The following is a 112229-nucleotide window of genomic DNA, read 5'->3' on the forward strand; positions in this document are numbered from 1 at the left end:
ACGAGGGTGTGGATCTCGTCGATGAACAGGATGATGTCGCCGCGCGTGCGGATCTCCTTGAGCACCTTCTTCAGGCGCTCTTCGAAGTCACCGCGGTAGCGCGAGCCCGCCACCAGCGACCCGAGGTCGAGGGTGTAGAGCTGCTTGTCCTTGAGCGTCTCGGGCACCTCGCCCTTGACGACCATCTGCGCCAGCCCCTCGACGACGGCGGTCTTGCCGACGCCGGGCTCGCCGATGAGGACGGGGTTGTTCTTGGTGCGGCGGGACAGCACCTGCATGACCCGCTCGATCTCCTTGGCACGCCCGATGACCGGGTCGAGCTTGCCTTCACGGGCCGAGGCCGTGAGGTTGCGCCCGAACTGGTCGAGGACCAAGGAGGAGGACGGCGTGCCCTCGCCACGACCGGTCGACTCCGCCGCACCCTTCTCGGTGGAGTAACCGGACAGCAGCTGGAGCACCTGCTGACGCACCCTGTTGAGGTCGGCCCCGAGCTTCACCAGGACCTGGGCGGCGACGCCCTCGCCCTCGCGGATCAGGCCGAGCAGGATGTGCTCGGTGCCGATGTAGTTGTGGCCGAGCTGAAGCGCCTCGCGCAGCGAGAGCTCCAGGACCTTCTTCGCACGGGGGGTGAAGGGGATGTGTCCACTCGGAGCCTGTTGGCCCTGGCCGATGATCTCTTCGACCTGCTGGCGGACGCCCTCCAGCGCAATCCCCAACGACTCGAGCGCCTTGGCGGCGACACCTTCACCCTCGTGGATCAGACCCAGGAGGATGTGCTCGGTGCCGATGTAGTTGTGGTTGAGCATCCGTGCCTCTTCTTGGGCAAGGACAACCACCCGCCTCGCGCGGTCGGTGAACCTTTCGAACATTCGCACTCCCTGACTGCTGCGTCGGCGGTCCTCGGCTCCACCGATCTACCCTGGTGAGCGCGGCACCGTGGCTCCACTGTAGTGGGCGGTACCGAGGCCTGTGGTTCCCGTCAGCGGCCAGCCGCCTCCGGAGAACATTGACATCTGCATCAACGCAGGTCGGGAGCAACGGATTCCACAGATCGGGCGATGTCCGCTGAACGCGAACAACCGACCGTTGAGCGATACTCCTGTGACCGGGCCCACCTGAGGAGGCGAAAGAAGGGCGATCTAGGTAAGGTTAGGCAAGCCTCATCGCATGAGATTGGACTTGCGCGTTGACCGTACCTACGAGGGTCTCACAGCAGAACCCGCGTGCGCTCACGCCTCTGGCCGAATCCATCGCCCGCCTCCAGACCGGTACCGAGATCGTGTTCGGCACGCCTTCCGGAGACTGGACGGTCTGTTCGGACCTGCTGGCCGAGCCCACGCGCTTCGACCTGTGGCGCAAGGACCTCGCGGAGTGGATGGTCGAGCAGTACGGCGAGTCCGACGACCGCGCGACCGCCGGCTACGTCATGGGCTGGTACCTGCACCTGCCCGGTTACCTCGCGGGCCTGCTGTTCCACACCGCCCGCCGCGTGCCGACGCTCAAGCCGTCCGACATGGCGTTCCGCATCAGCACCTCGGGCCGCCCGCACCCGAACGGCACGGCCGTCCTGTGCGACGAGTTCGCCTGCCTGCCCGACGACCCGGCCTCGAACCACCCGGCCGCCACCGTAGTCGCGGACGAGGCTGCCCTGGCCGCGATCCTGCGCGCCCGCTACGCCGCCCACGCCGCCCAGTTCGTGGCCTCCTTCGGCCAGGTGGTCCGCTTCGGCCGCCGCCAGCTCTGGGCCGCCGCGACCGACATGCTGGAGTACGGCCCGTGGGCCGCGGGCCGCCTGTTCGGCGACGAGAACGCGGGCGTGACCGACGCGGCGATGATCCTGCCGGAGAAACTGGAGCCGTTCGTCTCCGCTTCCACGCTGCACTTCACCGACGAGGGCTGGAAGCGCAAGCGGAACAGCTGCTGCTTCCACTACGTGCTGCCGAACGCGGAGCCGTGCACGGCCTGCCCGCGCACCTGCAACTGACCAGGCCGCGCCGCTGCTGGTCGCGTGGGGCCGCCTCGGGTCCCCACCCGCTCTGACAGCCCCCCGGACTACGGCAGTCGGTGCCGCGACCCCACCGGCACCACCAGCGGCGTCCCGGAGACCGGATCCTCGACGACACGGGCGTCCAACCCGAACACGTCCAGCAGCATCTGCTCGGTGAGCACCTCGGACGGCGTCCCCTGTGACACGATCCGACCGTCCCGCATGGCCACGATGTTGTCGGCGTACCGAGCTGCCAGGTTCAGGTCGTGCAACACCATCACGATGGTGCGACCCATCGTGGCGTGCAGCTCCTGCACGAGATCCAGCACATCGATCTGATGAGCGAGGTCCAAATAGGTCGTGGGCTCGTCCAGCAACAACAGGTCGGTGCCCTGGGCCAGCGCCATCGAGATCCAGGCCCGCTGCCGCTGCCCACCGGACAGCTCGTCCACGGTCCGCTCGGCCAGGTCGAGGATCCCGGTCATCTCCAGCGCGGCGTCGACGGCGGCCGCGTCGTCGGAAGACCACTGCCGGTACCAGGACTGGTGCGGATGCCGTCCCCGCGCGACGAGATCGGCCACGGTCAGTCCCTCAGGAGCCGACGGGGCCTGGGGCAACATCCCCAGCACCCGAGCGACGTCCTTCGTGGACATCCGGTCGATCTGCTTGCCGTCCAGCAACACCGCACCGGACCGCGCGGGGAGCAACCGCCCGAGCGCCTTCAACAGGGTGGACTTGCCACACCCGTTGGGCCCGATCACCGCGGTCACCGTGCCGCCGATGATCGACAGGTCGAGGGTGTCGACGACCTGCCGTTCCCCGTAGCCCACGCACAACGACGAAGCCTCAAGACGCACACTCATACCCGCGCCTCCCGGCGGCTTCGGATCAGCAGGAACATCAGATAGGGCGCGCCGAGCACGGCGGTGACGACGCCGACCGGCAGTTCGGTGCGGTAGATCGTTCGCGCGACCAGGTCCGACAGCATGACCAGCGCGCCGCCGATGACGACGGAGCCGAACAGCGGCGGTTGCGCGGTTCCGGACAGGCGCAGAGCGATCTGCGGCGATGCCAGAGCCACGAACGTGATCGGGCCGGCCGCGGCGGTGGCCACGGACGCCAGCACGATCGCCACGATGATCAGGAACGACCGCGCGACGTTCACCCGCACGCCGAGACCGCGCGAGGTCTGGTCGTCGAACTGCAGAGCCCCGAGGACATGGCCACCGATCAAGGCCACGGGAACCAGCACGACCAGCGCCAACGCGACCGGCACGACGTGTTCCCAGCCGCGGCCGTTCAGGGAGCCGGTGATCCACACCATCGCGCGACCCGCGTCCTGCACGTCGCCGACGGTCAGCAGGTAGTGCGTGAAGTTGCCGGCGACGGCGGTGATGCCGATGCCGACCAGCACCATCCGGAAGCCCTCGATGCCCTGCCGCCACGCCAGCGCGTAGACCAGCAGGCCCGCGAGCAGGCCACCGGTGAGGCCCGCCAGGGGGACGCCGATCGAGGCGGCACTGCCGGTCACCACCCCCAGCGAACCGGCGAAGGTGATCACCGAGACCGCGCCGGCGCCCGCTCCCCAGGTCACGCCGAGGATGTCGGGCGAGGCCAGCGGGTTGCGCACGATGGCCTGGAAGATCGCCCCGGACAGGCCCAGCGCGCCACCGACCAGCAGGCCCGTCAGCGCTCGCGGCATCCGGAGCTCCATCACCACGAACTGGTCGCGGCGCGTGCCTCCGCCCAGCAGCGTGTCGACGACCTGGGTCACGGTCAGCGGGAAGTCGCCGATCATGATGTCGGCGATCAGCACCGCCGCCAGCACCACCAGCGACGCCGCCACCACCAGCAACGGCCGGCGGCGCAGCTTGAACGAGGTGGCGCCCAGTCGCAGGGCGGGTGCCTTGGCTGCGGGGGTCTTCACCGCGGTCGTCGTCAAATCTTCACCAGCTTCTTGCGCCGCACCAGGAAGATGAAGAACGGAGCGCCGATCAGGGCCAGCATCACGCCGACCTCCACTTCGGACGGCCGGGCGACCACCCTGCCGACGATGTCGGCGAACAGGATGAGGATCGCGCCGAGCAGTGCCGAGTACGGCAGGATCCAGCGGTAGTCCGGCCCGGTGAACGCACGGGCGACGTGCGGCACCACGAGGCCCAGGAACCCGATCGGCCCGCACGCGGCGACGGCTCCGCCCACCAGCAACGTGATGGCGAAGATGCCCAGCGAGCGCGTCCTGCTGGTGTTGACGCCCAGCGACTTCGCCACGTCCTCACCCAGCGACATGGCGTTGAGGCCGGGCGCGTTGAGCGCCGCGATCACCAGGCCGATGAACAGGAACGGCGCGACCTGGGTCAGCACCGTCACGTCGCGGCCGGCGATCGCGCCGACCTGCCAGAACCGGAACGCGTCGAGCGACTGCTGGTCGAGCAGCACGATCGCCGACACCAGGCCGTTCATCAGCGCGGAGACCGCGGCACCGGCCAGCGCCAGCGTCACCGGCGACGGACCGCCTCGCCCCGCAGACCCGAGCAGGAACACCACGACACTCGCGATCATCGCGCCGGCGAAGGCGAACCAGATGTAGCCGACCAGCGAGTCGACGCCGAGCAGGAAGATCGAGAGCACGACCGCCAGGGCCGCGCCGTGCGTGACGCCGAGGATGCCGGGATCGGCCAGCGGATTGCGCGTGTGGCCCTGCATGAGAGCGCCGCCCACACCGAGTGCGATGCCCACCGCGATGCCGAGCAACGTCCGCGGGATCCGCAGCTCGCGGATCACCACGTCGTCCTCGACGCCGGTCGGCGTGAAGAGACCGTGCCAGACCCCGGAGAGCGGGATCTCCTTCGAGCCGATCGCGATGCTCGCCAGGCACACGGCGACCAGCACGACCAGCAGGAAGAGCAGGCCCAACGACCTACGCCCCAAGGCCCACCCTCCTCGACTCCAGACAGGAGAGGTAAGCCTAACCGAACCACCGGATCAGACCGCGGTCCAGGGCGCGGTTCTGGTCACATCACCGGTCCCACCAGGAGAAGAACAGCCGCGGCAGATCGTGAAAAAACATTCGGCAAACCCGTTGTCGGATCAACTAAAAAGTCGGCGGCAAGAGTGTTCACGATCTCGTTTGGATCGCACCGTTCCGCCTTCTGGACGCCTGCCGGTAGCTGATCGGTCACTCAAATAGCACGAAGGGGTTCCGAGGAATCATCCTCGGAACCCCTTCGTGTTTTACCGAATTTCAGCCCTGCTGGTGGTAGGCGTCGAGCACCTCGGCCGGGATGCGACCCCGGTCCGACACCTTCATGCCCTGCTTGCGGGCCCACTCGCGAATGGCCTGGTTCTGCTCACGATCCGCCGAAGCGGGGCGCGCCTTCACGCTGCCGGCCGGACGACCGGGCCCAAGGCGCTTGCGACCACCCGCACGACGTGCACTTCCCACGAAGTCGGCAAGAGCGTCACGCAGTTTGCCCGCATTGCCCGAGGAAAGGTCGATGGTGTAGCTGACACCATCCAGTCCGAACTCGACGGTCTCCTCAGCGGTGGAACCGTCCAGATCGTCGACGAGGGTCACCGTGACCTTCTGCGCCATGCGTATCCTCCTGGACCCCGAATGCGCGGTCACCCGCGTCGCCAACTAAAGCCTTCTGCGACGCAGGTTAGCGCACAGGTGCCGCATTGCACCTATCGACATCCGGAAAGTTACTCATTCAGGGCGAACGAGCGGGAACAAGATGGTCTCCCGGATACCCAGACCCGTGAGGGCCATCAGCAGCCGATCGATACCCATTCCGACGCCACCACTCGGTGGCATTCCGTACTCCAGTGATCGCAGAAAGTCTTCGTCGATCGGCATCGCCTCGTGGTCACCGGCCGCGCCAAGACGCGCCTGTGCTTCCAGGCGTTCCCGCTCGATGACCGGGTCCACCAGTTCGGAGTAACCGGTTCCGAGTTCGAATCCGCGCACGTACAGATCCCACTTTTCGGCGACACCCGGCTTGCTGCGGTGCTGCCTGGTCAGCGGAGACGTCTCCACCGGGTAGTCCCGCACGAACGTCGGCGCGTAGAGCGAGTCGCACACCAGGTGCTCCCACAGCTCCTCGACCAGCTTGCCGTGCCCGAACTTCGGGTTGACATCGAGTTCGTGACGGTCACAAAGCTTCCGCAGCGTCTCGGCGGGCGTCTCGGGGGTGATTTCCTCACCAACAGCTTCGGACAACGACTCGTAGATGCTCAGAGTCGTCCATTCACCCGAGAGGTCGTACTCGCTGCCGTCCGCCAGCGTCACGATCTGAGATCCGGTCACGGCTTCCGCCGCTTCCTGGATCAGCTCGCGCGTCAGTACCGCGTTCGAGTCGTACGTGGCGTACGCCTCGTAGTACTCCAGCATCGAAAACTCGGGCGAATGCGACGAGTCCACGCCCTCGTTGCGGAAGTTGCGGTTGATCTCGAAGACCTTCTCGATGCCACCGACGACGCAGCGCTTCAAGTACAGCTCCGGCGCGATGCGCAGGAACAGGTCGATGTCGAGCGCGTTCGAGTGCGTGATGAACGGACGCGCGCTGGCACCACCCTGCAGCGTCTGCAACATCGGCGTCTCGACTTCGAGGAATCCACGCCGGTGGAACGAGTCGCGCAGAGAACGAACGACGTTCGCACGGGTCCGAACAGTGTCGCGCGCCATCGGCCTGAGGATCAGGTCGACGTATCGCTGGCGAATACGGGTTTCCTCGCCGAGTTCCTTGTGCGCGACCGGCAACGGACGCAGCGACTTCGACGTCAGCTGCCACCCGTCGGCCATCACGGAAAGCTCACCGCGACGCGAGCTGATGACCTCACCGCTCACGAAAACGTGGTCGCCGAGGTCGACGTCGGTCTTCCACTCGGAAAGCGCTTCTTCACCGACACCGGCGAGGCTCAGCATCGCCTGCAGTTCGGTGCCGTCGCCTTCGCGCAACGTCGCGAAGCACAGCTTTCCGGTGTTGCGCATGAACATCACGCGCCCGGTGACGCCAACTTGCTGGCCGGTCTGGGTGTCGGGTTCGAGTTCCGGATGCGCGTCGCGAATCTCGCGCAACGTGTGCGTGCGCGCGACTTCGACGGGATACGGCTCCTTGCCGGAAGCGAGCAGCCGCGCACGCTTTTCCCGGCGCACGCGCATCTGCTCTGGCAGGTCTTCTTCGCTGGTCACGAGGTTTTGCTTCGGCTGCTCACTCACGCCGAGAAGGGTACGGACTGGCTTGAGGTCAAAGCTAACCGGATACCCGTTCCACGAGGTGGCCGCCGATTCCGAGAGCCGCGAGGAACTCGCGCGCAAGCTCTGCTTCGTCCGGCGCGCAGTCGAGGAGGATCTTCACCTCGGCGTCCCGCTTGCCCACGTCGGCGGTCAGCAACACACCGACGACCCCGGCTCCCCGCGCGGTGCCGGCGAACACGTCGACGCCGTTCCCGTCACCGCCGGTGGTACCACGCAAATACCCGTGGTCCAGCGGATACACCACTTCCTGGTACCGCGGGTGAGCCGTACCGCGCGGGCGGTCGACCACCACGTCGGACGTGCGAACCAGCTCGTCCAGTGCCTCGAAGAACTCCACCAGACCATCCTGGACGCCGGTCCGCTGACTAAGTTGGGGTGATGGATCTACACGCGAGGCGAGCGGACTCGTTCGGCGCGCAGGCCGAGGCCTACGCCGAACACCGGCCTGACTATCCCGTGGCGGCGATCCGGTGGGCACTGGAGCCACTGGGCACGACCGAGCACCTGGACGTGCTCGACCTGGCCGCCGGCACCGGCAAGCTGACCTCGGGCCTGGTCGCGGAAGGCCACCGCGTGACAGCCGTGGAGCCCAACGAGCAGATGTTGTCCGAGCTGGTCCGCCGCGTGCACGGCGTGCGCGCGCTGCCGGGTCATGCCGAGCACATCCCAGTCCCGGACCAGACCCTCGACGCGGTGTTCGTCGGCACCGCTTTCCACTGGTTCGACCAGGAGAAGGCCATGCCGGAGATCGCCCGCGTGCTGCGGCCCGGCGGTGTGCTGGCGGCCCTGTGGATCGACACCGTCCCGGACGTCGAGTGGATGGCCGAGCTGGAGAACGTGTCGCGCAGCAGCGTCGAGGACCGGCGCGAGGACCCGACGGGAACCATCACGCACCCGTCGTTCGGGCCGCCGGAGCACGCCACGTTCCCGCACGTGCTCCGCAGGGAGTCACCGGAAGCGCTCGTCGCCACGACGAACACTTACTCGCGCATGCTCGTCATCGACGACGAGGAGCGTGCCGCGATCAACGAGAAGATGCTCGCGTTCCTCCGCGAACGCCCGGAGACGTCGAACGGGCCGTTCGACGTCCCCTTGCGCTCGGAGGTCTACCGGATGGTCCGCCTCAGCGAATAGCGGACATGTTGCGCTCGAACACCATGCGCAGCCCCAGCAGCGTCAGGTCGGGCACGTGGTGCGCGATCGTCGAGGACTCCGACACGACCAGCGGCGCGAGGCCACCGGTGGCGATCACCGTGACCGGCCCCGGATCGGTCTGCTGGAGCTCCTCGGTGATCTTGCGCACCAGCCCGTCCACCTGGCCGACGAACCCGTAGACGATGCCGGACTGCAGGCACTCGACGGTGTTCTTGCCGATCACGTTGCGGGGCCTGACCAGCTCTACCTTGCGCAGCTGGGCGGCGCGGGAGGCGAGGGCGTCGACCGAGATCTCGATGCCGGGCGCCAGCGCGCCGCCGAGGAACTCGCCGCGCGACGAGATCACGTCGAGGTTCGTGGACGTGCCGAAGTCGACCACGATGCACGAGGTCGCGTAGAGGTGGTGCGCGGCCAGCGTGTTGATCACGCGGTCCGAGCCCACCTCCTTCGGGTTGTCGACGAGCAGCGGGACGCCGGTCTTCACGCCCGGCTCGACCAGGATCTTCGGCACCGCGTCGTAGTAGCGGCCGAGCATGACCCGCAGCTCGCGCAGCACGGCGGGCACGGTGGACAGCGCGGAGATGCCGGTGATCTTGTCGGCGTACTCGCCGAACATGCCGCGCATGGTCAGCGCGAGCTCGTCGGCGGTCATCCTGGCGTCGGTGCGCATCCGCCAGTCGCGCACGAGCGGGGCCGAGTCGCCGACCCCGTCGTACAGACCGAGCACGATGTTGGTGTTGCCGACGTCGATGGCGAGCAGCACGTGGTGTTCCTCAGTTCTCGGCCTGGATCAGAGCGTCGAGCGCGGTCGCCTCAACGGTCTCAGAAGAAGGTGCGCTCGTGGAGCCGTTCACCAGACCGGACCCCTCTGGGGCGTGCGCGGGGTCGGCGCCGAGATCGACGACCTTGTTGTCGGCGTCCACGAACACGACGCGCGGCTTGTAGGCGCGCGACTCGGCGTCGTCCATCTGCCCGTAGGCGATCAGGATCACGATGTCGCCGGGGTGCACCAGGTGCGCCGCGGCGCCGTTGATGCCCAGCACGCCGGTGCCGCGCTCGCCGGGGATGACGTAGGTCTCCAGGCGTGCGCCGTTGGAGACGTCGACGATGGCGACCTGTTCGCCCGCCAGCAGGTCGGCGGCCTCCATCAGGTCCTCGTCCACCGTCACCGAGCCGACGTAGTGCAGGTCGGCCTGCGTCACGGTGGCGCGGTGGATCTTGGACTTCAGCATCGTGCGGAACATGGCATCCCCCTACTCGTCGCTTTCGCCGAGCAACACCGCGATGTTGTCGATCAGGCGGGTGGTACCGACACGGGCCGCGACCAGCAGCCGGGCGTCGCCGTTCTCGGGCGCGGCACCGAGGTCGGTCCCGCGCAGTTCCAGGTAGTCCACTTCGACCTCGGGCACCTGCGCCAGCACGTCGTGCGCGGCCTTGAGCACCGCGTCCGCGCCCTGCGACGACACGTGCGCGCCGGCGGTGAGCGCGGCCGACAGCGTCACGGCGTGCTGGCGCTGCTCCGGGGTCAGGTAGGCGTTGCGCGACGACAGCGCGAGGCCGTCGTACTCGCGGACGGTCGGCACGCCGACGACGTCGAGCGGGAAGTTGAGGTCCCGCGCCATCTTGTGGATGAGCTGGAGCTGTTGGTAGTCCTTCTGCCCGAACACCGCGTACGTGGGCTGCACGATGTTGAACAGCTTCGAGACGACCGTGAGCACGCCCCCGAAGTGGCCGGGCCGGACCACGCCTTCGAGCTCGTCGCCCAGCGGTCCCGGGTGCACGGTCACCTGTGCGCCTGCCGGATACATGTCCTCGACGGACGGTGCGAAGACGATGCCCACGCGTTCGTCGCGGCAGATGTCCACATCGGACTCGAACTGGCGCGGGTACTTCGCCAGGTCCTCGTTCGGCCCGAACTGCAACGGGTTCACGAAGATCGACACGACGATCACCGTGTTCTGCATGACCTGCGCCTCGCGGATCAGCTGCCGGTGGCCCGCGTGCAGGGCGCCCATCGTGGGCACCAGCGCCACGTTGCGCCCGGCGTTGCGCAGCGCCCTGATCACCCGGTTCAGGCGGACGGGGTCGCGGTGCACCGTGACGTCGTCCGGGCGGTAGTCGTCCTTGGTCAGTGGCTTCGTCACGTCAGTCCTCAAGAGTGGTGCGAACGTCGTTGGCCGCGTCGGGCTTGAGCAGCCCGGAGCGTTCGGCCCGCTCGGCGGTGCGGCGGGCGAGCACGCGGTAGCTGGGCAGGGTTTCCGGTGCCTGCCCGGCCAGCACGTCGAGGTGCTTGCGCAAGGTACCCGTGTCGCCGCGGGCGACCGGACCGGTGAGGGCGCGGTCACCGTGGCGCAGCGCGTTGTCGAGCGCGGCGGACAGCAGAGGGCCGAGCAGGCGCTCGGCGTTGGCGACGCCGGCGTTCGTGAGCAGGTCGGCCGCGTCGCGGACCAGCGTGATCAGGTGGTTCGCGCCATGGGCCAGTGCCGCGTGGTAGAGCGGGCGGACGGCCTCGGGAACCCGGACGGGCTCGGCGTCCATCTCGACGACCAGCGCCTCGCCGACGCTCCAGGCCACCTCGTCGCCGTCCGCTGCCGTCACGCCGACGCACGCGGCGGTCATCCGCGGCAGGTCCTCCTGGCGGCCGGTGAACGTCATGACGGGGTGCAGCGCGAGCGTGAGCGCACCGAGTTCGGCGGCGGGTTCGAGAATCTTCACGCCCTGCGCGCCGCTGGTGTGCACGACGATCTGGCCCGCGCGCAGCGACTCGGTGGCGATGAGGCCCTTGACCAGGCCTTCCAGCTCGTCGTCCGGCACGGCCAGCAGCACCAGGTCGGCGCGTGCGGCGACCTCCGTGGGGTCGGCGATCGGGACGCCGGGCAACAGCTCGTCCGCGCGGTTGCGGGAGGCCTGGGAGACGGCGGAAACGCCGGTCACCACGTGGCCCGTCCTGGCCAGCGCGGCGCCCAGCACGGAGCCGACGCGGCCTGCCGAGATGACACCGACGGCGAGCCTCGCCGGACGTGAGGTCGCGTCCATGCGACTAACTCCTTCTGACGTTCCAGTCCCTGGTGCGGGTACCGGACGACGACGCCGAGGGTAATCCCGCCACCGTCTCGTGCACCTGGTCGGTGACCGGATTCACCGGCGGGCGGCGGCCCTGGCGGCGTGCAGGCTGTCGAGCAGCACCCCGTGGCGTTGCTCGGCGCTCAGACCGGCCGTTCCCTGCTCGATGCGGTGCCGCAGGAAGGCCAGTTCGGTGACGGCGATCTGGTAGCTCCGCACGGCCTTGACCGACGCGTCACCCGACTTGCGCTTGACCGCCCGCAGCCAGTTCCTGCGGCCGTTGAGACTGGCCAGCAGGGCCACCTCGCTGTTGGCGATCCACCGGTTCTGCGCCATCGCGGCGAGCTGCCCGGCAACGATCCGCTGTTCCCTGCGGCGCTGCCACACCACGATCGAGACGGCACCGGCGAACACCGGCACCATGATCAGGAAGTACAGGTTGATGAAGGCCGACCCGGTGCCCACCGTGGTCGAGAAGTTCCACAGCGAGTGCAGGCCGACGGCCGTGAGATAGCCGCCGATCGGCGCGAGGACGCGCACGGTGGCGTTGCTCGTGGTGGCCGCGATGCCGACGCCGATGCCCGTCATGGCCGTGAACAGCGGGTGCGCGAACGGCGACAGCACACCGCGCAGCACGAACAGCGCGATCACGCCGCCGCCCATGTTGCCGAGCCCGTCCTCGAGGAAGACCCGGCCGAAGTACCAGATGTTCTCGGTGAACGCGAAGCCCGCGGCCGTGATGCCCGCGTAGACCATGCCGTCCACGACGCCGTCGAACTCGTGCCGCCGCCGGACGAACACGGCGATGAGGAACGCGGCCTTGGTCGCCTCCTCGACGATCGGCGCCCCGACCACGGCGGTGAACGTCGTGCCGTCGTTGGTCAGCAGATCGCCGAGCACACGGGCCGTCTGGTTGAACGCGAGCGAGCTGATCGTCGCCCCGCACGCGCCCCAGACGAACGCGAAGAGCAGCATCTTCGCCGGTTCCGGTTCCCAGCGGTCGATCCACAGGAACGCGGTCACCACGAAGGCGACGGGGATCAGCGCCGCGGCGGCACCGACCAGCAGCGGTTCGATGCCGATGCTCGACGTGCCCAGGGCGAACAGCACGAGCCCGGCCGCGGCGAGCGCGATGAGCGCCACGACGGGGAACAGGACGGTCCAGCGGCGCTGCTCGATGCGCTTCTTCGTCGGCGTCGGCGTGAGGTCGGCGTCGGTCACGGGAAATGACCTTAGATGCACACTTGTCCGATGTTCGACTGGGAAGCCGCTTGGCACGCCGCGTTGTACGGCCCCGGTGGCTTCTTCGCCCGCGGCGAGAAGCCTTCGTCGCACTTCCGGACGTCTCCGCTGGTCGGTCCGGAGCTGGCCACCGGGCTGCTCGAACTGCTGTCGCGGGTGGACGCCGCGCTCGGATTTCCCCCGGTCGTGGACTTCGTGGACGTCGGGGCGGGCGGGGGTGAGCTGGCGTTCGCGGTGCGGTCGATGGCGTCCGGGTCGCTGGGTGAGCGGCTGCGGGTGACGGCTGTCGAGGTCGGTCCGTTCGTGGAGTTGCCCGGGGTTCGGTGGACCACCTCTGTGCCGTCGTGCGTCGGGCTGCTGGTCGGGCACGAGTGGCTCGACGCGATTCCCTGTCCGGTGGTTCGCGGGCCTTCGTCCGATCCGTGGATCAGCCGGTGGTGGCCGTCGCTTGAGGACGGTTCGCGGGCCGAGGTCGGCGCGCCTCGTGATGCGGCGTGGGCCGCGGCCGTGGCTTCGGTGCGCGGGGCGGCGCTGGCGATCGACTACGGGCATCTGGTGTCGTCGCGGCACTTCTCGCTGACCGGGTATCGGGACGGGCGTCAGGTTCCCGTGGTCTTCGACGGGTCCTGTGACATCACCGCGCACGTCGCTCTGGACGCCTGTGCCGCGGCCGCCGGTGGGGACTTCGTGCTGGTGTCGCAGCGGGATGCGTTGGCGGCCTTGGGTGTGACCGCGGAGGTGTCCGGTTCCGGGTGGGACTGGCTGGAGTCCGCGTCGCGTGCCGGCCGGATCGCCGAACTGCGCTCGCCTGCCGGGCTGGGGGCGTTCGGGTGGTTGCTGCACGGGCGCGGGGTGGCCGTGTCGGACCTGCTGCCGGCGCTGCCGCCCTGGCGTCCGAATCCCGCCAGCTTTCGCGCTGACTGACGACGATCGTTGGGGTCATGCGAATCCACACCGTGTCGCCGTCCGACTCGTTCTCCGACCCCGGCCGCGAGTACCGCGCCTCCGAGCCGGGTGTGCCGTTGCGCTGCTGTCTGCGGAAGTCGCTGGCCGACGAGCCGGTCTGGCTGTTCCGCTACTCGCCGACGTCGGGGAAGGGCCCGTACGCCGAGGTCGGGCCGGTCTTCACGCACGTGGAGTGCCCGGACACGCCTTCGTTGGATCGTCTCCCTGTTGAGTTGTTGAACAATCCCCGCATCCTGCGTTCCTACAACGCCGCAGGTCAGATCCATGATGGCGAGGTCGTGGAGCCCGGATCGTTCGATCGTGCGATTGAAGGATTGTTGAACGATCCCTCGATCGAGTCGCTCCAGGTCCGCAGCGTGTCGCACGGCTGCTTCTTCTTCGCGATCACGAGGTCGTAAGCCGCGTCCAGACGGGTTCACGGCGCCGTGAAACCATGCTCGGGTGAGCGAGCAGATCACCGTCGGCGTGGGTGCGGGCGCCCGGTACCTGGGCGTGGACCGCGTGATCGACCTGGGCCCGTTGCACCCGTCGGCCCACGGCGCCTACCGGCTGCGCCTGACCGTCACGCCGGACCTGCTGATCACCGCCGCCGAGCCGCTGGTGGGCCATCTCCACCGCGGCGCCGAGAAGCTGTTCGAGGTGCGCGACTACCGCCAGGTCCTCACGCTCGCCAACCGCCACGACTGGCTCTCGGCCTTCTGCAACGAGCTCGCCGTGGCGCTGGCCGTGGAACGCATGACGGGCATGGACGTCCCTGCCCGCGCCCAATGGCTGCGCGCTCTGCTGTGCGAACTGAACCGCCTGATGGCGCACATGGTCTTCCTGACACCGTTGTCCCCCAACGCCGCCACGTACCGCGAGGGCGTGCAGGCGTTGATGGAAGAGGCGTCCGGCGGTCGCATCCACTTCATGTTCAACCGAATCGGCGGCCTGCGCGAGGACGTCCCGGCGGGCTGGACCTCGCGGGTCGCGGACTTCCTGTCCACTGTGGACGTCGCGCGGCTGCCGATCGACTTCGAGAAGCTGCAGGGCCTCGGCGTCCTGCCGCACGAGGACGCGCTGGCGTACGGCGTCACCGGCCCGATCGGCCGGGCCAGCGGAGTGGACTTCGACCTGCGCCGCGACGACCCGCTGCCCGCGTACCGGACGCTGGGCTTCACCCCCGTGGTCCGGACCGAGGGCGACGCGGCGGCACGCGTGCGGTGCCTCGTGGACGAGGTCCGGAAGTCGGCCGAACTGGCCGCGGCGTGCCTCGAACAGTTGCCGCAGGGCCCGGTGAACGTCCGGCTGCCCAAGGCCATCAAGGCTCCCGAGGGCTCGGTCTACACGCGAGTCGAGGCGCCGCTCGGCACGTCCGGCGTGCACCTGTCGTCGCGCGGCGAGAAGACGCCGTGGCGCCTCAAGCTCCGCACACCGTCGTTCAACAACGTTCAGGCGCTGTCCGCGCTCCTGCCCGGCACGAAGGTGGACGACCTGCCGGCCGTGCTGAGCTCGTTCGCCGTGATCGTCGGCGACATCGACAAGTAGCCGCGAGTCGGTCGACGCCGGTGATGTCAGGAAGACGTCAGGCAGAAGGGGTGGCCGGCGGGATCCAGGAGCACCCGCCAGCGTCCGTCGCCGGGCTGGTGGTCCGGCTTGGTCGCGCCGAGTTCCAGCGCCAGCTCTTCCACCGCGTCGAGGTCGTCGGCGCGGAGATCCAGGTGGAACTGTTGTGGCACGTCCTGGCCCGGCCACTGCGGGGCCCGGTATCCGTCGACCCGCTGGAATCCCAGATCGCAGCCGGAGCCGCCCGTCAGAGCGACGAACTCGTCCGAGTTGAAGAGCTCGCGCATCCCGGTCAGTGCGCCGTAGAAGCCCGCCAGCGTCCGCGGGTCGGCGCAGTCCAGAGTCACCCCTCGCAGTTCAGCACCAGGCAACATTCGCTCCTTCGGTGTCCGCGCGGCTGTCTTCGCAAAGCCGCCGCTGCACGCGATCACCGGCCGCAGCCACACCGTACGCACCACGACCACCGCTGAGGCAGCGGTTTTACCCTTGCCCCAGCGCAACGGGTGGGTGTGGCAGGCGCTTCCGACGCACTTCCTAGTCGTCGCGCCGGCGCCGGCGGCGAGGCGCGTCGCCTCCGCCGAGCGAGGCCAGCAGCTCGCTCACCGACTTGCCGTCCGCGTGCGCGCCGGAAGGGTCTTCCGGTGCGGCACGGCGGCCGGTCGAGACGGCGGGCAGGCGCGTGGAGGAGTCCTCGGCCACGCGACGGCCGGAGACCGGGGTCTCGTCGGCCGGGGAGCGCCGGCTGGGCGAGACCGCCGGGAGCCTCGCGGAGGACTGCTCGGCCGCGGAACGGCGGCTCACCGGCGGGAGTGACACCAGCGAGTCCTCGGAGGCGGTGCGGCGGGCCGGTGCGTCGTCGGCACGGCGGCGGCCGGCGGGGGTGGAGGCGGGAGGGTCCGGCTTCAGGGTCTCCCACGAGCCGCTGTCCTGCACGGGGGCCGGGCGGTCGTCGGCACGGCGGCGGCCGTTGCCTCCGGTGGCCTGCAGCGCCTTCGGGTCGATCATCTCGGTGCGCTCGGCGACGCGGGAGCGTGGTTCCGGCTTGCGGGACTCCACGGACTTCGCGATGGCCGCGGGGGCCTTCGGGGGCTGTTCCGGACGCGACAACGCCTCGGTGCGGGCCGGGGGCTGCGGCGGGCGGGGCACTCGCTCGGTCCGGTGGACCTGCGCCTGCGCGGGCTGGGCCTGGACGGGCTGAGCCTTCACGGTCGGCGGCGGCGGGGCCTTCTGCGGTGCGGGCGAGGGGGTGGCACCGCCCAGCCTGGCCGAGACGGCGGCGGCCGCGGAGGGACGGGGCTGCGGCCTGACCGGTTCCTGCTTCGCGGCCTTCACGGGCTCGCGACGGACCACGGCGGGCTGCGGGCGCGGCGAGTTCCTGGCCGGATCCGGGCGGACGGGCTCTGGCCGCAGGGGTTCGCGGCGAGGAGCCTGCATCTTGGCGTCGTGGGCGACGCGCTCGATGAGTTCGGTGCGCTCGGACGGCTTCTCCACCGACGAGGACGCGGTGATCGCAGGCTTGGCGTTGATGATGCGGTTCTCGGGGATCCCGGCCAGCCGGGACGCCTCGGAGCCCAGCGAACGCAGGCGGGTCGACTCGGCGCGCAGGGCCACGCGTTCGACGAGGACGTCACCGCCCAGCAACGCCTGGAGGTTGTCGCGCAGCGAGTGGAGATCGGCGCGCAGGGCCTCGATGTCCGCGCGCGACTCCTCCTCGATCCGCTTGCGGGTCTCCGACTCGATCTCGAGCTCGTACTCGCGGCGCGCGGCCACCTCGCGCTCGAGTTCCAGTTCGTAGACGGACTGGAGATCGGCCACTTCGTCGTCACGCTCGGTGACCTGTTTGCGGTACCTGGCGGCGAGGAAAGCGCCCACCAGAGCCGCCCACAACGCGGCCACCACGGCCAGACGCAGCATGCGGGCGCTGTCGCTCAGCACGAGCACCGCCGCGGCCACGAGGGCGAGCGCCAATGCCGCTACTAACAGCAATCGCCCTGAGCCACGACCGTGATCATCTTGCTCGTCGTCGGTCGACGCGCCTCGCCCGGTCATGGGCACTACGGTACCGCGCAGTTATGCGACTGAGACCTACGGCCGGGTATCTATTCGTTCCCGGAACTCTCCCGCGGTGTCTTGCAACAGTGCTCCAGCCACAGCGCGGCCGCCGTCAGCGCGACCGCCGCGACGATCCCGACAATGGCCGCGACCAGGTCGTTCGAGGCCGCGGCGAACGAGTCGCGGACGGGTATCACGAAGATCAGCAACCCGGTCCAGGCGCCGAACATCAAAGCGCCCAGAACGGACGAAGCCTTCGCCAGTGCGACGGCTCGGGCGGCGGTCAGCGGCTGCACCGGACGCGCTCCCCCGCGCCGGTGGATTCTGGCCCGCAACGAGAACGCGAACACGACCTCCACGACCGCGATGACGAACAGCGTCGAACCGGCCAGCACGGGCAAGGGCGGCAACGTGTCGTAGGTGAGCCGCAGCAGCAGATGGGCCAGCAGCGCGCCGATGAGCGCGACGGCCGCCAGGTCTCGGGGACGGGTGAACCTCACGCGTCCATCCAACCCGAAAGCACGAGATCGTCCCGGCGCCGCACGCCTTCGGCCGAGAACTCCAGGCCCGCAACGGGTCCGTGGCCCGCCAGCACGGCGTCCGGCTCGACGTCGAGCCACGGGACGAGAACTGTTGCGCGCTCAAACGCCCCAGGATGCGGCAGAAGCAGCTCGGGGTGGTCCGAGGTCACCCCGTCCACCGAAACCACGTCCACGTCCAACGTGCGCGGTCCCCAGCGCTTCTCCCGCACGCGTCCGGCGGCGTTCTCCAGCGCCTGACCGCGGCGCAGCCAGCCCCACTCGTTCACGTCGTCAGAAGAGACGATCACGATGGCGTTCAGGAAGTCCGGCTGGTCCTCGACACCCCAGGCCGCCGTCTCGTACACCGGCGAAGCGGCGACGACGAAGGGCCGCAACCCGTCCACCACGGACTGCAGGAAGGCGAACCGGTCGCCGAGGTTCGAGCCGATCGAGAGAACCGCGCGGGTCACCGGGATTCCTTGGAAGGCAACGGCGCGGCCAGCCGACGCGAGCGGCGGATCGTCACCGACACGTCGTCGAAGGTCAGGGGGATCGGCGCGGACGGCTTGTGCACCGTCACCTCGACCGCGTGCAGCCGTGAGTCCGTCATCGCGGCGTCGGCGATCTTGCCCGCCACCGTCTCGATGAGGTCGTGCGGTTCGCCGCCGATGATCGCCGCGGCCATCTCGGCGAGTTCGCCGTAGTGGTACGTCTCCTTCAGGTCGTCCGTGCGAGAAGCCGCGCTGAGGTCGAGCCACAGCGTGACGTCCACGACGAACTCCTGCCCGTCGCGCTTCTCGTGCTCGAACACGCCGTGGTGCCCGCGCACCCGCAGACCCGTCAACGCGATCCGGTCAGCCATGTCCCCGCCTCCACGCACCGGCGACGGCGACCGCGTCCAGCGTCCGGTCGACGTCGTGCACCCGCACACCCCACGCTCCGTTGAACGCGGCCAAAGCGGACACCGCCGCGGTCGCGTCCTCCCTGCCGTCCGGTGGACGGTTGCCGAGCAACGTGCCGAGGAAGCGTTTGCGCGACGCCCCCACCAGCACCGGGAAACCCAGCTCGACCAGTTCGTCCAGGCGCTGCAACAACTCCCAGTTGTGGTCGCCGAGCTTCGCGAAGCCCAGACCGGGGTCGAGCACGATCGACGACTCCGCGACACCGGCGGCCAGCGCGGCCTCGACGCGTTCCAGCAGCTCCGAACGAACGTCCGTCACCACGTCGTCGTACGTCGCCAACGCGTCCATCTCCGTGCTGTGCCCACGCCAGTGCATCAGCACGTACGGCACACCGGCAGCGGCGACGACGGCGGCCATTCCGGGATCGGCCAGGCCACCGGACACGTCGTTCACGATGGACGCGCCCGCCTCCAGCGCCGCGGTGGCAACGGAAGCACGCATGGTGTCCACGCTGACCGGCACGCCTTCGGCGACCAGCGCACGGATCACCGGCACGATCCGGGCGATCTCCTCGGCCGGTTCGACGCGCTCGGCACCGGGCCGGGTCGACTCGCCACCCACGTCGATCACGTCCGCACCGCGCTTGAACATGTCGACGCCGTGCGACACCGCGTCACGCCGGTCGATGTAGCGGCCGCCGTCGGAGAAGGAATCGGGCGTCACGTTCAGCACGCCCATCACGACGCACCGGCCGGGACGAGGCAGCCCACTCACCGGATCCGGCCCCTGATCAGCTCGATGGCCTCCGCCCTCGACGAGGCGGACGTGCGCAGCAGCCCGCGCACCGCGGACGTCGTCGTGCGGGAACCGGGCTTGCGCACTCCGCGCATGCCCATGCACAGGTGCTCGGCCTCGATCACCACGATCACGCCGCGCGGTTCCAGCCTGCGCACCAACGCGTCCGCGACCTGCGACGTCAGCCGCTCCTGGACCTGTGGCCGCTTGGAGTACAGGTCGACGAGCCTGGCCAGCTTCGACAGCCCCGTCACGCGGCCGTGCTCGTTCGGGATGTACCCGACGTGCGCGACGCCGTGGAACGGCAGCAGGTGGTGCTCGCAGAAGCTGAACATCGGGATGTCGGTGACGAGGACGAGTTCTTCGTGGCTCTCGTCGAACGTCTTCGCGAGGACGCTGTCCGGGTCCGTGTAGAGACCCGCGAACAACTCCTGGTAGGCGCGCGCCACCCGTGCGGGTGTCTCGCGCAGACCCTCCCGGTCCGGATCCTCACCGCACGCGATCAGAAGTTCGCGTACCGCAGCCTCTGCCCGCGGCTGGTCGAAGACCCGCCGCGCGGAGACGCCGGCCTCCCCGTGGTGGGTGAGGCCGGCGTCTCCGTCGAGCTGTTGTTGCTCGGTCACTGCCGCTCGTCCTGGTCTGGCTGCGGCTTCTTCGGCTCCCAGACGTTGTGCGGCTTGCCGCCGGGCACGGTCGCCGGGGTCCATCCGGGCGGGGCGCCGTAGTTCGGCGGGCCCGACTGGTTCGAAGGCTGACCTGGCTGGTGCACGCCGTTCGACCCGTTCGGCGACGGCAGCGCCTCCGTGGCCGGTTCCGCGGCGGCGGGCTCCGCCGCTTGCGTCTCCGGCTCGTCGTCGAGGGTGTCCTCGACGACCGGCGGCCACGGCTCGCCGCGTTCCTTGGCGAGCTCGCCGGGGGTCTTGATCGGCGGGATGTCGGACGGCGTGCGGTCACCGAACTCGTTGAACTGGGTGATGCGCGGCCGCTTCTCGACCCTCGCGAAGATCCGCTCCAGTTCCTTCTGGTGCAGGGTCTCCTTCTCGATCAGTTCGAGCGTGAGGTCGTCGAGGACGTCGCGGTAGGTGACGAGCACCTCGTACGCCTCGGTGTGCGCGGCCTCGATGAGCTTGCGCACCTCCTCGTCGATCTCGTGCGCGACCTCCAGCGAGTAGTCCGCCTGGCGACCGGCCGAGCGGCCGAGGAACGGCTCACCCTGTTCCTGCCCGTACTTGACCGCACCGAGCTTCGCGCTCATGCCGTACTCGGTGACCATCGCGCGGGCGATCTTGGTCGCCTGCTCGATGTCGTTGGACGCACCCGTCGTGGGCTCGTGGAAGACGAGCTCCTCGGCGGAACGGCCACCCAGTGCGAACACCAGTCGCGCGATCATCTCGGACCTGGTCATCAGGTCCTTGTCCTCTTCCGGCACCGAGAGGGTGTGACCACCCGTGCGGCCGCGGGCGAGGATCGTGACCTTGTAGACCGGGTCGATGTCCGGCATGGCCCACGCGGCCAGGGCGTGCCCTGCCTCGTGGTACGCGGTGATCTTCTTCTCCTTCTCGGAGATGATCCGGCTCTTGCGGGCCGGACCGCCGATCACGCGGTCCACGGACTCTTCGAGCGCCGCACCGTCGATGGTGTGGCCGTTGTGGCGCGCGGTGAGCAGCGCGGCCTCGTTGATGACGTTCGCGAGGTCGGCGCCGGAGAACCCGACGGTGCGCTTCGCGAGGCCGTCGAGGTCCGCGTCCGCGGCCAGCGGCTTGCCCTTCGAGTGCACCCGCAGGATCTGCTTGCGGCCCTTCAGATCCGGTACGGACACCGGGATCTGCCGGTCGAAGCGGCCGGGGCGCAGCAGGGCCGGGTCGAGGATGTCGGGACGGTTCGTCGCCGCGATCAGGATGATCCCGCCGCGCGAGTCGAAGCCGTCCATCTCGACGAGCAGCTGGTTGAGGGTCTGCTCGCGCTCGTCGTGACCGCCGCCCATACCCGCGCCGCGGTGACGGCCCACCGCGTCGATCTCGTCGACGAAGATGATGCACGGCGCGTTCTGCTTGGCCTGTTCGAACAGGTCACGCACACGCGAGGCACCGACACCGACGAACATCTCGACGAAGTCCGAACCGGAGATCGAGTAGAACGGCACGCCGGCCTCACCGGCGACGGCTCGGGCGAGCAGCGTCTTACCCGTTCCCGGCGGGCCGTACAGCAGCACGCCCTTCGGGATCTTCGCGCCGAGTGCCTGGTAGCGGCCGGGGTTCTGGAGGAAGTCCTTGATCTCTTCCAGTTCCTCGACGGCCTCTTCTGCCCCGGCGACGTCGGAGAACGTCGTCTTGGGCATGTCCTTGGAGAGCTGCTTGGCCTTGGACTTGCCGAAGTTCAGAACGCGGTTACCGCCGCCCTGAGCGTTGTTCATCATCCACATGAGCAGCAGCAACAGCAGGCCGAGCGGCACGAGGTAGATCAAGATCTGCATCAGGATCGATTCCTGGCTGACCTTGGTCTCGACGGTCGGCTTGTTGCCGGCCTGGTCGAGGACGGTGAAGATCTCGTCCGTCGAGCTGGCCGGGAACTGCGTGATCAGGCGGTTGCTGCCCTCGAAGGTCGTGCCGTCGGTGAGGGTGAGTCGGAGACGCTGCTCCTTGTCCTCGATCGTGGCTTCCTTGACCTTGCCGTCCCGAACCTGTTGAAGCGCTTGAGACGTTTTCACGGGGTGGTAGCCCCGCGAGTCGTCAAAGAGGACGGTGAAGACGAAGTAGAGCAGCAACACCGCAGCGATCCACAGCAGCGGGTTGCGAAGCAGGCGCTTGCGGTCCATGCACTTACGGCCGGGGGCGGCCTCGACCCTCCCTGACTTGCGCGTCGGGCAGTGGAAGACCCACATACCGCGTCCGACCAGCCTACCGCTCGCTGGCCGGGTACTGAGCAACCAACGGGTGGGGGCGGTTCCGGGTTCCCGCGGGTGACCCCCACCACGCATGTTCACGCAGTTTGGTTCATCCGGAACAAATACCGCCGTCCAGACGAGTGACGCAGGTCACGCTGTCTCATTACGTTTGGGGGTCACATGTCATCCTCATTCATCCCCCGAGCGTTCCCCCGCCACTCGAAAGAGTGAACCCGTGACCGAAGGTAAGTAACTGTATGTCAGCACGTCATACGTCCCCCGGATTGTTCCGGCGGGTGGCCATCCCCGTGGGCGCCCTGCTCGGAGTGGTCGCGGCGGCAGGCGTCACGGTCGTGGCACTGCGTGTCACCAGCGGTGCCGACTGCTCCGGCGCGCTGCCGCTGAAGGTCGCCGTCACCCCCGCAGCGTTGGATGTGGTGAACGCGGCGGCGCAGGAATACCAGCGGTCACAGCCGGTCGTGAACGGCCGGTGCGTCCAGGTTCAGGTCGAGTCGCGCAACGCGGCCGACGTGGCGAACGAGCTCCCCACCGCCCAGATCAACCCCCACTCCCTCTGGATCCCCGACTCCTCGATGTGGGCCGCCGAGGCCCAGCGGCAGGCAGCGGAGACCGGCCCGGAGGCCCCGAAACTGGACATCAAGCCGTCGCTGGCGTCCAGCCCGCTGGTGATGGCGGGTTCCGAACAGGCGATGTCGAAGATCGGCTTCCCGGTCACGCCCGTCTCCTGGGCGAAGGTCGTGGATCCGAAGGTCCAGATCTCGATGAGCGACCCGACGATGACGTCGGAGGGCCTCGCCTCGCTGTTCGTGATCCGTACTTTGCTGGGCAATGCAGACGGAACGCCCAAGCCTGAACTGGTCGGTACCCTCCTGCGCGTGGGCCGCAGCGCCGTTCCTTCGGTCCGCGACGCGTTCGGCAAGGTCACCACCGACGCCGACAAGGCCCCGCTGTTCGCCGCCACCGAACAGTCGGTCGTGGCGAACAACCGCTCGGCGAAGGACAACGCAGTCCTCGGCGCCCCGCCGAAGGAAGGCACGCTCTCCTTCGACTACCCGCTGGTCAGGGTCTCCCGCCCGAACGAGCCAGAGGGCATCGGCGAGGCAGCGGCGGAGTTCGAGAAGACCCTGCGCTCCGCCCAGACGTCCAAGCGCTTCGGCGAAGCGGGCTTCCGCACCGTCCAGGGCGCGGCCCCGGCGAAGTGGTCGACCGACGTGGAAGGCGTGCAGGCGGGCGACGTCAAGCTGATCGAGACCCCTGGCGCGGACCAGGTGTCCGAACTGCTCCGCACCTGGGGCGCCATCAGCCTGGACATGCGCATGCTCACGGTCATCGACGTCTCCGGCTCGATGATCGAGAAGAGCGGCAACGGCAAGACCCGTGTCGAGGCCGCCACCGAGGCCTCCATGACGGCTCTCTCGATGCTCCCGGACACCACGGCCATCGGCCTGTGGGCCTTCTCCACCGACAAGAAGCCGCCGAACGACTGGATCGAACTGGTCCCGATCGGCCCGCTGGGCGAACCGCTGGCAGGCGTGACCCGCCGCAAACGCCTGGAGGCAGGCGCCTCACAACTCCCCGGCCTGGTCGGCGGCGGCACGGCCCTGAACGACACGACCCTGGCCGCGTACCGGCACGTTCTTTCGGGCTATGACGCGTCGAAGGTCAACTCGGTCGTCCTCATGACCGACGGCCGCAACGACGACATCTCGTCGATCGACACCGGCGCACTGATCGAGACCCTGAAGCGGGAGTCCGACCCCGCGAAGCCCGTCCCGATCATCATGGTGGGCCTCGGCGACGAGGTGGACATGGACGCCCTCCGCGCTATCTCCGCGGCCACCGGCGGCAAGGCGTACCAAGCGCGCAATCCGGAGGACATCCGCGGCGTACTGCTCGACGCGGTCTCACAACGGCGCTGCCGCCCGAACTGCTGATTTTCGTTCAACGCAAAGCCGGGTCTCCTGCGGGAGGCCCGGCTTTTTCTTTTGAACGCGACCAGGCACGGCAAATCGACCCGCGGTGCCACTAGGAATCCGGCAATGCGCGGCAACCACGTACCAGGCCTGGCGTGGCGATGCGCTGCGAGCCGTCCGAACCTGATGCACGCCAACGCAAACGGGGGCGCCGCCGCACTGGCAACGCCCCCGCCTCACGTCGTTCAAACGCTCAGTTCGAGTAAACCTTCGGGTCCAACGTCCCGATGTAGGGCAGATCGCGGTACCTCTCCGCATAATCCAGCCCATAACCCACGACGAACTCGTTGGGAATGTCGAACCCGACGTACTTCACCGGCACTTCGACCTTGACCGCATCAGGCTTCCGCAACAAAGTGCACACCTGCAAAGACCGAGGCTTCCGAGACTGCAAGTTCTTCAACAGCCACGACAACGTGAGCCCGGAATCGATGATGTCCTCGACGATCACCACGTTGCGGTCGGCGATGTCGCGATCCAGGTCCTTGAGGATCCGCACCACGCCCGAGGACGAGGTCGAGGATCCGTAGGACGAAACGGCCATGAATTCGAGCTGCACCGGAACGGGCAGCGCGCGTGCGAGGTCGGCCATGAACATCACAGCGCCCTTGAGCACAGTGATCAGCACGAGGTCGGAGTCACCTTCTGGGTGATCAGCCGCGACCTGCTTGGCGAGTTCGGTGACCTTGTCGCTGATCTCCTGCTCGGTGATGAGCACGGATGCGATGTCGCCGTCGTACACGGACAGGTCCCCTCTGCTTAAGACTGTGGTTCCACAACGAGCCTGCCATGCGCGCGCCGCACGACAAAGCCGCCAGGTAGCCAGACACCGCCCTGACCGCGCCATTCACTCACCAGTGAGTCGACACGTCGCAGGTGCGAATCGGACAGTTCAGGCACGCCTTCCTCGATCAGCCACGCCCGGAGCACTCTGCGCCTCAGCGCGACCGGCAGCTCGGAGATGTCGCCAACAGCACAGCAGTCGCCGGCGAACGCCTCCGCAAGAGAGTCGAGCGCATCACAGTCCTCACGCAACTGGGCAGCCGTGCGCGCCAACGACGAAGCAACACCGCCCTGCAGCACGGACTCCAGCAACGGCAGCACCTCGGACCGCAGCCGCACACGCGTGAACGACGGATCGACGTTGTGCGGGTCCTCCCACACCTCGATCCCCTGCTCCGCACACGCCGCACGGGTGACCGCCCGCGACACGCCGAGCAGCGGACGCCCCCACGGCGCGTCGAACGCACGCATGCCGGCGATCGAACGTGGCCCGGATCCGCGCCCCAGCCCGAGCAACACCGTCTCGGCCTGGTCATCGAGGGTGTGGCCGAGCAGCACGACGCCGGACGACGGCCTCAGAGCCGCGTAGCGGGCGTTGCGGGCCGCAGCCTCGGGACCACCAGGCCCGGCCACCTCGACAGCCTCCACGCGAGCCACAAGCCCGAAGGACGAGCACTGCTGAGCCGCCCGCGAAGCGACGTCGGCCGACCCCGGCTGCAACTGGTGATCGACGACCACGGCGCACGCGCCGGGCACCAGCCGTCCCACGCAGGCGGCCAACGCCAGTGAGTCCGCACCACCCGAGACGGCAACGGTCACCGCCTCCGGGCGCACCTCGTCCAGGAACCGGCGGACCGCCACCCGGATCTCGGCGACCGGTCCGTTCACGGCGACACGCGACGCAGCCAGCTCATGGGCTCGGCGATCTCGGCGCGGGTCGGCAACGTCTCGGCGGACGTCCAGATCGAGTTGAAGCCGTCCATCCCGACCCGCTCCACCACGTACGAGGTGAACTCCGCGCCCTCCTCGTACTGGCGCACCTTCGCCTCGACGCCGAGCAGCGTGCGCAGGATCCGGTCGAGCAGGCCGCCGCCCTTGCGCCGCGCGCTGAAACGGGTGCGGATCGTCGACACGGACGGCACGACCGACGGACCGACCGCGTCCATCACGTGGTCGGCGTGGCCTTCGAGCAAAGTGGACAGTGCGATCAGCCGGTCCAGCACGGCCTTCTGCTGCGGTGACTGGATGAGCTCGATCAGGCCCATAGGGCCGTCGCCCTCGCGCAGCTTGTGCCGGAAGTCGCGGATCACGTCGGACAGCGGCGCGCGCTCTTCGTCCATTGAGGACAGCAACGCGGTGACCTGGTCGGAGAAGTACTTGCGCAGCCACGGCACGCCGGTGAACTGCAGGCGGTGCGTGCACTCGTGCAGGCACACCCACATCCGGAAGTCGTCGTCCGGCACGTCCAGAGCCTGTTGCGCGCCAACGATGTTCGGCGCGACCAGCAGCAGGCGCCCGGCGAGCTGCTCGTTCGGGCTGAACGGGTCGTACTGGCCGAGCACCCGTGAGGACAGGAACGCCAGCACGACGCCCGCCTGCACACCGGCCGTACCCGCGAGGAGGCCCGCCATCGGACCTGTCGGGCGCGGCATCGCGGGCCCTGTCAGCGCGGCGAGTCCCTGCGCGGCGGCCGCGACCCACGCCGGTCTGTCGACGACCTCGCCCGGCAGCAGCGGCAGCCCCTGACCGAGCCCGGTCAGCTCGCGGACGTGCACCTCCGCCTGGGGCGCGAGCTCGCGAAGTCTGCCTACCACGTGGTCGGCCTCGTCCTTGCCGATCACGGGGCCCGGCCGGACGAGCCGCGTGGCGGTCGAAACCGCCAGCTCCCAGTCCACCGGGCCGAGCTCTGCCTCCGTCGCGCCGTTCACGCTTCCGACGCTACCTGCGCACGGCCCGCTACGAACAGCCACAACCCCGCAACGCAGCGGCCATCACGTCCAGCGCGGGCCGCACCTCGGTCTCCGGGTTGCGGCTGCTGGCGGACATGAACGAGAACACGAGCACCCGTCCGTCCACGTCGACGACCATGCCGGCGAGCGCGTTGACCCCGGTGAGCGTGCCGGTCTTGGCCCGCACCCAGCCCTTGCCCGGCGCCGCGGTCCCGCCGTAGCGACCGGCGAGGGTGCCGCTGCCGCCCGCGACCGGGAGCGCCGTCAGCAACGGTCGCAGCTTCGCCGTGCGCGCGTCGTCCAGCGTGGGCTTGGCCGCCGCGGTGAGCACCTCGGTGAGCAGCTTGGCCGGGATCTTGTTCGACGCGGACAACCCGCTGCCGTCCACGAAGTTCGCGGTGGTGAGGTCGAACCCGTTCTTGGTCAGCACGTCCCGCACGGCCTTGACGCCGCCCGCGAACGAGGCCTCGTTGCCCGTCTTGATCGCGATCTCGCGCGCGATCGCCTCGGTCAGGACGTTGTCCGAGATCTGCATCATGTTGTCGACGAGCTGCTCGACCGGCGCCGACTTGATCTCGCCGAGCACCTGCGCGCCCGCGGGAGCCGCGCCCGCCGTGGCTCCGGAGGCGCCGACGCGCTGCGCGAACGCGTCCGCCGCCGCCTGGCCGGGGCTGCCCGTGCGCGTGCCGTTGACGTTGGACTGGTCGACCCGGCCGCCGTCGAGCATGAACGGCACGATCGGCGCGACCGAGCCGCCCGCGATGTCCGCCGTCTCCCACTGCGGCCCGAGCGCCTCGCCCGTGTACCGGCTCAGGTCGAACTGGACCTTCGTGACCGGGCCCTTGGCCTTGACCTGGTTGACCAGGTCGTCGAGCGTCGCGGCGCCGGGGTAGACCGACTTGCCGGGCGCGCCGGAGATCGTCGGGTCGCCGCCGCCGACGATCACCACGGTGCCGGGCTCGGCGCCCTGGACGACCTTGGTGGACAGCTGGTCGGTCTTCTCGAGGCTGAGCAGCGCCGCGGCGGCCGTGAGGATCTTGAGGCTCGACGCCGGGGTCGCGGGCGTGGTGTCGCCCTGCTGCCACAGCGCGGCACCGCTGGCGGGATCGACGACGCTGCCGGTGAGCGTGCCCAGCACGCCGTTGGCAGCCGGTCCGGCGAGCGCCTGCGCCACGCCTGCCGGGGTCGGCGCCGGGGCTCCCGCGGTGACGGCCTTGACCAGCGGCTGGACGTTCGCGGGTGCGGCCGGCGGCCTCGTCTCGATCGCCTTGGTGCCGCCGAACTCCTCGACCGCGTAGATGGTGGCGCCGGCCAGCGCCGCGACGACCAGCAGGCTCAGGACCACGACGAGGGACCTGCGGCCCTTCCTGGGCTCGTCGTCGGTGGCGAGGCGGTCCTCCGGTTCCTCCTCGTAGCCGGTGACGGGGAGGTCCTGGCGGACGGGCTGCGGTTCCTGCCGGGCAGGCGGAGGCGGTGGCACCGGACGCTGCTGCTCCTGGCGCGGCGGTTCCTGGTGCTGGAGCTGGTCGACGCGCTTGGTCTGCTCGGGACGGTGCTGCTCGGGACGCGGCTGCCGCTGTTCGGGCCGCGCGGGCTGCTGGTCGGGCCGGCTCGTCTTGTCGAACCACGACGGCTCGGAGTTCGGCAGCTGGTCGACGCGCGCCGTCTTGGCGTTCGGGACCGAGAGCTCCGTGGTCTTCTGCTCCGGCCTCGGCACGACGCGGGTCTGGTCGTTCTTCGGCTCGATCCGCGTCGGCGTGGCCCGAGGTTGGCCGACTTCTGGACCAATCGCCGTGTGAGACTTCCCACCGGCGGATCCACCGGAAGGCCCGCCGGAACCGCCGGAGCCGGTCGTTGGCACACCTGACGCGGAATGACCGGCGCCCACACCGTTCGGGACGGAACGGACCGGCGACGACCGCAGAGGCTCCTGAGTGGACGGTGCCGACAAGATCGCGGCGAGCGGGAAACGCATCGTCGGCTGGTCGACGGACGGGCGGCTGACCTGCACCGTCGGCTCCGACGCGGCTGCGGCCGACCCTGCGTCGTCGTCCTCGGTCGGCCACTGGGGCTCGTCCGGCAAGTGGACCTCCGTCAGCTCGGTACGGGCAATCTCACACCCACCAACCACCGCTCCGATGAGGGTTGACAAGGCGTTGTGGTCCACACTAGTGGCCATCACGAATGGGCTACATGAGCGAGGACCAGTGGAATTCGACGTCCTGATCGAGATCCCCAAGGGCGTGCGCAACAAGTACGAGGTGGACCACAAGAGTGGCCGCATCCGCCTCGACCGCACGTTGTTCACGTCGACGCAGTACCCGGCCGACTACGGGTTCATCGAGAACACCCTGGGTGAGGACGGCGACCCGCTGGACGCCCTCGTCCTCGTCCAGGAACCGACGTTCCCGGGCTGCCTGATCGCGGCCCGCGCGATCGGCATGTTCCGCATGACCGACGAGAAGGGCGGCGACGACAAGGTTCTGTGCGTCCCGGCCTTCGACCCGCGTCACGAGCACCTGCGCGACATCCACCACCTGGCGGAGTTCGACCGCCTGGAGATCCAGCACTTCTTCGAGGTCTACAAGGACCTGGAGCCCGGCAAGAGCGTCGAGGGCGCGAGCTGGGTGGGCCGCACCGAGGCCGAGGCCGAGGTCAAGCGCTCCTACCAGCGTCTCAAGGACGCTGAGGCGCGCGGCGAAACGCTGCACTAGCAACGACGAAAGAGGGGCCGCCTGGAGCGGCCCCTCTTTTTTGTCGCCTGTGCGGAACTCAGACCGCGATGGACTCCGCGTCCGCCACGCGCTCCAGGCCGGACCTGGTCGACAGCGGCTTCTCGCGCAGGAACCACACGAGGACGAACGCCGCGATCATCACGATGCCGCCGGTCAGGAAGACCGTGTCGATCGCGCTGGAGAACCCGTCGAGGAACGGCTTCGCCAGCACCGGGTCGAGGCCGTTGAGGAACTCGGTGTTGTTGATGTCCACACCGGATCCGCCACCGCCCTGCAGCATCTTCGCGAACTCCGGGTTCTGCCCCAGAGCGATCTTGAACGCGTCGGTCTGCGCCGCGGCCTTCAGGCCTTCCGCGATCTTGTCGCCGACCGTGGTGAACAGGATCGACAGGAACACCGCGGTGCCGACGGTGCCACCGATCTGGCGGAAGAACGTCGCCGAAGCGGTCGCCACGCCCATGTCACGCGGCTCGGCGTCGTTCTGGATCGCCAGCAGCAGCGTCTGCATGCACTGGCCGAGGCCGGCGCCCATGATGAACATGAAGGCCATGACCAGCCAGCTCGGCGTGTCCGTGCCGATGGTGCTGAGCAGGAACAGCGCGACCGCCATCAGACCGGCGCCGATGATCGGGAACACCTTGTAGCGCCCGGTCTTCGACGTGACCTTGCCGGCGATCGCGGTGGCCGACATGATGCCGAACGTCATCGGCAGCAGCATCAGACCGGCCGTGGTCGGCGTGACGCCCTTGACGATCTGCAGGTACAGCGGGATGGAGACCATGCCGCCGAACATGCCGATGCCGAGCACGAAGTTGATCGCGTTGCCCAGCGAGAACGTGTGGTTGCGGAACATCCGCATCGGCAGCATCGCCTCGTCGCCCATGCGGTTCTCGACCCACACGAACGCCACCAGGCCGAGCACACCGATCACGTACATGGCGATCGACGTCGTCGACGCCCAGCCCCACTCACGGCCCTGTTCGGCCACGATCAGCAGCGGCACCAGGCCGACGGTCAGCGCGATGGCGCCACCGAAGTCGATGCGGTGGTTGACCCGCTGGTGCGGGATGTTCAGCACGCGGGCGACGACGAACAGCGCGAGCAGCGCGATCGGCACGTTCACGAGGAACACCCAGCGCCATCCGGTGACACCGAGGAACGAGCTGAGACCGGCGAACACGCCGCCGATGACCGGTCCGAGCACGCTGGCCGAACCGAAGACGGCCATGAAGTAGGCGGAGTACTTGCTGCGCTCACGCGGCGAGATGATGTCGGCCATGATCGCGAACGCGAGCGACATCAGACCGCCGGCGCCGAGGCCCTGCACAGCGCGGAACGCGGCGAGCTCGTACATCGACGTCGCGATGCCCGAGAGCAGTGAGCCCACGAGGAACAGCGAGATCGCCGCGAGGTACATCGGCTTGCGCCCGTAGATGTCCGACAGCTTGCCGTACAACGGGGTCGTGATGGTCGCGGTGATCAGGTAGGCGGTGGTCGCCCACGCCTGCAACGTCTGTCCGTGCAGCTGGTCCGCGATGGTCTTCATGGCGCTGGCGACGATCATCTGGTCCAGCGCCGCGAGGAACATGCCCAGCAGCAGGCCGGACAGGATCGTCATGATCTGGCGATGCGTCAGGGAGACCCCTGGCGTGGGTGTCGCATCGGTCGTGGTTGACATTTCTAGACTTCCCCTCCTGCGCGGGTCCCCGTCCCGCGTTCGGTCAAAAGCGCCGGAATCGTGCGCTCGTAGTCCTGGACGAAGCGTTCGAACAGGTCCGCGAAGCCCTTGAGGTCCTCATCGGCCCAGTCCGCGAACACCTGCTGAATCGCCTCGTTGCGCTGCCGGCGTCGGTTCCGGATCAGCTCGCGGCCCGCTTCGGTGACCGCGAGAACGCTGGCCCGTCCGTCCGCCGGATCAGCACGCCTCTCGACGAGCCCGTCCTTCACCAGCCCGGCGACCTGCCGGCTGACCGTGGACGGGTCGGAGAGCACCGCCTCCGCGAGCGCACTCGAGCGGCACTCTCCGAGACCGGAGAGCGTCGCGAGGAGCACGAAGGCGGACTTGTCCATGCCCTGCTTGGCCATCTGATGGGCGACCTGGGCGTGCATCTTGTTCATGCGCACCATCGCCATCCCGACTCGGTCCGCGAGCTCGTGCTCCGGATCGATGCCGGCGCCGAAGCACCTGCCCGGATCGACCATCTGACACCTCGTTGCTTGTAGCACCCAACTAGTTGCTCAGTACAAGCATCCATCTCGGTCCACCGAAACGCAAGTGAGTTCCGAGTCTCACTCCACAGTGGAGTGGTACGGACGCGGCGAGTAGTTGTTACCGACGGGTAGCCGCATGGGTTACTCGCCGGTAGCATGCCTCTCATGAGCCAAGACGTGTCGTTCGTCGCAGATGCCATGAAGCAGGCCGTGCCCTATGTGAAGACCACGGGCATCGAGTTCGAGGAGGTCTCCGCCAGCCGCATCGTCGCGTCGCTGCCGGACACCCCGGAGCTGCACAACCACATCGGCGGCCCGCACGCCGCGATGATGTTCGGCCTGGGCGAGTCCGCGTCCGGCGCCGTCGTGATGGCCGCGTTCGCCGCGCACCTCGGCAAGGCCACGCCGCTCGCGGTCCGCGCCGACATCTCCTACAAGAAGATCGCGATGGGCGTGCTGCGCGCCGAGGCCGTTCTCGGGCGTTCCGCGGACGAGGTTCTGGCCGAGCTGGAGTCCGGTACGCGGCCCGAATTCCCCGTCACGATCACGATCACCAACGCCGAGGGCGTGACCACCGGCGAGATGACCGTCGTCTGGACGCTGAAGCCCGCACGCTGAACTGGGCATCTCCGTATTTCAGTTCGAAACTGCGGTGAACCGTTCCGGTCGAAATACGTAACCTTGGCCACTCTCCGTTCCGAGGGCACTATCTGGAGTTATGTCGGGGTGGAGAACTGTGGGCGGGGTCTTGCTGGTCGCGCTCACCGCGGGATGCGCGGCGCAGGTACAGCAGTCGAGGCCTGTCGCCGTGGAGAAACCGGCGGAGGACACGCCGGTGACCGCGTCGTCGGCCACGGTCGCGCCCGCCCAGCTGGGCATCAGCGTGGCGTCGATCGTCGACGGCCGTGCCGTGATGCTCTCCGACGGATCGAAGGCCGAGGTCACAGGCCTCGCCCAGCCAGGACCGTGCTGGGCTGAGGCCGCCGCCGGCTTCGCCAAGGCGATGCTGCTCAACCAACAGGTGCGCTACGACAAGACCACCGGCGCGTTGACTCTCGCCGACGGCACGGACTACGCGTTGCTCGCGCTGGGCAACGGCGCCGGCCGCATCGCGGGCACCCCGACGCCCGTGCAGAAGGAAGCCGAGGGCGCCGCGCAGCGCGTTCCGATGGGTCTGTGGGGAACGCCGTGCGGCGGCAAGGACGCCCTGGAGACCTCGTCGGCTCCGCCTCCTCCGCCGCCGCCCACGACGACCACCCCCAAGCCGAAGCCGCCGGTCACCACGACCACGCCGAAGCCCGTCTTCTACGCGAGCTGCGACGACGTGCGCCGGGCCGGCAAGGCGCCGCTCTACTGGGGCCAGCCGGGCTACCGCGTCGAGCTCGACGACAACCGCAACGGCGTCGCCTGCGAGTCCCGGTACGGATACCGGTGACCCAATAGCCTCAGCGGCATGAAGCTGGACAGCAGTGCCGTCGACTACACCCCAGGCGAGGCCGGGGCGATCGCGAAGCGGGCGGAGGACCGGGGCTACGACGGGTTCTGGCTCGCCGAGACCAAGCACGACCCGTTCCTCGCGCTGGCCGGTGCCGCCGCGGCGACCGAGCGGATCGAGCTCGGCACGGCGATCGCGGTGGCGTTCGCGCGCAACCCGATGACCGTCGCCACCACGGCGAACGACCTGCGGCTGCTGTCGGAGGGCCGCTTCAACCTCGGCCTGGGCTCGCAGGTCGAGGCCCACATCACCAAGCGCTTCTCGATGCCGTGGAGCAAGCCGGCCGCACGTATGCGCGAGTTCGTGCTGGCGATCCGCGCGATCTGGCACGCCTGGGAGACCGGCGAACGGCTGGCGTTCCGCGGCGAGTTCTACAAGCACACGCTGATGACGCCGTTCTTCGATCCCGGCCCGAACCCTCACGGCACCGCGCCGATCTACCTCGCCGGTGTCGGCGGGCTGATGACCGAGGTGGCGGGCGAGGTCGCGGACGGCTTCCTGTGCCACAACTTCACGACTGAGCGGTACCTGCGCGAGGTGACGCTGCCGGCGCTGGAACGCGGCCGTGCGAAGGCCGGGAAGACGTTGGAGGGCTTCGAGATCAGCGGCCCGGTGTTCGCCGCGACGAACGACGAGGAGGTCGCGGACGTCAAGCGGCAGATCGCGTTCTACGGGTCGACGCCCGCGTACCGGCCGGTGCTGGAGCTGCACGGCTGGGGCGCGCTGCACGAGGAGCTGCACCGCATGTCACGGCGGCAGCAGTGGGCGGAGATGAGCGAGCTGATCACGGACGAGGTGCTGGCCGAGTTCTGCGTGCTGGGCTCTCCCGAGACCGTCACGGACGCGCTGCTGGCGCGCTACGGCGACGTCGTCACCAGGATCTCTCCTTCGGGAGACGTGCTCCAGAAGGATCCGGCTCAGCGTCCCGAGAAATGACTGAGCCCCTGTCGTGCCAGCTCGGCGTGGAAACCGCCGAGCTCGGCGCGCACTCTGGCGACGCCCCTCTTGCGGATCCACCTGCGTCTGCCGACGTTGGCTGCGGTCAGGGCGAACGGGAGTGCCAGCAGGGTCAGGGCCAGCATCATCATCATGTCGTCTCCTCAGGGGTTGCGAACAAGCAACGACCAATCGAGACGCCGCTTACGGTACCGGCTCGAACGCCACCCAGGTGGAGCAAAGTTACCGACAGCAACTCAGTTCTTGACTAATTTTGTTTTCGGTGTGACGCTGACGCCATGTTCGAAGTGGCGGTGATCGAGGATCCTTCGGCGGCCGAGGTGTCGCTGGACCCGGTGCGGGCGCGACTGCTCGCGGAGCTGGTGGAGCCCGGATCGGCGACGATGCTCGCCGCGAAGGTCGGGCTGCCCAGGCAGAAGGTGAACTACCACCTGCGCACGCTGGAGCAGCACGGCCTGGTGGAGCTCGTCGAGGAACGGCGCAAGGGCAACGTGAACGAACGCCTCATGCAGGCGACCGCCGCGTCCTACGTCATCTCCCCCACGGCGCTCGCGGCCGTGCAACCCGACCCGGCGCGGTCGCCCGACCGGTTGTCCGCGCGGTGGCTGCTGGCGGTCGCGGCGAGGCTGGTGCGCGACGTCGGCACGTTGATCACGGGGTCGGCCAAGGCGAAGAAGCGGCTCGCGACCTTCGCGCTGGACGGTGAGGTCCGGTTCGCCACGGCGACGGACCGTGCGGCCTTCGCCGAGGAGCTCGCCGGCTTCATGACCCAGCTGGTCGCCAAGTACCACGACGAACAGGCAGAAGGAGGGCGTCCGCACCGAGTCGTCGTCGCCCTGCATCCGAGCGTGAACGCCAACGCGTCCAAGGAGGAAGAGTCGTGACCCACGAGTTCGAGATCAGCAAGGAGATCGAGGTCGACGGGACCCCGGAGCAGGTCTGGGACGCCATCGCGACCGGGCCGGGCATCGACTCGTGGTTCATGGGCCCGCACACGGTCGACGGTCGCGTGGGCGGCCGCATGACGCTCGACCTGGGGTTCTTCCAGGAGTCCTCGACGATCACCTCATGGGAACCGGGCAAGCGCCTCGCCTACGAGAGCGACAAGGGCGAGGACGGCACGTTCCACGCGATGGAGTACCTGATCGAGGGCCGCGACCAGGGCACGACGGTGCTGCGGTTCGTGCACACCGGCATCCTCGCCGACGGCTGGGGCGACGAGTTCGTCGACCAGCAGTCGAAGGGCTGGGACATGTACCTGTTCACGATGGCCGAGTACGTCAAGCACTTCGCGGGCAGGCCGGGCACCTACGTGTTCGCCCAGTGGCCGGAGCAGCCGGAGGGCGCCGACAACTGGCCGGTGCTGCTCAACGCCCTCGGCATCCCGCAGGACGCGCAGGTCGGCGACGAGGTCACCCTGAAGCCGTTCGGCATCAACGGCGTCGTGGACTACGTCGTCCACCACGACCTGCACAACTTCGTCGGTGTGCGCGGCCCGGAGGGCATCTACCGGTTCCACGGCACCAGCGCCTTCGGTCACCACCTCTTCGGTGACGCGACCGGGCAGGCCGAGAAGTGGCAGGCCTTCCTGACTCAGACCGTGGGCGGGCAGACCTCGTAGACGTAGTCCTCGTGCCCGTACGGCACGACGTTCCGGTCGCGGCGGATCACCGACACCCGTCCGCCGCGATCGGCGCAGGACTTCTTGAACCCCTCGTCGGTGTACTCGATCTGGAAGAAGTCGTTGCCGAACGCCTCCGCGTAGGAGCCGCATTCGTCGCGCGCCTGGCAGTCCTCGGTGATGGCGAAGTCGAAGCCGATCTCCTTCTTGCCCGCGCTGCCCAGTTCTGCGGTGTTCTTCTGCGCGACGGCAAGGCCCTGTTCATGCGCGTATTTGACGAACGCCTTCATGAACTCCTTGGTGGCGTTGAGATCGAACGCCCCCTCGGCGCGTGTGTAGGAGTCGAGGTTGTCCGGCTCGACGCCCTTGAACATGGACGTCTTGCAGTCCTTGATCCACTTCTTCTGGATCTCCAGGATCTTGGTCCGCTTGTCGCCGGAGGAGATGTCGAGGATGCCCTCCTGCCACTCCGGATCGATCGCGACCTCGCCGTCCGGCTTCTTCACGAGCAGGTCGGCGTGGTTCTTCTGCCACCAGTCCAGCCCGCCCTCCGCCTTGTTCGGCTGGGTCTGCAGGGCGTTGAGGTAGCAGATGTTGTAGCGCCGGCCGTCGATGATCTTGCTGCGGTCCCGCACGACGATCTTGACCGGCACGTCCGGCTGGTAGGCGCCACCGAGCTGGTAGTCGAGCTGCCCGCCGGCGGGCGGCATCTCCCGTGGTGGCAGGTCCGGCTCGTCCGAGCAGGAGGTGACCAGCAGGAGCAGGGCGGCCACCGCCGCGGCGGTTTTCATGCGCGGCAGTCTGTCATCCATGGGGTAGCGCAGGCGTAACAGCAAAGCACTCCATTGCTCATAAATGAGATTTAGCTTCCATCAGGTGAAAAGTCGGTCGCTCTTCCTGCAGCTCCTCGTGGCCGTGGTCGCCGGTGTGCTGGTCGGTCACTTCTTCCGCTCGTTCGGCGCCGACCTGAAGCCGATCGGCGACGGCTTCATCAAGCTGATCAAGATGGTGATCGCGCCGCTGATCTTCTGCGTGGTGGCGACGGGCATCGCGAAGGTCGGGGACCTGCGCGCGGTCGGCCGGATCGGGCTGAAGGCGCTGATCTACTTCGAGGTCGTGTCGACTGCCGCACTCGCGTTCGGCCTGCTCGTCGGCAACGTCGTGCGTCCCGGCGACGGCATGAACGTCGATCCGTCCACATTGGACGCCTCCGCCGTCGAGGCGAAGACGCAGGGCGGCCACCTCCCGGGCGTCGTCCAGTTCCTGCTCGACCTCATCCCTTCCAGTGTGGTGGACGCGCTGGCGCGCAACGCGTTGCTCCAGGTGCTGCTGTTCGCGGTGCTGTTCGGCTGCGCGCTCGCCCAGCTCGGCGAACGCGGCACACCGGTCGTGGACCTGTTGGAGCGCATCAACCTGGCGTTCTTCGCGGTGCTGGGCTACATCATGAAACTGGCGCCGCTCGGAGCGTTCGGCGCGATGGCGTTCCTGGTCGGGCAGTACGGCCTGGGGTCGCTGCGCACGTACCTGTGGCTGATCCTGGCGTCCTACGGCGCGGCCCTGCTGTTCTGCACGCTGCTCGGCATCATCGCGTGGGTGTTCGCGCGGGTCAACCTCCTGTTGTTCCTGCGCTACACCAAGGAGGAGTTCCTTCTGGCGCTCGGCACGGCGTCGTCGGAAGCCGTGCTGCCGCGGATGATGGCGAAGCTGCAACGCGCGGGCTGCGCACCCACGTCCGTCGGCCTGGTGCTGCCGACCGGATACTCGTTCAACCTCGACGGCGCCTCGATCTACCTGTCGCTGGCGACGCTGTTCCTGGCGCAGGCGCTGAACATCCCGCTCGACCTCGGCGACCAGCTGACGATCGTGCTGGTGCTCGTGCTGACCTCGAAGGGCATGGCGGGCGTGCCGGGTTCGGCGTTCCTGGCCCTGTCCGCCACCGTCGCCGCGGTCGGCTCGATCCCCGCCGCGGCGGTGGCGTTGCTGCTGGGCGCCGACCGGATCATGGACTCCATGAGGGTGTTCACGAACCTGCTGGGCAACTGCGTGGCGACGTTCGTGGTGTCCCGCTGGGAAGGCATGCTCGACGTCGAACGGATGCGGTCAGTGCTCGGCGATCCACGCGGTCACGACCTCGTCGACGAGCGCGAGGGTGAGCCTGCCGTGGCGCAGGACGGCCTCGTGGAAGTCGCGGACGTCGAACGCCGTCCCTAGCGCTCGTTCCGCGGTGGCGCGCAGTTCCTGGAACTTGAGGCGCCCCACCGCGTACGCGAGCGCCTGGCCGGGTTCGCCGAGACAGCGGTCCACCTCGGACTCGATCCGCGCGAGCCCCATCGGCGTGTTCTCGACGAGGAAGCTGACGGCCTGCCGACGGCTCCACCCCAGGGCGTGCAGGCCGGTGTCGACGACGAGCCGGCCCGCGCGCATGGCGTCCATCGTGAGCATGCCGAGCCTGGCCTCGTCGTCGCTGTAGAGGCCCATCTCGTCGGCGAGCCGTTCGCAGTACAGGGCCCAGCCCTCGCTGAACACGCTGATCGGAGCCTTGCGCCTGAGAACAGGAAGGTCCTTCAGCAGCGCGGCCTTCGAGTGCTCGAAGTGATGTCCCGGCACGGCCTCGTGGTACGCCGTGGCCTCGTCCGTGATCCTGAGCCGGTTCCGCGGGTCCTTGGTGTTGACGAAGTACGTGCCGGGCCGGCTGCCGTCCTCCGCGGCCGGGAAGTAGCTCGGCGGCACGTGCGCGGGCACGCCCGGCGGCGCCGCTTTGATCACGCACGTCGCGTCCGGCACCGTGCGGAACCAGCGCGGAGCAGCGGCTTCGGCCTTCTCGACGGCCGCGCGGGCGGCGCGGAGCATCTCGTCGGCGTCGGTGTGGCGGAACGCGGGATCGTGGCGGATGCGCTCGAACACGCCGTCACCGCCGTACCGCGCGAACTCCGGCTTGAGCTCCTCGATCAGCCTGATGCCGGTGGCGTGCAGGTGTTCCGGGTCGAGGTCCTCGGTCGTGTGCGCGCGAATCGCCTGGCCGTAGGCGTCGTTCTGCAGCCAGCACAACCCGGCGTGGCCGACGTCGCGCCCCAGTGGAAGGGCTTCCTGCCGCAGGAAGTCGCGGTACCCCTGAATCGCCGGTCGCACCACCTCGTCGACTTCGGCGCCCTCCACCAGGTCGAACGCGCCGAGGTTCGCCAGATGCCCGTCCAGCAGCGAGATCGCCTGTTCCACCAGGTGTGCCACCGGCGTCAGACCGTCCGCGAACCCGGCCCGGTGCCGCGCGATCACCGTCGCGAAGAACCCGTCGAGCCCCCTCAACCGCTGCAGGTGGCCCTGCCGTCGTTCCGGCGTGTCGACCGGCGAACGCGACAGATTGGCCAACGTGCCGGGGACGACCGTGCGGATGTTGGCGCTGATCCCGAACTCGATCTGCCGGGAGCCGATGACCTCGGACTGCGTGCGCAACTCGTGCAGCACGATCCCCAGCGTGATGCGGTCGGACGTCGTCGCGGGCTCGATCTTCAACGCGTCCTCGCGGACGGCCAGGAGCCGCGCCCGATACCGCTCCCCCGCCTCCTCGCCGTGGTCGGTGAGCGACTCGTGGTCGACGTCGAAGCCCATCAGGCTGGCGTCGAGCGGATAGCGGTCGAGAATCACACCGAAGAGCCGGTCGGCAATCGCGTCGGCTTCCGACATCCGTCCCCCAGGAGTTACGCCGTTGAGCGGCCATCACCTGCTTTTGTAGCGGGTATGCCCTACCCATGCGGTGGCTGTTGCTGATCATCCTGCTGACCGGCTGTTCCGCCATTCCCCTGTCGTCCTCCTCCGGACCGCAGGTGGACCGGGTCCCGACGGGCACCCTCGACGCCGCCACAGCGCGCACGTCGCTGGCGGCCCTGCCCGTGGCCGTACCGGGCAGGCTCGACGGGTACGTGCGCGACTGCGACGACGGCAAGGCGTGCGTGTTCGGCCAGCCCTGGTTCGACACCGACGGCGACGGCTGCGACCAGCGCAGCCAGGTCCTGGCCCGCGACCTGACCGAAGTGGAGCGCAAACCGGGCCGTTGCGGCGTCCAGTCCGGCAACCTCGACGACCCGTACACGGGCACGCGGATCAGCGGCACCTCGAAGATCCAGATCGACCACGTGGTGCCCCTGGCGGAGATGTGGCGCAGCGGCGCCTCGGCCTGGGCCCCCGAGCAGCGCCTGGCCGCGGCCAACGACCTGCGCAACCTCGTGGCGGTCTCGGGCAAGGTCAACCAGTCGAAGAGCGACAAGACGCCCGACAAGTGGATGCCGCCCAACGCCGCGTACGCGTGTTCGTACGGGCGGATTTACGTGACGGTGAAGGCCGCTTACGGGCTGAGCGTGGCGGCGGCGGAACGTTCGGCTCTGGAGAGCGCACTCACGACGTGCGGTTGACCCGAGCGGTGAGGACGCCAGATGAACCCCGAGTACCCCGTCTCGATCAAGGGTGTGGTGATCCGCGACGGCAGGGTGCTGCTGCTGAAGAACGAGCGTGACGAGTGGGAACTGCCCGGTGGCCGCATCGAGGCCGGCGAGACGCCCGAGCAGTGCCTCACCCGTGAGATCACCGAGGAGACCCGGTGGAAGGTGAGCGTCGGGCCGATCCTCGACTCGTGGATGTACTACATCGAGGTGGCCAGGAAGAACGTGTTCATCGTGACGTACGGATGTCTGCTGGAGAGCGACGACGAGCCCGTTCTGTCGCACGAGCACAAAGAGATCGGGCTGTTCACCGAGCACGAGGTCAGCGCGCTCAACCTGCCTCGTGGTTACCGGCGCCCGGTCGCGAACTGGTTCGCTGAACTGCGCCGGGCGCGGACCTCGACATAAAGAAAGACCCAGGTCAGGAAGCCTGACCTGGGTCTTATCTCACCGAGCCGCCTATCGGAATCGAACCGATGACCTGCTCATTACGAGTGAGCTGCTCTGGCCGACTGAGCTAAGGCGGCGAGACGCGATAACTATAACCGACCCGCAAGCGCGTTACTCACGGGGGTCGGCTTCGTTGTACGGACCGTGACTGACGTCACCACCTCCCCACCGTCGAGGAGTGGTTCATGCGCCGTTCGTTGTCCGTGCCGCTGGCCGGGTTGCTGCTCGCGTTGATCGCGGCTCCCGCGCTCGCGCAGCCTCCGACCACTCCGGTGCCGGGACCGCGCGATCCGAACCAGCCGCCGGCGTCGGCGCCGAACGGGCCGCAACCGCTTGCACATGCCGTCGGGGATGCCGGGACCGGGCTGAGCGTGGTCCGGCTCGGGCCGCAGGGGGTGCCGACGAACACGATCCTGCCCGGGCTGGGTGAGCAGTTGCCGAAGCAGTCGGTGACCGAGTTCGGGCTGGGGCTCGCGAGTGCGCAGGTCAACACCGAGGCGTTCCTGAGCACCGAGCGGGTGGTGACGCAGGCCAATCCGTTCGGCTTCGCGGTGGCCGGGCGCTCGCCGCAGTCGCCGGGGACGCTCGTGCAGACGGCGATTCCGGACAACCCGCAGCCGACGAACGGGGGACTGCCGATTCCGGAGACGCCGCTCGCGAAGCTCAAGCTGCTCAACGGCAGCGTGCACGCCCGGTGGGACGAGAAGGTCGGGCCGTGCGTCAGTCCGCTTGCCACCGCGAAGACGTCGCTGGCGGGGCTCGAAGTGCTGAGCGCGTTGCCGGCCGAGGTGCCGTTGCCGGTGAAGACCAGCCTGATCAGCATTCCGGACGCGTTCGAGGCCAGCTCGGTGGTCAAGCTCGTCGACCTGCCGGGCAGCAAGAACAAGGCGGTCGAGTCGACGTCGACGATGCGGGCGGTCAGTGTCGAACTGGCGGGCGGCATCAAGATCGACGTCGCGACCCCGCCGACGCTCACGGCCACGGCGACCGGGGACGAGAAGACCTCGACGATCACGTACACCGCGCCGGTGCTGAAGGTCAGTCAGAACGGCAAGGAGCTCGGCACTCTCGACGCCGCGCACCCGACCCTCGACATCCCGTTGCTGCTGGACCTGGTCGTGATCAAGCTGCAGATCGCCGGGCTCAACGAGAAGAAGGCGGCCTTCACCGGCAACGGGTTCAGCGGGTTCCAGCTCGGAGCGACCGCGAGGATGCTCGACGTGCAGGTGCTGCCGACGGACAAGTTGAAGCTGCCGAACCTGCCGACGGCGCTCGCGCAGATCTCGCTGGGCGAGCAGATCGTGCGGGCCGCGGCGCCGCAGGGTGGCGTGATCTGCGGGACCTCGCAGCCACCGCAGACGACCGTGCCACAACAGCCCGGCGCGCCGGTGGCCCCACCCAAGGGGGCGCCGCCGCTGGCCTACACGAACGCCGCGTACAACTCGATCCCGCTGTTCTGGACCGGCACGGCACTGCTGCTCGCCGGTGTGGTGATCTTCGCCGCGCTGCCCGCCCGGCGCAGGTCGAGCTAGTAGCGACACACCACCCGCGGCGGCCGTCCCGATGGCGAGGTTCTGCGGCGAGATCATCTTCGCCATCACGCCACCGTTCCTGTTCGAGGCGCCGAACAGGAACGGGGACGCGCCGAGTTGTTGTGCGGCGGTGACCTGAAGGCCGCTTAACAGGAACAGAGAGCCCGTCGGATTCGGGTTCTGCTGGTACACCAAGGCCGGCTTTCACATGCCTGAACACGTCTGCGGCGGCGGGGAGACGGTGGGCTTGTTCCGTTGTGCGGAACGTAGTTCCATGGTCGGCGGACATGGTGTCACTCCGCCGCCTCGACCGGAAGGCATCCACAGATGCAGATCAGGCACTCGACCCATCCGGCGCAGTTGCCGGGCTTCGACACGGACGGGCTGCGGCAGCACTACCTCGTCGACGACCTCTTCGTACCGGGCGAGATCCGGACCGTCTACACGCACGAGGACCGCATCGTCCTCGGCGGCGCGAGCCCGTCACCTGGTGAATCACTCAAGTTGGAAAGCGCTTCCCCTCTTCGTTCCCAGCACTTCCTGGAACGACGCGAACTGGCCGTGCTCGCGATCCGCGGGACCGGGACGGTTACCGTGGATGGAACCGAACACGAACTCGGTACGCGCGACTGCCTTTACGTCGGCCAGGGCGCCGTCGACGTCGAGTTCCACGCCACCGACGAGAACACCCGCTTCTACCTCTTCTCCACGCCGTCGCACGCCTCGTTCCCCACCGCCGTGGCCCGCTTCGACGAGGTCGACGTGCTGAAGCTGGGCGACCAGAGCACCGCGAACGTCCGCGAGATCCGCAAGTTCGTGCACGCCGACGGCATCCGCTCGTCGCAACTGGTGCTCGGCGTGACCTCGCTGGCGCCGGGCAGCGTCTGGAACACGATGCCGCCGCACACCCACGACCGTCGCACCGAGTGCTACCTCTACTTCGACCTGCCAGAGGAGCACCGAGTCGTGCACCTGTGCGGCGAGCCGCAGAACACGCGGAACATCTTGGTGCGCAACGAAGAAGCCGTCATCTCGCCGTCGTGGTCCGTCCACAGTGGAGCAGGAACGCACTCGTACACGTTCGTCTGGGCCATGGGCGGCGAGAACCAGGCCTACGACGACATGGACCCGGTCGCCGTGACGGAGCTGCGGTGAGCTTCTCCCTCGAAGGCAAGACGGCACTGGTGACCGGCGCTCGCACGGGCATCGGCCGGGCCATCGCCCGCGGCCTGCACGACGCGGGCGCCCAGCTGATCCTCGTCGGTCGCGGCGACCTCTCCGGCGTGGCCCCGGCCCTGGCCACGGTCTCGGTGGACCTCTCGAAGCCGGAGTCGGTCGAGCCCGCGCTGGCACCGGTCCTCGCCGAACACCGCGTCGACGTCCTCGTGAACAACGCCGGCACCATCCACCGAGGCGCCGCCGTCGACGTCTCGCTGTCGGACTGGCAGCGGATCATGGCGGTCAACCTCGACTCGGCGTTCGAGATCTCGAAGCTCTGCGGCCGTCAGATGATCGCCAACGGCGGCGGCAAGGTCGTGAACATCGCGTCCCTGCTGTCGTTTCAGGGCGGAATCCTCGTCTCGGCCTACACCGCCTCGAAGCACGCTCTGGTCGGCATGACCAAGCTGCTCGCGAACGAGTGGGCGGCGTCGAACGTGCAGGTCAACGCCATCGCCCCTGGCTACATCGAGACGAACAACACCGCTCCCCTGCGCGCCGATCCCGACCGCGAACCCGCGATCCGTGAGCGAATCCCGGCAGGCCGCTGGGGCACACCGCGAGATCTGGTGGGCCCGGCGGTGTTCCTCTCGTCCGCCGCGTCCGATTATGTGACCGGACACGTACTGGTCGTGGATGGGGGCTGGCTGGCGAGATGACCGATACCGCCGTCGAAAAAACGCTCGCCGTGCTGGAGGCCCTGGCCGACCACTCGCGCATCACGGACATCGCGCGGGTGACCGGCCTGCCGAAGTCGACGGTCCACCGCCTGCTGCAGGCGATGGTGGACCGCGGCTTCGCGACCCCGGCCTCGGACGGTTACCTGACCGGGCCCAGGGTTCTCGCCCTGGCGGGCAAGGTCCTCCGCCCGATCGACACGGCGGAGCGGGCACGGCCGTCGCTGCGCGCGTTGCAGGAGTCAACGCGCTGCACCGTGCACCTGGCCGTGCTGTTCGGCGACGAGCTGGTCTACGTGGACAAGATCGAGGCCGACAAGCCGTACCGGATGGCGTCCCGCCTGGGCATGTCGCTCCCGGCCCACGGCACCGCCATCGGCAAGGCGGTGCTGGCCGCGCTCTCCACGTCCGAACTGGACGCCTACATCTCCAGAACCGGCCTGCCAGGCCGGACACCGCGCACGATCACCTCGTCCCCTCGCCTGAAGTCGCAGCTGACGCGGGTGCGCCGCTCGCGGTTCGCGCTGGACGACGAGGAGAACGAGGTGGGGGTCCGCTGCGTGGGCGCCGCGATCCGTGATCACGCGGGCACGGTCGTCGGCGGGCTTTCGGCGTCCTCGCTGGCGATGGAGCACTCGCTGCCGGAGCTGATCGCGCTCGGGCCGCGGGTGCTGCGGGCGGCGGACGAGGTGTCAGCCGCGCTCGGGTGGCTCTGAGACCAGGTCGGGTACGAGGTCGAGCAGCCGGGCGATGTCGTGGAACCCGCGCGGGCACGCCGTCACCACGGCGTCGTGCCCACCGGCGGTCCGTGCGTACTCCAGCAGGAAGGCCGGATCGATCTGGTCCGGGTAGTAGATCTGTGCCTCCACGACCACGCCGGTGTCGCTCTCGCAGCGGTAGTGCGGGTCGTGCCAGTGGATCCACCACGTCTGGCCACCGACCTCGATCTCCACCCAGACGTCGTCGATCAGATCCGGGTTCGGCAGCGCGCCGACGAGCATCCGTGCCATCGCGCGGAACTCGACGATCAGCCGGGCGAGCTCCGGCCGGAGCCGGGCAGCCGTCTCCTCGGTGACCGTCACGCGGAAGTCCAAGGCCTCACCCCCGGTGCAGCGTCGTCACCATCGCCTCGATGGCGATCCGCGGCTTCACGTTGACCTCGATGGCTTCCCGGCACGCCAGCACGGCTTCGAGCCGCCGCAGGATCGACTCCGACGACCACTGGGCGGCGGCGGTCCGCGAGTCCCCGGACCGGTCCGGGTGCATCAACGCGGCCTCGGAGCCGGTCTTGACCACCAGCGCGTCCCGGTAGAACCCGGCCAGGTCGACCAGGGCCATGTCCAGGGAGTCGCGCTGCGTCCGGGTGGCCCGTGATTTCTGCCGCTTCTCCAGGTCCTTCAACGCACCCTTGGCCCCGCGAGAAGCAGCAGCGGTCCCCTTGCCGGTGCCGCCGGCGCCCATGGCGGTCTCCAGCGCCTCCCGCTCGGTCTCGTTGCGCGACTCGTTGGCGGTGGACGCGTCGTCCTCGGCGGCCTTGATCAGCTCGTCGGCACAGGTGAAGACGTCGGCGGGTTTCCGCAACGCCAACGGGATCCGCAGCACGGCCTCACGCCGGGAACGCGACTGCTCGTCAGCGGCCAGCCGCCGGGCCCTGGCCACGTTCCCGCCGCAGACCGAGGCCGCCCACTGCGCCATCTCCAGCGAGATCCCGTCCACGGTCTCCAAGGCCGAAGCGATGGCGGCGGGCCGTGGCGACCCCAGGGACACCAGCCGGCACCGGGAGCGAATGGTCACCGACACGTCGTCCGGGTGATCGGAAGGCGCGCACAGCAGGAACACCGTGCGCTCCGGCGGTTCTTCGACAGCCTTCAGCAGTGCGTTGGCCGCGCCCTCGGTCAGCCGGTCCGCGTCCTCGATGATCACCACCTGCCACCGCCCGGAGGTGGGCCGGCGAGCGGAGATCTGCACCAGCGACCGCATCTCGGCGACGGAGATCGACAGTCCTTCCGGCGCCACGACACGAACGTCTGCGTGCGTGCCGTGCAACGTGGTGCGGCAACCAGAGCACTCGCCGCATCCGGGCCGATCGTCCGTCACCAGGCACTGCAGCGCGCCGGCGAAGGCACGCGCGGCGGAGGTGGGGCCGGACCCCGGAGGGCCGGTGAAGAGCCAGGCGTGGGTCATCACGCCGGGCGCGGGGGTGCCGCCCGCGACGATCGTGGCCGCGGCTTCCGCGGACGTGGACAGCATCGCCACCGCGTCGGGCTGGCCGACCACCTCGTCCCACACGCTCATGGGTGCAGTCTTCCAGCGAGGGGTCAGACCGCGGCTTGCGGGACCGGGCGCTTGCGCCCCGCCAGCAACGGGATCACCGCGGAACGGACTCGGTCCGCCACGTCGTCGACGTCGCCCACGGCCTCGACCACCACGTAGCGGTCCGGGGCGGCGGCGGCCATCTCGCTGAGCAGCCTCTGCACGCGCCAGTGGTGTTCCGGGCCGATGCCCTTGCCGTCGGTGACCGGGCGGTCGAGCAGGATGGTCAGGTCCGGGCGCAACCGGCCGGTGGCCCAGTCGACCAGGCCTTCGAGCTCCTGGTGTTCCAACGAACTGGTCGCGCTGAAGTGCGCGAGCGGTGAGTCGACGTAGCGCTCCATCACCACGATGGAGCCGCTGTCCAGTGCGGGGCGCACCTGCCGTTCGACGACGTCCGCGCGGACGGCGGCGGCTACGAGGGCTTGCGCGCGCACGCCTGCCAGTTCGGCGGACGACAGCATCGAGCGCAGCCGGCGCTCGTCGTGTTCGGGGTCGGCGGCCAGCAGCACTTCCAGGCCCTCGGCCCGCATCGCGGCGGCCAGGCGGCGGGCCTGCACCGACGTGTCCTCGCGGGTGTCGCCCTCGACCGCGATCAGCATGCCCTTGGTGGGACGGCGGCCGCGAATTGCCGCGAACAGCGACGACAGCACCGGTTCCTCACGGCGGTCGTCCATCTGCCGGTACGCGACGAGGCCCAGGACGATCGCGATCGCGGCACCGCCGAGCATCACCGGCCGGGTCGCGTCGACCTCCATCGGGTGGCCGAACACGCTGATCTGGCGCTTCTGCAGCAACGCGACCAGCAGCGGACCACCGGCCGAGGCGCCGAACAGCACGATCTTGAGCAACGACTGGATCAGCGCGACCGTGCGGCCGCGCATGTCGTCCTCGACCTGCGAGCCGACGATCGTGAGACCCGTCAGGAACGCCACGCCCGCGCACGCGCCGACCAGCGCCACCGTCAGCAGCGCGATCCACAGGTGCGGAGCCAGCGCGACCAGCGACAGCGCGATGCCGGCGAGAACGATCGTGACGCCGAACAGGCGGTTGTAGGCGAGGCGCTGGGCCAGCCTGGGCGCGGTCGCCATGCCCACGGCGAGCCCGATGAACACGGCCACGAACAGCAGGCCGAACGTCGAGGCGCCGCCCAGCAGCGACTGCGCGTAGAGCTTCGCCGTCGCGATCACGACACCGGCCGCGGCGAACGCGCCGATCATGCCGATGACCAGACCGCGGACCAGCGGGGTCGCGGCGGCGAACTTGAGGCCCTCGCGGAACATCGCGACGAAACCGGGCTTGTCCTCGTCGTCCTTCTTGCGAGTCGACGAGACGCGGCCGGACAGCTCCGGCAGGCGGGTCGCGACCAGGATCGCCGAGGTGAAGTAGAGCAGGCCGTTGATCACCACCGCGATCGTCGCGATGTTGAACTCGAGGTTCCCGCCCTGCAGGTTCAGGTACGCGGGGATGCCCGCGATCAGCGAGTACAGGCCGAAACCGCTGATCGTGGAGATGCCGTAGGTCATCACCAGGCCGAGCTGGTTCGCCGACTCCACCTGGTCGGGGCGGCGCAGCAGGTTCGGGACCGCCGACTCCTTGGCCGGGATCCACAGCATCGCGCAGCAGCCGACCAGGAAGTTCGCCACGAAGAGCCAGATCGGGGAGCCGATCAGCGCGATCGAGATGAACAGCGACCCGCGCAGGATGTCGCAGACGACCATCACCTTGCGGCGGTCGAACTTGTCCGCGAGCACGCCACCGATGGGCGCGAACAGGATGCCCGGCAGCAGCTGGGTCAGCACGACCAGTGACAGCGCGAACGACTGCCACTGGTAGCTCTTCATCATCTCGGAGACCAGACCGGTCAACGCGAGCAGTGACAGCCAGTCACCAACGCTGCACAGGTAGGTGACGAGCCAGAGCCGCCGGAACGGCCTGATGGCGAGAACCGATCGAAGCCGGTGAACCGTGGACACGCTGGACTGGGCCTGCCCTGCCTGGCCTGCCTCGGTCGCCGGTGTGTCCGCGTCCTGAATTTCAGTCACCCCTAAGTCGCCACTCCCGTGCGGTCAGCGTAACCGGATGTGGTGAGTCAGCACGCCGGACTCACAACACGGCTAGCTGAAGATCGCTCCGAGAATGCTGACGAGGACCAGGACGAAGAATCCGATGACGACCAGGCAGCCGATGAACGCGGCCACGCCGCTCGCCGGCTTGGCGGGTTGCTGTTGCTGCTGTTGTTGTTGTGGCGCAGACATTTGGTACGTCGGCGCGAACTGCTGAACCGCGTACGGGTGCGACTGCTGCTGCACGGGCGCTCGCTGCGCCCTGCCGCGCGGCCGCCGTTGTTCCTGCTGCATCTGCGACCAGACGGCCTGCCGCGCTTCTTCGGTCGGCTCAGGAGGTGTAGGCACCGCCACACGTGAGCTGAAAGACGTCCATTGAGGAGCGACGAAGTTGTCAGCCGTCACCAGGCCCGCGAGCGGGTCGGGGTACAGCCGGGGAGGCGGCGGGGCCTGAGTCCCGTCCGGACCGAACTCGTTGATCGGCACCGCCACCCCCTGCTCAGCTCTTGGTCTTGGCCGGAGCCTTCTTCGCAGCGGGCTTCTTCGCCGCCGCCGGCTTCTTGGCCGGAGCCTTCTTCTTGACCGGCCCCTTCGCGCGCTTCTCGGCCAGCAACTCGGCCGCGCGCTCGTCGGTGATCGACTCGACGCTGTCCGTCTTGCGCAGCGACGCGTTCGCCTCACCGTCGGTGACGTACGGGCCGAACCGGCCCTCCTTGATCACCATCGGCTTGCCGGACACCGGGTCGTTGCCCATCTCGCGCAACGGCGGAGCGGCGGCGGCGCGGCCGCGCTTCTTCGGCTCGGAGTAGATCTTCAGCGCCTCGTCGAGCGTGACGGTGAAGATCTGGCTCTCGTCGGTCAGCGACCGCGAGTCCGTGCCCTTCTTCAGGTACGGGCCGTAGCGACCGTTCTGCGCGGTGATCTCGGCGCCCGTCTCCGGGTCCTTGCCGACCACGCGCGGCAGCGAGAGCAGCTTCAGCGCGTCCTCGATCGTGACCGTGTCCAGCGACATCGACTTGAACAGCGAGCCGGTGCGCGGCTTCGGCGCCTTCTTCGGAGCCGTGCCGTTCTCGGACGGCTCAGGCAGGACCTCGGTCACGTACGGGCCGAAACGGCCTTCCTTGGCTACGATCTCGTTGCCCGAGACGGGGTCGGTGCCGAGCGAACGGCCCTCCTGCGGCGTCGAGAACAGCTTCTCGGCGATCTCGTTGCTCAGCTCGTCCGGCGCCAGGTCGTCCGGCAGGTTCGCGCGCTGCGCGGTGCCGTCGACGTCGCGTTCCAGGTACGGCCCGAAGCGGCCGACGCGCACGACGACCGTGCGGCCCTCGGAGTCGCTGAACAGCGGGATCGAGTTGACCTCACGCGGGTCGATGTCCTCGACACCCGTGCCGACCAGCTTCTTCAGACCGCCGGAACGGCCGATCGAGCCGTCGGGGCCGACGCTGCCGCCGAAGTAGAACCCGGACAGCCACGTCGTGCGCTGCTGCCGACCTGCGGCGATGCCGTCCAGCTCGTCCTCGAGCGCGGCGGTGAAGTCGTAGTCGACGAGCCGGCCGAAGTGGCCCTCCAGCAGCCCGACCACGGCGAACGCCACCCAGGACGGGACCAGCGCGGCGCCCTTCTTCCACACGTAGCCGCGGTCCTGAATGGTGCTGATGATCGACGAGTAGGTGGAGGGACGGCCGATGCCGAGCTCCTCCATCGTCTTGATCAGCGACGGCTCGGTGTAGCGCGAGGGCGGCGAGGTGGTGTGACCGTCCGCGGACAGCTCCGCGATCGTCAGGTCCTGGTCCTTGACCAGCAGCGGCAGGCGCGACTCCGCGTCGTCCGACTCGCCACCGGCCTCGGCGTCGACGGTCTCGACGTAGGCCTTGAGGAAGCCGGCGAACGTGATCGTGCGGCCGGACGCGGCGAACGTGACCTCCTGGCCCGTGCCCGCGCGGCCCTGGATGCGAATGCTGGTCGTGTTGCCCCGTGCGTCGGCCATCTGGGAGGCGATCGTGCGCTGCCAGATCATCTCGTAGAGCTTGAACTCGTCCGAGTCGAGCTCGGCGGCGACCTGACCGGGCGTGCGGAAGACCTCGCCCGCCGGCCTGATCGCCTCGTGGGCCTCCTGCGCGTTCTTGACCTTGCGCGTGTACTGGCGGGGCTGCGGCGAGACGTACTGGGCGCCGTAGAGGTCCGTGGCCTGCGTGCGGGCCGCGTTGATCGCGGTCTCCGACAGCGTCGTGCTGTCGGTACGCATGTAGGTGATGTAGCCGTTCTCGTACAGCTTCTGCGCCGTGCGCATCGTGCGGTCGGCGGAGAACCGCAGCTTGCGGCCCGCCTCCTGCTGCAACGTCGAGGTCATGAACGGCGCGTACGGCTTGCGCGTGTACGGCTTCTCCTCGACGGAGGCGACCTTGACCGGCGCGTTCTGCAGCCCGGCCGCGATGGCACGGGCCTGCGCCTCGTCCAGCACGACGACGTCGGACTTGCCGGTGAGCTTGCCGTCCGAACCGAAGTCACGGCCCGTGGCGAGACGCGTGCCGTCGACGGCGACGAGACGCGCGCCGAACTGACGCGGCGCCGCGTCGGCACCGGCGTCCATCTGCGCGGAGATGTCCCAGTAGCTCGCTGAGACGAACTTCATCCGCTCGCGTTCGCGTTCCACGACCAGACGCGTCGCCACGGACTGCACGCGGCCAGCCGAGAGCTTCGGCATGACCTTCTTCCACAGGACCGGGCTGACCTCGTAGCCGTAGAGACGGTCGAGGATGCGGCGGGTCTCCTGCGCGTCGACCAGGTCCTGGTCCAGGTCACGCGGGTTGGCCGCGGCGGCCTGGATCGCGGACTCGGTGATCTCGTGGAAGACCATCCGGCGGACCGGGATCTTCGGCTTGAGAGTCTCCAGCAGGTGCCACGCGATGGCTTCACCCTCGCGGTCACCGTCTGTCGCGAGGTAGAGCTCGTCGACGTCCTTCAACGCTTCCTTGAGCTCGGTGACCAGCGACTTCTTGTCTGCGGAGATCACGTAGAGGGGCTCGAAGTCGTGGTCGACGTCCACGCCGAGCCTGGCCCAGGCCTGGCCCTTGAACTTCGCGGGAACGTCGGCGGCACCGCGCGGAAGGTCCCGGATGTGTCCCCTGGAGGACTCCACGACGAAGTTGGCGCCGAGGTACGAGGCGATCTTGCGCGCCTTCGTGGGCGACTCGACGATCACAAGCCGTCGAATGTTGCCGCCCTCTCCTCCGCTGCTCTTTTTCGTCCGTGTCGATCCAGCCACTCGCCGTCCCGCTCTCTTCCAAACCCGGTTCCCAGGCCCGCCAGTGTTGCCCAGCGTCGGCCGAAAAGCACACCATCCGTCATGTCTCCGCGACGCCCGTACGACGAGACAGAGTGACACAACCATGCCGGACGGCCCGCTCAGGCCGCCGGCCAGGTGCTCATCGCCACTCCCTGCGGAGGGCTTCCGACCAGCTCAGCGAGCCGTGCCAGCCGTCGTCGGCCGGTTACCCGCAACGCCGGTGCCCCTACCAGGGTGCACGGAAGTCCCGATGCGAGCAGCGCATTTTGCAACGGTGCGTGTGTCTGCGGCGCGTTGGGGTCCAAACCGAGCAGATACGCGGACTCCATCCAGCTGCCCGCCGCCAGCGCCCAGACGCGCAGCACTGCTCCGTTCAGCTCGAAGTCCGACGGCACCGTCTTGGCGGTTCCGTCCAGCCAGCGGGCGGCCAGAGGGGTGAGATCGGTGCGGAACGGCGTGCGGACGAAGTGCGTTCCTGCCTCGTTCACGCACAGCTCGGTCGTCACCCCGCGCTCGGCGCACGCCTGCTTGAGAGGGCGCAGTCGCCACTCGTCGCGCAGCTCGGTGTACACGCGGGCGGCTGTACCGCGCGCGAAGCTGACGGCCTGCCCCGGCCCGCAGAGGAAGCCGGCGAGGTCCGCCTTGGCCGGGGTTCGTGCCTCGGCCGAGAAGAAGGACAACTGCCCCACCACGGCCCACAGGGTAGAACAGACGTTCGAGTGTGACCAGTGGGACAGTTGTTACTGACCGAGTTCCTGCCCCTTCGACCTGATCTCCGAGCACGGTGCCGACTTGCCTATCGCCGCTGCGTACTTCGGGCGCTTCTGCAGTTCCTGGAAGGTGGCGCGGAGGTCTTCCGGGCTGGTCACGACATTGGTGTCGGCCAGCACCTTTTCGGCGCTTTCCAGGAACTGGGCATTGGGCTCCAGCGCCTGGACGGGAGCCTGTGCGTCGCCGTAGGACTTCGCGGACTCGGTGACGAACTTGACCAACCGTTCGTGCACGCCCTTGAGGTCGTCCTCCGGGCTGCCGAGCTCCTTCAGCTTCTTCTCGGCAGCGGTGAACGCCGTGGTGTTGGACGAGACGAGTTTCACGTACCCGTCCTTGACCGCGGCAACATTCGCCGGATCCTGTTTGCGCAGCTCAAGGCCCGCTTCCATGCCCGGAAGGACACCGCCGCAGAACGCGTCCACCCACTGCCGCTGCGCGTCGGTGATCGGCTCGTCCGCCTCCGAACCGCAGGCGGTCAGCACGATGGCACCGGTCAGCAGGGCAGCGAGCAGACGTGTCCTCACCCGGCCTAGTTTCCCCCGGACTGCTTCGCCAGCCCCTGCCAGGCCTTGCACACCTCGTTCGCACGGAACGCCTCGGTGTACTTCGGGGTCGTATCCAGGATCTGCTTGAACAACGTCTCCACGCTGGTACCGCTGCTGCCGACCATGATCTGCTTGTACCGCTCGGGGAACTTGTCGTCCGCCGCCTGCGCCCGCAGCCGCGCCGAACTGTCGTCGAAGGTCTTGGCCTCGTTCCGCAGCGCGCCGACCAGCCGTTCGTGCAGGCTGCGCACGTCCGACCCCAACGGGCCGAGTTTCTCGAGCTCGTCCGCCATGTGCCGGTTCGACACCGCTGCTCCTGCCGTCCAGGCGACCACGGCCTCCTTGACGGCCTCCATGCCCTCCTGGGCCTTGCCCTGGAGCTGGAGTCGCGCGGTCTGCGTGACGCCCATGGGTCCGCAGTACGCCTCGAACCACGCCACCGGATCGGCGCCGGGCACGTCCGCCGTCGTGGTGGTCGTGGGTGCGGCCTGCTGGACCGAAGCAGGTGGCGGTGTGCCGCAAGCGGTGATCGCGGCCGCGCCGAGCACGGCCGCGACCAGGCGAAACGTCGTCACTTGCCGAGCATCTTCCCCAGCTTGGTGCGCATCTCGGTGCACTCAGGCGCCTTCGCGACGGCGTCCTTGAGCTTCGGGTCCGCGTCGAGCTTCTTGATCTGGTCCGAGAGCTTCGACGGGTCCGCGGCGTCGCCACCGACCTTCTCGACCTGCGCCATGAAGTCGGGTGCGGTCGCGTCGATCTTGCCGATCTGCTCGCGGACCGTCACGTACTCCTTGGCGCCGTCGCCGAACATCTTGACCAGCTCGTCGTGCGTGGCCTGGTGCTCGGGGCCGGGCGCGCCGACCTCCTTGAGCTTCTTCTCCGTGTCGGCCATCGCCTTGCCGCCGGTGTCGAGCAGCTTGAGCATGCCCTCCTTGATCGCGGGAGGGTTCTCGGCGTTGGCCGCGACGACGGTGATGAGCTCGATCGCGCCCGTGAGGACCGGCGTGGTGCCGGCGCAGAACGCGCCCGCCCACTTCACCGGGTCGGCGCCGGCGGCGGTGGTCGTCGTGGTCGTGGGCGCGGCGCTCTGCGTGGACGGCGCGGCGCTGGTTCCGCAGCCCGTCACGGCGAGGGTGAGACCTGCACAGGCAGCAGCGATCGACAAACGTGCGTTCACGGTGAAATCCCCCAGGAAATGACTAACCGGACCGCCGAACAGTACACGTTCGGGCGATCCGGTCAGCCGGGCTTCTCGCTCGTCAGGAGGTAGGGGGAGACGTCTGAAGTCCCTTGCAGTTGCCGGCTTTCTGCGCGGCCGTGGCCAGGCCCGTCTCGTCGAACTTCTTCTGCACGTCGGCGCCCGCCTTCTCCAGTTCGCTCGCCCTGGCGACCATCTCGGTGAAGGCGGTGATGGCCTGGGTGGCGTCCGTCGAGGCGTCGAGCTTCGACCTGGTGTCCGCGAGCAGGGTCCTGATCTGACCCATGCCGTCCTGCGCGGCGGTGGCCAGCTCCTTCGACTTCGGGTGCGGGCCGTTCTCCAGGCCCTTGAGGTCCGAGATCGACTTGTCGACCGCGGCGACCTTGGTGCCGAGCCAGTCGGAGAGGCCCGTCTTGAGCCTCGCCGGGTCGCTCATGTCGATCGGCGGCTCGTCGGACATGGCCTTCGCGGTGCCGTCGACGGCACCGCAGACCTTGTCCATCCACGCCACGACGTCGGCCTCACTGGCGGTGGGCGAGGCCGACGTGGACGAACCTCCGCTGCTGCACGCGGTGACCGCGAGCAGACAGCACGTCAGAACTGCGAGGACTGTGCGGCGCATGGGCCGGAAGTTACTCCGGACGGTCTCGCTCAGCTCGTCGGCGTGACGTTGAGGCGCTGCATCGCCTGGCACTGCTGCGCGGACTGCGTGGCCTTCTGCAGCTCGGGAACGTCCTTGAGGTCGCGCAGCGGGTCGGCGAGCTCGGAGAGCTTGGCGATGGCCTCTCCGGCGGCCTGGAGGCCTCCGGTGGCGTTGTTGGCGTCCGCCTGCTCGACCTTGGTCTTGGCGTCGGTGAACACGGCACCGAGCGAGGTGAACGTCTCGGACATCTTGTTGACGGCCTCCTCACCGCCCGCGACGGGCGACGGGCCGACGTTCTTGAGGCCCTCCGCCGACTTGGTGAAGGCGTCGGCGAGCTGGCCCATGTACGCGGCCATGTCGGCCTTGAGCTTGGCGGAGTCGCCGGCGTCGAACTTGGGGGCCGTCTTCTCGATCTTGGCGAACTCGGACGCGGCGCCGCACACCTTGTCCATGTAGGCGACGGCCTCGGGGCTGGCCGCGCCGCTGGTGGGCGTCGATGAAGTGCCGGAGTTGCCGCCGGTGGTGCACCCGGCCAGCGCAAGGGCGGCAACAGCGGCAGTGGCGACGAGGCTGCGCCTCATGTCGTAACTCCTCGGTCGGGGTACGTCGGGGGAAGACCCGAACGTACCCCGACCTGAGGTGGATCTACGCGGCGCCGTTGCTGACGGTCTCCGCGGGAGAGTCCGCGATCGAGGTGCCGCGGCGCTTGGACACGACCACCGCACCAACGATGATCAGGGTCGCGACCAGGGCGATCGCGATCCGGATCGGGTCGGACGCGCTGTCACCGATGGAGAAGGTGACGATGGCCGGCGCGATCAGCACCGAGACCAGGTTCATGACCTTGATCAGCGGGTTGATGGCGGGGCCGGCGGTGTCCTTGAACGGGTCACCGACCGTGTCACCGATCACCGTGGCGGCGTGGGCGTCGGAGCCCTTGCCACCGTGGTTGCCGTCCTCGACCAGCTTCTTGGCGTTGTCCCAGGCACCACCGGAGTTGGCCAGGAACACCGCCATCAGCGTGCCGGTCGCGATCGCACCGGCGAGGTAACCGGCCAGCGGACCGACGCCGAGGCCGAAGCCGACGGCGACCGGGGCGAGCACCGCCATCAGACCCGGAGTCGCCAGCTCACGCAGCGAGTCCCTGGTGCAGATGTCGACGACGCGGCCGTACTCCGGCTTCACCGAGTAGTCCATGATGCCCGGGTTCTCGCGGAACTGACGGCGCACCTCGAACACGATGGCGCCGGCGGCACGCGTCACGGCGTTGACCGCGAGGCCCGAGAACATGAAGACGACAGCCGCGCCGATGGTGATGCCGACGAGGATGTTCGGGGTGAACACGACGTAGGAGAACGACGAAATGCCGTCCACCACCTCGCCCGTCTTGAGCACTGCCTTGTCGATCGCGTCCTTGTAGGACCCGAACAGCGCCGTCGCGGCGAGCACGGCCGTCGCGATCGCGATGCCCTTGGTGATGGCCTTGGTGGTGTTGCCGACCGCGTCGAGCTCCGTGAGGATCTGCGCGCCTTCGCCGTGCACGTCACCGGACATCTCGGCGATGCCCTGCGCGTTGTCGGAGACCGGGCCGAAGGTGTCCATCGCGACGATGACGCCGACGGTCGTGAGCAGACCACAACCGGCGAGCGCGATCGCGAACAGCGCGACGATGACCGAACCGGACAGCAGGAACGCGCCGTACACGGCCGCACCGATGACCAGCGCGGTGTACACAGCGGACTCGAAACCGACCGAGATACCGGACAGGATCACCGTGGCCGCACCGGTCAGCGAGGTCTTGCCGACCTCCTGCACCGGCTTGTGCTCGGTGCCGGTGTAGTAGCCGGTCAGCCAGAGGATGACGCCGGCCAGCACGATGCCGATGATCACCGCGACGGACGCGATCAGCGCCGGGTTGCCGCTGGTGGCCTTGACCGCGTCGCTGATGCCGTTGAGGTCCGCGAAGGAGCTCGGCAGGTACGTGAACGCCGCGATCGTGCACAGCACCGCGGAGATGACCGCGGAGATGTAGAAGGCGCGGTTGATGGCCGTGAGGCCGTTCTCGCCCGCCTTCGCCTTGGTCGTGTAGACACCGATGACCGCGGTCAGCACGCCGATCGCGGGAACGATCAGCGGGAACAGCAGACCCTGCACGCCGAACGCGGCGGTGCCGAGGATCAGCGACGCGACGAGCGTCACGGCGTAGGACTCGAAGAGGTCCGCGGCCATGCCGGCGCAGTCACCGACGTTGTCGCCCACGTTGTCCGCGATGGTGGCGGCGTTGCGGGGGTCGTCCTCGGGGATGCCCTGCTCGACCTTGCCGACCAGGTCGGCGCCGACGTCGGCGGCCTTGGTGAAGATGCCGCCACCGACACGCATGAACATCGCGAGCAGCGCGGCACCGAAACCGAAGCCCTCCAGGACCTTCGGGGCCTGACCCGCGTAGACGAGCACGACGAGTGCCGCGCCGAAGAGGCCGAGACCGACCGTGGTCATGCCGACCACGCCGCCGGTGCGGAACGCGATGCGCGTCGCCTTTTCGCGACCGCCTTCTTCGTTCGCGGCGGCGGCGACACGCACGTTGGCGCGCGTGGACAACCACATGCCCAGGTAGCCGATAGTCGCCGAGAACGCGGCACCGACGATGAAGAACAAAGATCGGCCGATTCGCTCGGCCAAATCATCTGCCGGTAGCGCGAACAGCAGAACGAACACGATCACGACAAAGATGCCGAGCGTGCGGAACTGCCGGTTGAGGTAGGCCGCTGCGCCCTCCTGAACCGCCTTGGCGATGTCCTGCATCTTGGGGGTGCCCTGGCCCGCGGCCAGCACCTCCTTGAGCAGTACGTACCCGACGGCGAGAGCAGCCAGGGCGACCACGGCGACCACGGCTACGACGCCGCGATCACCCCCGGAGAGCTCAAGGCCCTCCGCGAGGAATTGCCGGGACATCCGTCCTCCTGGTGAGTTGCCATGTGCAGCGCCAAGGCAGACCAGCCGCCCAGCGCGACGTGACGCATCCCTCATTGGATGCGATGAGCGGGGAGTCTAGGGGTTGGTTGCAACGAGGCAACGAAACGTCCCGATCCGTGCACACACCGTTATCTGCGCAGGAAGTCGAGCACGGCCCGGCCGGGACTGTCGGTGGTGTATGCGAAGCTCGGCCTCGTGGTGGATCAGGGACGCCGGTTGCTGGACCGCGTGCTGGCGGGAGTGCCCGCCGGGGAGTCACCCCTCACGCACGCGCGCGATCTGCCGTTGCGCCAGGCAGATCACGTGGAGTGGCCTGCGTGGACGGCTCTCCCGGTCGTCGAGGCGTTCGTCGGGACGGGTGTGCGCGAGCCGTGGCGGCACCAGGTGGAGGCCGCGACGCTTGCGTGGTCCGGGCAGCACGTGGTCCTCGCGACGGGCACGGCGTCGGGCAAGTCACTTGCCTACCAGTTGCCCGTGCTTTCCACTCTTTTGGCGGACACGAAGGCCACCGCGCTGTACCTCTCACCGACCAAAGCCCTTGGCGCGGACCAGCTCCGGTCGCTCGAGGAACTGGGGATCAAGGGGGTGCGCGCGTCGGCCTACGACGGTGACACCCCGATGGCCGAACGCGACTGGGTCAAGGCGCACGCGAACTGGGTCTTCACCAATCCGGACATGCTGCACCGCGGAATCCTTCCGCAGCACCCGAAATGGCTGCGGTTCTTCCGCAGGCTGAAGTACGTGGTGATCGACGAGTGCCATTCCTATCGCGGCGTTTTCGGTTCGCACGTGGCGTTGTTGATGCGCCGGCTGCGAAGGGTCGCCCGCAAATACGGCGCGGATCCGATCTTCGTTCTGGCATCGGCCACAGTGGCTGATCCTTCTGGTTCGGCGGAGCGTTTGCTCGGCGTTCCCGTTTCCGCTGTAGTGGACGACTTTTCTCCGCGTGCGTCGCGCACGGTCGCGTTGTGGGAGCCCCCGCTGACCTCTCTGGAGGGTGAGAACGGCGCTCCCGTCCGGCGCTCGGCGGGCGCGGAGACGTCGCGGATCCTGGCCGACCTCGTCGTCGAGGGCGCACGGTCGCTCGCCTTCGTGCGCTCGCGCCGGGGCGCGGAGCTGACGGCGATGGGCACCCAGCGGATCCTGTCCGAAGTGGACGGTGAGCTGCCCGGCCGGGTGGCCGCGTACCGGGGCGGCTTCCTGCCGGAGGAGCGGCGGGCGCTGGAGAAGGCGCTGTCCACAGGCGACCTGCTCGGCGTCGCGACCACGAACGCGCTGGAGCTCGGCGTCGACATCGCCGGGCTGGACGCGGTGGTGGTGGCCGGCTTCCCCGGCACGCTGGCGTCGTTCTGGCAGCAGGCGGGCCGTGCGGGCCGTTCAGGGGACAGTGCGCTGGTCGTGTTCGTGGCACGCGACGATCCGTTGGACACGTACCTGGTGCACAACCCGGCCGCGGTGCTGGACAGACCGGTCGAGGCGACGGTGCTGGACCCGTTGAACCCGTACGTGCTGGGGCCGCAGCTGGCCTGCGCGGCGTCCGAGATGCCGTTGACGCCGGCCTGTCTGGACGACTTCGGCGGACCGCTCGCGGAGGCGGTGCTCGCCGAACTGGTGGCGGAGAAGCTGCTGCGCAAGCGGCCTGCCGGGTGGTACTGGGCGTCGCACGACCGGCCGCACGCCGGGGTGGACATCCGCGGTTCCGGCGGTGATCAGGTCGCTGTCGTGGAGTCGGACTCCGGCCGGATGCTCGGCACGGTCGACCCGGGATCCGCCTGCTGGCAGGTGCATCCCGGCGCCGTGTACCTGCACCAGGGGCGGGCGTACGTGGTCGACGAGCTCGATCTGGACAGCGGGCTCGCGATGGTCCACCGCGAGGACCCGGAGTGGACGACGCAGCCACGTGACTGCGTGGACATCACGGTGGTGCGCGAGATCGAACGCACCGACTTCGGCGGGGTGTCGGTGTGCCTGGGCGAGGTGGAGGTGACGACGCAGGTCGTCGGCTACCTGCGGCGGCTGCCGTCCGGTGTGGTGCTGGACCAGATCCCGCTGGACCTGCCGGAGCAGACGCTGCAGACCCGTGCGGTCTGGTACACGGTCGACGAGTCGCTGCTGTTCGACGCCGGCGTGGAGGCGAAACGGATCCCCGGCGCCCTGCACGCCGCCGAGCACGCGGCGATCGGTCTGTTACCGCTGTTCGCGACGTGCGACCGGTGGGACATCGGCGGCGTGTCGACCGCCGTGCACCCGGACACGGGGATGCCGACGGTGTTCGTGCACGACGGCCATCCCGGCGGTGCGGGCTTCGCTGATCGAGGCCACTCGGCATTGCGGGCGTGGCTCTCGGCGACGCGAGCGGCGATCAGCGCCTGTGCGTGCCCGATGGGCTGCCCTTCCTGCGTGCAGTCGCCCAAGTGCGGCAACGGCAACGATCCGCTGGACAAGGCCGGTGCCGTGCTCGTGCTGGACGTGGTGCTGGGCAAAATCGCCTGACCGGGTGGTCTGCGCCTGGCTACGGTGGCGTCGTGAACGCATTCGGCTGCAACGCCACCGACCGGACCCGTCGAGCCCAGCGCGGCTGAGCCCGGACATCTGCCGTGCCCTCGCACGGCCTGATCGCCCCGACGTGCCACGTCGCAGGGCGTCCAGTGCTCCGCCGCGCCTGTATCCCTACTGGCCACGGGTTCATTGGAGTCTGCTTTGTTCACCCCTTTTGCTGATCTGAACGCACTTCTCGCCGACCTCGTCTCGTCCGTGCGCGAGATCCTCGGCCACACCTACGTCGGCGCGTACCTCCAGGGCTCGTTCGCCCTGGGCGCCGGTGACGTCCACAGCGACTGCGACTTCATCGTCGCCTGCACCGAACTGCCGTCCGGTGCAGCGCTCGACGGGCTGCGGCGGCTGCACGACGAGATCCCGACCCGTCCCGGCCGCTGGTCGACGGAGATCGAGGGCTCTTACGCCGACGTGGAGTCGCTGCGCTCGGTGGCGGGCATGGGAGTTCCGTGGCTGTTCAACGACCACGGCACGCGGACCTTGGTGTGGGACCTGCACTGCAACAGCCCGCACGCCCGCTGGATCCTGCGCCACCACGGCATCGTGCTGGACGGCCCGCCGATCACGTCACTGGTCGACGAGGTGCCGGCGTCCGCTCTGCGCTCGTCGATGCGTGCCGAACTGCCGCGCGTGCTGGAAGGCATCCAGGAGTGGGCACCGATGGGCAATGCCTGGACACAGCGCTACATCGTCTCGGCGTACTGCCGCACGCTCTACACCATCCACACGGGAGAGGTGGAGTCCAAGCGCGGCGCCCTGTTGTGGGCGAAGAAAATGCTCGATCAGCGGTGGCACCCGCTGATCGAGCAGGTCCTGCAGGACCGGAACCTCGGCTGGCACGCCGACGCGGTTCCGCGGCCCGGATCCATGGAGGAGACCTTCGCGTTCGCTTCCTACGCGGAAACTCTCCAGCTCTAGTGGTGTGGCTCGGAACGTTGCCGGGGGAATGCGCGGTCAGACGGGTGCATCGTGGTGCCGCCCCCACGTCCTCGTACTGGTTGTACGGGGGCGTGGGGGCGGCGCCGCGAGGCGCCCTGCTGAGCGTGGATCACCTCGCCAACATTCCGAGACGCGCCACTAGGTTTACCACTTTTCCGTGGGGCGCGGCGGGGGCTCACGGGTACCCCCGCCGCGCTCTCCACGTGCCGAACACTGTGTTCCCGCCTGCTACCGCTTCGTGACCGGATCCCTTGGAACATCGGTGGAATCTGGTTCGTTCGTCTCGACAGGACACGCGGGAGGCGACGGTGTCGACTGTCTGCTGACGAACTCCGGGGAGGAGCCGGCTTCACCGACCGCGGCAGAGCTGGCGCCCTGCCACTAACGTCCTCGGTCCGGTCACTGTTGCGGGAGGCTGTCCTTCGGGGTGCGTGTTCGGCTTTTTCGCCCGGTCCTCCGACCACCCCCGACGTGCGGGGTGCGGGGGCCGATCATCGGATCGGGCTTGGTGGAACGGCCGTGCAGGGCATCGCCTTCGGGGTTGTCGGGGAGAGTCCACGACGACACCCAACACGGCCGGGCTTGTTTTTAGTTGTAGGTCAGACGGTTTCGAGCTGGAAGCGCGCCGGAGCGTGCACGGCCTCGACGAGCGCGTCCTGCACGACGTGTGCTTCCGGCAGGTTCCAGCCGCAGACCTGCGGCTTGACCCGCCAGTGCACGACACCGTGCGCCATGGTGGTGGGGGGCAGCGGGATGTACTCGCCCTTGCCGTACAGGTGCACGTCCGAGTTGTTGGCCAGCTCGGCGTTGAGCTTCGAGCCGGACTTCACGAGGAACATCCACCGGCCGGACGGGGTCGCGGCGATCGGCACGGGAACACCGATCTGCCGCAGTGCGACGGCCGCGCGGTGACCGAGGCCGGCACCGACCTCGATCGCGTCCACCACGTGACCGGTGGCGACGAGAAGGCTGTAGGAGCGACCCGCCCACCACGTGGCGACCTGGTCGGGACGGGTCCCGATGCGGTCCACCCAGTCGCGGTGCACGGGGATCGGGCCGTGCAGTTCGAGGCCGCTGCGACCCGCCCACTGCGTGACGCCGTTCTCAGTACCGGCCGGATAGGTGCCGGGCAGTACGGGCCAACCGCGGTACGCGAGGCTCACGGCCTCGGCACGCAGTTCGATGCGGAAGGCCCCGCGCCAGCTATCCGACCAATCCATCTTTCGTCGCCTTCTTCCCAGGCTCTGACTCGACATCGACAAGGTGTCGGTTTTCGTAGGACACCGCGTCGGTGCCGCCACTACAACTAACGACACCGGCACCGGCCTCCGTAACCCCCGCTCGACAACTGGTAGCTACGGGACGGCGAACGTCATTTGCTTGACCGGGCAACTGAACTGTTCGCGTTTGGTTCGATCACCGTTCAGCATGTCCGGGCACCGATGTGAGTCCGCTCACCGCTGTGAGCCGACCGCTCGTCGTGCTCCAAACGCTTCGATCTTCAGCCGGACCTGCCCTGGCGCGGGCGTTCACCGGGCCGAACGGCGTAGTCGCCGAGACCTCCACAACCACCTCCCATCCGCTCACCGCGCAGCTCGTCAGCTCGGCCCGGTTCTCCGAGGCCACTCGTTTTGCCTGCTCACAAGCATTTTCATCGCTTTCGGCGAGACGAGCGGCAGCGGCGAGCGCCGCCAGGTCGGCCGCACCGGTGACCCGGTGCCGCGCGACGACCGCCGCCCCGATCTGCGCACCCGCCACCACGACGATGATCAGCAACAACATCGCCACCACACCGCTCACCGCAGCCGAACCGCGATCACCGCCGGACCGTTCACCGTTCATCGCGGCTCCGGCACGGCGAACGCCCGCGCGCTGAGCGGCAAGCCCAGCGGTCCGCGTTTGCTGACCACGACCTCGATCGCATCGGCTTGGGTGTCGATCACGACGTTGGCACCGGACACGATCTGCCCGGCCGCCTGCTCACCGCGCTGCTGTTCACCGCGCGCCGTGAGCCGTGCCGCTTCTCTCGCCGCGTCGGCGCACCGCATCTGCTCGGTGACCGCCGTCAGCCCGTTCGCCCCCAACCACATGGCCACCAGCAGCGCGCTGACCGCGATCGCCGCCTCGACCGTGGCCATCCCCCGGTCATCAGACCGAAGACAGCGCACGCTGTATCAGCCCTTGTAGCTGGTTCTGCATGAAGTCGCTGGTGAGGAGCACGTACAGCAGACCGGCGAACGCGGCCGCCGCCAACGTCCCGATCGCGTACTCCACCGTGCTCATGCCGCTGTCGTCGTCGAGCAGTTCCATCTTCTTCTCCTAGTTGAGGAATTGATCGGCCAGGCCCAGCACCACCGGCGCGACGCCGAGGCACAGGAACGCCGGCAGGAAACAGAGTGCGAGTGGTGCCGCCACCGCGACCGCGGCCTTCTGCGCCTTCGCTTCCGCGTCGTCGCACGCTTCCGACCTGGTCCGCTCGGCGAGTTCGGCGGTCTGCCGGGCGAGCACCGCCCCGGACCGCGCGGTCCGTCTCGCGGCCCTGGCGAGCAGAGCGGTGGCGGGCCGGTCGAGTGCGGAAGCCCATGCCGTGACGGGATCGGCGCCCAGTTTCAGCAGTTCGGCGACCTGGCTCAGTTCTTTCACGTCGACCGCCTGGATCGCGGTGGGCACCGGCAACCCGGCTTTCAGGCACGCGGCCAGCAGATCCCAGGCCGCGGCCCGTTCGAACGGACCATCTGGTTTCTTCTTGTCGTGCGGCGGGTCGTGGACTCGGGGCTTCAACCGATCAATCGATCGTCGCGGCACGGGTGCGAGGAGGACCGCCAACGCGAGGAAGAGGAACGTCACGGCTCCACCTCCGTGATCCGCTGCGTCCACCACACCCCTGCCGCCACGAACACCGCTCCCAGCGCCAGGAGGAACTGCCCCGCCACCGTGCTCGTGAGCACGTGAAACGGCCGCGCACCACTGAACTCGCCCAACAACACGCCGACCACCGGCAACACGGCCAGCACCGCCGCACTCGCCCGCGGTCCGGCCATCCGCGCGTGCACCTGTCGCGCGAACGCCGCCCGCTGATCGAGATCACGCCTCGTGGCGTCCAGCACCTCGGCCAACGCCACACCGTGCTTCGCCGACACGTGCCACGCCTTGGCCAACTGATCCACCGCCTTGCCGAGCAACGGCTGCCGCAGCTCGCGCAACGTCCGTTCCACGTCACCACCGAGCCTCGACGTGGCCGCCGCCGCTTTGAGCACCTCCTTCGCCGGTGCCGGCGTGTCCTCCGCGGCGCCCTCGGCCGCCTGCGCCGGGTGGGCACCGGCTCGCAGCTCGTCGATCACGCCGCCGAGTCCGCTGCTCAGCGCTTCGGTAGCCCGCCGGAGTGCCGTGTTTCGCTGGTGCTGCTTGAGGATTCTTCGGCCCGCAACTCCCAGCACGACACCGGCGACCAGTCCGCCGACGCCCGCCACGAGATAGGTGAGCGTCGCCGCGGCCGCCGACCAGATGTAGGGCGGCACAACGATTTCCCTGTTGCGCTGCGGTCTGAGCCTGCGGATCGGTCTGAGCTGTGGCCAGACGATCAGCGCCGTCGCCAGCAGCAGAAGGCTCAGCACAGCAACCCCTTCTCGTGCCACCCGTGCTCACGCGTCCAGACAGGACGAACCGTGAGTCCGTCCTTCCGCTCGAAGACCCCGATCTCGTTGAGGTACCGGGAGTTGTTGTCCCGCCGCATGTGCAGCACGATCCGCACCGCTGCTGAAACCTGACTGTGCAGCGCCTGCGGCGAGAGCCCGCCCAACGCGCCGAGAGCCTCCAACCGCGCGGGCACCTCGGCCGACGAGTTGGCGTGCAACGTCCCCGCGCCCCCTTCGTGCCCGGTGTTCAACGAGGTGAGCAACTCCCGCACCTCGGCCCCGCGCACCTCCCCGACCACGATCCGGTCAGGCCGCATCCGCAGGGCCTCCCGCACCAGTTCCCGCGTGGTGACCTCGCCCGCCCCCTCGACGTTGGCGGGCCGCGCGGTGAGCCGCACGAACTGCGGATGGTCAGGATTCAGCTCACTCGCGTCCTCCACGCACACGATGCGTTCCTTCGGCGAGACGCATCCGAGCAACGCCGACAACAACGACGTCTTGCCCGACCCGGTACCTCCGATCACCAGAAACGCCATGCGCCTGCGGACGATCGTCCGCAACGTCTCCGCGATCTCGGCGTCGAACGTGCCGAGTTCGTGCAGCGCTTGAAGGTCGTGCGTCGCCGGCCTGAGGATCCGCAACGACAGACACGTGCGGTCCGCGACGGGCGGCAACACCGCGTGCAGCCGGACTCCGCTGCCCGGCAGCCACCCGTCGACGCACGGGGAGGCATCGTCGAGCCGTCTGCCCGCGGCGACCGCCAGCCGTTGCGCGAGGCGCCGGACCGCGTCTTCGTCGGGAAAGGTGACGCCGGTGCGGCGCAGCCCCGTCGTGCCGTCCACCCAGACCTGGTCCGGCGCGGTGACCAGGACATCGGTGGTGCCGGGGTCGGCGAGCAACGGGTCGAGCGGGCCGGTGCCGCTGAACTCCTGGCGCAGCACCCGGAGTGCTTCGAGGACGTCCGAGTCGGCCAGGACACCGCCCGCTTCGGAACGGACCGCGTGAGCCACGACGGCCGCGGACAGTTCCACGTCGGCGCCGGCCAGGCGGTGCCGGACCCGGTCGATCAGGGCGGAGGTCATGTCGCGGCCTCCGGGCGGCGGGCGTGGCGGCCGTAGGTGATCTCGCGGCCGGTCAGGCGGAGCCACGTCTCCTGGCACCAGATGAGGAAGCGGTTCACTTCGGTTCCTCCTTGTCCTGCTTGAAGATGAAGCGAGGTGGATAGAGACGGCCGTACACGACGAGGTTGCGCAGCATCCGACACAGGATGCGGAGGCGGATCACGGCTGAAGTTCCTTCCGTGCGAGGGAAACCTCGTGGCGGCAGGAAAACCGGAGTCGCAAGCCACGAGCGAAGGTGCCTGACCGCAGAGGTCAGCCAGGAGGAAGAAGGACGGCCTGACCCGGAGCCCTCTCTGCGGCGACGAATCGGCCAGGCCGACGGGGGTGCGGGACCAGTTCTGGTGTCTCGCGGAAAACCGGAACGCAGCCGCAGCCGAGTTGGTCGATCGGCTCGACCTCCGCGTCGCCTGACGACAGCGCGGCGTACTCGGCCTCGTCTGCCATCGCAGCCTCGGCCGCACCAGGCGCGGCCACGTCCGCCACGGGCCAGCCGGTCATGGGCGCAGCTCCTTCAGCACCACGCGGGCCGCCGTGGCGAGCGGGCCCTTCGGGTTGCGCGGGAAACGACCCCGTTCCAGCACCTCGGCCAGGCCCGGCTCGGCGCGCATGGAGGTCAGCAGCGGGATGCCGATCACCTCGGCCATCTCGCCGGGCTTGAGGTGGCCGGGTGACGGGCCGCGGACCACCAGGCGGAGGTTGCGGCCGTGCGTCAGGAGACGGGAGGCGACTCGGCCGGCGGCCGCGGTGGCGCGGACTTCGGCCGGTACCACCAGGATCGTCAGGTCGGTGCGGTCCAGTGCCGCGGAGGCGGAGGCCGTGGGGAAGCGCGGCAGGTCGCAGATCACGGTGCAGCCCGCTCGGCGGCCCGCGTCGAGGACTGCCGCCACGGCCGCCGGTTCCGGGTCCGGGGCCGCGCGGTCGCAGGCCAGGACGCTCAGGTTGCCCGCGGTGGGCAGGGCCGCTCGCAGGGCCGACATCGGGACTCTGCCGCCGGTGGCGTGCACGCCCGGCCAGCGGGCGCCCTTGTCGGACTCGGTGCCCAGGGCCAGGTCTATGCCGCCGCCCAGCGGGTCGCAGTCGACGAGCATCGCCTCGCCGCCGGACTCCACCGCCTCACGGCCGCAGGCGATGGCCAGGGTGGAGGCGCCGGCGCCTCCTCTGCCGCCGATGAACGACACCACCCGGCCCCGGTCCGACGGCGGGCCCTCACCCAGGTCCGTCAGTGCCGTCACCAGGGAGCGTCCTTCCACCGGGAGTTCGAGGACGCCGTCCGCGCCCAGGGCGACCGCTGGGGCCCAGGGCGGGTCGCCGCCGTGGACGACCAGGACACCGGTGCGGCGGGGGAAGCCCGCGTCCAGGCAGGCCGAGACCGCGGCGGGATCCAGCAGGACCAGGGGCGCGGAGTGCCATTGCGAGCGCAGCGACGTGACGTCGGGGGCGCAGGAGAGCGGGCAGTCGGCCGCGGCGGCCACCCGGAGGACCTCGTCGAGGAGGTCCTGGTCCGTGAGCAGGGCGATGGGATGGGTCATGGGATCCACGGTGGTCAGTCGTGAGGAACGACACAACGGGCGTAGATCCACATGTGGACAAGTCAGCGGCTGTGGACAGGTCGCGATCTTGGAAGCCTTGCAGGGCCAGAAGTGTCGGACCCGTGTGCGACGCTGGAGGGTTGGGCGCACGTGCCTCGGGCAAGGGCCGCAGAGGTCCAGTCGCACCCACCGGAAACGGGGTCCGGATATGGGACGACCCCCGCCAGGGGGGAGGGACGGGGGTCGTCAATGGTTCAGTCCCGGGGGGTCGGACTGAACCCGTCCGTCGAACCGGACTCACCTACTGTATCCCCATGCGCCAGTGCCGCGCGCAACTTCCGCAACAGCCGCGGGCCAAGTTTCGGTAACCGTGCCGCACAACGGTTTCGTACACGAACGAAATGCCGCCCGAACGGCCTACTGGCGAGTACACCTAAGCTGAGCCACATGAGCCGGATCGCCGCCTTCTTCGACCTCGACAAGACCGTGATCGCGAAGTCGAGCACGCTGGCGTTCAGCCGCCCCTTCTTCCAGGAGGGACTGATCAACCGCCGCGCGGTGCTGAAGAGCGCATATGCGCAGTTCGTGTTCATGCTCGCCGGCGCGGACGCGGATCAGATGGACCGCATGCGGGCGCACATCACGGCGCTCGCCGCCGGCTGGGACGTCGAGCAGATCCGCAGCATCGTCAGCGAGACGCTGCACGACATCGTCGATCCGCTCGTTTACAAAGAAGCGACGCAGTTGATCGCCGACCACAAGGCGGAGGGCCACGACGTCGTCATCGTCAGCGCGTCCGGCGAGGAACTGGTCGCCCCCATCGCGCAGATGATCGGGGCGGACTACAGCGTCGGCACGAAGATGGTGATCCAGGACGGCCGGTACTCCGGCGAGGTCGAGTTCTACTGCGCCGCCGACAACAAGGCCGTCGCGATCAAGCAGCTCGCCGCCGAGCACGGCTACGACCTCTCGAAGAGCTACGCCTACTCGGACAGCGTCACGGACCTGCCGATGCTGGAGGTCGTCGGCCACCCGACAGTCGTGAACCCGGACCGGGGCCTGCGCCGCATCGCCGTCGAGAAGGACTGGCCGGTGCAGCAGTTCGTCGACCCGGTGAGCCTGCGCTCGCGCATCCCCACCCCGTCGGGCAAGGCGGTCGCGGTCACGGCCATCAGCATCGGCGCCGTCGCGGCGGCCGGCGCGGCCTGGTACGGCCTGCGCCGCAAGCGCGGACGCGACTGAAGTCAAGCCCGCGCGCGAGAAAATCACCAAAGGTGACCGGTACCGGCGAGTAGCGGCAACGCGCCGCGCACGTGGTGCCCGCGTGAGTGCACGGCAACGCCCTGGCGGCGGTACCCGAACGCGAACACACGCTCACAAATCCAGAAACGCCAGTACTTTCACTACTGAACGTGGCTTGAACGGTGCACCCGTCCGAGCCCTTGCTGTGACCGGGCCCACGCACTTAAATGGGTGGTGCGGACCTCGGGTCGGCCAGGGACCAGACGAAGAGAAGTCAGGATCCACCCCGGCCAAGCTCCGTGCGCGGACTTCGAGTACCCACGCGCAGCACGCCGCGGGAGGCTTGTCGTCTAGGGCCTGCGTACCGGGACGCCGGACGCCGAGGCCAGGGTTGTACGACTGGAGTTGCACGCTTGGTAACTCGCAAGCCCGCGCTGAAGACGGGGCACCCTTCCGGGGGTGCCCCGTCTGCTTGTTAGGCCAACTTTTGCCGTCGGACGGCAGAATGTGCGCCCGTTGACCCACCACGCAGTCGTGAGTAACTTGCGAAATACGCCAGTTACCTGTGGGAACATCACCGGGAGGCACGGACAAGTGCGGAAGTTCGCCGCGTTGACGCTGGTCACAGCCATGGTCGCCCTCACGCCGGTGGCGAGAGCGGACGCCTCCGTGACCACACTGCGCGGGATGTCGCTGGAACAGAAGGTCGGCCAGCTCTTCGTCACGTACGTCAACGGCCAGGCCGCCGACGTCCCGCACCCCAAGAACCAGACGGACTTCGGAGTGGCGACGGCCGCGGACATGGTGCGCAAGTACCAGCCCGGCGGCGTCATCTACTTCAACAACTCGAGCCGCGACAACATCGACACCCCCAAGCAGATCGCGCAGCTCTCCAACGGCCTGCAGAAGGCCAGCCGCATCCCTCTGCTCATCTCCACCGACCAGGAGATGGGTCTCGTCACGCGCATCGGCCCGCCGGCCACCCAGTTGCCGGGCAACATGGCCCTCGGCGCCGGCCGCAGCACGAAGGACGCGGAAGAGGCCGCGCGCATCACCGGCCAAGAGCTCCGCGCGATGGGCATCAATCAGAACTTCGCCCCGGACGCCGACGTGAACTCCAACCCGGCGAACCCGATCATCGGCGTGCGGAGCTTCAGCAGCGACCCGAAACTCGCGGCGGACATGGTCAGCGCGCAGGTCCAGGGCTACGAGGGCCGCCGCTGGTTCGACCTGAGCTCGGTCACCTCGACCGCCAAGCACTTCCCCGGCCACGGCGACACGTCCGAGGACAGCCACACCGCCCTGCCGGTCTCGAACCGCAGCCTCGACCAGTGGCGCCAGATCGACGCGCCGCCGTTCAAGGCCGCCATCGCCGCCAAGATCGACTCGATCATGACCGCGCACATCCAGGTGCCGCAGATCGACCCGTCCGGCGACCCGGCGACGCTCAGCCCGAAGATCATCACGGGTCTGCTGCGCGACGAGCTGAAGTACGACGGCGTCGTCATCACCGACTCGCTGGAGATGGCGGGCGTCCGCAAGCTCCACTCCGACGCCGAGATCCCGGTGCTGGCCATCAAGGCGGGCGTCGACCAGCTGCTGATGCCGCCGAACCTCGGCCTCGCGATCGACAGCGTCATCAAGGCCGTCCGCAGCGGTGAGATCACCGAGCAGCGCATCGACCAGAGCGTCCTGCGCATCCTGAAGATGAAGCTCCTGCGCGGTGTCATGCTCACCGCCGAGGTCGACGAGAACAAGGTCGACCAGATCGTCGGCTCCAACGCGCAGAGCGCCCAGGCCATCGCCGACCGCACGATCACGGCCGTCCGCAACGACGCCCAGGCGATCCCCCTGAACGCCACCGCTCCCCTGGTCGTCGGCACCAGCGACGCCCCCGCGGCGGCCCTGGCAACGCGGCTCAAGGGCACCAAGGTCGTCACCGCGACGAGCCCGACGCCCGCGCAGATCCAGCAGGCGCTCGCGGCGGCGGCCAACGCGGACAAGATCGTCGTGCTGACCAACAACGCGAGCACCAGGCCCGCCCAGGTCGACCTGATCAACCAGCTCGTCGCCACCGGCAAACCGGTCATCGCGGCCGCCACCGGCAACCCGTACGACGTTGCCCACAGCAACGCGAAGACGTGGCTCGCCACCTACTCGACCACGACGGTCTCGATGGAGGCGCTGGCCAGGATCCTGCTCGGCGAGGCCAAGCCGCAGGGCAAGCTCCCGGTCGACGTGCCGGGCCCGACCCCCTACCCGTTCGGACACGGGGTGACCTGGTGAGAAGGCGGAGCTTCCTCGCGGCAGGCGCCCTGTCCGTCCCCCTCCTCAGCACAGCGACCGCCACCGCGTCCCCGAAGCTCGCCACCGCCTCCGAACAACTCGCGAGCGACGGCTGGCGCAAGCTCAAGGGTCGCAAGGTCGGCGTGCTCACGAACCCGACGGGCATCCTCAAGGACCAGACCCACGTCGTCGACTCGATGGTCGCCCACGGCGCCAAGCCGACCGCCGTGTTCGGCCCCGAACACGGCTTCCGCGGCACGGCCCAGGCAGGCGGCTCCGAAGGCGACTACGCGGACCCGCGCACCGGAATCCCGGTGTACGACACGTACCAGGCCACCCCCGCGAAGATCCAGGCGATGTTCACGAAGGCGGGCATCGACACGGTCGTGTTCGACATCGCGGACGTGGGCGCGCGCTTCTACACCTACATCTGGTCGCTGTACCAGGCGATGGAAGCGGCCAAGGGCCTGGACTTCATCGTCCTCGACCGGCCGAACCCGATCGGTGGCGCCGCGAACGGCCCGCAGCTCGACCCGGCCTACGCGACCTTCGTGGGCCTGAAGCCGATCGTCCAGCAGCACGGCATGACAGTCGGCGAACTCGCCCGCCTCTTCAAGGGCGAGTTCGACCTGACCACGAAACTCGAAGTGGTCAACGTCAGGAACTGGCGGCGCAACCAGCTCGACACCGGCCTGCCGTGGGTCCCGCCGAGCCCGAACATGCCCACCCAGGACACCGCGCTGGTCTACCCCGGCACGTGCCTGTTCGAGGGCACGGTGCTGTCCGAGGGCCGCGGCACGACCCGCCCGTTCGAAACGGTCGGCGCGCCCGGCATCGACTGGCGCTGGGCCGAGGCGCTGAACGCCCTGAACCTCAAGGGGATCAGGTTCCGCGAGACCTACTTCTCGCCGACGTTCAACAAGTTCCAGGGCAAGGCCTGCGGCGGTGTCACCCTGCACGTCACCGACCCGGCCCAGTTCGACGCCATCAAGGCCGCCGTCGCGATGCTGATCACCGCGAAGTCGTTGTACCCCGGCGTGTTCGCGTGGCGTCCCGACAACTGGATCGACAAGCTCAGCGGCTCCGACCGGCTTCGCAGGATGATCGACGCCCAGGCTCCCCTGGACGAGATCACCGGAGCGTGGCAGCAGGAGCTGCAGCAGTTCCGCCGCACCCGCCTGCCCTACATGCGCTACCGGTGAGGACGCCATGCTCATCCCTGCACTGGCCGTCGCACTCGTGACGACGGCTCTTCCCGGCCACTTCGACCAACCCCAGGACGGCTTCGCGAACCACTGGACGACGCTGCGCGAGTCGAACCCGTACTGGGCGAACCTCGCCCCCGAGCCGATCAACGCGGCCCTGCGCCAGCTCCGCGACTTCCAGAAACCCCAGGCCAACGGCAAACCGCTGTTCGCCGGCGCCGTCACGATGTACGTGCACGACGGCAAGATCGTCACGCACGACCGCACGGGCTACGCGGTTCTGTACAAGGACCAGCAAACCCAGCTGCCGGAAGAAGAACGCGTCCCGATGCGCAAGGACACGATCTTCGACTTCGCCTCCATCTCCAAGCTCTTCACCTCGATCGCGGTGATCCAGCAGGTCGAGCAGGGCCGGGTGAGCATCGACGAGAAGGTCGCCACCTACCTGCCCGAGTTCGGCGTGAACGGCAAAGAGAACATCACCGTCAAGCAGCTCCTCACACACACGAGCGGGCTTGAGCCGTTCATCCCGTTGTGGCAGAAGTACCCGGACATCCCGTCGCGCATCAAGGCCGTGATGGACGTGAAGCCGAAGTCCACTCCCGGCACCACATACGTCTACTCGGACCTGAACCTGATCACGCTCGGCGAGCTGGTCTTCAAGGTGAGCGGGAAACGTCTTGACCAGGCCGTCAGCGACGGCATCACCAAGCCGCTCACCATGAAGGACACGAGCTACAACCCGAAGGCCAAGGATCGAACGGCCGCGACGGAGTTCCAATCCGCACCACCACGCGGCATCGTCCGCGGCGAGGTGCACGACGAGAACGCGTGGTCCCTCGGAGGAGTAGCGGGCCACGCCGGTGTCTTCGGCACGGCCAGAGACCTCGCCGTCCTCGGCCAGACGATCCTCAACGGCGGCACGTACAACGGCCGCCGCATCCTGACCGAGCACTCCGTCGAGCTGATGCTGACGAACTTCAACCAGCAGTTCCCCGACAACGCCCACGGCCTCGGCTTCGAGCTCGACCAGCGCTGGTACATGGGCGGGCTGAGCGGTCAGGGAACGGCGGGCCACACCGGCTACACCGGCACGTCCTTCGTGATCGACAAGGCCTCGCGGTCGATCGCGATCCTGCTGACCAACCGCGTGCACCCGAGCCGTGACTGGGGCAGCGTGAACCCGGCGCGGAGGGCCGTCGCCGACGGCCTGGCCAACGCGCTCGCGGTCCAGTCGCACGGAAAGCAGTGGCGCGCAACGACTTCCGGCGGCACCCTCACCGCGGAACGTCCGGTCGAGGTCTTCGTGGACGTCGACAAGGGCGACAAGCTGACGATCCAGCACTGGAACGGCACGGACTGGCAGGACGCGCGCACCATCACGACGACCGGACGCCGTTGGGTGCCAACGGAATCCGTGAAGACCAGGTTCGTCTACACCAAGGCGGGCCTGTACAACGGCCGCGGCGTCTACGTGCACACCCGTGGCGACGTCACGGCCGAAGGCTGGTCAGTGGCACGCCGCTAGCACCTCGGTGAACAGCGGGAGCGCCCGTGGAAACGCGGGCGCTCCAAAGCTCACCACGATTCCCGTCCGATCGTCGTCGCTCAGCTCGTGCCGGAACCACGAGAGAGGGCTGACCTCGATCCCCCGTTCCCGCGCGGTCTGCACGATCGCCTCTTCATGCGGTGTGTCGAGCACGGCGTGCATTCCCGCCGCAATGCCCGACACCGACGCGTACGGCGAGACGGCCTCCACCAGCCGGTCACGCCGCCGTTGGTACTTGAGCCGCATCCGCCGCACATGGCTGTCGTAGGCGCCGCATTCCAGGAAATCGGCCAGGATCAGCTGGTCGAGCATGCTGATGTGCTGCTCACGGTCGGTCTTCAGGGCCAGGATCGGGTCCACGAACCGGTCCGGCAGCACCATCCAGGCGATCCGCAACGCCGGTGACAACGCCTTGCTGGACGTGCCCAGGTACACGACGTGCTCCGGATCCAGCCCTTGCACGGCCCCGACCGGCTGCCGGTCGTAGCGGAACTCGCCGTCGTAATCGTCTTCCAGCACAAGGCCGTCCACGCGCCGTGCCCACTCCACGGCCGATGCGCGCCGTCGTGGGTGCAAGGGACCGCCCAACGGGAACTGATGCGCCGGCGTCAACACACACGCACGCCGGTCGTCGGGCAACTGCTCGGTGTTCGCGCCGTGGTCGTCCACCGCCAACGGCACTGTCGACTTCCACAGCGAACGGTGGAAATCCAGCCCGTACTCCTCGACGACGATCGGCGGTTTCAGCAGCCGGTTGAACATCTGCACGGCGCCGCCGAACCCCGAGCACACCACGATCCGTTCGGGATCGGCCCGCACCCCACGGGCCCGCGCCAGGTACTCGGCCAGTGCCGTCCGCAGCTCGATGCGCCCCTGCGGGTCCCCCGGCCCGAACGCCGCCGAGGGCGCCGCCGTCAACGCCCGGCGGGTCGACCGGATCCACTCGGCGCGCGGGAACTCGGTGACGTCGGGCGTGGACACCGTCAGGTCGAATCGCACCTCCGCGTCGGCGACCGGCCGCTTCACCGGGGGCGGTGGCGCGACCCGTTGCGCGACAACGGTTCCCGATCCCTGGCGCGCGGTCAGCCAGCCCTCCGCCACCAGCTCCGCGTACGCCTCGGCGACGGTGTTCCGCGCTATCCCGAGATCAGCAGCGAGTGACCGCGAAGCCGGCAGGCGAGTCCCGGGAGGCAGGCGCGCCGACCGGACCGCTTCCCGAAGCGACGCCGTCAACCGGTGCCGCAGTCCGCCCGGACCGGACAGGTCCAGGTGGAAGTCAAGATTGGCCCACGATTCCACGATCAGATTGCACCATGCCCAGGGCCAATCAGCGTCATAGGTTTCTACCCATGACGAACCGCATCGACCTCGCCAAGAAGGCGCCGAAGGTCTACCGCGCCATGATCGCCCTCGACGCCGCCGCTCGCGAGGGGCTCGACGAGCAACTCGCGGAGCTCGTCCGCATCCGCGCCTCCCAGCTCAACCACTGCGCCTACTGCCTCAACATGCACACGGTCGACGCCCGCAAGGGCGGTGAGACCGAGGCCCGCATCTACCTGCTCAACGCGTGGCAGGAAGCCGGTGACCTCTACACCGAGAAGGAGCAGGCCGCACTGCAGCTGACCGAGGCCATCACGGTCCTGAGCAGCCACGAGTACGTCAGCGACGAGGTCTACGAGCGCGCCGCGAAGCACTTCGGCGAGGAGGAACTGGCGCAGCTCATCGCGCTGATCTTCACCATCAACTCGTGGAACAGGATCGCGGTCTCCACCCGAAAGGTGCCCGACGTCCACTAGGACCTGCCGAGAGAGTGACTTTCGGACACACTCCGTTGACCGTCGCAGTGGCGGTTAGTAAGTTTCCCACGTGTCCACTGAAAGCAGTGCCGAGTCCAGTCCACTGGTGAAGATCCGGTCGTTGCTGCCGGGTCTCGCGCGCGCTGAACAGCGCGTCGCGAAGGTGGTCCTGGAGAACCCCGGAACTGTCGCGCACCGCAGCATCACCGAGGTCGCCGAGCAGGCGGGCACGAGTGAGACGACGGTGACGCGGTTCTGCAAGGCCATCGGCGTGGGTGGATATCCGGAGCTGCGCATCGCGCTGGCCGCCGACACCGCCCGCAGCCAGGCCAGGGCCAACCACGACATGGGTGGCGACATCGGACCGGGCGACGACCTGAAGCAGGTCGTCGGCAAGGTCGCGTTCGCCGACGCCCGCGCCGTCGAGGAGACCGCGGAGCAGCTCGACATCGAGTCGCTCGACAAGGTCGTCCAGGCGGTCGCGGGCGCCCGTCGTGTCGACGTGTACGGCTTCGGCGCTTCGGCGTTCGTCGCGTTCGACATGCAGCAGAAGCTGCACCGCATAGGCCTCACCTGCTTCGCGTGGAACGACACGCACATCGCGCTGACGTCGGCCGCCGTGCTGACCGCCGCCGACGTCGCCGTGGGCATCTCGCACACCGGCTCGACCTCGGAGACCGTCGAGGCCCTCCGCGTCGCCCGCGAGACCGGCGCCACCACCGTCGCGCTGACGAACTTCCCGCGCTCGCCGATCACCGAGGTCGCCGACCACGTGCTGACCACGGCCGCGCGCGAGACCACGTTCCGCTCCGGCGCGATGGCGAGCCGCATCGCGCAGCTCACGGTGATCGACTGCCTGTTCATCGGCGTCGCCCAGCACCACGTCGATTCGGCGAAGACGGCGCTGGAGGCGACCTACGAAGCGGTGTCCGGCCACCGGCTCGGCGCCAGACCAGACGGCAGGCGACGGCCTCGGGAGACGTCTAAATGATCTCCCCCCGGAACGGTGTGGTGGTGCGCGTGGAATCTCCGACCGAGCAACGGAACCCGCGCACCACGGACATCGACCGGGTGCCCACGATCGACGTGCTGCGCATGATCAACGACGAGGACCGCACGGTCCCGGCGGCGGTCGCGGAGGCGCTGCCGGACCTGGCCCGCGCGGTCGACCTCGGCGTCACGGCGATCATGTCCGGCGGCCGCGTGCACTACGTGGGCGCGGGCACGTCCGGCCGGCTGGCCACGCTGGACGCCGCTGAGCTGGTGCCCACGTTCAACGTCCCCGCCGACTGGTTCGTCGCCCACCACGCCGGCGGTCCGGAAGCCCTCGTCCGTGCCGTCGAAGAGGTCGAGGACCACTCCGGAGCAGCCCAGATCCGCCGCCACGCCACCGGAAAAGACCTGGTCGTGGGCGTGACGGCGTCCGGGCGCACGCCGTTCGTGATCGGTGCCCTGCAAGAGGCTCAAGCGCTTGGGGCCCACACGGTGCTGGTGTCGAACAACGCGTCGGTGCCGTTCACCCCGGACGTCCTCGTCACGCTGAACACCGGTCCCGAGGCCATCGCCGGCTCCACGCGGATGAAGGCGGGATCGGCCCAGAAGCTGGTCCTGACCTCGTTCTCCAGCGCGGTGATGATCAAGCTCGGTCGCACCTACTCGAACCTGATGGTCAGCATGCGCGCCACCAACGCGAAGCTGCGCGGCCGGACGATCCGGATCCTGCACGAGGCCACCGGCCAGCCGGAGACGGCGTGCGAACAGGCGCTGGCGGACGCGTCCGGCGACCTCAAGGTGGCGTTGGTGCACCTGCTCTCCGGCGCACCGACCGAAAGTGCGGCCGCTGCCCTGGAGGACACGAAAGGCCACGTCCGCAACGCTCTGGACCGGCTAGCCGGCTGACACGACGTCCGGCCCGAACACCTCGTAGTGGATGTCGGTGACGCCCGCTGCGAGCAACTGGGCCCGCACCGCGCGCAGGAACGGCACCGGCCCGCACAGGTACGCGGTCGTGTTCGCCGGGATCTCGACCCCGCCGAGATCGACCAGCCCGGTCCGTTCGGCAGGCCACTCCCCGATCGGCCGCTCGTAGAAGACGTGCGCCCGCGCGTCTTTCAGCTTGGCCACGAGCTGGGCGAGCTCGGCGCGGAACGGGTGCGAGAGCTGGTCCCGGTCACCGTGCACCGCGACCACCTGCCGCGGTGAGTCCGTGGCGGCCAGTTCGGCCAGCATCGAGATCATCGGCGTGCAGCCGATTCCCGCCGACGCGAGCAGCACCGGGCCGTCACCGGGTTCGAGCGTCACGTCCCCGCAGGGCTGGCTGAGCTTCAGCGTGCTGCCCACCGGCGCGAAGTCGTGCAGGCGGTTCGACACCTCGCCGTCCCGCTTCACCGAGAACTGCAGCGCGTCGTCGGTCCGTCCGGAGAGGCTGTACTGGCGGATCTGCCGGGCGCCGTCGGGCAGCGGGAGGTGCACCGACACGTACTGGCCCGGCTTGCTCGGGGGCACCGGCCCGCTGACCGGCCTGACCACGAACGTCGCCACCTCGTCGGTCTCCTGGAACCGCGCGATCACCCGGTACTCCTGCTGACCCCTGGGCAGGAACCGCTCCAGGGAGATCAGCGTGTCGGCCATCAGCCAGTAGACCTCGCTCCAGGCGGCCGCGATGTCCGGCGTGACGTCCAGGACCTCGGCGACGGCACCGAGCAGGTGCTCGTGCACGACCGCGTACTGGCCGGAGGTGACGCCGATCGAGACGTGCTTGTGCGCGATGCGGCGCAACATCGCCTCCGGCTGCTGCCCGGCGAGCAGTCCGGTCGCGAAGACCGCGATCGACCCGGCCAGCGCCTGGGCCTGCGTGCCGTTGGCCTGGTTGCCGCGGTTGAACATGATCCGAAGCAGGATCGGGTGCTCGGCGAACAGGCGGTCGTAGAACAGCCGGCTGATCTCTCCGATGGCGGCGCCGACCGCGGGCAGCGTGGCCTCGACCAGTTCGGCGGACTTCGGGGACAGCATCGACGAGCTCCTCACTTCTGCCCCAGGCTGAGCAGAACCGGGCCGGTGGGTTGAGCGACGAGGTCCCCGACGGACAACGGATCTAGTGAGGCGTAGAAGGCTTCCTGAGCCTCGCGCAACGCGTGCCGCAACCGGCAGGCGGAGCTGAGCGGGCAAGGCAGCTCGCCCTCGCAGTCTACGACGTCACCGACGCCCTCCAGGTCGCGCATGAGGCGTCCGATCGAGCTATTTCGGCCCGCGGCGGTGAGCGTCAGCCCGCCTCCCCGGCCACGCCGCGCCTCGACCACGCCGAGGTGCTGGAGCTGGGCCACGACCTTGGCGGCGTGGGTGTACTGCACGCCCATGACATCGGCGACTTCCCGCGTGGTCGGGTTGGCGGAGTCGTCGACGACGGCCAGTCGCATCACGATCCGCAGCGCGATGTCGGTGCTCTTGGTCAGCCTCACGCGACCGAGGCTAGCTTAATTGGAGTCTTAGATGCATGTTATCCGGGCAACACCGGACGCCACGGGATCGGCGTCGACAGCACCATCGCGCTCGACGTCTCCCCGTGACTCGCGAGCCGCACCAGCAGCCGTTCCAGCTCCAGGATCGACGTCGTCACGACCTTCACGACCGAGCAGATGTCGCCGGTCAGCCGCACGACCTCGACCACCTCCGGGCAGTCGTCGAGCAACTGCGGGTGCACCGTGATGCACCGCGGGCCGTAGCACTTCATGCGCACCAACGCGACGACTGGACGTCCGACGACGGTGGGGTCGACCACGGCGCGATAGCCGGTGATCGCGCCCATGTTCTCCAGCCGGCGGACCCGTTGCGCGACCGTCGGCGGCGAGACGTGGACTCGGCGCGCGAGCTCGTTGTAGGACAGGCGCGCATCCTCTTGGAGCGCCTCCAACAGGGCCTTGTCGACGTCATCCAACATGAACGCAAAGCTACTCGGCGATCTGTTTTGCAATCAGAAGAAGTTCGGCTCGAACGCCTTTCATCGTCCATTCAGGTGACGGGCTGTTCCGGCAACGATTGACCCATGAGCTGCCCCGTGTCCCCCAAGCTGGATTTCGGCGGCACCACGCCGTACGAGGACTACGTGCACGCGTCGGTGTTGCACACCCTTCAACAGCAGTGGTCCAAAGATCCCCGCGAGATGTCGTTCCTGGTCATCACGCAGGTGATGGAGCTGTACTTCGGCCTGCTCTGCTTCGAGTGGAGGCAGGCCCAGACCGAGCTTCGCGCCGACGACGTGCGGGCGGCCGTGCGCACGCTCCGGCGGTCCGACCTGCACCTCCAGGCGCTCTCCGCGGCCTGGCGGCCGATCGCGCGGATGACGCCGACCGAGTTCAACTCGTTCCGCGACGCGCTCGGCGAGGGGTCCGGCTTCCAGTCGGGCATGTACCGCGAGATGGAGTTCCTGCTCGGCGAGAAGTCCGCGTCGATGCTCGTGCCGCACCGGGCCGTTCCCGCGATGCACGAGCAGCTGGAGAAGTCGCTGGCCCTGCCGTCGCTCTACGACGACGTGCTGGCGGCGTTGAAGCGCAAGGGTTTCGACGTTCCCCAGACCGTGCTGGACCGCGACCTGACCAAGGCCTACGAGCCGTCGGCCGAGGTCGAGCAGGTGTGGGCGGCGATCTACCGCGGCAACGACCGCGACCTGCTGGAGCTGGGCGAGGCGCTGACCGACATCGCCGAGGAGTTCGCGCGCTGGCGCTACGACCACCTGCTCGCGACCCGGCGTTCGATGGGCTCCAAGGTGGGCACGGGCGGCTCCGCTGGTGTCGCATGGCTGGAGAAGCGCACCCAACGAGCGGTGTTCCCCGAGTTGTGGACCGCGAGGAGCTACGTGTGAGGCGCGAGCTGTTCGACATCCCCGAAGGCGTCATCTACCTCGACGGCAACTCCCTCGGCGCACCGCCGAAGCACGTCGCCGAGCGCATGCAGGAGGTCGTGAAGCACCAGTGGGGCACGCGGCTGATCCGGTCGTGGAGCGAAGGCTGGTGGGAGGCGCCGCAACGGGTCGGTGACCGCGTCGGCCGGCTGATCGGAGCCGCTCCCGGACAGGTCGTGGTCGGCGACTCGACGTCGGTCAACGTCTACAAGGCGTTGATGGGCGCGGTGAAGGGCACCGAACGCACCGAGATCGTGTGCGACGAGTCGACGTTCCCCACCGACGGCTACATCGCGCAGTCGGTGGCCTCGCTGACCGGCCTGAAGATCCGCGCCGCGCATCCGTCCTCTTTGGACCTGACCGAGGACACCGCCGTCGTGTTGCTCAACCAGGTCGACTACCGCACGGGCGCGCTGCACGACATGAAGGCGCTCACCGAGCAGGCGCATGCCGTTGGCGCACAGGTGGTCTGGGACCTCTGCCACAGCGCGGGCGTGCTGCCGATCGAACTGGACGCGCTCCAGGTCGACTTCGCGATCGGCTGCACCTACAAGTTCCTCAACGGCGGGCCGGGCTCGCCCGCGTTCATCTACGTGCCGAAGCACCGGCAGGCGACGTTCGAGAACCCGTTGTCGGGCTGGAACGGCCACCGCGAACCGTTCGGCATGAAGCCGTCCTACGAACCGGACGCCGGTATCGCCAGGGCACGGGTCGGCACGCCGGACATCCTGTCGATGCTCGCGCTCGACGCCGCACTGGACGTCTGGGACGACGTCGACCTGGCTGAACTGCGGCAGCGCGGCCTGGCGCTGACCGCGTTGTTCCGCGAGCACGTCGAGAAGCTCACGAACCTCGAAGTGATCACGCCCGACCAGCGAGGCAACCAGATCTCGGTCCGCTGCCCCGACGCCAGGAACGTCATGGACGAACTGATCGCGCGCGGAGTCATCGGCGACCACCGGCCGCCGGACGTCCTGCGGTTCGGTTTCGCCCCGCTCTACGTCACCGACGAGGACGCGATCAAGGCCGCGGAAACCCTCGCCGAGATCACCCGGTGAGCGCGGCGTCCGCGATGCTCTTGGCCTCGCGGGCGCCCGCCTCCAGCGACGAGCACACGAACAGGATCCACTGGGTCAGGCCCTCCAGGGACCCCGACGCGAACGCCACGGAAGCGGCCTCGTACTCGGACGACCGCCGCAGGCACGCAACCTCGGGCACGCCGAGGCCCTTGGGATCGAGGCCGGTGGAGATCGACGTCATCCGAGCCGCGGCACGGGCGATCACGCCGTTGGCGACGTCGAACGGCGCCAGCCCGAGCAGTTCGCCGTGCACGACGGCGACGACGATCGGCGCCGGCACGGACGTTCCGCCGGTGACCAGCGTGCCGAGCATGTCGAGCCGCTGCGAGACGTCCGCGGAGACGCGCGGCCGGCCGACTTCGGCGGAGAGGTCCGCGGCGGCGAGAACGTGCAACCGCGCGAGGGCCTGCAACGGCGCGCGCTGCCAGGTGCCGACGAGCCCGCCCAGCGCCTCGGCGATCCGCAAGGACCCGGCCAGCACCGGATCCGAGACCTCGCCGGACTCCGGGATCTCGGTCGGCCCGCCCTCCAGCGCCGCCGACGCACGGGCCGCACGGACGGACGCCTCCGCCGCCGTCGTGGCCCAGCCACGCAGGTTCACCCGATGGCGGTGCACCTGGAAGACGGCGTCCTTGGCGGCGTTCGCGGCGTCAGCCACACCGGGCAAGGAAAGCAGCGGAGCGAGAGGATCGGTCACGGTGGCGCAGAGTACCTGACCAGGTGAAACGCGTGACCCAGCTCACTGACCGGACCGCTGAGCGCGCAACTGCGCCCGTTCAACGCGCCACACGTGCCCGGACCAGACAAAACGGGTTACACAATGACAGCCGTGTAACCGACCTCCCAAGATTGGTCTGAACCTTTCTGGGGAGGAGCCTGTTGGAAGTGAGCTGGCTCGCACTACGGTCAGTACCCGCATCCCCAACCGGTCTGGACATTCCAGGAGGTCTCGCACCATGACGCAGTCGCCAGGCCAGGGCAACGCTCTGGACAACCTGCTCACGGAGAGCAGGACGTTCCCGCCTTCCGACGAGTTCGCGGCACAGGCGAACGCACAGCCCGAGCTGTACGAGGAGGCGAAGGCCGACCGCGAGGCGTTCTGGGCGAAGCAGGCGGAACGGCTGCACTGGGACACCAAGTGGGACCAGGTGCTCGACTGGTCGGACGCGCCGTTCGCCAAGTGGTTCGTGGGCGGCAAGCTCAACGTGGCCTACAACTGCGTCGACCGCCACGTCGAGTCCGGCCACGGTGACCAGGTCGCCATCCACTGGGAGGGCGAACCGGGCGACTCCCGCGCCATCACCTACGCCGAACTGCAGCGCGAGGTCTCCAAGGCCGCGAACGCGTTGACGTCGCTGGGAATCGGTGCGGAGGACCGCGTCGCGATCTACATGCCGATGGTCCCCGAGGCGATCTTCGCGATGCTCGCGTGCGCTCGCGTCGGCGCGTTGCACAACGTCGTGTTCGGCGGCTTCTCCGCCGAGGCGCTGCGCACCCGCATCCAGGACTCCGCGTGCCGGCTCGTGATCACGACCGACGGCCAGTACCGCCGCGGCACCCCGGCTCCGCTCAAGCCCGCCGTGGACGAGGCCGTCGCCGACGCGCCGTCCGTGGAGAAGGTCATCGTCGTCAAGCGCACCGACACCGAGGTCGCGTGGACCGACAAGGACGTGTGGTGGCACGAGCTGGTGGACTCGCAGTCCGACCAGCACACCCCCGAGGCGTTCGACGCGGAGCACCCGCTCTTCATCCTCTACACCTCGGGCACCACGGGTAAGCCGAAGGGCATCCTGCACACGTCCGGCGGATACCTGACGCAGGCGTCGTACACGCACCACAACGTGTTCGACCTCAAGCCGGACACCGACGTGTACTGGTGCACCGCGGACATCGGCTGGGTCACCGGCCACAGCTACATCGTCTACGGCCCGCTGTCGAACCGCGTGACACAGGTCGTCTACGAAGGCACGCCGAACACCCCGCACGAGGGCCGCCACTGGGAGATCGTGCAGAAGTACGGCGTCTCGATCTACTACACGGCGCCGACGCTGATCCGCACCTTCATGAAGTGGGGCGCGGACATCCCGGCCAAGTTCGACCTCAGCTCGTTGCGCGTGCTGGGTTCGGTCGGCGAGCCGATCAACCCCGAGGCGTGGATCTGGTACCGCGAGAACGTCGGCGGCGGCAAGGCCCCCATCGTGGACACGTGGTGGCAGACCGAGACCGGCGCGATCATGATCTCGCCGCTTCCCGGCGTCATCTCGACGAAGCCCGGTTCGGCGCAGCGCCCGCTGCCCGGCATCGGCGCGAAGGTCGTCAACGACGAGGGCGTCGAGGTCCCGGCCGGTGGCGGTGGCTACCTGGTGCTGGACGAGCCGTGGCCGTCGATGCTGCGCGGCATCTGGGGCGACGAGGAGCGCTACCGCGACACCTACTGGTCGCGTTTCAAAGAGCAGGGCTTCTACTTCGCCGGTGACGGCGCGAAGTACGACGCCGACGGCGACATCTGGCTGCTCGGCCGCGTCGACGACGTGATGAACGTGTCCGGTCACCGCATCTCGACCACCGAGGTCGAGTCGGCGCTCGTGTCGCACCCGACCGTGGCCGAGGCCGCCGTCGTCGGCGCGTCCGACGACACGACCGGCCAGGGCATCGTGGCGTTCGTGATCCTGCGCGGTGGCGCGGGTGCGGACGCCGGCGGCGCGGACGCGATCAAGGCGCTGCGCGACCACGTGGCCAAGGAGATCGGCCCGATCGCGAAGCCGCGCCAGATCATGGTCGTGCCGGAGCTGCCGAAGACGCGCTCGGGCAAGATCATGCGCCGCCTGCTGCGCGACGTCGCCGAGAACCGCGCGGTCGGCGACGTGACGACGCTGGCCGACTCGTCGGTCATGGACCTGATCTCGGCGGGTCTGCAGTCGGGCAAGGCCGAGGACTGATTTCCGCGGCAAACGTGACGGGCGCCCTCACTCGAGGGCGCCCGTTGGCGTTAAGATCGCATCTAGGTGAGCCGGGAAGTCTGGTCGGCACGAGTATTCGTGTACCTGTCGACCGCCCTGGGAGCCCTGTGTCCGGCAAGATCGCTGACTTCGCCCGTTACCTCCGCACCGAGACCGTCGGTGGCATGGTGCTGCTCGGCGCCACGGCCGTGGCACTGCTGTGGGCCAACTCGCCTCTTTCCCCCGCGTACTTCGGGCTGAGGGATCTGCACCTCGGGCCGTTGAGCGTCGGCGACTGGGCCAAGGACGGGCTGCTCGCGGTCTTCTTCTTCGTCGCCGGGCTCGAACTGAAGCGCGAGCTCGTCGTCGGTGAGCTGTCGAACTTCAAGGCCGCGATCCTGCCGATCATCGCGGCGATCGGCGGGATGATCGTGCCCGCGCTGGTCGCGCTCGGGATCGGCTGGGGGCAGCCGGGGATCGAGAAGGCCTGGGCGATCCCGGTCGCGACGGACATCGCGTTCGCGCTCGGCGTGCTGGCGCTGACGGCGTCGGGGCTGCCGTCGAGTCTGCGGGTGTTCCTCCTCAGCCTGGCCGTGGTGGACGACCTGGGCGCGATCGTCGTGATCGCGATCCTGTTCACGGCGAAGTTCAACCTGCTCGCGGCGGGTGCGGTCGTGCTGCTGCTGGCGCTGTACTGGTTCCTCCAGCACAAGAGGATCACCAGCGCCTGGATCTACGTGCCGATCGCGCTCGCCACCTGGTGGTTCATGCACGAGTCGGGCGTCCACGCCACGATCGCGGGTGTCGCACTGGCGTTGCTGACGCGGGTGCGGCGCGACCCGTACGAGCAGGAGGCGCCGGCCGTGCGGCTGGAGCACCGGCTGCAGCCTTGGTCGGCCGGGGTGGCCGTGCCGGTGTTCGCGCTGTTCGCGGCGGGTGTGCCAGTGGGTGCCGAGGCGTTGGGGAAGCTCTTCGACGACAAGATCGCGATCGGCGTGATGGTGGGGCTGGTCGTCGGCAAGGTGGTCGGGATCGTGGGGGCTTCGGCGCTCGCCGTGTGGTTCAAGGCGGCGGTGTGGCCGTCCGGGGCGGGGCCGCGCGACATCGTGGCGGTGGCGACGCTGGGCGGCGTCGGGTTCACCGTCAGCCTGCTGATCGCGGAACTCTCACTGGATCAGGCGGAGACCGCGAAGGCGGCTGTGTTGCTCGCCTCGATGATCGCGTCGCTGCTCGCCGCGGTGTTGCTCATTCGCCGGAGCCGGGCGCATGGCACCATGTCCGAGTGACCACCAGGGAACACATCGCGTCGATTCCGCTGACCGCAGACGACCCGACGGCCGAGGCGTCGCTCGGCGGTCTCGTCCGTGATGCGACCGCCCACGTGTCGACCTTGGTCAGAGCAGAGGTCGAGCTCGCGAAGGGCGAGATCACGGCCGAGATCAAGAAGGGCGTGAAGGGCAGCGTCTTCTTCATCGTCGCGCTGACGATCCTGTGCTTCAGCCTGTTCTTCCTGTTCATGGCCCTCGGGTTCGGCTTCGCCGAGTGGTTCGGCTGGGGCTACTGGGCCGGCTTCGGCCTCGTGTTCGGCGTGATGCTGCTCAGCGCCGTCGCCTTCGCCTTCCTCGGCTACCGCAAGGTCAAGAAGATCAGGGCGCCGGAGAAGTCGATCGCGGCCGCGAAGGACACGGTCGCGGCCCTGACGCGCAGGGGCGACGACAACTGAGCCGCAAACCCGACCCGTCCGTCGTGCGGGTCGCGGGTCCGTGGACGCACCGCGACGTCTCGGCCAACGGCATCCGCCTGCACGTCGCCGAACTCGGCGAGGGACCTCTCGTGCTGCTCCTGCACGGGTTCCCCGAGTTCTGGTGGTCGTGGCGGCACCAGCTGACCGCACTGGCCGAAGCCGGCTATCGCGCGGTGGCGGTCGACCTGCGCGGCTACGGCGACTCGGACAAACCCCCGCGCGGCTACGACGGATTCACACTCGCGGGTGACATCGCGGGCCTGATCAAGGCGCTCGGCGCCCCACGCGCACACCTGGTGGGTCACGCGTGGGGCGGCGCCACGGCGTGGACGGTCGGCGCGATGCATCCGCGTGTGGTTTCGTCGATCTCCGTGCTGTCCGCACCGCACCCTCTGGTGACGCGCCGGGCGTTCCGCCGCCATCCCCGGACGAACTCCCACGTGCTGCGCTTCCAGCTGCCGATCCACCCGGAACGCTGGCTCACCGGCGAGAACGGCCTGCAGGTCGCCAAGCTGCTGTCCGCGTGGACCGGGCCGAAGTGGCGGACGGCGCCCGAGTTCGACGAGGTCATCCGCCGCTGCCGGCAGGCGATGACGATTCCGGGCGTCGCCCACAGCGCGCTGGAGTACTACCGCTGGGCGGTGCGCTCGCAGCTGCGCAGCGACGGCCGCCGGTTCGCCGAGGCCGTCGACAAGCCGATCCAGGTGCCGGTGCTGCAGATCCACGGCGCGCTGGACCCGATCGCGCCGGAGGCCTCAGCGCTCGACTCGCGGCCGTGGCTCGGCGCCGGGTCGGAGTTCCGGAGCCTGCCCGAGGTGGGGCACTTCCCGAACCAGGAGGCGTCCCACACCACGAGCAGGTTGATCACCGAGTTCCTGCAGAAGACGAGCTGAACGCGTTCTTCAGGGTGCCGGTCGGATCGTCCGGCAGGTCCGTCGAGCGCCAGGCGACGTAGCCGTCCGGCCGGACCAGCGACGCGCCCTTCGCGGACAATCCGAACACGTCCAGCCGCTCGATCCGTTCGTACCGGACGCCGCTTCGCTGAGCCGCTTCCTCCCACTGCGGGTGGTCGGCGACGAGCACCCAGCGGCGCTGGAACAGGTCCAAGGTGGACTTGCCCGGCTCGATCCACACGTGCGGGGCCCTGGTGCCCGGCTGGCCGTTCCACTGCTCGGGGAGCTGGGCCGGCGGGAGTTCAGGGCCCGCGCCGAGCACCGCGTCCGAGCGGTAGAGAACGCCGTAGTGCATCGCGTTGTTGTCGATCAAGGGCGCGTCCTCCGGCTCGCCGTCGCGGTTGTGGCCGTCGTTGCGCGCGAAGATCTGCTGGTGGCAGAGGGTCGCGACCGGGCGCCGTTCCGCGTCGTAGGTGTCCAGCAGGGACGGTCGTGACTCGCCGTTGATCACTGCCGCGAGCTTCCAGGCGAGGTTGTGCGCGTCCTCGATGCCGACGTTCGCCCCGAACCCGCCGCGGCTCGGCGGCAACGTGTGCGCGGCGTCCCCAGCCAGGAAGATCCGGCCGTCGCTGAACCGGTCGGCCACCCCCGCGCTGATCGTCCAGCGGCCCGTCGTGATGATCTCGATCTCCAGGTCGTCGCGGCCGATGGCCTGGACGATCTTCTGCCGCAGTTCGGGCTCGGTGTACTCGCGGTCGTCGAGCATCAGCACCCAGCGGCCGTCGCCGTAGGTGGTCAGGAAGCCGACGCCGTCGATGACGAACTGGCCGATGCCGTCCTTCAGGTACTCCTGCAGCGGCGCGCGGAACAGCACGCTGCGGGACGTGTGCATGAAGCCGCGGCCGGTGCGCGTGATGCCGAGCCGCTCGCGGACCGGGCTGCGGTGACCGTCGGCCGCGACCAGGTAGTCGGCGCGGATCTCGTACGGCTCGCCGTCGCCCTGCACGATCGCGGTGACACCTTCGTCGTCCTGCGAGAACTCCAGCATCCGCGTGCTCATCCGGATGTCCGCGCCCAGCTCGCGGGCCTTGTCGCGCAGGAGCGGCTCCATCTTGTCCTGGGCCACCCCGACGCCCTTGGACGGCGAGTACTCGATGTCGGAGAGCTCGGCCGGTGGCGTCCAGAAGGTCTCGTCGTACTTCTTCCCGATCAGGCTCTCGGCCCGGACCCGCCGGACGCCGAAACCCTTGGTCATCCTGCTCACCGGCAGCTCGCCCTCCAGGCCGACCGCGCGCAGCAACTCGCCCACCCGAGCGTTGAAACCGACCGCCCGCGGGTGCGGTGAGCTGCCCGGATGCTTCTCCACCAGCGTCACGTCCACCCCGCGCCACGCCAGGAACAGCGCGGCCGACGTCCCCGCCAGTCCCCCACCTACGACCAGCACCGAAGTCTTCATCGCATCCTCCCGATACGCCGTATCACTCGATACACTGTATCGCAGATAGACGGTGTATCGTCCAGTCCGATGTCGAACGAACTCGTGTGGGACCGCCCAGAGCCGCCCAGCAAGCCGTCACCGACCCCGTTGAGCAGGGACCTGATCGTGGAGGCCGCGATCAGGCTCGCCGACGAGGGCGGGCTCGACGAGGTGTCGTTGCGCAAGGTCGCCGCCGCGCTGAACGCCGGTCCCATGCGCCTGTACGGCTACATCGAGACCAAGGACGAACTGCTCGACCTCATGGTCGACGAGGTCTACGGCGAGATCGCGCTGCCGGAGCCGGGCACCGAGTGGCGCACGGCCCTGACGCGGATCGCCCACGGCATGCGAGCGGCGGCGAAGCGGCACCCGTGGTTCATCGACCTGCTCGGCGGCCGCCCGCACCGGGGCCCGAACTCGCTGGCGCACATCGAGGCGTCACTGGCCACCCTCGACGACAGGCCCGAGTTCCCCACCATCGACGACGTGCTCGGCGCGGTCAGCACGGTGATGGCGTTCGTCCACGGCGCCGTCCGCAACGAGATCACCGAGGCCCGCGACGAGCAGGCCAGCGGCATGACCGAGGAGCAGTGGCAAGCCGCCTCGGGCCCCTACATGCAGCGGATGCTGGCCACCGGGAAGTTCCCGAGGCTCGCCAGGGTCATGTACGACGCCGAACACACGAACGCCGCGTCGTGGTTCGACACCGGCCTGAGCTACGTGCTCGACGGCATCGCTACGAGGCACACCCCTGCGTAGACGCCCTCTTGGTCAGGGTCGGCGCCTTCTGCACCATCGACTGCACCTGCTGGGCCGTGAGCACGAAGCCCGTCTCCGGGTCGTCGACCGCGGCACCGAACACCACGCCCATCACCCGGCCGTTCGGGTCGACCAGCGGGCCACCCGAGTTGCCGGACCTGACCTCGGCGCGAACCGTGTAGACGTCTCGCGTGACCGTCTGGGCGTCGTAGATGTCCGGGCCGCGCAGCAGCGGAATCCGCTCGCGCACCCGTGCCGGCGAGGACTTGTACGGGCCGTCGAGCGGGTAGCCGAGCACGATGCCGTCCTCGCCCGGCTGCACCTCGTCCGAACGGAACTGCAGCGGCGTGGCCTCCAGGTCCGGTACCGCGAGCACGGCGATGTCCGTGCGCGGGTCGTAGGAGACGACCGTCGCGTCGAACTGGCCGCGGCCGACCTCGACCGTCACCTCGTTCGTGCCGGCGACGACGTGCGCGTTCGTCATGACCCGCTCGGGCGCGATGACGAATCCGGTGCCTTCCAGCGCACGGGAGCACGACGGCGCACGACCGCGGACCTTGAGCACGCTCGCCTGAAGCCGTTTCGCGACCGGGGAGTCCGCGAGCTGGCTGTTCGGCGGCTCGACGTCCTTGAGCGGCGTGCGGTTGAACGGGTCCATCGCCTGCGGGAAGCCCGAGACGTCGAAGAGCTTCTGCAGGTCGCCGGACAGCACGCGGGCGGCCTGGGGCATGGTCTGGTCGACCTTGCCGAGGATCACCGACTGCTTGAGCGACGAGGTGAGGTCCGGCAGGCCGACGACCGAGGTCAGCGGGAGAGCGATCATCCACGCGACGATGAAGACGACGAAGCCCTGCACGATCGCGCCCAGCGCGTTGTCCGCGCCGCGCAACGGCGACGCGTTGACCCGAGCCTTGATCGTCCGGCCGATGTACACGCCGATCGTCTCGCCGAGCGCCACGAGCAGCACCACGACGCCGACCGCGAACACGACCTTGGTGACGACGTTCTCGAACTGGGACACCAGCAGCGGAGCGATCTGCGTACCGAGGATCAGGCCGACGAGCACGCCGACGAACGCAGGCAGCGCGACGACCATGCCTTGCCTGGCCCCGGACAGCGCGGCGATCGCGGCAAGGCCCAGCACGAGCAGGTCAACCCAGTTCAACCCGAAACCTCCGCCTCACTGTGTAGCGCGCAACGCTAGTTCAAGGTCACGCACATCGGTCGCATCCCAAGGCTGTTCCCAGCCACCGAGTGCGATCAGGCCGTTGATCAACCCCGCGGTGAATCCCCACACCAGCATGCCCGGCGCGGAGAAGGCCGCTCCGACGTAACCCGCGGGGTGACGCACCCGGAACCTGTTGGCAGGATCGGCGAGGTGCGCGACCGGCACCCGAGCGACCGCGGCGGTCTCCGCCGGATCGACAGGTGCGACGGGGCTCGGCTGTTCCCAGTAGGCGAGCACAGGCGTGACCACGAACCCGGACACCGGCACGTACAGCTCCGGCAGCAAAGCAAGTGGTCTCACTCCTGGCTCAAGTACACCGGTCTCCTCGTAAGCCTCGCGTAATGCCGTGCCCACCGGCCCGTCGTCGGTGTCGTCGCACGCGCCGCCGGGGAACGCGACCTGACCCGGATGCGAGCCCAGCGTGTCCGAACGGCGCAGCAGCAGGATGTCGGGCCCGTGCTCCTCGTTGTCACCGAACAGCATGAGCACGGCCGCCTTGCGCACGCCGTCCTGCGGCGCACGCGGGACCCGCATGAACGTCTGTGCGTCGATCTCCTCAGTGGCCTTGGCCAGGCGCTGCATCCAGTCGGGTGGCTCTGTCGCCTCCGTCATCGAACCGCCTTCTCCACCTGTTCCGGCGCGGTGAAGTACGGCGGATCGGTGATCTGCCGGACCTGACCGTCCGCTGATACGTAATACGTAGCGGGAAGCGTTATCGGCGCCTTGACTCGCTTGCGCAGTTCGTCGGCTTCGTCGTGAACGGACGGCAACCGCACGCCGAGGCGGGCGAGCAGCTCCAGGCCGTCCGCCTCCCTGCTCTCCACAAGAACTGGGACGACCGGCACGGCACCTGGTTGCTTCGCATAGGTTTCCAGCACGGGCAGCTCCTCCTGGCACGGCTGGCACCAGGTCGCCCAGAAGTTGATCAGGAGCGGCCCCTTCAGCGCGAGGTCCGTCCGGGTGCCGTCGCCGAGGCACGTCACCCCCACACCGCCTTCCGCTCCCGGCACGCACGGCCGGAGCTGGGCCTGTGCGCGCAACGCGCCCATGTCCTGCGTCGGGCGGGCGGACGTGGGCGGCGGCCCCGGCGATTCGTCACGGGGCCACAGCGCCACGACGCCCGCCACGCCGAGGACGAGCACGACGGCGAGCCAGCGCGTGCGGTTGTTCACCCCCCTAGCTTCTCACCGGCCCGTACTCGCTCGGCGAGCTCGATCAGGTGGGGCTTCTCGTCGCCCTTCACGAGCTTGGCCGCTTTGTCCGGGTCCTCCGGTCCGAGGCCGTACGACGGGCAGTCCTTCATCAGCAGACAGGCTCCGCACGCAGGGGTTTTGGCGTGGCAGACGCGGCGGCCGTGGAAGACGATCCAGTGCGAGGCCATGGTCCAGTCGCGCTTCTCGATGAGCTCACCGATGGCGTGCTCGACCTTGACCGCGTCTTCGAGATCGGTCCAGCCCCAGCGGCGCACGAGGCGGCCGAAGTGGGTGTCGACTGTGAGCCCGGGCACATCGAACGCGTTGCCGAGAACCACGTTGGCCGTCTTGCGTCCTACACCAGGGAGCTTGACCAGCTCCTCCATGTTGCCGGGGACCACACCGTCGTGATGCTCCACAAGAGCAGCACCGAGACCCATAAGAGACGTCGCCTTGTTCCGGAAGAAACCGGTGGGGCGGAGCATCTCTTCGAGTTCCGTCCGGTCGGCGCCGGCGTAGTCGGCGGCCGTCGGGTACTTCATGAAGAGCGCGGGAGTGACCTCGTTGACCTTCTTGTCGGTGCACTGCGCGGACAGAATGACCGCCACGACGAGCTCGAGCGGCGTGGTGAAGTCCAGCTCGCAGTGCGCGTCGGGGTATCCCTCGGCCAGCACGCGCACCATCCGGCGGGCCCTGCGGGTCAGGCCGAGTTTGGTTTCCGGTTTCTTGGTTGCGGGCACTGATCCAGAGTAGTCAACACGCCGGACCCACCCCCTAGATCCGCACTCGAATCCCTCATGCGCCAGACTTCGGAGCATCATGACTGCCTGGTTTGTGATCGTCGTTCCGATCGTGATCATGTTCTTCGCGCTCTTCATGGAGCGCGTCGAAGCGAAGCTCCGGCACGTTGCCGTGCAGGAGAACGAGGTCGAGGAGTTCCTGGAGTCCGCCAGGCCCGAAGAGGTCAAGGCGCTCTACGGACACGGCATCGGTCGCGCCCTTGACATGTTCCGTCTCCGCCGCCGCGGCCGCGGTGGCACGCGCAAGCGCGTCCGCTAGATGGCGTAAGCTGGCTCGTTGGGCTTCTGGATCGAGCCAGTCGGGTTGTTCCTAGTAAGACGGCGAGCCGAGCGGCGATCCACAAGAGAGCCCTTAGACTGCAACGCAGTGATCGGCGGCACGGCGCTGACTCCACCAAAGATGGTGGTAGGCGTGCCGTCGCGTCGATTAGGAGGGACGAGGTGGACGAGACCCTGGCGCGAGCGGGCATCTTCCAGGGGGTGGACCCGGCGGCCGCAGAGGCGCTGGCGACGACCCTTGAGACGGTGGAATTCCCGCGTGGCCACGTGATCTTCGCGGAGGGTGAGCCGGGCGATCGCCTGTACATCATCCAGTCCGGCAAGGTGAAGATCGGCCGCAAGTCGCCGGACGGCCGCGAGAATCTGTTGGGGATCTTCGGGCCCTCCGACATGTTCGGCGAACTGTCCATTTTCGATCCTGGCCCCCGCACGTCGACCGCGACGACGGTGACCGAGGTGCGCGCGGTGTCCATGGACCGCCCCGCGCTCCGACAGTGGATCACCAACCGGCCGGAGATCGCCGAGCAGTTGCTGAGGGCCCTGGCCCGCAGGCTGCGCCGGACGAACTCCATGCTGGCGGACCTGATCTTCACGGACGTGCCCGGCCGCGTCGCCAAGGCGTTGTTGCAGCTCGCGCAGCGCTTCGGCTCGCAGGAGGCCGGCCTGCTCCGCGTCACGCACGACCTGACGCAGGAGGAGATCGCCCAGTTCGTCGGCGCGTCCCGCGAGACCGTGAACAAGGCCCTGGCCGACTTCGCGCACCGCGGCTGGCTGCGGCTCGAAGGCAAGAGCGTGCTGATCCTGGACCCGGAGCGCCTCGCGCGCCGCGCCCGCTAGTCAGAACGCAGCACTGAACGCAACGGAGCCCCGGGCAGTCAACGGGGCTCCGTGCGCGTTCAAGCCACGAACACGCAACCAAGCACGCCACGGATCTCCGCTTGGCGAGCCAGGCATCCGCGAGTTCGCGCTGGTCATCCGTTCGCCTCTTCGTCTCGATTCGGCGAAGCCCAATCGGGGCGAAGCGGCGGGCGGATGACCAGCTCCTCGGCGAACGAGCCGGAGTCTGCGGAGCAGCGACCAACACAAAGGACCGGGCGCCACCCCCGACGTGGCGCACCGGTCCTTTGTGTTGCACGGCCCATCCCCCGACGAACCGTGCCTTCCATCCCTCTGGCGCGCAGGCCCCGACCCTCAAGCCAGAGGTTGGTCTCGGTTGGCGAGTCAACTTTCGCATGTCGGCACCCCGACTGCTCAAGCCCTTTCACCCTCAAGGACCTCGTGTGTGGCCGATTCGTTGCATGTTTCACCCGGTCATCCCATTCCCGTGACCCAATCGCAACCGTCGTGACCCTGCGCACCCGATCTGGTACATCCGTACCAACTTTGGCATACTGGTACACATGTCCCACTCCGCCCGCCTCTCCGACTACCGCGCTGCCCTGACGACTCCCGGTATGCGCGGCCCCGTGGTCGCGTCTCTGCTCGCCCGCCTGCCCATCGCGATGGTCGGGCTCTCGCTGCTGCTCTACGTGGAGCGCGCGACGGGATCGTTCGCGGTCGCCGGCATGGTCTCGGCGGCGGCGCTGACGGGTGTGGCTCTCGGTTCCGTCGTGCAGGGCCGGCTGATGGACCGCTTCGGTCCCACCCGCCCGCTGCTCGGGGTGACCGGGTTGTTCGCCTTCTTCGTGACCGTCTCCGTGCTCGCCGTCGAGGCGGGCGCGTCGGTGTTCGTGCTGGTCCCGCTGGCCCTCGGCGTCGGCGCGACCGAGCCGATGGTGGGCTCTGCGTCGCGTGCGCTGTGGGAGCGGATGGTCCCGGCCGGCCCGACGCGGATGGCGGGCTACGCCTACGAGGCGATCAGCATGGAGGTCTTCTTCATCCTCGGACCTGGTCTCGCCGGTCTGCTGCTGGCCGCGCCGTGGGCGGGCACCGGTGTCGTCGTCGGCGCCGTGCTGATGGTCGTGGGCGCGCTGTGGTTCGCCTTCAACCCCGTCGTGCGCGCGTGGGGTCCGGTCGTGCAGGCTCCGCGCCCGTTGCTCGGCGCGTTCGCCTACCCCGGCATGCGCACGGTGGCACTGGCCGCGCTGGGCTTCGGCGTGACCATCGGCTTCGTCGAGGTGGCCGTGCCCGCGTTCGCGAAGGCCGTGGGCCAGCCCTCGATGGGTGGCCTGATGCTGTCGCTGTGGTCGATCAGCTCGGTGGTGTTCGGCGTGCTCTACGGCATGCGCCCGTGGCCGCGCCCGATGCACCTGCGCCTGCCGGTGCTGCTGGGCGGCTTCGCGCTGCTGGCGTTCCTGCTGGCCATCCCGGCCACGCTGATCGGTCTGGGCGTCGCGCTGTTCTTCGTCGGCACGCTGATCACGCCGCAGTCGACCGCGCACTCCGCGGCGATCGAGCAGGTCACGCCGAACGGCATGGCCGCGGAGGCGTTCGGCTGGGTGATCACCTCGGTGACCATCGGCCTCGCCATCGGCCAGGGGCTGTCCGGTCAGCTGATCGAGCACTTCGGCACGCGGCCGGCGTTCGTCGCGTCGGGCGTCGCCGGGCTGCTGATCGCGCTGGCTGTCTGGCTGCTGCGCGGCACCGTGCAGCGCGGCGTGCCCGCTGAGGTGCCGGCCCGGTCCGAAATGGAACTCGCGGCCCGCTGAGCCAGTTCGTTCGCGGCAGGGCCCGGAGGCGAAAGCTTCCGGGCCTTTCGCGTTCTAGGCCACCGAACGCATCGGCACCACGAGGTAGGTGAGCTCGACGCCGTCCTCGCCCGGTGGCGACGTCAGCACCGTCGAACGCAGGCCGTCCTGGATCTTCAGCTCGATCCGGCGGCCCGCGAACGCCTTCAGCGCGTCCGCGAGGTAGCGGGACTGGAACGTCTTGGTCAGCCGGTCGCCCTCGACCGTGGCCTTGACGAACTCCTCCGACTCGCCCTGCTGCGGGTCGCTGCCCTTGACCCGGATCTCCGAGTCCTCGACCTGGATGGTCACGGCCTGGTGCGGGCCGCCGTAGGGCGTGGCTCTGCGGACGGCGCGAGCCAACGCGTCCGCGTCCACGAGCACCGTGCTGTCGATGACTGCCTCCAGAAGTCGGCGCGCGCGGTCGTCCGGGAACGGAGCGGCCAGCAGCGCGGTGGAGATCGAGTTGTTGCCCCAGGCGAGGCCGATGCGGTCCTCGTTCGCGTGCAGGGCTACCTGGTTCGTCGCTTGCCGGGCCGCCTCGACGATGGCCTTCGCAGGTACCAACAGGTCGAGTTGACCATGTTGTTCCCACGGGAGTGTGGCGTAGGCCATGCGGTAGCGGTCGGTGGCCATGAAGTGCAGCCGGTGGGCGTCCGACTGGATCCGGATGCCGGTGAAGATCGGCAGCGCGTCGTCTTTCGACGCCGCCCCCGCGACCGCCGCGATGGTCCTGAGCGTGGCGGCGTCCACGTGGCCCTGCAGCTTCGGCAGCGCCGGGACGCCGGGGTGGTGGGCGAGGTCGAGGAGCGGGATCGCGAACCTCGACGTGGGCGTGCGGATCGCCAGCCGCTGCCCCTCGACCTTGAGCCTCACCTGCGGGTCGTCGAGCGCCTGAAGGGTCGCGGCCAGCGGCTTCCCCGGCACGAGCACCTCGCCCTCGGTGTGCACCGTCGCGTTGACGCTCAGGCGCACACCGTGTTCCTGGTCGCTGCCCGCGACCTCCACGTCCATGCCGGCCTTCAGGCGGAGACCGGCCAGCACCGGGTCGAGCACGCGGGTCGGCAGCAGCCGCGCCACCTCGGCGGCGGCACCGGCGAGCTCGGCTGTCGTGGCGGTGAGGTCCATGCTCTGGACGCTAGCGGGCACCCCTGACAATTTCGGGCGCCCTGGTTCTGGCTGGACGGAGTGAAGTCGTGGACGAGCGTCTGATCTGCGCGAAGCATCTCGGTTCGGGACCGCTGGCCGGTCCGGTGGTGTTCGCCGACGACCTGGTGGTCGTGTCGCACCGGCCCGGTGAGGTGCTGGGGTACCTGTTCGTGGAGACGCGCCGGCACGTGGCCGCCCTGGACTTGCTCACCGTGACCGAGGCGGAGGCCGTCGCGCGGGCGGTGCGGCTGGCGGCGGTCGGGCTGCGGGCCGAACTGGATCCGGAGTTCGTGTTCTCGGCTGTGGCCGGGCGGGTCCGTGGCGCACTTTCACCAGCACGTGTTCGTCCGGCATCGAGGGACGCCGGACGAACTGGCGTGGACCGAGGTGGAGTGGGCCGGGGCGCCTCGGGGTGATGCGGCGGAGCTGTGCGCGAAGCTCCGCCCGCACTTCCGGTGAGACCTCAGGCGCCTGCCTTGCGGCGCGCCAGATCGATGATCCGCTGCAGGTGCAGCCCGCGCCGCACGTCGCACTCGTGCGTCGTGGTGCCGCTGTCCGCCATCGCCACGAAGTCGTCGAGCAGGTTCGTGAAGCACTCCAGCGCAGGCGTGTCGCGGTTCGTCAGGGTGCGGTGGCCCTCGGTGCCGAACACGGTGAAGTCCGCGAACGGGGGCTGCATCGGCAGGGAGAGGCACAGCGAGACGGTGCTGGTGGCGCCGCCCGCGTGTTGCAGGATCAGCTGCCACAGACCGGTGTCGGTGACGTTCGCCGCCAGCACGTCGGTGATCTCGCCCAGTGCCGCGTCCAGCAGGTCGAACGCGTGCGGGCCCACGTCGTCCAGCGCGCCCTTGTCGTGGCGCCACGGGGAGTTCGAGAACGGGCCGTCCAGCAGCGCGCCGGAGATCCAGCGGCTGTCGGCGCCGGTCCAGCCGCCGGTGCGGTGCAACTGGGCCAGCATCTGCTTCGTTTCCGGGGCGTAGCGGCGGGTCAGGACGACCAGGGACGCCACACCGGCCTCGGCGACCGCGGCAGCCAGTTCCTCGGCCACCTCGACGGATTCCGCGATCGGCTTCTCCAGCACCAGGTGCTTGCCGGCGCGCGCGGCCTCGATCGCCATCGGGCCCTGCACGCCCGGCGGCACGCAGAACGCGACGGCGTCCACAGTGGACAGCATCGCGGTGTAGTCCTCGAACGGTTCCGCGCCGAAGGAGGCAGCCAGTGACGCGGCCGCTTCCTGGCGGCGCGCCCACACACCCGTCAGCGTCGTGCCCGGATGGTTCGCGATGCCAGGGGCGTGGATCATCTCGGCCCACGGGCCCGCACCGACAAGTCCTACGCGCAGCTGTTCGTCCACTCGCACATCCTGCCTCAGGAGTAACTGGCCTTGGGGACGAAGATCTCGCCCCCGTTGTCGAACTTCAGGCGCAGGCCGTCGCCGGACTGCTCTCGTTTCGGGTCGTGGCCCCAGCCGCTCGGCACCGTCACCACGTGGCCGCGGTCCGGTGTCGGGCCGAGCCAGATCTCGTAGGAGGTGCTGCCGACGAGCCGCTCGACCTTCTTCACGTACACGCCCGGCGAGGTCGACGTCGGGTCGACGCTGATCACGGTCGTGCTGTCCGGCACGAACATCACCACGCCCGCCACCGCGGTCAGGCCAGTGCCCATCACCGCGCCCAGCAGGAACAGCAGGATCTTCACCAGGCAGCCGGAGACGTTCGTCGCCATCACACCATCCTCAGGTCGGCACGGTCGTACGCTCGCAGGATGCCCGACGACATGACCTTGCCGGGAAACCTGGTACCCGCATCGCCGGTCTCCCAACCCGATCAGCCCGCCGCGGCACGGGACGCCGTCACCGTGGTCCTGCTCCGCGACGGCGCCGAGGGCCTCGAAGCCTTCCTGTTGCGCCGCGTGAAGGGCATGGCGTTCGCGGGCGGCATGACCGTGTTCCCCGGCGGTGGAGTCGACCAGCGCGACGCCGACACGTCCGTCGCGTGGACGGGCCCGCCGCCGCAGTGGTGGGGCGAGATCTTCGGCGTCGACGCGGCCACGGCCCGTGCGTTCGTGTGCGCCGCCGTGCGCGAGATGTTCGAGGAGTCCGGTGTCCTGCTCGCGGGCCCCGACGCCACCTCGGTCGTCGCGGACACCTCGGCGTTCGCGGAGGCTCGTCAGCAACTCGTGGACCGCGAGATCTCCCTCGCCCAGTTCCTCGCCGCCGAGAACCTCGTCCTGCGCGCGGATCTCCTGCGGCCGTGGGCGAACTGGGTCACCCCGTACGAGGAGCCCCGCCGCTACGACACCCGCTTCTTCGTCGCCGCCCTGCCGTCCGGGCAGAAGGCCGACGGCGAGACGACCGAGGCGTCCGACGCGGCCTGGCAGACCCCAGCGGAAGCCGTCGAGGACGCCCAGGAGGGCCGTCGCATGCTCATGCCGCCGACCTGGCGCACCCTCGACGAGGTGGGCGCTCTCGGCAGCGTGGAGAAGGTCATGGCCGAGGAGCGCAGCGTCGAGAAGATCATTCCCAAGCTGATCCGCGACGGCGACGTGATCCGGGTGGTGTTCCAGTGAGCGGCTCCCCGCTGATCGGCGCCCGCGCCGAGCACCCCCGCTACGGCGAACTCCGCCAGGTCACGGACCACGCCGCGGTGCTGCTGGCCGACAACCCGTCGCCGATGACGCTCGACGGCACCAACACGTGGCTGCTCAAGGCACCGGACGCGACGTCGTTCGTCGTCATCGACCCCGGCCCGCTCGACGACGCGCACCTGAAGCGCATCGCGGCTGTCGGCCCGATCGCCGAGATCCTGCTGACCCACGGCCACCCTGACCACTCCGAGGGCGCGCGTGCGTTCGGTGAGCTGGTCAAGGCTCCGGTGCGCGCGCTCGACCCGTCGTTCACCTATGGCTCGGAAGGCCTCACCGACGGGGACGTGATCACCAGCGCCGGCCTGGAGCTCCGCGTCCTGGGCACGCCCGGCCACACCAGCGACTCGCTGTGCTTCGTGATCGACGGCGAGGCCGTGCTGACCGGCGACACGGTCCTGGGCCGCGGCACGACGATCGTGGCCCACCCGGACGGCAAGCTGGGCGACTACTTCGAGTCGCTCAAGCTGCTCGCCGAGCTGCCGGACAACACTGCGGTTCTACCTGGCCACGGCCCGGAACTCGCGGACGCCGGAGAGGCCGCCCGGATGTACCTCGCCCACCGCACGCAGCGCCTGGAACAGGTCCGCAAAGCGGTGCAGGCGCTGGGCGGGTCACCGACCCCGCGGCAGGTCGTCGAGGTCGTCTACGCGGACGTGGACAGGGTGCTGTGGCCCGCCGCCGAGTGGTCGGTGCGGGCCCAGCTGGAGTACCTGCGGACCGGTTACTGAGGCTGGTGGCCGTTGTTCGTGGCCCCGAACGCCGACTGACGCGACGAGGACCTGTCGATCTGCCAGCGACCGCTGTCAGGCCCCTTCGCACCGGTCTGCTCCCGCTGCGCCAGCTCCTCGTGCAGCTGCTGCAGCAGGGCCCGCTCGCGCTCGCTGAGGTTCGCGTCCACCGAGGACGGCTCCGCGGGCTCGGCGAGGGCGGCCTGCAGGGCCGCCAACTCGTCGGGCTTGAGCTCGGTCGTGATCTCGGCGCGGTTGATCGGGACGGGTTCGGGAAGCGCCTCGATCTCGGGCTCCACGGGGGCCCTCGGGATGCGCTTCACGGGCTTGGGCGGGAAGGGCTGCGAGCCCTCCAGCGCCGTCGGTGCGGAACGTGCGCGTCGTGAGCCGGTCTCTTCCAGTTGCTCCGGCGCCGGTGTCGGCTCGGCCACCGGCGCCGGAGCGGGAAGCTCCTCGGCTGGCTGGTCGAACCAGGCTTGCTGCTGCTGGGAGACGTGGTCGGCCATCATCGGGGCGGGAGCGCCGGAGATCGGCACCGCCATCGAGGACGTCACGGCGGACGCGTGGTAGTCGCTGAGCTGCACACCGGTGGTCAGCACCTCGACCGCGGCGCGGACGCCGGCCTTGCGCAGCACCGAGTCGACCCGGTAGGCGGTCGCGGGCGCGAAACCCTGCGGACCGATGTCCACCAGCACGACCCGCTGTGGCAACGGGCCGGGCGTGGAACCCGTGGGCGAGGAACGCCAGACGCACCGCACCGAGCGGATGTCCGGGAGCACCGACACCGCGCGGGCCAGATCGCCCGCGATGTCCGAGGCCGGATCGGTCTCGGAGGTGAAGCGGTGCCTGATGAACGGCAGCATCTCGACCACCGGCAGGCGGTCGGTCAGCGCCGCGTCCGAGCGGACCTCGTGGAGGATCCACGTGATGGCCGCGCGCTCGTCCGGCAGCACCGGGATGCCGCCCGCGAGGAGCGTGCCCAGGAGCAGCTCGATCGAGCGATCCAGTTCTCCGACCGCGAGGAACTCGCGGGCCTGCGACAGGGCGGCGTCGTCGACCCGCCCGGCCATCGACAGCAGGAGATCGTGGAGACGGACCGGCAGGCCGACACCGTCGTTCGTCACGTCAACTCTCCTTAGCTGAGCACCAGGTGCTCCTCGGACTCGGCGCCGGCACACACCAGCTCCGATGCCGCTAACGCCGCCCGGTGGTAGGGCGGAAGGTCCATGCCGGACGGCACGACCTCAACGCACGGGTCGTGCTCGCCCAACGCCCGCAGAACACGCTGCAACTCACCAGTCAGCCGGGCGTGGCCGGTGGTGGCCGCCACCAGCAGGACGCGGTTGATCCCGGAGGGACCGATGCGCCAGCAGGAGCGAACTTCCCCGACCCCGTGCCGGCCTCGCAGCGTGGCACCGAGAACGACGGTCGCGGAATCTCCCATCGGCACCCGATCGGGTGATTCCGGGGAAAAGGTGTAGTCGGTGGGTGGCAGTTCGTCCAGCCCTTTGACCGAACTGAGAGCACCGGGTTCCGCCCCGTAGGGCACCAGCGCGTCCTGCAAAAGGCGCAGTTCGTGATCAGTCAGAGGGATGCGTCCGTGCAGCAGAGTGCGCGGCAACGACCGCGCGAGCACCGCGTACGCGTCCGAAGCCGCCCAGTCCCGGTACCGCCACAGCAGGTCGTCCGGAAGGCGTCCGGCCAGCCTGAGCAGCAGTTCGTGGCACGTGTCCGACATGTCACACCTCGACGATCAGTTCGATCTCCACTGGAGCGCCGATCGGCAGCTCTGCGACCCCTACGGCCGACCGGGCGTGCTTGCCCTCGTCACCGAAGATCTCGCCGAGCAGCTCGGAGGCGCCGTTGATGACACCGGGCTGTCCCGTGAAGCCCTCGGCGGAGGCCACGAACCCGACAACTTTCACGACTCGCTTGATCGAGTCAATCCCCACGAGCGCGTGGACGGCCGCGAGAGCGTTGAGGATGCACGTCGCGGCGTACTGCTTGGCCTCCTCCGGGGAGACCTCGGCGCCGACCTTGCCGGTGGCGGGGAGCTTGCCCTCGACGAACGGCAGCTGGCCGGACGTGAACACCCACGGGCCGCTCTGCGTGGCGGGCACGTAGGCGGCGAGCGGGGCAGCGACGCCGGGAAGCTCGATGCCGAGCTCCTTGAGGCGGTTGCTCCAGGTGGTCATGCCTTCGCTCGCTTCAGGTACGCGACGTGCTGCTCACCCGTCGGGTTCGTCAGCACGGTGACCAGCTCCCAGCCGTCATCGCCCCACTGGTCGAGGATCTGCTTCGTGGCGTGGATCAACAACGGCACGGTCGCGTACTCCCACTTCGTCATGCGCGGAGCCTAACTTGCCACCCGATCGCCCTCTGCGCGGTTCTCGCACTTCGAGCTACCTTGATCACATGGAGACCTGGCGGATCATCGCCACCAGCCTGTTCGCGCTGGGTGGACTGGTGATGGTGCTCGTCGCCATGGCGCAGGTGCGTGACCGCAAGCACAGCCGGCGCACGGAGGTCATCCAAGCCGGACTGATCGGTCTCGTGGTCGTGGCCGTGATCACGGCCAGCATCGCGCTGTGGCTTCCATCGGTCGTGGCGTGGGCGTTGGTCGCCGCGACGGCCATCGCCGTTCTCTTCCTCACCATGGTCGATTGACCGACCAATCCACGTTCGACCGATTTCACACATAGTCTGGACATGTGACGTCGTGGACCGAGGAGCTGACCCGAGCCCGTCTGCACGTGGTCTCCGGCAAGGGCGGCACGGGCAAGACGACGGTCTCGGCCGCGCTGGCGCTCGCGCTCGCCACCGGTGGCCGCCGGGTGCTGCTGGTCGAGGTCGAGGGCAGGCAGGGCATCGCCCAGCTCTTCGACCGGGCCCCGCTGCCCTACTCCGAGGAACGGATCGCGTCGGCGCCGGGCGGCGGTGAGGTGCACGCGCTCGCGGTGGACGCGGAAGCCGCGCTCCTCGAATACCTGGCGATGTTCTACAACCTCGGCTTCGCGGGACGGACGCTGCGCAAGATGGGCGCGATCGAGTTCGCGACCACGCTCGCGCCCGGCCTGCGCGACGTTCTGCTGACCGGCAAGGTCAAGGAGTGCGTGAACCGCACCGGGCCGGACGGCCGCCACGTCTACGACGCCGTCGTGCTGGACGCGCCGCCCACCGGGCGCGTGGTCAAGTTCCTCGACGTCACCAAGGCCATGGCCGACCTCGCCAAGGTCGGGCCGATCAAGGGGCAGAGCGACGGCGTCGTGCGGCTGCTGCACTCCGGCGACACCGCGGTGCACCTGGTCGCGTTGCTGGAGGAGATGCCGGTGCGCGAGACCCTGGACGCCGTCACCGAACTGGACGGCGCCGACCTGCGACCCGGCGCGGTGCTGGTGAACCGGGTCCAGCCGGTCCGGCTGCCCGCCCGTTCGCTGCCGGTCGCGGCCGAGGGCAGGCTCGACGAGTCACGGGTGCGCGCGGGGCTGAGGACCGCCGGGCTCGACCTCGACGAGTTCACGCTCGAAGGTTTGGTCGACGAGACGGTGGAGCACGCCATCCGGGTGCGGTCGCAGCAGGAGGCCAAGGAACTGCTGTCCGAGTCGGACCTGCCGACCCTGGAACTGCCGGACCTGACGGACGGGGTGGACGTGGCCGCGCTCTACGAACTGGCCGAGGCCCTGGTCGCGGCGGGTGTCCGATGACCACCAGGCTCGACTTCGACCCGCTGCTGGACGACCTGGAGACACGCGTCCTGGTCTGTTGCGGCTCCGGCGGCGTGGGCAAGACGACGACCGCGGCGGCGCTGGCGTTGCGCGCGGCCGAACGCGGCAGGCGCGTGGTCGTGCTGACGATCGACCCGGCACGGCGGCTCGCGCAGTCGCTGGGCCTGCGCGAACTGGACAACCACCCGCGCGAGGTGGTCGTGGACGGCTTCGAGCCCAAGGGCGAGCTGTTCGCGATGATGCTCGACATGCGTCGCACGTTCGACGACATGGTGCTGACCCACGCGGGCCGCGACCGGGCCGACCAGATCCTGTCGAACCCCTTCTACCAGACCATTTCCTCGTCGTTCTCCGGCACGCAGGAGTACATGGCGATGGAGAAGCTGGGCCAGCTGGTGGCGCAGGACGAGTGGGACCTGATCATCGTCGACACGCCGCCGAGCCGGTCGGCGCTCGACTTCCTGGACGCGCCGCAGCGGCTGTCGACGGTGCTCGACGGCAGGTTCATCAGGATGCTGTCGGCTCCGGCGCGCGCGAGCGGCCGGGGGCTGATGAAGATCGTCGGAACCGGTTTCAGCCTTTTCACACGTGCTGTGTCGACGATCGTCGGCGGCCAGCTGTTGCAGGACGCGTCGACCTTTGTTCAGGCGTTCGACAGCATGTTCGGCGGATTCCGCGAACGCGCCCAGCGCACGTACGAACTGCTCCGCTCACCCGGAACCGGTTTCGTGGTGGTGGCGGCGGCGGAACCGGACGCGTTGCGCGAGGCGAGCTATTTCGTGGAACGGCTCAGCGCGGAGAACATGCCGCTGTGCGGACTCGTCGCGAACAGGACCCATCCCGTGCTCGCGGCGGATCTGCCCGCGGCGAAGGCGGTCGCCGCAGCGGATGACCTGGACCGCTCCGGTGACGCGCCGCTCGCCGCGGCAGTGCTCCGGCTGCACGCGGACCGGGTGGCAGTGGCCGATCGTGAGAAGCGGCTGCTGGCCCGGTTCACGCGTGCTCACCCCGGCGTCGCGCTGGTCGGCGTGCCCGCATTGCCTGCTGACGTGCACGACCTCGACGGCCTTCGGGAGATAGGTCGTCGACTCGCCGGCGAATAGGCGCTCAGCGCCTAGCTGACCCTCGTGTCTTCGGTGTGCTCTTGACGTGCGTTGTCGAGCAACTCGAACCACGAGTCCACGTCCGGACGACGGCGCAGCAGAGCACGGCGTTCGCGCTCGGTCATGCCTCCCCAGACACCGAATTCGATCTTGTTGTCCAGCGCTTCGGCCAGGCATTCCATGCGCACCGGGCATCCCAGGCACACGAGCTTCGCCTTGCGCTGCTCCGCACCTCGAACGAAGAGCTGGTCCGGCTCTTCGTCACGGCACGAAGCGTTGATACGCCAATCCCCCTGGTTCATATCCCCCACTCCTCAGTGCTGTCCAAATGTGGAAATCCGCCACACCCCTGCCACGGATGCCGTAGCGTTCGAGCCACGGCTGCATTCCTTGGACGTTGACGGACTGTAGTGCCGTTCGGTTCCCTGTCCAAGCCTGGGTCACCCGACTGTTACCTGTCTTGCGTATGTCTACTCATGCTGAGTAACGGCACTTACTGATCACCTTCACCCGTTCGTGTACGGCGTACGCTGACCCGCGTGCGAGTCAGGAATGGCGTGCTCAAGATGCTCGGCCTGTGCCTGCTGGCTGGGGTTCTCCTCGCCGGCATGCTGTTCCCAGTCGTGGGTGCGACAGGCCTCGTCTCGAACAGAGCCAGCGACACGGTGGACAGCATCTCGGCAGACCTGGTGACGACGGATCCTCCGTTGATCACCACGGTCACGGACAAGGACGGCGCCCCGATCGCCTACCTGTTCGACCAGTACAGAGTCCTGACACCTCCCGAGAAGATCTCGCCGACCATGAAGGCGGCGCTGATCTCGGTCGAGGACCGCAGGTTCTACGAGCACCAGGGCGTGGACTGGAAGGGCACGATCCGCGCGGGACTGACGAACCAGGTCAGCGGCTCGGTGTCGCAGGGCGCCTCCACGCTGACCCAGCAGTACGTGAAGAACTACCTGGTCCACGTGGTCGCTCGGAACAACAAGCTGGAGCAGGCCAAGGCCCAGGAGCAGACCATCGCGCGCAAGATGCGCGAGGCCCGGATCTCGCTGCAGCTGGAGCGAAAGCTCGGCAAGGAGGAGATCCTCGCCCGGTACCTCAACGTCGTTCCATTCGGTTCGACCATTTACGGCATCGCGGCGGCGGCGCAGGCTTACTTCAGCACGACGCCGGACAAGTTGACGGTTCCTCAAGCCGCGATGCTCGCGGGAATGGTGAACAGTCCGTCAGCACTCGACCCCGAAGCGTATCCGGACAAAGCTTTGGACCGGCGCAACAAAGTGATCGACAGGATGGTCGAGAACGACAAGCTGTCGCGCGACGCGGGTGAGGCGGCGAAGAAGGAAGGACTGGGTCTCGCGACTCCGGTTCGCACCCCGCCGAACGGTTGTGTCGGCGCCGGTCCGGAAAACGGTTTCTTCTGCTCGTACGTCGTGAACTACTTGCAGCGCGCGGGTTTCAGCGAGGAACAGCTGCGCACCGGCGGTTACACCATTCAGACCACTTTGGACAGAACGGTCACCCAGCAGGCGAAGGCGGCGGCCGAGGCGGGCGTCGGCAAGGGCACCGACGGCATCGCGAACACGATGGCGATCGTGAAGCCCGGCAAGGAGCGCCACGACGTGCTGGCGCTGGTCGCGAACCGCGACTACGGCCTGAAGGCCGACCTGCGCCAGACGACGTACGACCTGCCCAGCGGCGTGGAGAACAAGTTCGGCGCCGGCTCGGTCTACAAGGTCTTCACGGCCGCGGCGGCGCTGGAGAAGGGTCTCGGCATCGAGAACGTCATCCCGACGCCGACCTCGCACACCTCGCGGGTCTTCAAGGGTGGCGCCCAGCGCTGCCCGAGCACCGGTGAGCCCGGCACGCGCTGGTACTGCCTGTCGAACTTCGACTCGAGCTACCCGTCGTCCATGACGCTGCAGCAGGCCCTCGCGACCTCGCCGAACACCGGCTTCGTGATCCTGGAGGAGCAGACCGGCATGGACGCGGTCGTGGACATGGCCTCGCGGCTGGGCATGCGCGAGACGATGGCGACGAACCTGCAGGGCACGAGGCCCGACCCGAAGGCCAAGGACAAGCAGAACCGCGTCTCGCAGACCGAGTTCTACAAGCAGAACGGCGGCAACGCGTCGTTCACGCTCTCGCCCGCACCGGTGTCCACTCTGGAGCTCGCGAACGTCGCGGCGACCATCGTGAGCGGCGGCAAGTGGTGCCCGCCCACGCCGATCGCGAAGGTGCTGGACCGCAACGGCAAGCCGATCCCGGTCAACGAGGCTCCGTGCGAGCAGGTCGTCGCCGAGGGTCTCGCGAACGGGCTCGCGGTCGGCATGAGCAAGGACGACGTCGGCAGCGGTACCGCCGCGGCCGCCGCCCGCGCCGCCAAGTGGACCCGCCCGATGATCGCCAAGACGGGCACCACCGAGGAGTACAAGTCGGCGGCGTTCATCGGTGCGACCCCGGACTTCGCGGGCGCCGTGCAGACGTTCAACGACGGCAACTCGCCCCGCCCGATCTGCGTGGGCGGCGCACCCCGGTTGTGCGGCAACGGCAACATCTTCGGCGGCACCATCCCGGCCAAGACGTGGTTCGAGACGATGTCGAAGATGCACGCGTCCCTGCCGGTGGCCCAGCTGCCGCAGGTGGAGCAGCGCTACCTCAAGGGCGGCCGCGAGATCCAGGTGCCCGACGTCGTGGGCAGGCAGTCCAACGACGCCGTGCGGATCCTGGAGCAGGCCGGTTACAAGGTGAGCCAGCAGTCGGTGAACTCCGAGAAGGCGAAGGGCACGGTCGTCAGCCAGTCGCCGCGCGGCAACGCGTTGCGCGGCACGGTGATCACGCTGTCGGTGAGCTCGGGGTACGTGCCGCCGCCGGTGGCCACGGAGCCGCCGCCGTCGCAGCCCCCGCCCAACCCCGGCAACCCGAACGAGCCGCCACCGATCACGCTGCCGACCGAACCCGAACCCCGGTAGCGCTCAGGCGAGCATCGCCTTGAGGCGCTGGACGCTCACGTCGACGTGGGCACGGATCTCGGCGACCGCCCTGGCGCGGTCGCCGAGACGGATGGCGTCGACGATGGCCTCGTGCTCCGCCACGACCTCCTCGGGCGTCTCGGACTTGCTGAGAACCGTGAGGTAGAAGCGCAGTTCCTTGGTCAGCGAGGCGAAGAACTCGTCCAGCCTCGTGCTGTCGAGCAGCGCGACGATCTTCTGGTGGAACGCGAGGTCGCGGTCGACGATCCCGTGGCCGGTCCGTGCGGCTTCTTGCAGCTCTTCGAACGCGTCGGTGATCGCTTTGAGCTGCTCCGGGCGCGGGGTGCGGGCGATCGCGGCGGTCTCCAGCCGTTCGCGGGCGGTGTAGAGCGCCTCGATCTTCTCCGGCGTGGGCGCGATGACGACGGCGCCGCGGTTGACCTCGTAGCGGACCAGACCGGTGAGCTCCAGGATCCGGACGGCCTCGCGGATGGTGTTGCGCGCGACCCCGAGCTCGGCCGCGATCGCGCTCTCCCTGAGCCTGTCACCAGGGCCGAAAGCACCGGCCATGATCCGTTCGGAGAGGCCGTCGGCCAGCTGCTGGGCCGTGGTGGTGCGGCGCACTTCGAGGCCGTCGAGGGCTGACATGTGGCCAGTTTAACGGGTTGCCCTACAGTTGAACTGTACTACAGTTTGGGTCATGGACCTGACGGCGTTCAAGGCGCTCAGCTTCGACTGCTACGGCACGCTCATCGACTGGGAGACCGGCATCGCCGCGGTGCTGTCACCGTGGGCGCGCGAACAGGGGCTCTCGCTGTCCGACGAGGAACTGCTGCTCGCGTACGGCAAGCAGGAGGCGGCCGCACAGGCGGCGACGCCGTCCGCGCTGTACCCGGACCTGCTGGCGTCGGCGTTCCGGCTCATGGGCTCCGCCCTCGGGCGTGAGGTGAGCGACGAGTGGGCGCGCCGGCTGGGTGACTCGGTGCCGGACTGGCCCGCGTTCCCCGACTCCGCGGACGCGTTGGCGCGCCTGGCTTCCCACTACCAGTTGATCATTCTGTCCAACGTGCACCGCGCTGGTTTCGCGGGCAGCAACCTGCAGCTGCGCGGGGACTTCGCGGCGATCATCACCGCGGAGGACGTCGGCGCGTACAAGCCCGCCGAGAACCACTTCCGGGCGCTGGATCGCGAGCTGGACTCGCTGGGCGTGGAGCGCTCGGAGCTGCTGCACGTGGCGCAGAGCCTGTTCCACGACCACGTTCCGGCCAAGCGGGAGGGGCTGCCGTCCGTGTGGATCAACCGGCGGCGCGACCGCCCGGGCTGGGGCGCGACGCCGGAGCCGTCCGGCGACTACAGCTACGACCTGGAGTTCGGGTCGATGGGCGAGTTCGCGGACGCGGTCGACAAGGCGTTCTGAGTTGGGGTGCCGCAGCGGTCGTCCACCGCTGCGGCACTGCGTACTAGCCGGCGAGCTTGGCCTTCACCGCGGCGGCCACCCGGCCACCCTCGGCGCGCCCGGCGACCTCGGCGTTGACGGCCTTCATCACCTGGCCCATCTGCTTCTGCCCCGGCGCCTCACCGAGCTGAGCGGCGATGGCGTCGAACGCCTTGTCCACAATGGACTGCAGCTCCGCGTCGTCGAGCTGCTTGGGAAGGTAGGTCTCCAGCACGGCGAGCTCCTGGCGCTCCAGGTCGGCCTTCTCGGCCCGCCCGGCACCGTCGAAGGCCTCAGCGGCCTCCTTGCGCTTCTTCGCCTCGCGCGAGAGGACCTTCACGACCTCGTCGTCGGAGAGCTCGCGGGCCTGCTTGCCCGAGACCTCCTCGTTCGTGACGGCCGTGAGCGCCATTCGCAACGCACCGGCCGTGACGGTCTCCCGTGCCTTCATCGCGACAGTCAGGTCGTTCTTCAGCCGCGTCTTCAAGTCCGCCATGGCGCAGAACGGTACCGCCCTCCGGATGCCGCGCCGATCGAGTTAACGCCCTTCCGTACCCTTGACGCGTGAACAAGCTGGGCCGCGCCCTCCTCGCCACGACCGCTCTCGGCGCCGCGACCGTCGCGTACGCGGCGGGAATCGAGAGAAGGCACTGGACCCTGCGCACCGCCACGGTGCCGGTCCTGTCCCCCGGAGCCAAGCCGATCCGCGTGCTGCACATCTCAGACCTGCACATGACGCCGAACCAGGTGTCGAAGCAGCGCTGGGTGGCCGCACTGGCCGATCTGAACCCGGACTTCGTGGTCAACACAGGCGACAACCTCGCGCACAAGGACGCCGTCCCGGGCACGTTGCGCGCGCTCGGCCCGTTGCTCGACAAGCCGGGCGTGTTCGTCTTCGGCAGCAACGACTACTACGCGCCGAGGCTCAAGAACCCGGTCCGCTACCTGCTGCCGTCGTCCAAGACCAAGCGCATCCACGGCGTGACGCTCCCGTGGCGCGACCTGCGAGCCGGCATGATCGAACGCGGCTGGGAAGACCTCACCCACCTCCGCAAGACCATCATGGTGAACGGCCAGGCCATCTTCTGCGCGGGCCTCGACGACCCGCACCTGAAGCGCGACCGCTACGCCGACATCGCCGGCGCCCCGGATCCCAGTGCCGCGTTGAGGCTGGGCGTCACGCACTCCCCCGAACCGCGCGTGCTGGACCCGTTCGCCGCCGACGGCTACGACTTCGTGATGGCCGGCCACACACACGGCGGCCAACTCCGCATCCCGTTCTACGGCGCAGTGGTGACGAACTGCGAACTGGACCGCGGTCGCGCCCGCGGAGTTTCGCGCTGGGGTTCGCACATGTGGATGAACGTGTCCGCCGGCATGGGCACTTCGCCGTACGCGCCGGTGCGGTTCTGCTGCCCTCCGGAGGCTTCCCTGCTGACCCTGGTTCCGCGACCCGTTACGCCTGGTCAGGGGCGAAATGAGGGGGTCCGATTCGGAGCTGGCGCGGACATGATGTAGAGTTCTACATGTTCCCAGCCGGGGTGTGGCGCAGCTTGGTAGCGCGCTTCGTTCGGGACGAAGAGGTCGCAGGTTCAAATCCTGTCACCCCGACTGAATAAAACAAATCAGCCCCTGTCCACAGAAGACGTGGACAGGGGCTGATTTGTGTTTTAGGCCTTTGAGGCCCGCCCCGGGAGAAATTCCGGCAGCACGTGCTGGATCAGCACTAGTGGCTCGCGCCAAGCGTCAGCGCCACACTCGCCTCAGAACTTCTCATCATCATGGCGCCCCCTGGAGCCGCTGGCCGTTGGAGCGCGCCCCGATGGCCACGGACCGACGCGGCCTCCTGCCCACGCTCAAGGCCGCGCCCGAGCACGGCGGGCAAGGCGTGCACGCCGGCCAACCGCCAGCAGACAGCAACGACCGGCGCCCATGGACGACACAGCAGCTTCGTAATATGCGGTATCTTTGTTTTCAGATTCCCCGAAACAGAGCGACAAACGACGGCCCGTTGATTTGGGTACGGGCCGGCGGGATATCGATCAGTTGAAATTGCTCACGTTCCCGTCTGCGTTCCAAGCGTTTCTTTCGAGTTGGTTCGGCTACTCCTGCAGAGTCGAGTTCGTGACTTGAAAGGAGCTCATCGTGAAATTCAGCATCTTTGGCCGCTCCGCGGTCCTCACCGTGGTCGTCGCCGTTCTGCTCGCATTATTCGGCGCCGCGGGCACCGCGTCCGCCGCCCCAGCGCCGGCCGCCCCGGCGTTGAGCACGCCTGTCACCGGCACGTTCACCGACGCCTCCGGCGGTGTCGGCACCGTGGTCGGCACGTTCACGCCGACCGGGTTCGCACAGGACGGCACCACCGCGCTCGCCAACGGCATCGTCGACCTGACCCTCACCGACTCCGCTGGTCAGCAGGTGGGCACCGAGTCACGCG

The 112229-nt window shown here is 68.8% G+C and carries 118 protein-coding genes, 2 tRNA genes and 1 pseudogene (2 of these 121 running past the window's edge); 49 read left to right on the forward strand and 72 right to left on the reverse strand.

All coding sequences use genetic code 11. The features are described 5' to 3' along the window. On the reverse strand, nucleotides 1-869 hold the 5' portion of the coding sequence (locus SK854_RS16485; RefSeq protein ID WP_319975971.1) for an ATP-dependent Clp protease ATP-binding subunit. 1693 nt of this gene lie to the left of the window's left edge; only the first 869 of its 2562 coding nucleotides appear in the window; it begins with the start codon at nucleotides 867-869; its stop codon lies off the left edge, out of view. 317 nt (nucleotides 870-1186) lie between these two features. On the opposite strand from SK854_RS16485, the gene SK854_RS16490 reads away from it, so the two are divergent. Next, nucleotides 1187-1984 (forward strand): (2Fe-2S)-binding protein, encoded by a 798-nt coding sequence (locus SK854_RS16490; protein WP_319975972.1) that lies wholly within the window; start codon nucleotides 1187-1189, stop codon nucleotides 1982-1984. Between the two features lie 68 nt (nucleotides 1985-2052). Here SK854_RS16490 and SK854_RS16495 read toward each other — a convergent pair whose 3' ends face one another. From SK854_RS16495 to SK854_RS16520, 6 genes are all read right to left on the reverse strand, one after another. Then, on the reverse strand, nucleotides 2053-2850 hold the full coding sequence (locus SK854_RS16495; RefSeq protein ID WP_319975973.1) for an ABC transporter ATP-binding protein: 798 nt from the start codon (nucleotides 2848-2850) through the stop codon (nucleotides 2053-2055). Further along, complete coding sequence (locus tag SK854_RS16500; RefSeq protein WP_319975974.1) at nucleotides 2847-3914, reverse strand: FecCD family ABC transporter permease; 1068 nt, start codon at nucleotides 3912-3914, stop codon at nucleotides 2847-2849. The genes SK854_RS16495 and SK854_RS16500 overlap by 4 nt, the downstream gene beginning before the upstream one ends. Before the next feature lie 11 nt (nucleotides 3915-3925). Next, nucleotides 3926-4918, reverse strand: a complete 993-nt coding sequence (locus tag SK854_RS16505; RefSeq protein WP_319975975.1) for a FecCD family ABC transporter permease — start codon at nucleotides 4916-4918, stop codon at nucleotides 3926-3928. Between the two features lie 313 nt (nucleotides 4919-5231). Beyond that, the gene (locus tag SK854_RS16510; RefSeq protein WP_030477509.1) at nucleotides 5232-5582 is read right to left on the reverse strand and encodes a histone-like nucleoid-structuring protein Lsr2; all 351 of its coding nucleotides are present in this window, start codon (nucleotides 5580-5582) and stop codon (nucleotides 5232-5234) included. Between the two features lie 114 nt (nucleotides 5583-5696). Further along, nucleotides 5697-7151, reverse strand: a complete 1455-nt coding sequence (gene lysS, locus SK854_RS16515) for a lysine--tRNA ligase (protein WP_319976121.1) — start codon at nucleotides 7149-7151, stop codon at nucleotides 5697-5699. 91 nt (nucleotides 7152-7242) lie between these two features. Beyond that, nucleotides 7243-7584, reverse strand: coding sequence for an inorganic pyrophosphatase (locus SK854_RS16520; RefSeq protein ID WP_319975976.1), 342 nt, complete (start codon nucleotides 7582-7584; stop codon nucleotides 7243-7245). A 41-nt stretch (nucleotides 7585-7625) separates the two neighbouring features. Between SK854_RS16520 and SK854_RS16525 the strand changes: the two genes are divergently transcribed. Then, on the forward strand, nucleotides 7626-8381 hold the full coding sequence (locus SK854_RS16525) for a class I SAM-dependent methyltransferase (protein ID WP_319975977.1): 756 nt from the start codon (nucleotides 7626-7628) through the stop codon (nucleotides 8379-8381). Here the strand turns inward: SK854_RS16525 and SK854_RS16530 are convergent. The 5 genes from SK854_RS16530 to SK854_RS16550 all read right to left on the reverse strand — a co-directional run bounded on the left by SK854_RS16530 (nucleotide 8371) and on the right by SK854_RS16550 (nucleotide 12686). Beyond that, nucleotides 8371-9165: a type III pantothenate kinase gene (locus SK854_RS16530; protein ID WP_319975978.1), complete on the reverse strand. Its 795-nt coding sequence runs from the start codon at nucleotides 9163-9165 to the stop codon at nucleotides 8371-8373. The genes SK854_RS16525 and SK854_RS16530 overlap by 11 nt on opposite strands. Before the next feature lie 10 nt (nucleotides 9166-9175). Next, a complete protein-coding gene (panD, locus tag SK854_RS16535; protein ID WP_319975979.1) occupies nucleotides 9176-9646 on the reverse strand; it encodes an aspartate 1-decarboxylase in 471 nt (156 codons plus the stop codon). A gap of 9 nt (nucleotides 9647-9655) precedes the next feature. Continuing rightward, nucleotides 9656-10546 (reverse strand): pantoate--beta-alanine ligase, encoded by an 891-nt coding sequence (gene panC / locus SK854_RS16540; protein ID WP_319975980.1) that lies wholly within the window; start codon nucleotides 10544-10546, stop codon nucleotides 9656-9658. 1 nt (nucleotide 10547) lies between these two features. Continuing rightward, the gene (locus SK854_RS16545; protein WP_319975981.1) at nucleotides 10548-11438 is read right to left on the reverse strand and encodes a Rossmann-like and DUF2520 domain-containing protein; all 891 of its coding nucleotides are present in this window, start codon (nucleotides 11436-11438) and stop codon (nucleotides 10548-10550) included. Nucleotides 11439-11540: 102 nt separating this feature from the next. After that, nucleotides 11541-12686 carry a PrsW family intramembrane metalloprotease gene (locus SK854_RS16550; protein ID WP_319975982.1) on the reverse strand — a complete coding sequence of 382 codons (1146 nt, stop codon included), beginning with the start codon at nucleotides 12684-12686 and terminating at the stop codon, nucleotides 11541-11543. Nucleotides 12687-12716: 30 nt separating this feature from the next. On the opposite strand from SK854_RS16550, the gene SK854_RS16555 reads away from it, so the two are divergent. Genes SK854_RS16555 through SK854_RS16565 form a run of 3 tightly spaced genes read left to right on the forward strand, consistent with a single transcriptional unit; the run spans nucleotide 12717 to nucleotide 15200 of the window. Continuing rightward, nucleotides 12717-13631 carry an SAM-dependent methyltransferase gene (locus SK854_RS16555; RefSeq protein ID WP_319975983.1) on the forward strand — a complete coding sequence of 305 codons (915 nt, stop codon included), beginning with the start codon at nucleotides 12717-12719 and terminating at the stop codon, nucleotides 13629-13631. A 17-nt stretch (nucleotides 13632-13648) separates the two neighbouring features. After that, nucleotides 13649-14071, forward strand: a complete 423-nt coding sequence (locus tag SK854_RS16560; protein WP_319975984.1) for a DUF1203 domain-containing protein — start codon at nucleotides 13649-13651, stop codon at nucleotides 14069-14071. 43 nt (nucleotides 14072-14114) lie between these two features. Further along, a complete protein-coding gene (locus SK854_RS16565) occupies nucleotides 14115-15200 on the forward strand; it encodes an NADH-quinone oxidoreductase subunit D (protein ID WP_319975985.1) in 1086 nt (361 codons plus the stop codon). 26 nt (nucleotides 15201-15226) lie between these two features. Here SK854_RS16565 and SK854_RS16570 read toward each other — a convergent pair whose 3' ends face one another. From SK854_RS16570 to ftsH, 8 genes are all read right to left on the reverse strand, one after another. Continuing rightward, nucleotides 15227-15565: a VOC family protein gene (locus tag SK854_RS16570; protein ID WP_319975986.1), complete on the reverse strand. Its 339-nt coding sequence runs from the start codon at nucleotides 15563-15565 to the stop codon at nucleotides 15227-15229. A gap of 187 nt (nucleotides 15566-15752) precedes the next feature. Continuing rightward, complete coding sequence (locus SK854_RS16575) at nucleotides 15753-17186, reverse strand: DUF6779 domain-containing protein (RefSeq protein WP_319975987.1); 1434 nt, start codon at nucleotides 17184-17186, stop codon at nucleotides 15753-15755. Nucleotides 17187-17317: 131 nt separating this feature from the next. Further along, entirely contained in the window at nucleotides 17318-17770 is a 453-nt protein-coding gene (locus tag SK854_RS16580) for a DUF3180 domain-containing protein (protein WP_319975988.1), read from the reverse strand. Then, the gene (gene folK / locus SK854_RS16585; protein ID WP_319975989.1) at nucleotides 17767-18261 is read right to left on the reverse strand and encodes a 2-amino-4-hydroxy-6-hydroxymethyldihydropteridine diphosphokinase; all 495 of its coding nucleotides are present in this window, start codon (nucleotides 18259-18261) and stop codon (nucleotides 17767-17769) included. The genes SK854_RS16580 and folK overlap by 4 nt, the downstream gene beginning before the upstream one ends. Then, nucleotides 18258-18653, reverse strand: a complete 396-nt coding sequence (gene folB / locus SK854_RS16590; protein ID WP_319975990.1) for a dihydroneopterin aldolase — start codon at nucleotides 18651-18653, stop codon at nucleotides 18258-18260. The genes folK and folB overlap by 4 nt, the downstream gene beginning before the upstream one ends. Beyond that, on the reverse strand, nucleotides 18646-19431 hold the full coding sequence (gene folP, locus SK854_RS16595; protein ID WP_319976122.1) for a dihydropteroate synthase: 786 nt from the start codon (nucleotides 19429-19431) through the stop codon (nucleotides 18646-18648). The genes folB and folP overlap by 8 nt, the downstream gene beginning before the upstream one ends. 32 nt (nucleotides 19432-19463) lie before the next feature. Beyond that, entirely contained in the window at nucleotides 19464-20111 is a 648-nt protein-coding gene (gene folE, locus SK854_RS16600; RefSeq protein ID WP_319975991.1) for a GTP cyclohydrolase I FolE, read from the reverse strand. Continuing rightward, a complete protein-coding gene (ftsH, locus tag SK854_RS16605) occupies nucleotides 20108-22303 on the reverse strand; it encodes an ATP-dependent zinc metalloprotease FtsH (protein ID WP_319975992.1) in 2196 nt (731 codons plus the stop codon). Before ftsH ends, folE begins: the two co-directional genes overlap by 4 nt. 365 nt (nucleotides 22304-22668) lie before the next feature. On the opposite strand from ftsH, the gene SK854_RS16610 reads away from it, so the two are divergent. Continuing rightward, on the forward strand, nucleotides 22669-24327 hold the full coding sequence (locus tag SK854_RS16610) for a substrate-binding and VWA domain-containing protein (RefSeq protein ID WP_319975993.1): 1659 nt from the start codon (nucleotides 22669-22671) through the stop codon (nucleotides 24325-24327). A gap of 232 nt (nucleotides 24328-24559) precedes the next feature. Here the strand turns inward: SK854_RS16610 and hpt are convergent, their stop codons facing one another. From hpt to dacB, 4 genes are read right to left on the reverse strand one after another with little or no spacing between them, the layout of a single operon-like run. Next, complete coding sequence (gene hpt / locus SK854_RS16615; protein ID WP_319975994.1) at nucleotides 24560-25108, reverse strand: hypoxanthine phosphoribosyltransferase; 549 nt, start codon at nucleotides 25106-25108, stop codon at nucleotides 24560-24562. Nucleotides 25109-25125: 17 nt separating this feature from the next. After that, entirely contained in the window at nucleotides 25126-26037 is a 912-nt protein-coding gene (gene tilS, locus SK854_RS16620) for a tRNA lysidine(34) synthetase TilS (protein WP_319975995.1), read from the reverse strand. Beyond that, nucleotides 26034-27077 (reverse strand): zinc-dependent metalloprotease, encoded by a 1044-nt coding sequence (locus SK854_RS16625; protein ID WP_319975996.1) that lies wholly within the window; start codon nucleotides 27075-27077, stop codon nucleotides 26034-26036. Before SK854_RS16625 ends, tilS begins: the two co-directional genes overlap by 4 nt. 28 nt (nucleotides 27078-27105) lie before the next feature. Further along, nucleotides 27106-29181 carry a D-alanyl-D-alanine carboxypeptidase/D-alanyl-D-alanine endopeptidase gene (gene dacB / locus SK854_RS16630; RefSeq protein ID WP_319975997.1) on the reverse strand — a complete coding sequence of 692 codons (2076 nt, stop codon included), beginning with the start codon at nucleotides 29179-29181 and terminating at the stop codon, nucleotides 27106-27108. 124 nt (nucleotides 29182-29305) lie between these two features. On the opposite strand from dacB, the gene SK854_RS16635 reads away from it, so the two are divergent. Then, the gene (locus SK854_RS16635) at nucleotides 29306-29812 is read left to right on the forward strand and encodes an inorganic diphosphatase (RefSeq protein WP_090070060.1); all 507 of its coding nucleotides are present in this window, start codon (nucleotides 29306-29308) and stop codon (nucleotides 29810-29812) included. Nucleotides 29813-29870: 58 nt separating this feature from the next. Here SK854_RS16635 and SK854_RS16640 read toward each other — a convergent pair whose 3' ends face one another. Both SK854_RS16640 and SK854_RS16645 read right to left on the reverse strand, forming a co-directional pair. Beyond that, entirely contained in the window at nucleotides 29871-31511 is a 1641-nt protein-coding gene (locus tag SK854_RS16640; RefSeq protein WP_319975998.1) for an MDR family MFS transporter, read from the reverse strand. Between the two features lie 2 nt (nucleotides 31512-31513). Then, the gene (locus tag SK854_RS16645; protein WP_319975999.1) at nucleotides 31514-32035 is read right to left on the reverse strand and encodes a MarR family winged helix-turn-helix transcriptional regulator; all 522 of its coding nucleotides are present in this window, start codon (nucleotides 32033-32035) and stop codon (nucleotides 31514-31516) included. Between the two features lie 174 nt (nucleotides 32036-32209). Here SK854_RS16645 and SK854_RS16650 point away from each other — a divergent pair, with 174 nt between their 5' ends. From SK854_RS16650 to SK854_RS16660, 3 genes are all read left to right on the forward strand, one after another. Further along, a complete protein-coding gene (locus tag SK854_RS16650) occupies nucleotides 32210-32662 on the forward strand; it encodes a DUF4442 domain-containing protein (protein ID WP_319976000.1) in 453 nt (150 codons plus the stop codon). A gap of 118 nt (nucleotides 32663-32780) precedes the next feature. Then, the gene (locus SK854_RS16655) at nucleotides 32781-33479 is read left to right on the forward strand and encodes an excalibur calcium-binding domain-containing protein (RefSeq protein ID WP_319976001.1); all 699 of its coding nucleotides are present in this window, start codon (nucleotides 32781-32783) and stop codon (nucleotides 33477-33479) included. 18 nt (nucleotides 33480-33497) lie between these two features. Continuing rightward, on the forward strand, nucleotides 33498-34475 hold the full coding sequence (locus tag SK854_RS16660) for a TIGR03617 family F420-dependent LLM class oxidoreductase (protein WP_319976002.1): 978 nt from the start codon (nucleotides 33498-33500) through the stop codon (nucleotides 34473-34475). On the opposite strand, the gene SK854_RS16665 is transcribed toward SK854_RS16660, so the two are convergent. After that, nucleotides 34457-34630, reverse strand: coding sequence for a hypothetical protein (locus SK854_RS16665; RefSeq protein ID WP_319976003.1), 174 nt, complete (start codon nucleotides 34628-34630; stop codon nucleotides 34457-34459). The two genes, SK854_RS16660 and SK854_RS16665, sit on opposite strands and share 19 nt — an antisense overlap. A 144-nt stretch (nucleotides 34631-34774) precedes the next feature. Between SK854_RS16665 and SK854_RS16670 the strand changes: the two genes are divergently transcribed. Beyond that, on the forward strand, nucleotides 34775-35380 hold the full coding sequence (locus tag SK854_RS16670) for an ArsR/SmtB family transcription factor (protein WP_319976004.1): 606 nt from the start codon (nucleotides 34775-34777) through the stop codon (nucleotides 35378-35380). After that, nucleotides 35377-36117, forward strand: a complete 741-nt coding sequence (locus SK854_RS16675) for an SRPBCC family protein (protein ID WP_319976005.1) — start codon at nucleotides 35377-35379, stop codon at nucleotides 36115-36117. Before SK854_RS16670 ends, SK854_RS16675 begins: the two co-directional genes overlap by 4 nt. Here SK854_RS16675 and SK854_RS16680 read toward each other — a convergent pair. Continuing rightward, nucleotides 36090-36908: an endo alpha-1,4 polygalactosaminidase gene (locus SK854_RS16680; protein ID WP_319976006.1), complete on the reverse strand. Its 819-nt coding sequence runs from the start codon at nucleotides 36906-36908 to the stop codon at nucleotides 36090-36092. The two genes, SK854_RS16675 and SK854_RS16680, sit on opposite strands and share 28 nt — an antisense overlap. An 85-nt stretch (nucleotides 36909-36993) precedes the next feature. Between SK854_RS16680 and dctA the strand changes: the two genes are divergently transcribed. Next, nucleotides 36994-38328 carry a C4-dicarboxylate transporter DctA gene (dctA, locus tag SK854_RS16685; protein WP_319976007.1) on the forward strand — a complete coding sequence of 445 codons (1335 nt, stop codon included), beginning with the start codon at nucleotides 36994-36996 and terminating at the stop codon, nucleotides 38326-38328. Here the strand turns inward: dctA and SK854_RS16690 are convergent. Then, nucleotides 38218-39798, reverse strand: a complete 1581-nt coding sequence (locus SK854_RS16690) for a DUF885 domain-containing protein (RefSeq protein ID WP_319976008.1) — start codon at nucleotides 39796-39798, stop codon at nucleotides 38218-38220. The two genes, dctA and SK854_RS16690, sit on opposite strands and share 111 nt — an antisense overlap. A gap of 65 nt (nucleotides 39799-39863) precedes the next feature. Between SK854_RS16690 and SK854_RS16695 the strand changes: the two genes are divergently transcribed. Both SK854_RS16695 and SK854_RS16700 read left to right on the forward strand, forming a co-directional pair. Further along, nucleotides 39864-40523 carry an HNH endonuclease family protein gene (locus tag SK854_RS16695; RefSeq protein WP_319976009.1) on the forward strand — a complete coding sequence of 220 codons (660 nt, stop codon included), beginning with the start codon at nucleotides 39864-39866 and terminating at the stop codon, nucleotides 40521-40523. 21 nt (nucleotides 40524-40544) lie between these two features. After that, complete coding sequence (locus tag SK854_RS16700) at nucleotides 40545-40958, forward strand: NUDIX hydrolase (RefSeq protein WP_319976010.1); 414 nt, start codon at nucleotides 40545-40547, stop codon at nucleotides 40956-40958. 45 nt (nucleotides 40959-41003) lie between these two features. Here SK854_RS16700 and SK854_RS16705 read toward each other — a convergent pair. After that, nucleotides 41004-41077: transfer RNA gene (locus SK854_RS16705), tRNA-Thr, on the reverse strand. Nucleotides 41078-41185: 108 nt separating this feature from the next. Here SK854_RS16705 and SK854_RS16710 point away from each other — a divergent pair. Further along, entirely contained in the window at nucleotides 41186-42532 is a 1347-nt protein-coding gene (locus SK854_RS16710) for a hypothetical protein (RefSeq protein ID WP_319976011.1), read from the forward strand. 24 nt (nucleotides 42533-42556) lie between these two features. Here the strand turns inward: SK854_RS16710 and SK854_RS16715 are convergent. Beyond that, nucleotides 42557-42724: pseudogene (locus tag SK854_RS16715) on the reverse strand (L-lactate permease); the annotation flags it as partial. A 135-nt stretch (nucleotides 42725-42859) separates the two neighbouring features. On the opposite strand from SK854_RS16715, the gene kduI reads away from it, so the two are divergent. The 3 genes from kduI to SK854_RS16730 are packed head-to-tail and all read left to right on the forward strand — an operon-like array spanning nucleotide 42860 to nucleotide 45143. Continuing rightward, nucleotides 42860-43687, forward strand: a complete 828-nt coding sequence (gene kduI, locus SK854_RS16720) for a 5-dehydro-4-deoxy-D-glucuronate isomerase (protein ID WP_319976012.1) — start codon at nucleotides 42860-42862, stop codon at nucleotides 43685-43687. Beyond that, nucleotides 43684-44409, forward strand: coding sequence for an SDR family oxidoreductase (locus tag SK854_RS16725; protein WP_319976013.1), 726 nt, complete (start codon nucleotides 43684-43686; stop codon nucleotides 44407-44409). The genes kduI and SK854_RS16725 overlap by 4 nt, the downstream gene beginning before the upstream one ends. Next, nucleotides 44406-45143: an IclR family transcriptional regulator gene (locus tag SK854_RS16730; protein WP_319976014.1), complete on the forward strand. Its 738-nt coding sequence runs from the start codon at nucleotides 44406-44408 to the stop codon at nucleotides 45141-45143. Before SK854_RS16725 ends, SK854_RS16730 begins: the two co-directional genes overlap by 4 nt. Here SK854_RS16730 and SK854_RS16735 read toward each other — a convergent pair. The 12 genes from SK854_RS16735 to SK854_RS16790 form a co-directional block, all read right to left on the reverse strand. Then, nucleotides 45120-45521, reverse strand: coding sequence for a hypothetical protein (locus tag SK854_RS16735; RefSeq protein ID WP_319976015.1), 402 nt, complete (start codon nucleotides 45519-45521; stop codon nucleotides 45120-45122). The two genes, SK854_RS16730 and SK854_RS16735, sit on opposite strands and share 24 nt — an antisense overlap. A 4-nt stretch (nucleotides 45522-45525) precedes the next feature. After that, a complete protein-coding gene (locus SK854_RS16740) occupies nucleotides 45526-46722 on the reverse strand; it encodes a DNA polymerase III subunit delta' (RefSeq protein ID WP_319976016.1) in 1197 nt (398 codons plus the stop codon). A gap of 23 nt (nucleotides 46723-46745) precedes the next feature. Then, nucleotides 46746-48782, reverse strand: a complete 2037-nt coding sequence (locus SK854_RS16745; RefSeq protein WP_406601783.1) for a bifunctional MFS transporter/dTMP kinase — start codon at nucleotides 48780-48782, stop codon at nucleotides 46746-46748. Between the two features lie 72 nt (nucleotides 48783-48854). Then, nucleotides 48855-49289, reverse strand: a complete 435-nt coding sequence (locus SK854_RS16750; RefSeq protein WP_319976017.1) for a hypothetical protein — start codon at nucleotides 49287-49289, stop codon at nucleotides 48855-48857. 13 nt (nucleotides 49290-49302) lie between these two features. Next, nucleotides 49303-52068 carry a type I DNA topoisomerase gene (gene topA / locus SK854_RS16755; RefSeq protein WP_319976018.1) on the reverse strand — a complete coding sequence of 922 codons (2766 nt, stop codon included), beginning with the start codon at nucleotides 52066-52068 and terminating at the stop codon, nucleotides 49303-49305. A gap of 140 nt (nucleotides 52069-52208) precedes the next feature. Beyond that, nucleotides 52209-52781, reverse strand: coding sequence for a hypothetical protein (locus SK854_RS16760; RefSeq protein ID WP_319976019.1), 573 nt, complete (start codon nucleotides 52779-52781; stop codon nucleotides 52209-52211). Between the two features lie 48 nt (nucleotides 52782-52829). After that, the gene (locus tag SK854_RS16765) at nucleotides 52830-53384 is read right to left on the reverse strand and encodes a hypothetical protein (RefSeq protein WP_319976020.1); all 555 of its coding nucleotides are present in this window, start codon (nucleotides 53382-53384) and stop codon (nucleotides 52830-52832) included. Nucleotides 53385-53389: 5 nt separating this feature from the next. Beyond that, complete coding sequence (locus SK854_RS16770) at nucleotides 53390-53980, reverse strand: hypothetical protein (protein WP_319976021.1); 591 nt, start codon at nucleotides 53978-53980, stop codon at nucleotides 53390-53392. Beyond that, entirely contained in the window at nucleotides 53977-54582 is a 606-nt protein-coding gene (locus tag SK854_RS16775; protein ID WP_319976022.1) for a hypothetical protein, read from the reverse strand. Before SK854_RS16775 ends, SK854_RS16770 begins: the two co-directional genes overlap by 4 nt. An 82-nt stretch (nucleotides 54583-54664) precedes the next feature. After that, the gene (locus tag SK854_RS16780; RefSeq protein WP_319976023.1) at nucleotides 54665-55225 is read right to left on the reverse strand and encodes a hypothetical protein; all 561 of its coding nucleotides are present in this window, start codon (nucleotides 55223-55225) and stop codon (nucleotides 54665-54667) included. A gap of 29 nt (nucleotides 55226-55254) precedes the next feature. Next, complete coding sequence (locus SK854_RS16785) at nucleotides 55255-55827, reverse strand: hypothetical protein (RefSeq protein WP_319976024.1); 573 nt, start codon at nucleotides 55825-55827, stop codon at nucleotides 55255-55257. 64 nt (nucleotides 55828-55891) lie between these two features. Next, a complete protein-coding gene (locus SK854_RS16790) occupies nucleotides 55892-58198 on the reverse strand; it encodes a sodium-translocating pyrophosphatase (RefSeq protein WP_319976025.1) in 2307 nt (768 codons plus the stop codon). A 192-nt stretch (nucleotides 58199-58390) separates the two neighbouring features. Between SK854_RS16790 and SK854_RS16795 the strand changes: the two genes are divergently transcribed. Together SK854_RS16795 and SK854_RS16800 are read left to right on the forward strand one after the other, a co-directional pair. Continuing rightward, a complete protein-coding gene (locus tag SK854_RS16795; protein ID WP_319976026.1) occupies nucleotides 58391-60712 on the forward strand; it encodes a DEAD/DEAH box helicase in 2322 nt (773 codons plus the stop codon). A gap of 207 nt (nucleotides 60713-60919) precedes the next feature. Then, nucleotides 60920-61693: an aminoglycoside adenylyltransferase domain-containing protein gene (locus SK854_RS16800; protein WP_319976027.1), complete on the forward strand. Its 774-nt coding sequence runs from the start codon at nucleotides 60920-60922 to the stop codon at nucleotides 61691-61693. Nucleotides 61694-62313: 620 nt separating this feature from the next. Here SK854_RS16800 and SK854_RS16805 read toward each other — a convergent pair. The 9 genes from SK854_RS16805 to ssd form a co-directional block, all read right to left on the reverse strand. After that, nucleotides 62314-62934 carry a bifunctional DNA primase/polymerase gene (locus SK854_RS16805; protein WP_319976028.1) on the reverse strand — a complete coding sequence of 207 codons (621 nt, stop codon included), beginning with the start codon at nucleotides 62932-62934 and terminating at the stop codon, nucleotides 62314-62316. 196 nt (nucleotides 62935-63130) lie between these two features. Then, on the reverse strand, nucleotides 63131-63556 hold the full coding sequence (locus SK854_RS16810; protein WP_319976029.1) for an Rv3654c family TadE-like protein: 426 nt from the start codon (nucleotides 63554-63556) through the stop codon (nucleotides 63131-63133). Further along, on the reverse strand, nucleotides 63553-63852 hold the full coding sequence (locus tag SK854_RS16815; protein WP_319976030.1) for a TadE family type IV pilus minor pilin: 300 nt from the start codon (nucleotides 63850-63852) through the stop codon (nucleotides 63553-63555). Before SK854_RS16815 ends, SK854_RS16810 begins: the two co-directional genes overlap by 4 nt. Nucleotides 63853-63862: 10 nt before the next feature. Next, nucleotides 63863-64024, reverse strand: a complete 162-nt coding sequence (locus SK854_RS16820) for a DUF4244 domain-containing protein (protein ID WP_319976031.1) — start codon at nucleotides 64022-64024, stop codon at nucleotides 63863-63865. A gap of 9 nt (nucleotides 64025-64033) precedes the next feature. Further along, nucleotides 64034-64561, reverse strand: coding sequence for a type II secretion system F family protein (locus SK854_RS16825; RefSeq protein ID WP_319976032.1), 528 nt, complete (start codon nucleotides 64559-64561; stop codon nucleotides 64034-64036). After that, a complete protein-coding gene (locus tag SK854_RS16830; RefSeq protein ID WP_319976033.1) occupies nucleotides 64558-65328 on the reverse strand; it encodes a type II secretion system F family protein in 771 nt (256 codons plus the stop codon). The genes SK854_RS16825 and SK854_RS16830 overlap by 4 nt, the downstream gene beginning before the upstream one ends. Further along, nucleotides 65322-66431, reverse strand: a complete 1110-nt coding sequence (locus SK854_RS16835; RefSeq protein ID WP_319976034.1) for a TadA family conjugal transfer-associated ATPase — start codon at nucleotides 66429-66431, stop codon at nucleotides 65322-65324. The genes SK854_RS16830 and SK854_RS16835 overlap by 7 nt, the downstream gene beginning before the upstream one ends. Before the next feature lie 291 nt (nucleotides 66432-66722). Beyond that, nucleotides 66723-66968 carry a hypothetical protein gene (locus SK854_RS16840; protein ID WP_319976035.1) on the reverse strand — a complete coding sequence of 82 codons (246 nt, stop codon included), beginning with the start codon at nucleotides 66966-66968 and terminating at the stop codon, nucleotides 66723-66725. Then, nucleotides 66965-67999 (reverse strand): septum site-determining protein Ssd, encoded by a 1035-nt coding sequence (gene ssd / locus SK854_RS16845; RefSeq protein WP_319976036.1) that lies wholly within the window; start codon nucleotides 67997-67999, stop codon nucleotides 66965-66967. Before ssd ends, SK854_RS16840 begins: the two co-directional genes overlap by 4 nt. A 447-nt stretch (nucleotides 68000-68446) precedes the next feature. Between ssd and SK854_RS16850 the strand changes: the two genes are divergently transcribed. The 4 genes from SK854_RS16850 (at nucleotide 68447) to SK854_RS16865 (ending at nucleotide 74260) form a co-directional block, all read left to right on the forward strand. After that, a complete protein-coding gene (locus tag SK854_RS16850) occupies nucleotides 68447-69241 on the forward strand; it encodes an HAD-IB family hydrolase (protein WP_319976037.1) in 795 nt (264 codons plus the stop codon). A 630-nt stretch (nucleotides 69242-69871) separates the two neighbouring features. After that, a complete protein-coding gene (locus tag SK854_RS16855) occupies nucleotides 69872-71527 on the forward strand; it encodes a glycoside hydrolase family 3 protein (RefSeq protein ID WP_319976124.1) in 1656 nt (551 codons plus the stop codon). Further along, a complete protein-coding gene (locus tag SK854_RS16860) occupies nucleotides 71524-72729 on the forward strand; it encodes an exo-beta-N-acetylmuramidase NamZ family protein (protein ID WP_319976038.1) in 1206 nt (401 codons plus the stop codon). The genes SK854_RS16855 and SK854_RS16860 overlap by 4 nt, the downstream gene beginning before the upstream one ends. A gap of 7 nt (nucleotides 72730-72736) precedes the next feature. Further along, nucleotides 72737-74260 (forward strand): serine hydrolase domain-containing protein, encoded by a 1524-nt coding sequence (locus SK854_RS16865; protein WP_319976039.1) that lies wholly within the window; start codon nucleotides 72737-72739, stop codon nucleotides 74258-74260. Here SK854_RS16865 and pdxR read toward each other — a convergent pair. Continuing rightward, nucleotides 74243-75580 (reverse strand): MocR-like pyridoxine biosynthesis transcription factor PdxR, encoded by a 1338-nt coding sequence (gene pdxR, locus SK854_RS16870; protein WP_319976040.1) that lies wholly within the window; start codon nucleotides 75578-75580, stop codon nucleotides 74243-74245. The two genes, SK854_RS16865 and pdxR, sit on opposite strands and share 18 nt — an antisense overlap. 50 nt (nucleotides 75581-75630) lie before the next feature. Between pdxR and SK854_RS16875 the strand changes: the two genes are divergently transcribed. The 3 genes from SK854_RS16875 to SK854_RS16885 all read left to right on the forward strand — a co-directional run bounded on the left by SK854_RS16875 (nucleotide 75631) and on the right by SK854_RS16885 (nucleotide 77976). After that, nucleotides 75631-76077, forward strand: a complete 447-nt coding sequence (locus tag SK854_RS16875; protein WP_319976041.1) for a carboxymuconolactone decarboxylase family protein — start codon at nucleotides 75631-75633, stop codon at nucleotides 76075-76077. Nucleotides 76078-76147: 70 nt separating this feature from the next. Continuing rightward, nucleotides 76148-77068 carry a MurR/RpiR family transcriptional regulator gene (locus SK854_RS16880; protein ID WP_319976042.1) on the forward strand — a complete coding sequence of 307 codons (921 nt, stop codon included), beginning with the start codon at nucleotides 76148-76150 and terminating at the stop codon, nucleotides 77066-77068. Further along, a complete protein-coding gene (locus SK854_RS16885; protein WP_319976043.1) occupies nucleotides 77065-77976 on the forward strand; it encodes an N-acetylmuramic acid 6-phosphate etherase in 912 nt (303 codons plus the stop codon). The genes SK854_RS16880 and SK854_RS16885 overlap by 4 nt, the downstream gene beginning before the upstream one ends. Here SK854_RS16885 and SK854_RS16890 read toward each other — a convergent pair. The 3 genes from SK854_RS16890 to SK854_RS16900 are packed head-to-tail and all read right to left on the reverse strand — an operon-like array spanning nucleotide 77965 to nucleotide 80014. After that, nucleotides 77965-79089 (reverse strand): globin domain-containing protein, encoded by a 1125-nt coding sequence (locus tag SK854_RS16890; RefSeq protein ID WP_319976044.1) that lies wholly within the window; start codon nucleotides 79087-79089, stop codon nucleotides 77965-77967. The genes SK854_RS16885 and SK854_RS16890 overlap by 12 nt on opposite strands. Before the next feature lie 11 nt (nucleotides 79090-79100). Continuing rightward, nucleotides 79101-79535 carry an RrF2 family transcriptional regulator gene (locus SK854_RS16895; protein ID WP_319976045.1) on the reverse strand — a complete coding sequence of 145 codons (435 nt, stop codon included), beginning with the start codon at nucleotides 79533-79535 and terminating at the stop codon, nucleotides 79101-79103. Between the two features lie 38 nt (nucleotides 79536-79573). Continuing rightward, nucleotides 79574-80014: an Lrp/AsnC family transcriptional regulator gene (locus tag SK854_RS16900; protein ID WP_319976046.1), complete on the reverse strand. Its 441-nt coding sequence runs from the start codon at nucleotides 80012-80014 to the stop codon at nucleotides 79574-79576. A 105-nt stretch (nucleotides 80015-80119) separates the two neighbouring features. Here SK854_RS16900 and SK854_RS16905 point away from each other — a divergent pair, with 105 nt between their 5' ends. Both SK854_RS16905 and kynU read left to right on the forward strand, forming a co-directional pair. Next, nucleotides 80120-80935, forward strand: a complete 816-nt coding sequence (locus tag SK854_RS16905; protein ID WP_319976047.1) for a tryptophan 2,3-dioxygenase — start codon at nucleotides 80120-80122, stop codon at nucleotides 80933-80935. After that, complete coding sequence (kynU, locus tag SK854_RS16910) at nucleotides 80932-82032, forward strand: kynureninase (protein WP_319976048.1); 1101 nt, start codon at nucleotides 80932-80934, stop codon at nucleotides 82030-82032. The genes SK854_RS16905 and kynU overlap by 4 nt, the downstream gene beginning before the upstream one ends. On the opposite strand, the gene SK854_RS16915 is transcribed toward kynU, so the two are convergent. Further along, nucleotides 82022-82750 (reverse strand): oxidoreductase, encoded by a 729-nt coding sequence (locus SK854_RS16915; RefSeq protein WP_319976049.1) that lies wholly within the window; start codon nucleotides 82748-82750, stop codon nucleotides 82022-82024. The genes kynU and SK854_RS16915 overlap by 11 nt on opposite strands. Nucleotides 82751-83009: 259 nt before the next feature. Here SK854_RS16915 and acs point away from each other — a divergent pair, with 259 nt between their 5' ends. The 4 genes from acs (at nucleotide 83010) to SK854_RS16935 (ending at nucleotide 87629) form a co-directional block, all read left to right on the forward strand. Then, nucleotides 83010-84992 carry an acetate--CoA ligase gene (gene acs, locus SK854_RS16920; protein ID WP_319976050.1) on the forward strand — a complete coding sequence of 661 codons (1983 nt, stop codon included), beginning with the start codon at nucleotides 83010-83012 and terminating at the stop codon, nucleotides 84990-84992. A gap of 128 nt (nucleotides 84993-85120) precedes the next feature. Then, a complete protein-coding gene (gene nhaA, locus SK854_RS16925; protein WP_319976051.1) occupies nucleotides 85121-86278 on the forward strand; it encodes a Na+/H+ antiporter NhaA in 1158 nt (385 codons plus the stop codon). Further along, nucleotides 86275-86715, forward strand: coding sequence for a phage holin family protein (locus SK854_RS16930; protein ID WP_218164493.1), 441 nt, complete (start codon nucleotides 86275-86277; stop codon nucleotides 86713-86715). The genes nhaA and SK854_RS16930 overlap by 4 nt, the downstream gene beginning before the upstream one ends. Then, nucleotides 86712-87629, forward strand: coding sequence for an alpha/beta fold hydrolase (locus SK854_RS16935; RefSeq protein WP_319976125.1), 918 nt, complete (start codon nucleotides 86712-86714; stop codon nucleotides 87627-87629). The genes SK854_RS16930 and SK854_RS16935 overlap by 4 nt, the downstream gene beginning before the upstream one ends. Here SK854_RS16935 and SK854_RS16940 read toward each other — a convergent pair. Next, nucleotides 87601-89085 (reverse strand): FAD-dependent oxidoreductase, encoded by a 1485-nt coding sequence (locus SK854_RS16940; protein WP_319976052.1) that lies wholly within the window; start codon nucleotides 89083-89085, stop codon nucleotides 87601-87603. The two genes, SK854_RS16935 and SK854_RS16940, sit on opposite strands and share 29 nt — an antisense overlap. Nucleotides 89086-89154: 69 nt before the next feature. Here SK854_RS16940 and SK854_RS16945 point away from each other — a divergent pair, with 69 nt between their 5' ends. Then, nucleotides 89155-89865, forward strand: a complete 711-nt coding sequence (locus tag SK854_RS16945) for a TetR/AcrR family transcriptional regulator (RefSeq protein WP_319976053.1) — start codon at nucleotides 89155-89157, stop codon at nucleotides 89863-89865. On the opposite strand, the gene SK854_RS16950 is transcribed toward SK854_RS16945, so the two are convergent. Genes SK854_RS16950 through nth form a run of 4 tightly spaced genes read right to left on the reverse strand, consistent with a single transcriptional unit; the run spans nucleotide 89843 to nucleotide 92969 of the window. Further along, nucleotides 89843-91030 (reverse strand): MarP family serine protease, encoded by a 1188-nt coding sequence (locus tag SK854_RS16950; RefSeq protein ID WP_319976054.1) that lies wholly within the window; start codon nucleotides 91028-91030, stop codon nucleotides 89843-89845. The genes SK854_RS16945 and SK854_RS16950 overlap by 23 nt on opposite strands. A gap of 15 nt (nucleotides 91031-91045) precedes the next feature. Continuing rightward, nucleotides 91046-91705 carry an NUDIX hydrolase gene (locus SK854_RS16955; protein ID WP_319976055.1) on the reverse strand — a complete coding sequence of 220 codons (660 nt, stop codon included), beginning with the start codon at nucleotides 91703-91705 and terminating at the stop codon, nucleotides 91046-91048. Next, entirely contained in the window at nucleotides 91702-92265 is a 564-nt protein-coding gene (locus SK854_RS16960; RefSeq protein WP_319976056.1) for a TlpA family protein disulfide reductase, read from the reverse strand. The genes SK854_RS16955 and SK854_RS16960 overlap by 4 nt, the downstream gene beginning before the upstream one ends. Then, nucleotides 92262-92969, reverse strand: a complete 708-nt coding sequence (nth, locus tag SK854_RS16965) for an endonuclease III (RefSeq protein WP_319976126.1) — start codon at nucleotides 92967-92969, stop codon at nucleotides 92262-92264. The genes SK854_RS16960 and nth overlap by 4 nt, the downstream gene beginning before the upstream one ends. 136 nt (nucleotides 92970-93105) lie before the next feature. Between nth and SK854_RS16970 the strand changes: the two genes are divergently transcribed. The 3 genes from SK854_RS16970 to SK854_RS16980 all read left to right on the forward strand — a co-directional run bounded on the left by SK854_RS16970 (nucleotide 93106) and on the right by SK854_RS16980 (nucleotide 96013). Next, entirely contained in the window at nucleotides 93106-93345 is a 240-nt protein-coding gene (locus SK854_RS16970; protein ID WP_093594399.1) for a hypothetical protein, read from the forward strand. A 182-nt stretch (nucleotides 93346-93527) separates the two neighbouring features. Further along, nucleotides 93528-94202: a Crp/Fnr family transcriptional regulator gene (locus SK854_RS16975; protein WP_030477589.1), complete on the forward strand. Its 675-nt coding sequence runs from the start codon at nucleotides 93528-93530 to the stop codon at nucleotides 94200-94202. Between the two features lie 563 nt (nucleotides 94203-94765). Then, nucleotides 94766-96013 carry an MFS transporter gene (locus SK854_RS16980; protein ID WP_319976057.1) on the forward strand — a complete coding sequence of 416 codons (1248 nt, stop codon included), beginning with the start codon at nucleotides 94766-94768 and terminating at the stop codon, nucleotides 96011-96013. Nucleotides 96014-96067: 54 nt separating this feature from the next. Here SK854_RS16980 and dnaN read toward each other — a convergent pair whose 3' ends face one another. After that, complete coding sequence (dnaN, locus tag SK854_RS16985; RefSeq protein ID WP_319976058.1) at nucleotides 96068-97159, reverse strand: DNA polymerase III subunit beta; 1092 nt, start codon at nucleotides 97157-97159, stop codon at nucleotides 96068-96070. Between the two features lie 68 nt (nucleotides 97160-97227). Between dnaN and SK854_RS16990 the strand changes: the two genes are divergently transcribed. Further along, nucleotides 97228-97596, forward strand: coding sequence for a hypothetical protein (locus SK854_RS16990; RefSeq protein ID WP_319976059.1), 369 nt, complete (start codon nucleotides 97228-97230; stop codon nucleotides 97594-97596). 47 nt (nucleotides 97597-97643) lie between these two features. On the opposite strand, the gene SK854_RS16995 is transcribed toward SK854_RS16990, so the two are convergent. Then, entirely contained in the window at nucleotides 97644-98534 is an 891-nt protein-coding gene (locus tag SK854_RS16995; RefSeq protein WP_319976060.1) for a Gfo/Idh/MocA family protein, read from the reverse strand. A gap of 14 nt (nucleotides 98535-98548) precedes the next feature. Beyond that, the gene (locus SK854_RS17000) at nucleotides 98549-98905 is read right to left on the reverse strand and encodes a hypothetical protein (protein ID WP_319976061.1); all 357 of its coding nucleotides are present in this window, start codon (nucleotides 98903-98905) and stop codon (nucleotides 98549-98551) included. Between the two features lie 51 nt (nucleotides 98906-98956). On the opposite strand from SK854_RS17000, the gene SK854_RS17005 reads away from it, so the two are divergent. Continuing rightward, entirely contained in the window at nucleotides 98957-99748 is a 792-nt protein-coding gene (locus tag SK854_RS17005) for an NUDIX hydrolase (RefSeq protein ID WP_406601785.1), read from the forward strand. Next, a complete protein-coding gene (locus SK854_RS17010) occupies nucleotides 99745-100554 on the forward strand; it encodes an MBL fold metallo-hydrolase (RefSeq protein WP_319976063.1) in 810 nt (269 codons plus the stop codon). Before SK854_RS17005 ends, SK854_RS17010 begins: the two co-directional genes overlap by 4 nt. Here the strand turns inward: SK854_RS17010 and SK854_RS17015 are convergent. From SK854_RS17015 to SK854_RS17030, 4 genes are read right to left on the reverse strand one after another with little or no spacing between them, the layout of a single operon-like run. Continuing rightward, the gene (locus tag SK854_RS17015) at nucleotides 100548-101678 is read right to left on the reverse strand and encodes a hypothetical protein (RefSeq protein WP_319976064.1); all 1131 of its coding nucleotides are present in this window, start codon (nucleotides 101676-101678) and stop codon (nucleotides 100548-100550) included. The two genes, SK854_RS17010 and SK854_RS17015, sit on opposite strands and share 7 nt — an antisense overlap. An 11-nt stretch (nucleotides 101679-101689) precedes the next feature. After that, on the reverse strand, nucleotides 101690-102292 hold the full coding sequence (locus SK854_RS17020) for a hypothetical protein (protein ID WP_319976065.1): 603 nt from the start codon (nucleotides 102290-102292) through the stop codon (nucleotides 101690-101692). Between the two features lies 1 nt (nucleotide 102293). Then, nucleotides 102294-102749 carry a RidA family protein gene (locus SK854_RS17025; RefSeq protein ID WP_319976066.1) on the reverse strand — a complete coding sequence of 152 codons (456 nt, stop codon included), beginning with the start codon at nucleotides 102747-102749 and terminating at the stop codon, nucleotides 102294-102296. After that, nucleotides 102746-102901, reverse strand: coding sequence for a DUF4177 domain-containing protein (locus SK854_RS17030; protein WP_089950120.1), 156 nt, complete (start codon nucleotides 102899-102901; stop codon nucleotides 102746-102748). Before SK854_RS17030 ends, SK854_RS17025 begins: the two co-directional genes overlap by 4 nt. A gap of 68 nt (nucleotides 102902-102969) precedes the next feature. Between SK854_RS17030 and SK854_RS17035 the strand changes: the two genes are divergently transcribed. Genes SK854_RS17035 through SK854_RS17045 form a run of 3 tightly spaced genes read left to right on the forward strand, consistent with a single transcriptional unit; the run spans nucleotide 102970 to nucleotide 105382 of the window. Then, entirely contained in the window at nucleotides 102970-103221 is a 252-nt protein-coding gene (locus SK854_RS17035) for a hypothetical protein (RefSeq protein ID WP_319976067.1), read from the forward strand. A 44-nt stretch (nucleotides 103222-103265) separates the two neighbouring features. Next, complete coding sequence (locus tag SK854_RS17040; protein WP_319976068.1) at nucleotides 103266-104258, forward strand: ArsA-related P-loop ATPase; 993 nt, start codon at nucleotides 103266-103268, stop codon at nucleotides 104256-104258. Further along, nucleotides 104255-105382, forward strand: coding sequence for an ArsA family ATPase (locus tag SK854_RS17045; RefSeq protein ID WP_319976069.1), 1128 nt, complete (start codon nucleotides 104255-104257; stop codon nucleotides 105380-105382). Before SK854_RS17040 ends, SK854_RS17045 begins: the two co-directional genes overlap by 4 nt. A gap of 11 nt (nucleotides 105383-105393) precedes the next feature. Here SK854_RS17045 and SK854_RS17050 read toward each other — a convergent pair whose 3' ends face one another. Beyond that, nucleotides 105394-105684 (reverse strand): WhiB family transcriptional regulator, encoded by a 291-nt coding sequence (locus SK854_RS17050; protein WP_319976070.1) that lies wholly within the window; start codon nucleotides 105682-105684, stop codon nucleotides 105394-105396. Nucleotides 105685-105921: 237 nt separating this feature from the next. On the opposite strand from SK854_RS17050, the gene SK854_RS17055 reads away from it, so the two are divergent. Next, nucleotides 105922-108357 carry a transglycosylase domain-containing protein gene (locus tag SK854_RS17055; RefSeq protein WP_319976071.1) on the forward strand — a complete coding sequence of 812 codons (2436 nt, stop codon included), beginning with the start codon at nucleotides 105922-105924 and terminating at the stop codon, nucleotides 108355-108357. 3 nt (nucleotides 108358-108360) lie between these two features. Here the strand turns inward: SK854_RS17055 and SK854_RS17060 are convergent, their stop codons facing one another. Further along, nucleotides 108361-109005 (reverse strand): GntR family transcriptional regulator, encoded by a 645-nt coding sequence (locus tag SK854_RS17060; protein WP_319976072.1) that lies wholly within the window; start codon nucleotides 109003-109005, stop codon nucleotides 108361-108363. Between the two features lie 52 nt (nucleotides 109006-109057). Here SK854_RS17060 and SK854_RS17065 point away from each other — a divergent pair, with 52 nt between their 5' ends. Continuing rightward, nucleotides 109058-109774, forward strand: coding sequence for an HAD-IA family hydrolase (locus SK854_RS17065; protein ID WP_319976073.1), 717 nt, complete (start codon nucleotides 109058-109060; stop codon nucleotides 109772-109774). 43 nt (nucleotides 109775-109817) lie between these two features. Here SK854_RS17065 and SK854_RS17070 read toward each other — a convergent pair whose 3' ends face one another. Next, nucleotides 109818-110288, reverse strand: a complete 471-nt coding sequence (locus tag SK854_RS17070; RefSeq protein WP_319976074.1) for a GatB/YqeY domain-containing protein — start codon at nucleotides 110286-110288, stop codon at nucleotides 109818-109820. Nucleotides 110289-110356: 68 nt separating this feature from the next. On the opposite strand from SK854_RS17070, the gene SK854_RS17075 reads away from it, so the two are divergent. The 3 genes from SK854_RS17075 to SK854_RS17085 all read left to right on the forward strand — a co-directional run. Further along, nucleotides 110357-111310 carry a metallophosphoesterase gene (locus SK854_RS17075; protein ID WP_319976075.1) on the forward strand — a complete coding sequence of 318 codons (954 nt, stop codon included), beginning with the start codon at nucleotides 110357-110359 and terminating at the stop codon, nucleotides 111308-111310. Nucleotides 111311-111329: 19 nt separating this feature from the next. Next, nucleotides 111330-111403: transfer RNA gene (locus SK854_RS17080), tRNA-Pro, on the forward strand. A gap of 534 nt (nucleotides 111404-111937) precedes the next feature. Next, nucleotides 111938-112229: the 5' portion of a hypothetical protein gene (locus SK854_RS17085; RefSeq protein ID WP_319976076.1), read on the forward strand. The gene runs 263 nt beyond the window's last position; 292 of the gene's 555 nt are visible here — the first part of the coding sequence; its start codon is at nucleotides 111938-111940; the stop codon falls past the right edge of the window.

The sequence above is a fragment of the Lentzea sokolovensis genome (genome assembly GCF_033949975.1).
GTDB classification, from domain to species: Bacteria; Actinomycetota; Actinomycetes; order Mycobacteriales; family Pseudonocardiaceae; genus Lentzea; species Lentzea sokolovensis.

Excerpts from the sequence above, each read along its gene's own strand:
- SK854_RS16495 (WP_319975973.1), bottom strand. The coding sequence starts at position 2,850 with ATGAGTGTGCGTCTTGAGGCTTCGTCGTTGTGCGTGGGCTACGGGGAA.
- SK854_RS16510 (WP_030477509.1), bottom strand. The coding sequence starts at position 5,582 with ATGGCGCAGAAGGTCACGGTGACCCTCGTCGACGATCTGGACGGTTCC.
- lysS (WP_319976121.1), bottom strand. The coding sequence starts at position 7,151 with ATGCGCGTGCGCCGGGAAAAGCGTGCGCGGCTGCTCGCTTCCGGCAAG.
- SK854_RS16525 (WP_319975977.1), top strand. The coding sequence starts at position 7,626 with ATGGATCTACACGCGAGGCGAGCGGACTCGTTCGGCGCGCAGGCCGAG.
- panD (WP_319975979.1), bottom strand. The coding sequence starts at position 9,646 with ATGTTCCGCACGATGCTGAAGTCCAAGATCCACCGCGCCACCGTGACG.
- SK854_RS16545 (WP_319975981.1), bottom strand. The coding sequence starts at position 11,438 with ATGGACGCGACCTCACGTCCGGCGAGGCTCGCCGTCGGTGTCATCTCG.
- SK854_RS16555 (WP_319975983.1), top strand. The coding sequence starts at position 12,717 with ATGTTCGACTGGGAAGCCGCTTGGCACGCCGCGTTGTACGGCCCCGGT.
- SK854_RS16560 (WP_319975984.1), top strand. The coding sequence starts at position 13,649 with ATGCGAATCCACACCGTGTCGCCGTCCGACTCGTTCTCCGACCCCGGC.
- folB (WP_319975990.1), bottom strand. The coding sequence starts at position 18,653 with ATGGCTGACCGGATCGCGTTGACGGGTCTGCGGGTGCGCGGGCACCAC.
- folP (WP_319976122.1), bottom strand. The coding sequence starts at position 19,431 with ATGGGCGTGCTGAACGTGACGCCCGATTCCTTCTCCGACGGCGGCCGC.
- ftsH (WP_319975992.1), bottom strand. The coding sequence starts at position 22,303 with ATGGACCGCAAGCGCCTGCTTCGCAACCCGCTGCTGTGGATCGCTGCG.
- SK854_RS16640 (WP_319975998.1), bottom strand. The coding sequence starts at position 31,511 with ATGTCAACCACGACCGATGCGACACCCACGCCAGGGGTCTCCCTGACG.
- SK854_RS16645 (WP_319975999.1), bottom strand. The coding sequence starts at position 32,035 with ATGGTCGATCCGGGCAGGTGCTTCGGCGCCGGCATCGATCCGGAGCAC.
- SK854_RS16650 (WP_319976000.1), top strand. The coding sequence starts at position 32,210 with ATGAGCCAAGACGTGTCGTTCGTCGCAGATGCCATGAAGCAGGCCGTG.
- SK854_RS16660 (WP_319976002.1), top strand. The coding sequence starts at position 33,498 with ATGAAGCTGGACAGCAGTGCCGTCGACTACACCCCAGGCGAGGCCGGG.
- SK854_RS16665 (WP_319976003.1), bottom strand. The coding sequence starts at position 34,630 with ATGATGATGATGCTGGCCCTGACCCTGCTGGCACTCCCGTTCGCCCTG.
- SK854_RS16670 (WP_319976004.1), top strand. The coding sequence starts at position 34,775 with ATGTTCGAAGTGGCGGTGATCGAGGATCCTTCGGCGGCCGAGGTGTCG.
- SK854_RS16680 (WP_319976006.1), bottom strand. The coding sequence starts at position 36,908 with ATGAAAACCGCCGCGGCGGTGGCCGCCCTGCTCCTGCTGGTCACCTCC.
- SK854_RS16690 (WP_319976008.1), bottom strand. The coding sequence starts at position 39,798 with ATGTCGGAAGCCGACGCGATTGCCGACCGGCTCTTCGGTGTGATTCTC.
- SK854_RS16695 (WP_319976009.1), top strand. The coding sequence starts at position 39,864 with ATGCGGTGGCTGTTGCTGATCATCCTGCTGACCGGCTGTTCCGCCATT.
- SK854_RS16700 (WP_319976010.1), top strand. The coding sequence starts at position 40,545 with ATGAACCCCGAGTACCCCGTCTCGATCAAGGGTGTGGTGATCCGCGAC.
- SK854_RS16710 (WP_319976011.1), top strand. The coding sequence starts at position 41,186 with ATGCGCCGTTCGTTGTCCGTGCCGCTGGCCGGGTTGCTGCTCGCGTTG.
- kduI (WP_319976012.1), top strand. The coding sequence starts at position 42,860 with ATGCAGATCAGGCACTCGACCCATCCGGCGCAGTTGCCGGGCTTCGAC.
- SK854_RS16730 (WP_319976014.1), top strand. The coding sequence starts at position 44,406 with ATGACCGATACCGCCGTCGAAAAAACGCTCGCCGTGCTGGAGGCCCTG.
- SK854_RS16740 (WP_319976016.1), bottom strand. The coding sequence starts at position 46,722 with ATGAGCGTGTGGGACGAGGTGGTCGGCCAGCCCGACGCGGTGGCGATG.
- SK854_RS16780 (WP_319976023.1), bottom strand. The coding sequence starts at position 55,225 with ATGCGCCGCACAGTCCTCGCAGTTCTGACGTGCTGTCTGCTCGCGGTC.
- SK854_RS16785 (WP_319976024.1), bottom strand. The coding sequence starts at position 55,827 with ATGAGGCGCAGCCTCGTCGCCACTGCCGCTGTTGCCGCCCTTGCGCTG.
- SK854_RS16790 (WP_319976025.1), bottom strand. The coding sequence starts at position 58,198 with ATGTCCCGGCAATTCCTCGCGGAGGGCCTTGAGCTCTCCGGGGGTGAT.
- SK854_RS16805 (WP_319976028.1), bottom strand. The coding sequence starts at position 62,934 with ATGGATTGGTCGGATAGCTGGCGCGGGGCCTTCCGCATCGAACTGCGT.
- SK854_RS16810 (WP_319976029.1), bottom strand. The coding sequence starts at position 63,556 with ATGAACGGTGAACGGTCCGGCGGTGATCGCGGTTCGGCTGCGGTGAGC.
- SK854_RS16815 (WP_319976030.1), bottom strand. The coding sequence starts at position 63,852 with ATGGCCACGGTCGAGGCGGCGATCGCGGTCAGCGCGCTGCTGGTGGCC.
- SK854_RS16820 (WP_319976031.1), bottom strand. The coding sequence starts at position 64,024 with ATGGAACTGCTCGACGACGACAGCGGCATGAGCACGGTGGAGTACGCG.
- SK854_RS16835 (WP_319976034.1), bottom strand. The coding sequence starts at position 66,431 with ATGACCTCCGCCCTGATCGACCGGGTCCGGCACCGCCTGGCCGGCGCC.
- SK854_RS16840 (WP_319976035.1), bottom strand. The coding sequence starts at position 66,968 with ATGACCGGCTGGCCCGTGGCGGACGTGGCCGCGCCTGGTGCGGCCGAG.
- ssd (WP_319976036.1), bottom strand. The coding sequence starts at position 67,999 with ATGACCCATCCCATCGCCCTGCTCACGGACCAGGACCTCCTCGACGAG.
- SK854_RS16850 (WP_319976037.1), top strand. The coding sequence starts at position 68,447 with ATGAGCCGGATCGCCGCCTTCTTCGACCTCGACAAGACCGTGATCGCG.
- SK854_RS16855 (WP_319976124.1), top strand. The coding sequence starts at position 69,872 with ATGGTCGCCCTCACGCCGGTGGCGAGAGCGGACGCCTCCGTGACCACA.
- SK854_RS16865 (WP_319976039.1), top strand. The coding sequence starts at position 72,737 with ATGCTCATCCCTGCACTGGCCGTCGCACTCGTGACGACGGCTCTTCCC.
- SK854_RS16875 (WP_319976041.1), top strand. The coding sequence starts at position 75,631 with ATGACGAACCGCATCGACCTCGCCAAGAAGGCGCCGAAGGTCTACCGC.
- SK854_RS16885 (WP_319976043.1), top strand. The coding sequence starts at position 77,065 with ATGATCTCCCCCCGGAACGGTGTGGTGGTGCGCGTGGAATCTCCGACC.
- SK854_RS16890 (WP_319976044.1), bottom strand. The coding sequence starts at position 79,089 with ATGCTGTCCCCGAAGTCCGCCGAACTGGTCGAGGCCACGCTGCCCGCG.
- SK854_RS16900 (WP_319976046.1), bottom strand. The coding sequence starts at position 80,014 with ATGTTGGATGACGTCGACAAGGCCCTGTTGGAGGCGCTCCAAGAGGAT.
- SK854_RS16905 (WP_319976047.1), top strand. The coding sequence starts at position 80,120 with ATGAGCTGCCCCGTGTCCCCCAAGCTGGATTTCGGCGGCACCACGCCG.
- acs (WP_319976050.1), top strand. The coding sequence starts at position 83,010 with ATGACGCAGTCGCCAGGCCAGGGCAACGCTCTGGACAACCTGCTCACG.
- SK854_RS16940 (WP_319976052.1), bottom strand. The coding sequence starts at position 89,085 with ATGAAGACTTCGGTGCTGGTCGTAGGTGGGGGACTGGCGGGGACGTCG.
- SK854_RS16945 (WP_319976053.1), top strand. The coding sequence starts at position 89,155 with ATGTCGAACGAACTCGTGTGGGACCGCCCAGAGCCGCCCAGCAAGCCG.
- SK854_RS16955 (WP_319976055.1), bottom strand. The coding sequence starts at position 91,705 with ATGACGGAGGCGACAGAGCCACCCGACTGGATGCAGCGCCTGGCCAAG.
- nth (WP_319976126.1), bottom strand. The coding sequence starts at position 92,969 with ATGGTGCGCGTGCTGGCCGAGGGATACCCCGACGCGCACTGCGAGCTG.
- SK854_RS16970 (WP_093594399.1), top strand. The coding sequence starts at position 93,106 with ATGACTGCCTGGTTTGTGATCGTCGTTCCGATCGTGATCATGTTCTTC.
- SK854_RS16980 (WP_319976057.1), top strand. The coding sequence starts at position 94,766 with ATGTCCCACTCCGCCCGCCTCTCCGACTACCGCGCTGCCCTGACGACT.
- dnaN (WP_319976058.1), bottom strand. The coding sequence starts at position 97,159 with ATGGACCTCACCGCCACGACAGCCGAGCTCGCCGGTGCCGCCGCCGAG.
- SK854_RS17000 (WP_319976061.1), bottom strand. The coding sequence starts at position 98,905 with ATGGCGACGAACGTCTCCGGCTGCCTGGTGAAGATCCTGCTGTTCCTG.
- SK854_RS17005 (WP_406601785.1), top strand. The coding sequence starts at position 98,957 with ATGACCTTGCCGGGAAACCTGGTACCCGCATCGCCGGTCTCCCAACCC.
- SK854_RS17020 (WP_319976065.1), bottom strand. The coding sequence starts at position 102,292 with ATGTCGGACACGTGCCACGAACTGCTGCTCAGGCTGGCCGGACGCCTT.
- SK854_RS17025 (WP_319976066.1), bottom strand. The coding sequence starts at position 102,749 with ATGACCACCTGGAGCAACCGCCTCAAGGAGCTCGGCATCGAGCTTCCC.
- SK854_RS17030 (WP_089950120.1), bottom strand. The coding sequence starts at position 102,901 with ATGACGAAGTGGGAGTACGCGACCGTGCCGTTGTTGATCCACGCCACG.
- SK854_RS17035 (WP_319976067.1), top strand. The coding sequence starts at position 102,970 with ATGGAGACCTGGCGGATCATCGCCACCAGCCTGTTCGCGCTGGGTGGA.
- SK854_RS17045 (WP_319976069.1), top strand. The coding sequence starts at position 104,255 with ATGACCACCAGGCTCGACTTCGACCCGCTGCTGGACGACCTGGAGACA.
- SK854_RS17050 (WP_319976070.1), bottom strand. The coding sequence starts at position 105,684 with ATGAACCAGGGGGATTGGCGTATCAACGCTTCGTGCCGTGACGAAGAG.
- SK854_RS17060 (WP_319976072.1), bottom strand. The coding sequence starts at position 109,005 with ATGTCAGCCCTCGACGGCCTCGAAGTGCGCCGCACCACCACGGCCCAG.
- SK854_RS17065 (WP_319976073.1), top strand. The coding sequence starts at position 109,058 with ATGGACCTGACGGCGTTCAAGGCGCTCAGCTTCGACTGCTACGGCACG.
- SK854_RS17070 (WP_319976074.1), bottom strand. The coding sequence starts at position 110,288 with ATGGCGGACTTGAAGACGCGGCTGAAGAACGACCTGACTGTCGCGATG.